Source organism: Nonomuraea sp. NPDC048901 (assembly GCF_040649695.1).
In the GTDB taxonomy this organism is placed as follows: Bacteria; Actinomycetota; Actinomycetes; order Streptosporangiales; family Streptosporangiaceae; genus Nonomuraea.
Genome location: NZ_JBEZFW010000025.1, coordinates 1 through 106758, shown reverse-complemented (window position 1 = coordinate 106758; position 106758 = coordinate 1). Strand labels below are relative to the sequence as shown.

At 68.5% G+C, this 106758-nt stretch carries 123 protein-coding genes, 1 tRNA gene and 2 pseudogenes (1 of these 126 only partly in view); 65 read left to right on the top strand and 61 right to left on the bottom strand.

From position 1 onward, the window contains the following. The 4 genes from AB0C30_RS51325 to AB0C30_RS51310 all read right to left on the bottom strand — a co-directional run. Positions 1–543, bottom strand: the start of a protein-coding gene (locus AB0C30_RS51325; protein WP_357958201.1) for a PhzF family phenazine biosynthesis isomerase. 813 nt of this gene lie to the left of the window's left edge; 543 of the gene's 1356 nt are visible here — the first part of the coding sequence; it begins with the start codon at positions 541–543; its stop codon lies off the left edge, out of view. Positions 544–643: 100 nt separating this feature from the next. Continuing rightward, the gene (locus AB0C30_RS51320) at positions 644–2734 is read right to left on the bottom strand and encodes a beta-propeller fold lactonase family protein (protein ID WP_357958199.1); all 2091 of its coding nucleotides are present in this window, start codon (positions 2732–2734) and stop codon (positions 644–646) included. Positions 2735–3019: 285 nt separating this feature from the next. Further along, positions 3020–3220 (bottom strand): DUF5708 family protein, encoded by a 201-nt coding sequence (locus AB0C30_RS51315; RefSeq protein WP_357958197.1) that lies wholly within the window; start codon positions 3218–3220, stop codon positions 3020–3022. Between the two features lie 154 nt (positions 3221–3374). Next, positions 3375–3836, bottom strand: a complete 462-nt coding sequence (locus tag AB0C30_RS51310) for a hypothetical protein (protein WP_357958195.1) — start codon at positions 3834–3836, stop codon at positions 3375–3377. A 371-nt stretch (positions 3837–4207) separates the two neighbouring features. Here AB0C30_RS51310 and AB0C30_RS51305 point away from each other — a divergent pair, with 371 nt between their 5' ends. Further along, positions 4208–5146: a hypothetical protein gene (locus tag AB0C30_RS51305; protein WP_357958193.1), complete on the top strand. Its 939-nt coding sequence runs from the start codon at positions 4208–4210 to the stop codon at positions 5144–5146. A 52-nt stretch (positions 5147–5198) separates the two neighbouring features. Here the strand turns inward: AB0C30_RS51305 and AB0C30_RS51300 are convergent, their stop codons facing one another. After that, positions 5199–5747 carry a flavoprotein gene (locus AB0C30_RS51300; RefSeq protein ID WP_357958192.1) on the bottom strand — a complete coding sequence of 183 codons (549 nt, stop codon included), beginning with the start codon at positions 5745–5747 and terminating at the stop codon, positions 5199–5201. A 129-nt stretch (positions 5748–5876) separates the two neighbouring features. Here AB0C30_RS51300 and AB0C30_RS51295 point away from each other — a divergent pair, with 129 nt between their 5' ends. Then, positions 5877–6479, top strand: coding sequence for a cadmium resistance transporter (locus tag AB0C30_RS51295; RefSeq protein ID WP_357958190.1), 603 nt, complete (start codon positions 5877–5879; stop codon positions 6477–6479). 53 nt (positions 6480–6532) lie between these two features. Here the strand turns inward: AB0C30_RS51295 and AB0C30_RS51290 are convergent, their stop codons facing one another. Beyond that, positions 6533–7060 carry a MarR family transcriptional regulator gene (locus AB0C30_RS51290; RefSeq protein WP_357958188.1) on the bottom strand — a complete coding sequence of 176 codons (528 nt, stop codon included), beginning with the start codon at positions 7058–7060 and terminating at the stop codon, positions 6533–6535. A 38-nt stretch (positions 7061–7098) separates the two neighbouring features. Here AB0C30_RS51290 and AB0C30_RS51285 point away from each other — a divergent pair, with 38 nt between their 5' ends. After that, entirely contained in the window at positions 7099–7995 is an 897-nt protein-coding gene (locus tag AB0C30_RS51285; RefSeq protein ID WP_357958186.1) for an EamA family transporter, read from the top strand. Here AB0C30_RS51285 and AB0C30_RS51280 read toward each other — a convergent pair. Then, positions 7977–9356, bottom strand: a complete 1380-nt coding sequence (locus tag AB0C30_RS51280; RefSeq protein WP_357958184.1) for an FAD-dependent monooxygenase — start codon at positions 9354–9356, stop codon at positions 7977–7979. The two genes, AB0C30_RS51285 and AB0C30_RS51280, sit on opposite strands and share 19 nt — an antisense overlap. A gap of 89 nt (positions 9357–9445) precedes the next feature. On the opposite strand from AB0C30_RS51280, the gene AB0C30_RS51275 reads away from it, so the two are divergent. Further along, complete coding sequence (locus AB0C30_RS51275; RefSeq protein WP_357958182.1) at positions 9446–9838, top strand: glutaredoxin domain-containing protein; 393 nt, start codon at positions 9446–9448, stop codon at positions 9836–9838. 5 nt (positions 9839–9843) lie between these two features. Here AB0C30_RS51275 and AB0C30_RS51270 read toward each other — a convergent pair whose 3' ends face one another. Further along, a complete protein-coding gene (locus tag AB0C30_RS51270) occupies positions 9844–10443 on the bottom strand; it encodes a hypothetical protein (protein ID WP_357958180.1) in 600 nt (199 codons plus the stop codon). A 108-nt stretch (positions 10444–10551) separates the two neighbouring features. On the opposite strand from AB0C30_RS51270, the gene AB0C30_RS51265 reads away from it, so the two are divergent. Continuing rightward, complete coding sequence (locus AB0C30_RS51265; RefSeq protein WP_357958178.1) at positions 10552–11244, top strand: TetR/AcrR family transcriptional regulator; 693 nt, start codon at positions 10552–10554, stop codon at positions 11242–11244. A 16-nt stretch (positions 11245–11260) separates the two neighbouring features. Here the strand turns inward: AB0C30_RS51265 and AB0C30_RS51260 are convergent, their stop codons facing one another. Then, positions 11261–12241, bottom strand: a complete 981-nt coding sequence (locus tag AB0C30_RS51260) for a hypothetical protein (RefSeq protein ID WP_357958176.1) — start codon at positions 12239–12241, stop codon at positions 11261–11263. A 38-nt stretch (positions 12242–12279) separates the two neighbouring features. Between AB0C30_RS51260 and AB0C30_RS51255 the strand changes: the two genes are divergently transcribed. Then, positions 12280–12954, top strand: coding sequence for a hypothetical protein (locus AB0C30_RS51255; protein WP_357958175.1), 675 nt, complete (start codon positions 12280–12282; stop codon positions 12952–12954). Positions 12955–13020: 66 nt separating this feature from the next. On the opposite strand, the gene AB0C30_RS51250 is transcribed toward AB0C30_RS51255, so the two are convergent. The 3 genes from AB0C30_RS51250 to AB0C30_RS51240 all read right to left on the bottom strand — a co-directional run bounded on the left by AB0C30_RS51250 (position 13021) and on the right by AB0C30_RS51240 (position 17768). Next, the gene (locus AB0C30_RS51250) at positions 13021–13410 is read right to left on the bottom strand and encodes a hypothetical protein (RefSeq protein ID WP_357958173.1); all 390 of its coding nucleotides are present in this window, start codon (positions 13408–13410) and stop codon (positions 13021–13023) included. Positions 13411–13493: 83 nt separating this feature from the next. Next, on the bottom strand, positions 13494–16844 hold the full coding sequence (locus AB0C30_RS51245; protein ID WP_357958172.1) for a tetratricopeptide repeat protein: 3351 nt from the start codon (positions 16842–16844) through the stop codon (positions 13494–13496). Between the two features lie 237 nt (positions 16845–17081). Continuing rightward, positions 17082–17768, bottom strand: coding sequence for a response regulator transcription factor (locus AB0C30_RS51240; protein WP_357958170.1), 687 nt, complete (start codon positions 17766–17768; stop codon positions 17082–17084). 175 nt (positions 17769–17943) lie between these two features. Between AB0C30_RS51240 and AB0C30_RS51235 the strand changes: the two genes are divergently transcribed. The 11 genes from AB0C30_RS51235 (at position 17944) to AB0C30_RS51185 (ending at position 24029) form a co-directional block, all read left to right on the top strand. Then, on the top strand, positions 17944–18195 hold the full coding sequence (locus tag AB0C30_RS51235) for a MoaD/ThiS family protein (RefSeq protein ID WP_357958303.1): 252 nt from the start codon (positions 17944–17946) through the stop codon (positions 18193–18195). Positions 18196–18266: 71 nt separating this feature from the next. Beyond that, on the top strand, positions 18267–18932 hold the full coding sequence (locus AB0C30_RS51230; RefSeq protein WP_357958168.1) for a DUF2993 domain-containing protein: 666 nt from the start codon (positions 18267–18269) through the stop codon (positions 18930–18932). A gap of 37 nt (positions 18933–18969) precedes the next feature. Next, positions 18970–19482, top strand: coding sequence for a sigma-70 family RNA polymerase sigma factor (locus AB0C30_RS51225; protein ID WP_357958301.1), 513 nt, complete (start codon positions 18970–18972; stop codon positions 19480–19482). Further along, positions 19482–20285, top strand: coding sequence for a zf-HC2 domain-containing protein (locus AB0C30_RS51220; protein ID WP_357958299.1), 804 nt, complete (start codon positions 19482–19484; stop codon positions 20283–20285). The genes AB0C30_RS51225 and AB0C30_RS51220 overlap by 1 nt, the downstream gene beginning before the upstream one ends. Positions 20286–20313: 28 nt before the next feature. Then, positions 20314–20757 (top strand): thioredoxin family protein, encoded by a 444-nt coding sequence (locus AB0C30_RS51215; protein WP_357958167.1) that lies wholly within the window; start codon positions 20314–20316, stop codon positions 20755–20757. 32 nt (positions 20758–20789) lie between these two features. Next, the gene (locus tag AB0C30_RS51210; RefSeq protein ID WP_350668905.1) at positions 20790–20873 is read left to right on the top strand and encodes a putative leader peptide; all 84 of its coding nucleotides are present in this window, start codon (positions 20790–20792) and stop codon (positions 20871–20873) included. 61 nt (positions 20874–20934) lie between these two features. After that, positions 20935–21366: a DUF4395 domain-containing protein gene (locus AB0C30_RS51205; RefSeq protein ID WP_357958165.1), complete on the top strand. Its 432-nt coding sequence runs from the start codon at positions 20935–20937 to the stop codon at positions 21364–21366. Then, a complete protein-coding gene (locus AB0C30_RS51200; RefSeq protein WP_357958163.1) occupies positions 21363–22202 on the top strand; it encodes a sulfurtransferase in 840 nt (279 codons plus the stop codon). Before AB0C30_RS51205 ends, AB0C30_RS51200 begins: the two co-directional genes overlap by 4 nt. Further along, on the top strand, positions 22202–22531 hold the full coding sequence (locus AB0C30_RS51195; protein WP_357958161.1) for a DUF1416 domain-containing protein: 330 nt from the start codon (positions 22202–22204) through the stop codon (positions 22529–22531). The genes AB0C30_RS51200 and AB0C30_RS51195 overlap by 1 nt, the downstream gene beginning before the upstream one ends. Positions 22532–22731: 200 nt before the next feature. Further along, entirely contained in the window at positions 22732–23292 is a 561-nt protein-coding gene (locus tag AB0C30_RS51190; protein ID WP_357958159.1) for an RNA polymerase sigma factor, read from the top strand. After that, on the top strand, positions 23289–24029 hold the full coding sequence (locus AB0C30_RS51185; protein ID WP_357958157.1) for a methylated-DNA--[protein]-cysteine S-methyltransferase: 741 nt from the start codon (positions 23289–23291) through the stop codon (positions 24027–24029). Before AB0C30_RS51190 ends, AB0C30_RS51185 begins: the two co-directional genes overlap by 4 nt. Before the next feature lie 65 nt (positions 24030–24094). Here the strand turns inward: AB0C30_RS51185 and AB0C30_RS51180 are convergent, their stop codons facing one another. Then, positions 24095–24649: an XRE family transcriptional regulator gene (locus tag AB0C30_RS51180; protein WP_357958155.1), complete on the bottom strand. Its 555-nt coding sequence runs from the start codon at positions 24647–24649 to the stop codon at positions 24095–24097. A gap of 143 nt (positions 24650–24792) precedes the next feature. On the opposite strand from AB0C30_RS51180, the gene AB0C30_RS51175 reads away from it, so the two are divergent. Beyond that, positions 24793–26133, top strand: a complete 1341-nt coding sequence (locus tag AB0C30_RS51175) for a hypothetical protein (RefSeq protein WP_357958153.1) — start codon at positions 24793–24795, stop codon at positions 26131–26133. 37 nt (positions 26134–26170) lie between these two features. Here the strand turns inward: AB0C30_RS51175 and AB0C30_RS51170 are convergent, their stop codons facing one another. From AB0C30_RS51170 to AB0C30_RS51160, 3 genes are all read right to left on the bottom strand, one after another. Next, positions 26171–26881 carry a hypothetical protein gene (locus AB0C30_RS51170; protein WP_357958151.1) on the bottom strand — a complete coding sequence of 237 codons (711 nt, stop codon included), beginning with the start codon at positions 26879–26881 and terminating at the stop codon, positions 26171–26173. A 194-nt stretch (positions 26882–27075) separates the two neighbouring features. Continuing rightward, on the bottom strand, positions 27076–27705 hold the full coding sequence (locus AB0C30_RS51165) for a hypothetical protein (RefSeq protein ID WP_357958149.1): 630 nt from the start codon (positions 27703–27705) through the stop codon (positions 27076–27078). Beyond that, complete coding sequence (locus AB0C30_RS51160; RefSeq protein WP_357958147.1) at positions 27702–28394, bottom strand: hypothetical protein; 693 nt, start codon at positions 28392–28394, stop codon at positions 27702–27704. The genes AB0C30_RS51165 and AB0C30_RS51160 overlap by 4 nt, the downstream gene beginning before the upstream one ends. A 163-nt stretch (positions 28395–28557) precedes the next feature. Between AB0C30_RS51160 and AB0C30_RS51155 the strand changes: the two genes are divergently transcribed. The 6 genes from AB0C30_RS51155 to AB0C30_RS51130 all read left to right on the top strand — a co-directional run bounded on the left by AB0C30_RS51155 (position 28558) and on the right by AB0C30_RS51130 (position 36339). Next, a complete protein-coding gene (locus AB0C30_RS51155; RefSeq protein WP_357958145.1) occupies positions 28558–30495 on the top strand; it encodes a hypothetical protein in 1938 nt (645 codons plus the stop codon). Positions 30496–30565: 70 nt separating this feature from the next. Beyond that, positions 30566–33529 carry an ATP-binding protein gene (locus AB0C30_RS51150; RefSeq protein WP_357958143.1) on the top strand — a complete coding sequence of 988 codons (2964 nt, stop codon included), beginning with the start codon at positions 30566–30568 and terminating at the stop codon, positions 33527–33529. A gap of 545 nt (positions 33530–34074) precedes the next feature. After that, on the top strand, positions 34075–34791 hold the full coding sequence (locus AB0C30_RS51145; protein WP_357958141.1) for a DUF998 domain-containing protein: 717 nt from the start codon (positions 34075–34077) through the stop codon (positions 34789–34791). Between the two features lie 79 nt (positions 34792–34870). Beyond that, positions 34871–35002, top strand: coding sequence for a hypothetical protein (locus tag AB0C30_RS51140; RefSeq protein ID WP_357958139.1), 132 nt, complete (start codon positions 34871–34873; stop codon positions 35000–35002). A 397-nt stretch (positions 35003–35399) separates the two neighbouring features. Next, on the top strand, positions 35400–35714 hold the full coding sequence (locus AB0C30_RS51135) for an NUDIX domain-containing protein (protein ID WP_357958138.1): 315 nt from the start codon (positions 35400–35402) through the stop codon (positions 35712–35714). Positions 35715–35772: 58 nt separating this feature from the next. Beyond that, positions 35773–36339, top strand: coding sequence for a hypothetical protein (locus AB0C30_RS51130; RefSeq protein ID WP_357958136.1), 567 nt, complete (start codon positions 35773–35775; stop codon positions 36337–36339). Between the two features lie 27 nt (positions 36340–36366). On the opposite strand, the pseudogene AB0C30_RS51125 reads toward AB0C30_RS51130, so the two are convergent. Beyond that, positions 36367–37298: pseudogene (locus tag AB0C30_RS51125) on the bottom strand (IS5 family transposase). Between the two features lie 454 nt (positions 37299–37752). Between AB0C30_RS51125 and AB0C30_RS51120 the strand changes: the two are divergent. Beyond that, complete coding sequence (locus AB0C30_RS51120; protein WP_357958134.1) at positions 37753–39330, top strand: hypothetical protein; 1578 nt, start codon at positions 37753–37755, stop codon at positions 39328–39330. A gap of 282 nt (positions 39331–39612) precedes the next feature. Here the strand turns inward: AB0C30_RS51120 and AB0C30_RS51115 are convergent, their stop codons facing one another. The 5 genes from AB0C30_RS51115 to AB0C30_RS51095 are packed head-to-tail and all read right to left on the bottom strand — an operon-like array spanning position 39613 to position 44532. Beyond that, positions 39613–40767, bottom strand: a complete 1155-nt coding sequence (locus tag AB0C30_RS51115; protein ID WP_357958132.1) for an alpha/beta hydrolase — start codon at positions 40765–40767, stop codon at positions 39613–39615. A gap of 12 nt (positions 40768–40779) precedes the next feature. Next, complete coding sequence (locus AB0C30_RS51110; protein WP_357958130.1) at positions 40780–42198, bottom strand: S41 family peptidase; 1419 nt, start codon at positions 42196–42198, stop codon at positions 40780–40782. Further along, entirely contained in the window at positions 42195–43244 is a 1050-nt protein-coding gene (locus AB0C30_RS51105; RefSeq protein WP_357958128.1) for an ABC transporter permease, read from the bottom strand. The genes AB0C30_RS51110 and AB0C30_RS51105 overlap by 4 nt, the downstream gene beginning before the upstream one ends. Next, positions 43241–44131: an ABC transporter ATP-binding protein gene (locus tag AB0C30_RS51100; RefSeq protein ID WP_357958126.1), complete on the bottom strand. Its 891-nt coding sequence runs from the start codon at positions 44129–44131 to the stop codon at positions 43241–43243. Before AB0C30_RS51100 ends, AB0C30_RS51105 begins: the two co-directional genes overlap by 4 nt. After that, positions 44128–44532 (bottom strand): GntR family transcriptional regulator, encoded by a 405-nt coding sequence (locus AB0C30_RS51095; protein ID WP_357958124.1) that lies wholly within the window; start codon positions 44530–44532, stop codon positions 44128–44130. Before AB0C30_RS51095 ends, AB0C30_RS51100 begins: the two co-directional genes overlap by 4 nt. A 257-nt stretch (positions 44533–44789) precedes the next feature. Between AB0C30_RS51095 and AB0C30_RS51090 the strand changes: the two genes are divergently transcribed. The 6 genes from AB0C30_RS51090 (at position 44790) to AB0C30_RS51065 (ending at position 50825) form a co-directional block, all read left to right on the top strand. Then, complete coding sequence (locus AB0C30_RS51090; protein WP_357958122.1) at positions 44790–45731, top strand: ATP-binding cassette domain-containing protein; 942 nt, start codon at positions 44790–44792, stop codon at positions 45729–45731. A gap of 103 nt (positions 45732–45834) precedes the next feature. Further along, complete coding sequence (locus tag AB0C30_RS51085) at positions 45835–46659, top strand: ABC transporter permease (RefSeq protein WP_357958120.1); 825 nt, start codon at positions 45835–45837, stop codon at positions 46657–46659. Between the two features lie 48 nt (positions 46660–46707). After that, a complete protein-coding gene (locus tag AB0C30_RS51080) occupies positions 46708–47826 on the top strand; it encodes a serine hydrolase domain-containing protein (RefSeq protein ID WP_357958118.1) in 1119 nt (372 codons plus the stop codon). Positions 47827–48115: 289 nt separating this feature from the next. Further along, a complete protein-coding gene (locus AB0C30_RS51075) occupies positions 48116–49285 on the top strand; it encodes an ankyrin repeat domain-containing protein (protein WP_357958116.1) in 1170 nt (389 codons plus the stop codon). 407 nt (positions 49286–49692) lie between these two features. Then, positions 49693–50244: a sigma-70 family RNA polymerase sigma factor gene (locus AB0C30_RS51070; protein WP_357958114.1), complete on the top strand. Its 552-nt coding sequence runs from the start codon at positions 49693–49695 to the stop codon at positions 50242–50244. After that, positions 50241–50825, top strand: a complete 585-nt coding sequence (locus AB0C30_RS51065) for a hypothetical protein (RefSeq protein WP_357958112.1) — start codon at positions 50241–50243, stop codon at positions 50823–50825. Before AB0C30_RS51070 ends, AB0C30_RS51065 begins: the two co-directional genes overlap by 4 nt. Positions 50826–51173: 348 nt before the next feature. Here AB0C30_RS51065 and AB0C30_RS51060 read toward each other — a convergent pair whose 3' ends face one another. From AB0C30_RS51060 to AB0C30_RS51050, 3 genes are all read right to left on the bottom strand, one after another. After that, positions 51174–53375: a hypothetical protein gene (locus AB0C30_RS51060; protein ID WP_357958110.1), complete on the bottom strand. Its 2202-nt coding sequence runs from the start codon at positions 53373–53375 to the stop codon at positions 51174–51176. Positions 53376–53435: 60 nt separating this feature from the next. Next, positions 53436–54299, bottom strand: a complete 864-nt coding sequence (locus AB0C30_RS51055; protein ID WP_357958108.1) for an LLM class F420-dependent oxidoreductase — start codon at positions 54297–54299, stop codon at positions 53436–53438. A gap of 156 nt (positions 54300–54455) precedes the next feature. Further along, a complete protein-coding gene (locus tag AB0C30_RS51050) occupies positions 54456–54878 on the bottom strand; it encodes a YjdF family protein (RefSeq protein WP_357958106.1) in 423 nt (140 codons plus the stop codon). 169 nt (positions 54879–55047) lie between these two features. Between AB0C30_RS51050 and AB0C30_RS51045 the strand changes: the two genes are divergently transcribed. Both AB0C30_RS51045 and AB0C30_RS51040 read left to right on the top strand, forming a co-directional pair. Beyond that, a complete protein-coding gene (locus AB0C30_RS51045; protein WP_357958104.1) occupies positions 55048–56277 on the top strand; it encodes a MurT ligase domain-containing protein in 1230 nt (409 codons plus the stop codon). Then, complete coding sequence (locus AB0C30_RS51040; RefSeq protein WP_357958102.1) at positions 56267–56980, top strand: glutamine amidotransferase; 714 nt, start codon at positions 56267–56269, stop codon at positions 56978–56980. Before AB0C30_RS51045 ends, AB0C30_RS51040 begins: the two co-directional genes overlap by 11 nt. A 147-nt stretch (positions 56981–57127) precedes the next feature. On the opposite strand, the gene AB0C30_RS51035 is transcribed toward AB0C30_RS51040, so the two are convergent. From AB0C30_RS51035 to AB0C30_RS51025, 3 genes are all read right to left on the bottom strand, one after another. After that, on the bottom strand, positions 57128–58381 hold the full coding sequence (locus AB0C30_RS51035; RefSeq protein ID WP_357958100.1) for an RNA polymerase sigma factor: 1254 nt from the start codon (positions 58379–58381) through the stop codon (positions 57128–57130). A gap of 25 nt (positions 58382–58406) precedes the next feature. Beyond that, positions 58407–58811, bottom strand: a complete 405-nt coding sequence (locus AB0C30_RS51030; protein ID WP_357958297.1) for a YciI family protein — start codon at positions 58809–58811, stop codon at positions 58407–58409. A 108-nt stretch (positions 58812–58919) separates the two neighbouring features. Further along, positions 58920–59282, bottom strand: coding sequence for a DsrE family protein (locus tag AB0C30_RS51025; protein WP_357958099.1), 363 nt, complete (start codon positions 59280–59282; stop codon positions 58920–58922). Between the two features lie 66 nt (positions 59283–59348). Between AB0C30_RS51025 and AB0C30_RS51020 the strand changes: the two genes are divergently transcribed. The 4 genes from AB0C30_RS51020 to AB0C30_RS51005 all read left to right on the top strand — a co-directional run bounded on the left by AB0C30_RS51020 (position 59349) and on the right by AB0C30_RS51005 (position 61852). After that, positions 59349–59849, top strand: a complete 501-nt coding sequence (locus AB0C30_RS51020) for an FABP family protein (RefSeq protein ID WP_357958097.1) — start codon at positions 59349–59351, stop codon at positions 59847–59849. Between the two features lie 5 nt (positions 59850–59854). Continuing rightward, positions 59855–60151 carry a DUF2470 domain-containing protein gene (locus AB0C30_RS51015; RefSeq protein ID WP_357958096.1) on the top strand — a complete coding sequence of 99 codons (297 nt, stop codon included), beginning with the start codon at positions 59855–59857 and terminating at the stop codon, positions 60149–60151. Positions 60152–60456: 305 nt separating this feature from the next. After that, positions 60457–60870, top strand: coding sequence for a Fur family transcriptional regulator (locus AB0C30_RS51010; protein WP_357958094.1), 414 nt, complete (start codon positions 60457–60459; stop codon positions 60868–60870). Between the two features lie 43 nt (positions 60871–60913). Further along, a complete protein-coding gene (locus AB0C30_RS51005) occupies positions 60914–61852 on the top strand; it encodes a folate-binding protein (RefSeq protein WP_357958092.1) in 939 nt (312 codons plus the stop codon). Between the two features lie 61 nt (positions 61853–61913). Here AB0C30_RS51005 and dtd read toward each other — a convergent pair whose 3' ends face one another. Further along, positions 61914–62339, bottom strand: coding sequence for a D-aminoacyl-tRNA deacylase (dtd, locus tag AB0C30_RS51000; RefSeq protein WP_357958090.1), 426 nt, complete (start codon positions 62337–62339; stop codon positions 61914–61916). A 60-nt stretch (positions 62340–62399) separates the two neighbouring features. On the opposite strand from dtd, the gene AB0C30_RS50995 reads away from it, so the two are divergent. Further along, positions 62400–63308: an asparaginase gene (locus tag AB0C30_RS50995; RefSeq protein WP_357958088.1), complete on the top strand. Its 909-nt coding sequence runs from the start codon at positions 62400–62402 to the stop codon at positions 63306–63308. 10 nt (positions 63309–63318) lie between these two features. On the opposite strand, the gene AB0C30_RS50990 is transcribed toward AB0C30_RS50995, so the two are convergent. Together AB0C30_RS50990 and AB0C30_RS50985 are read right to left on the bottom strand one after the other, a co-directional pair. Beyond that, positions 63319–64926: a DUF2207 domain-containing protein gene (locus AB0C30_RS50990; protein ID WP_357958086.1), complete on the bottom strand. Its 1608-nt coding sequence runs from the start codon at positions 64924–64926 to the stop codon at positions 63319–63321. Positions 64927–64988: 62 nt separating this feature from the next. Beyond that, positions 64989–66083 carry an FAD-dependent monooxygenase gene (locus AB0C30_RS50985; RefSeq protein ID WP_357958084.1) on the bottom strand — a complete coding sequence of 365 codons (1095 nt, stop codon included), beginning with the start codon at positions 66081–66083 and terminating at the stop codon, positions 64989–64991. A 110-nt stretch (positions 66084–66193) separates the two neighbouring features. Between AB0C30_RS50985 and AB0C30_RS50980 the strand changes: the two genes are divergently transcribed. Next, positions 66194–67231 carry a TetR/AcrR family transcriptional regulator C-terminal domain-containing protein gene (locus AB0C30_RS50980; RefSeq protein WP_357958083.1) on the top strand — a complete coding sequence of 346 codons (1038 nt, stop codon included), beginning with the start codon at positions 66194–66196 and terminating at the stop codon, positions 67229–67231. Between the two features lie 49 nt (positions 67232–67280). On the opposite strand, the gene AB0C30_RS50975 is transcribed toward AB0C30_RS50980, so the two are convergent. Then, a complete protein-coding gene (locus AB0C30_RS50975) occupies positions 67281–68015 on the bottom strand; it encodes an alanyl-tRNA editing protein (protein WP_357958081.1) in 735 nt (244 codons plus the stop codon). Between the two features lie 195 nt (positions 68016–68210). Here AB0C30_RS50975 and AB0C30_RS50970 point away from each other — a divergent pair, with 195 nt between their 5' ends. Then, positions 68211–68780 (top strand): SGNH/GDSL hydrolase family protein, encoded by a 570-nt coding sequence (locus tag AB0C30_RS50970; protein WP_357958295.1) that lies wholly within the window; start codon positions 68211–68213, stop codon positions 68778–68780. On the opposite strand, the gene AB0C30_RS50965 is transcribed toward AB0C30_RS50970, so the two are convergent. The 5 genes from AB0C30_RS50965 to AB0C30_RS50945 form a co-directional block, all read right to left on the bottom strand. Then, complete coding sequence (locus AB0C30_RS50965; RefSeq protein WP_357958080.1) at positions 68765–69133, bottom strand: DUF2516 family protein; 369 nt, start codon at positions 69131–69133, stop codon at positions 68765–68767. The two genes, AB0C30_RS50970 and AB0C30_RS50965, sit on opposite strands and share 16 nt — an antisense overlap. 118 nt (positions 69134–69251) lie before the next feature. Then, complete coding sequence (locus tag AB0C30_RS50960; protein ID WP_357958078.1) at positions 69252–69668, bottom strand: hypothetical protein; 417 nt, start codon at positions 69666–69668, stop codon at positions 69252–69254. A gap of 3 nt (positions 69669–69671) precedes the next feature. Continuing rightward, positions 69672–70163, bottom strand: a complete 492-nt coding sequence (locus tag AB0C30_RS50955) for a helix-turn-helix domain-containing protein (protein WP_357958076.1) — start codon at positions 70161–70163, stop codon at positions 69672–69674. 59 nt (positions 70164–70222) lie between these two features. Beyond that, positions 70223–71128 (bottom strand): M56 family metallopeptidase, encoded by a 906-nt coding sequence (locus AB0C30_RS50950; RefSeq protein WP_357958074.1) that lies wholly within the window; start codon positions 71126–71128, stop codon positions 70223–70225. After that, the gene (locus AB0C30_RS50945; RefSeq protein WP_225294249.1) at positions 71125–71487 is read right to left on the bottom strand and encodes a BlaI/MecI/CopY family transcriptional regulator; all 363 of its coding nucleotides are present in this window, start codon (positions 71485–71487) and stop codon (positions 71125–71127) included. The genes AB0C30_RS50950 and AB0C30_RS50945 overlap by 4 nt, the downstream gene beginning before the upstream one ends. 54 nt (positions 71488–71541) lie before the next feature. On the opposite strand from AB0C30_RS50945, the gene AB0C30_RS50940 reads away from it, so the two are divergent. Next, complete coding sequence (locus tag AB0C30_RS50940; protein ID WP_357958072.1) at positions 71542–72045, top strand: O-acetyl-ADP-ribose deacetylase; 504 nt, start codon at positions 71542–71544, stop codon at positions 72043–72045. A 15-nt stretch (positions 72046–72060) separates the two neighbouring features. Here the strand turns inward: AB0C30_RS50940 and AB0C30_RS50935 are convergent, their stop codons facing one another. Together AB0C30_RS50935 and AB0C30_RS50930 are read right to left on the bottom strand one after the other, a co-directional pair. Next, entirely contained in the window at positions 72061–72852 is a 792-nt protein-coding gene (locus AB0C30_RS50935) for a class I SAM-dependent methyltransferase (RefSeq protein WP_357958070.1), read from the bottom strand. After that, positions 72845–73588 carry an SDR family NAD(P)-dependent oxidoreductase gene (locus AB0C30_RS50930; RefSeq protein ID WP_357958068.1) on the bottom strand — a complete coding sequence of 248 codons (744 nt, stop codon included), beginning with the start codon at positions 73586–73588 and terminating at the stop codon, positions 72845–72847. Before AB0C30_RS50930 ends, AB0C30_RS50935 begins: the two co-directional genes overlap by 8 nt. A 133-nt stretch (positions 73589–73721) precedes the next feature. Here AB0C30_RS50930 and mshA point away from each other — a divergent pair, with 133 nt between their 5' ends. The 3 genes from mshA (at position 73722) to AB0C30_RS50915 (ending at position 76294) form a co-directional block, all read left to right on the top strand. Then, positions 73722–74960 (top strand): D-inositol-3-phosphate glycosyltransferase, encoded by a 1239-nt coding sequence (gene mshA, locus AB0C30_RS50925; RefSeq protein WP_357958294.1) that lies wholly within the window; start codon positions 73722–73724, stop codon positions 74958–74960. Positions 74961–74986: 26 nt separating this feature from the next. Further along, positions 74987–75475 (top strand): YbjN domain-containing protein, encoded by a 489-nt coding sequence (locus AB0C30_RS50920; RefSeq protein ID WP_357958065.1) that lies wholly within the window; start codon positions 74987–74989, stop codon positions 75473–75475. Between the two features lie 75 nt (positions 75476–75550). After that, complete coding sequence (locus AB0C30_RS50915; protein ID WP_357958063.1) at positions 75551–76294, top strand: phosphoglyceromutase; 744 nt, start codon at positions 75551–75553, stop codon at positions 76292–76294. A 47-nt stretch (positions 76295–76341) separates the two neighbouring features. Here the strand turns inward: AB0C30_RS50915 and phoU are convergent, their stop codons facing one another. Continuing rightward, positions 76342–76992, bottom strand: coding sequence for a phosphate signaling complex protein PhoU (gene phoU, locus AB0C30_RS50910; RefSeq protein ID WP_357958061.1), 651 nt, complete (start codon positions 76990–76992; stop codon positions 76342–76344). Positions 76993–77115: 123 nt separating this feature from the next. Between phoU and AB0C30_RS50905 the strand changes: the two genes are divergently transcribed. Together AB0C30_RS50905 and AB0C30_RS50900 are read left to right on the top strand one after the other, a co-directional pair. Continuing rightward, the gene (locus AB0C30_RS50905) at positions 77116–78294 is read left to right on the top strand and encodes an ATP-binding protein (protein WP_357958059.1); all 1179 of its coding nucleotides are present in this window, start codon (positions 77116–77118) and stop codon (positions 78292–78294) included. Further along, positions 78291–78983, top strand: coding sequence for a response regulator transcription factor (locus AB0C30_RS50900; RefSeq protein WP_225294233.1), 693 nt, complete (start codon positions 78291–78293; stop codon positions 78981–78983). The genes AB0C30_RS50905 and AB0C30_RS50900 overlap by 4 nt, the downstream gene beginning before the upstream one ends. Positions 78984–79043: 60 nt before the next feature. On the opposite strand, the gene AB0C30_RS50895 is transcribed toward AB0C30_RS50900, so the two are convergent. Next, on the bottom strand, positions 79044–79625 hold the full coding sequence (locus AB0C30_RS50895) for a copper chaperone PCu(A)C (protein ID WP_357958057.1): 582 nt from the start codon (positions 79623–79625) through the stop codon (positions 79044–79046). Positions 79626–79866: 241 nt separating this feature from the next. Between AB0C30_RS50895 and AB0C30_RS50890 the strand changes: the two genes are divergently transcribed. The 4 genes from AB0C30_RS50890 to AB0C30_RS50875 all read left to right on the top strand — a co-directional run bounded on the left by AB0C30_RS50890 (position 79867) and on the right by AB0C30_RS50875 (position 81709). Then, positions 79867–80349, top strand: a complete 483-nt coding sequence (locus tag AB0C30_RS50890; protein WP_043624891.1) for a CarD family transcriptional regulator — start codon at positions 79867–79869, stop codon at positions 80347–80349. A gap of 17 nt (positions 80350–80366) precedes the next feature. Next, positions 80367–80822, top strand: a complete 456-nt coding sequence (gene ispF, locus AB0C30_RS50885) for a 2-C-methyl-D-erythritol 2,4-cyclodiphosphate synthase (RefSeq protein WP_357958055.1) — start codon at positions 80367–80369, stop codon at positions 80820–80822. Positions 80823–81051: 229 nt separating this feature from the next. Further along, positions 81052–81339 (top strand): GlsB/YeaQ/YmgE family stress response membrane protein, encoded by a 288-nt coding sequence (locus AB0C30_RS50880; RefSeq protein ID WP_357958053.1) that lies wholly within the window; start codon positions 81052–81054, stop codon positions 81337–81339. A gap of 94 nt (positions 81340–81433) precedes the next feature. After that, positions 81434–81709, top strand: coding sequence for a GlsB/YeaQ/YmgE family stress response membrane protein (locus AB0C30_RS50875; RefSeq protein WP_225294225.1), 276 nt, complete (start codon positions 81434–81436; stop codon positions 81707–81709). 127 nt (positions 81710–81836) lie between these two features. Here AB0C30_RS50875 and AB0C30_RS50870 read toward each other — a convergent pair whose 3' ends face one another. Then, positions 81837–83582: a DUF2637 domain-containing protein gene (locus tag AB0C30_RS50870; RefSeq protein WP_357958051.1), complete on the bottom strand. Its 1746-nt coding sequence runs from the start codon at positions 83580–83582 to the stop codon at positions 81837–81839. Between the two features lie 52 nt (positions 83583–83634). Between AB0C30_RS50870 and AB0C30_RS50865 the strand changes: the two genes are divergently transcribed. After that, a complete protein-coding gene (locus AB0C30_RS50865; RefSeq protein WP_357958049.1) occupies positions 83635–84021 on the top strand; it encodes a PPOX class F420-dependent oxidoreductase in 387 nt (128 codons plus the stop codon). Between the two features lie 43 nt (positions 84022–84064). Continuing rightward, on the top strand, positions 84065–85456 hold the full coding sequence (gene cysS / locus AB0C30_RS50860) for a cysteine--tRNA ligase (protein ID WP_357958047.1): 1392 nt from the start codon (positions 84065–84067) through the stop codon (positions 85454–85456). A 200-nt stretch (positions 85457–85656) separates the two neighbouring features. Here the strand turns inward: cysS and AB0C30_RS50855 are convergent, their stop codons facing one another. The 3 genes from AB0C30_RS50855 to AB0C30_RS50845 all read right to left on the bottom strand — a co-directional run bounded on the left by AB0C30_RS50855 (position 85657) and on the right by AB0C30_RS50845 (position 87139). Next, positions 85657–86322: a tetratricopeptide repeat protein gene (locus tag AB0C30_RS50855; RefSeq protein ID WP_357958045.1), complete on the bottom strand. Its 666-nt coding sequence runs from the start codon at positions 86320–86322 to the stop codon at positions 85657–85659. An 82-nt stretch (positions 86323–86404) separates the two neighbouring features. Beyond that, the gene (locus tag AB0C30_RS50850) at positions 86405–86560 is read right to left on the bottom strand and encodes a transposase (protein WP_357958043.1); all 156 of its coding nucleotides are present in this window, start codon (positions 86558–86560) and stop codon (positions 86405–86407) included. A 144-nt stretch (positions 86561–86704) separates the two neighbouring features. After that, a complete protein-coding gene (locus AB0C30_RS50845; RefSeq protein WP_357958042.1) occupies positions 86705–87139 on the bottom strand; it encodes an organic hydroperoxide resistance protein in 435 nt (144 codons plus the stop codon). 30 nt (positions 87140–87169) lie between these two features. Here AB0C30_RS50845 and AB0C30_RS50840 point away from each other — a divergent pair, with 30 nt between their 5' ends. Both AB0C30_RS50840 and AB0C30_RS50835 read left to right on the top strand, forming a co-directional pair. Beyond that, the gene (locus AB0C30_RS50840) at positions 87170–88318 is read left to right on the top strand and encodes an LLM class flavin-dependent oxidoreductase (protein ID WP_357958292.1); all 1149 of its coding nucleotides are present in this window, start codon (positions 87170–87172) and stop codon (positions 88316–88318) included. Then, positions 88315–89154, top strand: a complete 840-nt coding sequence (locus AB0C30_RS50835) for an alpha/beta fold hydrolase (protein ID WP_357958040.1) — start codon at positions 88315–88317, stop codon at positions 89152–89154. The genes AB0C30_RS50840 and AB0C30_RS50835 overlap by 4 nt, the downstream gene beginning before the upstream one ends. A 181-nt stretch (positions 89155–89335) precedes the next feature. Here AB0C30_RS50835 and AB0C30_RS50830 read toward each other — a convergent pair whose 3' ends face one another. From AB0C30_RS50830 to AB0C30_RS50820, 3 genes are all read right to left on the bottom strand, one after another. Further along, a complete protein-coding gene (locus tag AB0C30_RS50830; RefSeq protein ID WP_357958038.1) occupies positions 89336–90196 on the bottom strand; it encodes an NBR1-Ig-like domain-containing protein in 861 nt (286 codons plus the stop codon). Positions 90197–90394: 198 nt separating this feature from the next. Continuing rightward, on the bottom strand, positions 90395–90913 hold the full coding sequence (locus AB0C30_RS50825; protein WP_357958036.1) for a hypothetical protein: 519 nt from the start codon (positions 90911–90913) through the stop codon (positions 90395–90397). Between the two features lie 96 nt (positions 90914–91009). After that, entirely contained in the window at positions 91010–91534 is a 525-nt protein-coding gene (locus AB0C30_RS50820) for a hypothetical protein (protein ID WP_357958034.1), read from the bottom strand. Between the two features lie 382 nt (positions 91535–91916). Between AB0C30_RS50820 and AB0C30_RS50815 the strand changes: the two are divergent. From AB0C30_RS50815 to AB0C30_RS50795, 5 genes and pseudogenes are all read left to right on the top strand, one after another. Then, a pseudogene (locus AB0C30_RS50815) lies at positions 91917–91991 on the top strand (FAD-dependent monooxygenase); the annotation flags it as partial. 65 nt (positions 91992–92056) lie between these two features. Beyond that, the gene (locus tag AB0C30_RS50810; protein WP_357958032.1) at positions 92057–92389 is read left to right on the top strand and encodes a hypothetical protein; all 333 of its coding nucleotides are present in this window, start codon (positions 92057–92059) and stop codon (positions 92387–92389) included. 16 nt (positions 92390–92405) lie between these two features. Continuing rightward, the gene (locus tag AB0C30_RS50805) at positions 92406–92801 is read left to right on the top strand and encodes a VOC family protein (protein WP_357958031.1); all 396 of its coding nucleotides are present in this window, start codon (positions 92406–92408) and stop codon (positions 92799–92801) included. 265 nt (positions 92802–93066) lie between these two features. Continuing rightward, positions 93067–93189, top strand: coding sequence for a hypothetical protein (locus tag AB0C30_RS50800; RefSeq protein WP_357958029.1), 123 nt, complete (start codon positions 93067–93069; stop codon positions 93187–93189). A gap of 40 nt (positions 93190–93229) precedes the next feature. Then, complete coding sequence (locus AB0C30_RS50795; protein WP_357958027.1) at positions 93230–93916, top strand: winged helix-turn-helix transcriptional regulator; 687 nt, start codon at positions 93230–93232, stop codon at positions 93914–93916. 12 nt (positions 93917–93928) lie between these two features. Here AB0C30_RS50795 and AB0C30_RS50790 read toward each other — a convergent pair whose 3' ends face one another. Next, positions 93929–94927 carry an alpha/beta hydrolase gene (locus AB0C30_RS50790; RefSeq protein WP_357958026.1) on the bottom strand — a complete coding sequence of 333 codons (999 nt, stop codon included), beginning with the start codon at positions 94925–94927 and terminating at the stop codon, positions 93929–93931. A 205-nt stretch (positions 94928–95132) separates the two neighbouring features. On the opposite strand from AB0C30_RS50790, the gene rlmB reads away from it, so the two are divergent. Together rlmB and AB0C30_RS50780 are read left to right on the top strand one after the other, a co-directional pair. Continuing rightward, positions 95133–96095 (top strand): 23S rRNA (guanosine(2251)-2'-O)-methyltransferase RlmB, encoded by a 963-nt coding sequence (gene rlmB / locus AB0C30_RS50785; protein WP_357958024.1) that lies wholly within the window; start codon positions 95133–95135, stop codon positions 96093–96095. 21 nt (positions 96096–96116) lie between these two features. Then, a tRNA-Thr gene (locus tag AB0C30_RS50780) sits at positions 96117–96189 on the top strand. A 77-nt stretch (positions 96190–96266) separates the two neighbouring features. Here AB0C30_RS50780 and AB0C30_RS50775 read toward each other — a convergent pair. From AB0C30_RS50775 to AB0C30_RS50745, 7 genes are all read right to left on the bottom strand, one after another. Then, a complete protein-coding gene (locus AB0C30_RS50775) occupies positions 96267–97517 on the bottom strand; it encodes a site-specific integrase (protein WP_357958022.1) in 1251 nt (416 codons plus the stop codon). After that, positions 97517–97699, bottom strand: coding sequence for a helix-turn-helix domain-containing protein (locus tag AB0C30_RS50770; RefSeq protein ID WP_357958019.1), 183 nt, complete (start codon positions 97697–97699; stop codon positions 97517–97519). The genes AB0C30_RS50775 and AB0C30_RS50770 overlap by 1 nt, the downstream gene beginning before the upstream one ends. Further along, positions 97696–99066: a replication initiator gene (locus tag AB0C30_RS50765; RefSeq protein WP_357958018.1), complete on the bottom strand. Its 1371-nt coding sequence runs from the start codon at positions 99064–99066 to the stop codon at positions 97696–97698. Before AB0C30_RS50765 ends, AB0C30_RS50770 begins: the two co-directional genes overlap by 4 nt. Positions 99067–99282: 216 nt before the next feature. Next, on the bottom strand, positions 99283–99444 hold the full coding sequence (locus tag AB0C30_RS50760) for a DUF3970 family protein (RefSeq protein WP_357958017.1): 162 nt from the start codon (positions 99442–99444) through the stop codon (positions 99283–99285). 382 nt (positions 99445–99826) lie between these two features. Further along, positions 99827–100471, bottom strand: coding sequence for a DUF2637 domain-containing protein (locus tag AB0C30_RS50755; RefSeq protein ID WP_357958015.1), 645 nt, complete (start codon positions 100469–100471; stop codon positions 99827–99829). Positions 100472–100489: 18 nt separating this feature from the next. Continuing rightward, positions 100490–101809: an FtsK/SpoIIIE domain-containing protein gene (locus AB0C30_RS50750; RefSeq protein WP_357958014.1), complete on the bottom strand. Its 1320-nt coding sequence runs from the start codon at positions 101807–101809 to the stop codon at positions 100490–100492. Beyond that, positions 101802–102131, bottom strand: coding sequence for a hypothetical protein (locus tag AB0C30_RS50745; protein ID WP_357958013.1), 330 nt, complete (start codon positions 102129–102131; stop codon positions 101802–101804). The genes AB0C30_RS50750 and AB0C30_RS50745 overlap by 8 nt, the downstream gene beginning before the upstream one ends. A 100-nt stretch (positions 102132–102231) precedes the next feature. On the opposite strand from AB0C30_RS50745, the gene AB0C30_RS50740 reads away from it, so the two are divergent. Continuing rightward, on the top strand, positions 102232–102600 hold the full coding sequence (locus AB0C30_RS50740; RefSeq protein WP_357958011.1) for a winged helix-turn-helix domain-containing protein: 369 nt from the start codon (positions 102232–102234) through the stop codon (positions 102598–102600). Here AB0C30_RS50740 and AB0C30_RS50735 read toward each other — a convergent pair. Both AB0C30_RS50735 and AB0C30_RS50730 read right to left on the bottom strand, forming a co-directional pair. Next, entirely contained in the window at positions 102560–102751 is a 192-nt protein-coding gene (locus tag AB0C30_RS50735) for a hypothetical protein (protein ID WP_357958009.1), read from the bottom strand. The genes AB0C30_RS50740 and AB0C30_RS50735 overlap by 41 nt on opposite strands. Beyond that, positions 102748–102963, bottom strand: a complete 216-nt coding sequence (locus AB0C30_RS50730; RefSeq protein ID WP_357958007.1) for a hypothetical protein — start codon at positions 102961–102963, stop codon at positions 102748–102750. Before AB0C30_RS50730 ends, AB0C30_RS50735 begins: the two co-directional genes overlap by 4 nt. 150 nt (positions 102964–103113) lie before the next feature. On the opposite strand from AB0C30_RS50730, the gene AB0C30_RS50725 reads away from it, so the two are divergent. Both AB0C30_RS50725 and AB0C30_RS50720 read left to right on the top strand, forming a co-directional pair. After that, positions 103114–103854, top strand: a complete 741-nt coding sequence (locus AB0C30_RS50725) for a helix-turn-helix transcriptional regulator (RefSeq protein ID WP_357958005.1) — start codon at positions 103114–103116, stop codon at positions 103852–103854. Positions 103855–103857: 3 nt separating this feature from the next. Next, the gene (locus AB0C30_RS50720; protein ID WP_357958003.1) at positions 103858–104334 is read left to right on the top strand and encodes an NUDIX domain-containing protein; all 477 of its coding nucleotides are present in this window, start codon (positions 103858–103860) and stop codon (positions 104332–104334) included. Here AB0C30_RS50720 and AB0C30_RS50715 read toward each other — a convergent pair. The 3 genes from AB0C30_RS50715 to AB0C30_RS50705 form a co-directional block, all read right to left on the bottom strand. Then, on the bottom strand, positions 104302–104868 hold the full coding sequence (locus tag AB0C30_RS50715) for an HD domain-containing protein (RefSeq protein ID WP_357958001.1): 567 nt from the start codon (positions 104866–104868) through the stop codon (positions 104302–104304). The two genes, AB0C30_RS50720 and AB0C30_RS50715, sit on opposite strands and share 33 nt — an antisense overlap. Before the next feature lie 72 nt (positions 104869–104940). After that, positions 104941–105402: a GntR family transcriptional regulator gene (locus AB0C30_RS50710; RefSeq protein ID WP_357957999.1), complete on the bottom strand. Its 462-nt coding sequence runs from the start codon at positions 105400–105402 to the stop codon at positions 104941–104943. A 4-nt stretch (positions 105403–105406) separates the two neighbouring features. Beyond that, complete coding sequence (locus tag AB0C30_RS50705; protein WP_357957997.1) at positions 105407–105760, bottom strand: hypothetical protein; 354 nt, start codon at positions 105758–105760, stop codon at positions 105407–105409. A gap of 151 nt (positions 105761–105911) precedes the next feature. Between AB0C30_RS50705 and AB0C30_RS50700 the strand changes: the two genes are divergently transcribed. Next, on the top strand, positions 105912–106646 hold the full coding sequence (locus AB0C30_RS50700; RefSeq protein ID WP_357957995.1) for a helix-turn-helix transcriptional regulator: 735 nt from the start codon (positions 105912–105914) through the stop codon (positions 106644–106646). The last annotated feature ends 112 nt before the right edge of the window (positions 106647–106758 follow it).

The following is a 106758-nucleotide window of genomic DNA, read 5'->3' as shown; positions in this document are numbered from 1 at the left end:
AGCGGTATATCTGAGTACTTCGCTCATGTGGTCATCATGGCGCTTGGGTGGTTGCTCCGCACCTGGTGTGGCTTTGGCGTCTTCTTCCTCCACCTGCACATAACCCGCGGAATGCACGGCCACGCCCAAGACCGTGGCACTCAGGATCGCGATCCCGGCGATCGTCATGATGTGCCAGAAACCGGCGACCACCCCGACGTACCCGAGCCCGAGCGCGGCCTGCTGCGCCACCAGCACGAAAACGGAGCTTGTCGAGCGCCGACGATAGGTCTCATGCCGGTTCAACACGATAAGAGCGGACAAGAGGGGGATGGCCAAGGAGAAAGCGACCACACAGATCTGGGCGGACAGATCGAGGGCAGCGCCTCCGGGGGTCAGGAACGGCTGCACCAAGACCACTCCGATGGCGATCAAGCCGCCGTACATCAGGTTGTTCTGCCGGAGGGTCTCCTCCTGCTGGGCTGCCGCCCGTTTCCGCCACCATTCTCCTTGTGCGGCGGCTTGCCGCCGCCACCATGCTTCGTCCTGGATGTTCTCGTCCATGGCGACCATTGTCCGACAGCGCGAGCCTGCCTCCACCGGCGTTCGCCGTCCGGCAGGCGAGCTGGGCGGGATCGGCTGTGTCGATCCCGCCCAGCCCTGCTCACCAGTTGGTACTGGTGAGGCTCACCTCCTCGGGGGCACGGCCGGGGGTGCCGGTGCAGACGTGGTTCTTCTCGGTTCCCATGTGGTCCCGAAGTTTGGTCAGGCAGGTGCCGAGGGCCCGCTGACCGTAGTAATTGGGGTGAATTGATTCCTGACTCTGGCCCTGGGATTCCAGGACGACAAGGAAACGGGTCCATTCACTGATGTCGCCGGGCAGCGGGTTCTCAAGAGAGTTGGCGGCGGTGGCTTGCCGCGCACGGTTGGCGCAGACCTCGTGGCCGTCGAACAGGTTGCGCAGGTCGAGGAATTCCACGTTCTGGGTGCGGGCGACGTCCTTGAGCATGTCGGAGATCGCGGGAATGACGGTGTTACGGGCCCAGTCGGAGTCGTCGTTGAACATCGGGCAGCCGCCCACGTTGAAGCGCGAGTCGCTGAACTCGTGGTAGCGGTTCTGGTCGCCCAGCGGAACGGGAGACGGGTAGGACTGCAGGACGAGCCGGTAGGAGCCATCGGCGTAGTGGGCATCGGTCATGGCCCGCTTGATTTCCTGGACGGCCTGCTCGACCTTGGGCTTCGTCTTTGCCAGGCCTTCGCGGAAGACCGGCTCCTGGTCCACGTGGCAGTGCTCGATCCCATGCTGCTTCTGCCATCTCTTGACGCATTTCTCAAGGACGGAGGCGAAGCCGAGGTCGTTGCCGCCGATGGACAGGACCACCAACTCGACCTTGTACCGCTTGGCGGCCTGGCGGAGCTGGTCGGCCTGGGGAGGCTCGCCCTTGAAGGATTTTCCGCCCGCGTCGGCGCCGATCACGTTGACGGTTCTGGCGCCGGAGCAGGCGAGGTTGATCCGGCGCAGCACGTTGATGGCCGCGCTCTGGATCTCGGCCGAATCCGAGCGGTTGCAGCCGTTGTCGAAGGACTCACCGTAGACGCGCCGGCCGTCGTGACCGCACCGCAAACCGATCGAGGTGCAGTTGTAGGCGGCGCGGTCGGTCCCCCAGCGGTCACCCCGGTTGCTCGCCGGTACGGCATTGCCCTTCCAACGGCCGGCCTCGCCGGAGATGTAGCTGTCACCGAGGGAGACGATGGCGGTCCGGTCCACAGGTCTGTCGAGAACGGCCACACCGATCGGAAACCGGCCGACGTTGATGGTGGTGGCCTGCTCTTTGGTGGCGGTATTGATCACCGACACGGTGTCCGACCGGTTGTTGGTGACGAAGGCGCGCGTGCCCGCGGTGTTGATCGCCACACCACTCGGTGACTGACCCACCTGGATGGTGGTGGTCTCCTTGTTGGTGGCGGTGTCGATTACCGAAACGGTGCCCGAGAAGTGGTTGGCGACGTAGGCGAAGGTGCCCGCAGGGTCGATCGCCACCGCGATCGGATGGTCGCCGGCGCGGATGGTGTCAGTGACCTTGCTGGTGGTGGTGTCGATCACCGACACGAGATTGGGGTTGGCCGCCCCATAGTGCGTCACGTAGGCGCGGGTGCCGCCGGGCGTAACGGCCACGCTCTTGGGCCAGGGCTTGACGCCTATGGTGGTCACATTGCTGGTGGCGGTGTCGATGACCGACACGTTGCTCGACCCGTAGTTGGTGACGTAGACGCGGGTGCCGTCCGGGTTGATCGCCACACCGGTCGGAAAACGACCGACGGCGATCGTGGCGACGGAGGGCGGGGTGGCGGTGGTGTCGATCACTGACACGTTGTCCGAGCCGCTGTTGGCGACGTAAACGCGGGTGCCGTCCGGGTTGACCGCCACACCATTCGGCAAACGACCGACGTCGATCGTGGTGACGGCCTTGGTCTCGGTGTCCACCACCGACACGTTGGCCGAGGTGCTGTTGGTGACGTAGAGGCGGGTGCCGGCCAGGTTGATCGCCACCTGGTTGGGAGCTCTGCCGACACCGACGGGTGTGACGGTCTTGTAGAACGTGTCGACCAGCGACACGTTGTCCGAACCGCTGTTGGCCACGTAGAGGAAGTCCTGAAGCGCTGGATCCGCGGACTTGGTCAGTTGTGGGTCGGCGGTCGCCGCCGCGGACTTGGTCAGTCGTGGGCCGGCGGTCGCCGGCGCGGATTCGGCCATGGGCACCGCCAACCCCGCTGCGACGACAACCCCTACCGCCAACACCCAGATCCGGGACGGCCGCACCGGCCGGTCTCGTCTGCCACCTGGTGCTCTGCGGCGATCTCCTGCCGCCTGTCTCGTCTGACGTCTCAGCATCGAACCCCCGTATTGCGTAATGAGGGTCCTGTTCTAGCCAGGACGGCATCTCGCTCAGTGGGGCGACGCACCTGGAAGAGGTTTCCTGGCTGATCATTGGCAGGTTGCATAGTGACGCCACGGCCGTCGCCGCCGCCGGTCACAGCGTCAGCGCGGCTCCGCGCCGTCGCCGCGTACGATCTTGTAGAGCCCGTACAGAGCCTCCAGACCGCCGAGGGCCATCAGAACCAGCCCGACCTTCGTCGGTGTGAACACGAAGATCTCAGTGTCGAGTCCGAACAACCACAGCGCCAGCCCTGCGGCGAAGACGGTCAGACCGGTGAGGAATGTCTTGCGGGCGGGGGCCATGCGTATCTCTTTCGATCATGAGGGACGCGGCGCCCCCGTTCTCCGGAAACGCTAATAAAGAGCCAGGTCGGAGGCTTCCTGCGCGCTGAGGAGATCGGACTACATCTTTCGGGTGACGCGGCCGTGGGCGCGCGCGTACACGCCTGAGATTTGCTTACGCGGCGAACCAATAGATTCCGGCGAGCAGCACCAGCGGCGCTGCCCGCCACACCACCGGAGCCCGGGGCGTGGCGACTACGACGGCAAGGGGATACGCGACGAACCCGCCCAGGAAGGGGAGCACTGAGAAGAAGATTCCCAAGAAGCCGTCCTTGTCGGTGCCCTGCGTCAAGTGCCATATCGCCCCGACGAACAACATGCCTATGACGGCGACAGGCCATGCTGGACGGATTTCGCAGAGATACAACGCCGGCCAGCAGAGACCGCCCGGTATTCCCACGAGCAGCGACATCATGGCCAGCTCTGTGAGAGGGAAGTAATCGGGAAGCACTATGAACATCAGAATGATCGCCACGATCATCCCGCTGGCGGAAAACACGCCGACGACCGCCGCACGTCCCATCCGGCCAGGTAACAGCCGTCCGAAAGGTGGCGCGGGTATCTCTTCCGTGATCACTCGCACATGATGCCATGGGAGGAAGTTCAGTCCGGCTCACACCATGGCCACATAAGCGGCGAGCTTCTTCCGGCGACGAAGTCGAGATCCCCGAGCGATGGCGAAGACGGAGGCACTCCTTGCCTCTGGCCGGTCTGCGCTGGCATCATGCCGCACATGATCGAGAGAATCGAGTCCTTCGTCCGCCGGTGAGCGTGATGACCGAGCCTGGACCGCTCGGACCCCAGATCAGCCTGTTCGACTACGCGCTGAGCCTGCACCAGCGAGATCCGAACTCTCCTCTACCGCGTGACGGCGAGCCGTACCCCGATGAGGAGCAATACCGCCGACGATCCCGGCGAGAAGTGCCAGAAGATCAACGGCTGGTCGGCGTGGATGTCGCCGCGATCCTGGACGCGCACTTCGCCAGAGCCGATGCACCGCCCAGCGAACTCGTTGATGCCTTCCACGACGTTGACGTCCCGATCCATCGCAACGAGCACATCGCCGCCGCAGCGCTGCGGGCGGACGCACAGCGTGTTCAGCGGACCGGGCGATGGCTCGTACGCCACAGCGGCGATCGGCGCTCCGCCGTCGTGGGGCTGGCGTTGCTCGCCGCCGATTGGGCGGAAGAGGACATCCCGCTGATCCAGACGATTGGGCTGCTGTCGAACTGGTTCGGCACATTGGCCGCCGATGCCCTGCGACGACGTCATGGTGGCGGCCAGGAGGCACTGATGTGGCTCGCCCAAAGGGCCGCCGGATGGGGACGGGTCTACGTCATTGAGGCGCTCTGCCGGGGGAGCGCGTCGTCCAAGGCGCGCCCATGGCTGCTGCGTCACTCCTGCGACGGCGACTTCCTCAACGGCTACTTCGCCGGCCAGGTCGCCACCTCCGCTCACCTCCACGAAGCGATCACCGGGCCCGATGTCGACGACGATCTGATCGATCACACCGGCCGGCTGCTGAAGACCATGGCCGACTGCGGCGGCATGGGCCTGACCCTGGAGCACTATCCGCCGGCCCGCATCGCCCTGGACGCGTACGTTGGTCATCTCAGCCGCCAGCCCGCGACCGTGAACAGGTATGTCGACGCCGCCATGATTGCCGACCACCTGGCCCGGAAACCGGCGGAAAGACTCGGTTGCACGCCCGAACAGCGAGACCGCCTCGTACGCCGATACCTGGCAGTGCTCGACCGGGAGGACTGGTGCGCGACGGTTCGCGCGGGCCATGACCCGGACAGCGACTTCTTCGCTTGGTTCGCCGGCAACGTAGCAGAGCGGCTGTGTCTACGAGCGTTCACCGATCCCAACGCTGAGAAATCATGAGTAAGGCCCTCCGCTTCGCCCGGGACCAGCTGGTTGGAGCGGGATTTCCACATCAATAGCGGGGATAGTGCCGCCCGAGCTCCTTGAGCGCCAGTGCCCAGGGATAAGTGTCCAGATTCTCTCCTCCGGTCTCAGCGGGAGGTGGCTCGAATTGGCCGGGGCCGAGGAGGACGGGGACGCCTTCGGTGCGCAGGCTTTCGACGCTTCGGAGAAAGGGGTCGCGGGAGGCTAAAGCGCTGCTGACGAAGGGCAGGACGACGACGGGAATGCCCAGGCCGGGCGCCTCGGCGAGGAGGCCGAGAGCGTAGGTGTCGGCGATGCCCTGGGCGAACTTGTTGATGGTGTTGTACGTCGCGGGGGCAACGATGATCGCGTCGGCTCTGGGAGGTTTCGGCTCGTGCGGCTTGCGGTACCGGCTGCGGACGGGGCGGCCGGTCTGCCGCTCCAGTTCGGGGACGTCGATGAAGTCCAGGGCGGACGGGGTGGCGACTATCTGGACCGTCCAGCCCTCGTCCTGGGCGTGGGTGACCAGTCGGCCGACGTCGGCGGCGGCTCCTGCGGCGCACACGATGATGTAGAGGACCTTGCTGGATTGGATCACGTGAGGACTCCTGGCGGCGCGGCATACTCGCGGGCTTCACGGTAAACGCTGAGGGGACTACCAGCGGTATCGGCACGCCCGATACGTTCCTCAGGTACTCCCGCCTCCTGGAGAGGAACCACGCCCCTCGTGAACGTCGGCATCATCGGGCAAGCCGCCGGCCTGTTCGCCGTCACCAACATCGACGACATCGTGATCCTGGCGCTGTTCTTCGCCCAGGGGGCCGGGCACCGCGGCGCCACCTCGCGGATCATCCTGGGGCAGTACCTCGGGTTCGCCGCCATCCTCGTCGTCGCCATCGCCGCCGCGTTCGGCGCTACCTTCCTGCCCGAGCCCGTCATCCCGTACCTCGGCCTGCTACCGCTGGCCTTGGGTCTCAAGGCCGGCTGGCAGGCGTGGCGCGACCACGTCAACGGCGAGGACGCCGGCAACGAGCAGGCCGCGACAGGTGGACCCAAGGCGTTGGAGGTCGCCGCGGTCACCTTCGCCAACGGCGGCGACAACATCGGCGTCTACGTCCCTGTCTTCGCCACCGCCGGCATCGGCGGCATGAGCGTCTACGCCGTCGTCTTCCTCGTTCTGGTCGCCGTCTGGTGCCTGGCGGGCAGGTTCTTCGCCACCCGACCCGTCATCGCCAAGGCTCTCAGCCGGTGGGGGCACATTCTCCTGCCCATCGTCCTGATCGGGATCGGGCTGCTCATCCTCGTCCAAGGCGGTGCCTTCGGCCTCTGACCGGGTTTCTCGTCCTCGACGGATCGCCGCTCAGCTACCAGAGTGCTGTCGCCTCAGGTCTGATCATCGAGCTTCGCGGGCCGCGGCGCCTCGAAGCAGGCGAGCCAGGTGGTGAGCAGCGACTCCAGTTGGGCGGCCTGCTCGGACGTCAGGCCGTCGAGCAGGCGGCGCTCGTTCGCCACGTGCTCGGTGAACGCCTGGTCGAACAGTTGCCGGCCGGCCCGGGTGAGCGCGACGACCCGGCCGCGCCCGTCGCTCGCGCTGCGCTGGCGGGTGACCAGGCCGGCGCGTTCGAGCCGGTCGATGCGCTTGGTCATGGCGCCCGTGGTGACCATGGTGTGCGCGGCCAGCTCGCCGGGCGCGCGTTCGTAGGGCGCTCCGGCGCGCCGGAGGGCGGCGAGTACGTCGAAGTCTCCCTCGCCCAGCCCGTATTGCCGGTAGACCACGCACAGCCGCTCGGTCAGGTGGCCGGCGAGGCGGTGCAGCCGTCCGATCACGCCCAGCGGGCTCACGTCCAGGTCGGGTCGCTCGCGGGCCCACGCTTGCTGGATGCGGGCGACGTGGTCGAAGTTGTTCGTCACGATTCCAATATAGCTTCCATGGAAGCTATATTGCTTCCATGGAAGGTACTTTTCGGTGGGCGGCTGTGACCGCGCTCGCGCCGATCGCCTGGGGCTCTACGTATCTGGTCACCCATCGATTCCTGCCGCCCGATCATCCGCTGTACGGGGCCGTGATCCGGGCCCTGCCGGCCGGGTTACTCCTCCTGCTCCTCGCTCGGAAGCTCCCTCGGGGAGCGTGGTGGTGGCGTTCGCTGGTGCTCGGCACGCTCAACATGGGGGCGTTCTTCGCGCTGGTCTACCTGGCCGCCCAGAAGCTGCCGACGAGCATGGCATCGACGATCATGGCGACCTCCCCGGTGATGATGATGCTGTTCGCCTGGGCGGCGCTCGCCGAGCGCCCGAGGGTGGCGCACGTGACCGGGGCCGGGATCGGGATCGCGGGCGTCTGCCTGCTGCTGCTCGACGGTACGGCGTCGGTCGACGCCTCCGGCGTGCTGGCCTCCGTCCTGGCCATGGTCATGTCGTCGGCCGGCTATGTGCTGGCCAAACGGTGGAGCGCGCAGGTCGACGTCTTCTCGCTGACCTCCTGGCAGCTCATCGCAGGCGGGATCGCGCTCCTACCCGTCGCCGTCGCCGTGGAGGGCGCGCCGCCGTCGCTGGACGGCCCGGCGCTGCTCGGCTTCGGCTATGTCACGGTCGTCGCGACCGCGCTGGCGTTCGCCGCCTGGTTCGCGGGGCTGCGGCACCTGAGCGCCGCGACGGTGGGCCTGATCGGGCTGCTCAACCCGGTGACCGGCGTACTGCTCGGCACCGTGCTCGCCGGCGAGACGCTCACCGCTCAACAGGTCTGCGGGCTGGTCCTGGTGCTCTCCGGCATCCTGCTGGGCCAGCCGGCCGCCAAGCGCCTCGTCGCGCTGATCACGACAAGGCTGAGTCACACCATGGCCAGATAAGCGGCGAGCTCCTCCGCCGACGAGGTCGAGATCCCGACATATCCATCCGGCCGGACCAGCGTGTGGCGCTCGGCACCGTAGGGCTCAGCCGGCTCGTACGCCCGCACCTCCGGCCCATCGGCCACGCGCGGCGCGGGATCAGGCGACAGCAGCGTGAAGTGCGTGCCCCGCAACAGGTCGAACATCCGGACCTGAGACCCGTCGGCCAGCCGCACCTGACCATCCGGCACGCGGTCCCCGCCCCGCCGGGCCAGCGAGCCGCCCCGATAGCTCACCATCAGCTGGTGGGTCTCCTCGTCGCGTTTGTGGGTCTTCTTGTCGAGCAGGTCGGTGCTGAGGCCGAGCACGCGGGCGGCGACGGGCCGCCGCTCCTCCTCGTACGTGTCGAGCAGCGATTCCGGCGCGCCGGCCAGCACCCGGGCGAGCTTCCAGCCCAGGTTGTAGGCGTCCTGTACGCCGGTGTTGAGCCCCTGCCCGCCGGCGGGCGAGTGCACATGAGCGGCGTCCCCGGCGAGGAAGACCCGGCCGGTCCGGTAGCTGTCGGCCAGGCGGATGTTCACCCGGTACAGGGACGACCACAGCAGCTCGGTGATCCGGACCCCGCCCAGCATCGACCGTTCGGCGAAGAGCCGCTGGAAGCCGGCGAGCGTCTGGTCCGGCACGACGCCCGGCTTCAGCGGGGCGAGCATCTGGAAGGTGTCGGTGCCGGCCATCGGGAAGAGCACCACCATTCCCTTGCCCGGCCGGTACCAGACATGGATGTGGTCCCGGCCGAGCCCCTCGGCCCGTACGTCGCCGAGGGCCATCCGCTCCTCCTCGCGGGTCTCCCCGGCGAAACCGACGCCGAGCGCCTTGCGTACGAAGCTCTTGCCACCGTCCGCCGCGACCAGGTAGTCCGCCCGCAGGGTCGCCCCCGTGCTCAGCCTGGCCGTCACTCCGCGCGCGTCCTGCTCGAAACCGGTCAACCCGGTGCCCTGCTCCACCTTTCCGCCCAGCTCGGTCAGCCGCTCGCGCAGCACCGCCTCCGTGCGCCACTGCGGGTGCATCATCACCATGGGGTACGGCACCGCGTCGGTGGGGGTGACGAGCTTGTGCATGCGGCCCTGGTACACCGGCACCCTGCCGATCCCCACCCGAAGCGGCGGATAGAGCGTCGTAGTGGCCAGGACCCGGTCGATCACGCCTAGATCATCGAAGACCTCCTGCGTGCGGGGCTGCAGCCCCTTGCCCTTGGAGCCGCCCAAGGGCTCCGGCGCCTGCTCCACGATGCGGCAGTCGACGCCGCGCCTGGCCAGATCCACGGCGAGAGTGAGCCCGGTCGGGCCGCCGCCGACGATGAGAACGTTCGTCTTCTCGGTCATGGTGCGACCATGCCGGTCCGTACTGCCAGATCTCTGTCAGCGTCTCGCCCGCCACTGTCATCGTCGGACTCGCTTGAGATACTTCCGATATGTCCTCCGTGATCTCCAGTGCGCTCTCCGTGATCGCGATCTCCTTCCTCGTCTTCTATGCGGCGTGGATGATCTTCGCGAACCTGCCCCGCCGAGATCGGGCGACCTCGCACGCGCTGGCGGATCGTACGGGCGTGGTCGTCTACTGGCGGCCCGGCTGCAAGTACTGCATGAGGCTGAGGACGCGTCTGCGCTTCACACGGTTGCGGCACGCCGAGGTGAACATCTGGCGAGACCCCGAGGCGGCGGCGTTCGTCCGTTCGGTGGCGAACGGGAACGAGACCGTGCCGACCGTGACGGTGGCCGGAAAGACGATGGTGAACCCGTCGAAGGATCAGCTGCTGGAGGCGGTCAAGACGGAGGCCCCGCACCTGCTGCCCGACGCCCGCTAGGGCCTTTACCTGCGAAAATAGGCTCTCGCCGAGGGAGTCGCGAGCAGGATGACGACCAGCAGTGAGCCCAGGGTCGTCAGGGCGAGCTTGCCGATGTTCACATAAAGGAGCCCGCTGGGCATGACGTGCGCGGCCGCGTCGACCATGGCGCGCACGTCGATCCGCTCAAGCACCGGGTCGCCGGATTTCTTGAAAGAGGATTCGAGCACCTGAGCGGTGAACACCTGGCTGGGAACGATCACGCTGCCGGCGACGAAGAGGACCGGCTGCAGAATCCAGGACAGCATCCGGCCGACCCGGTTCCCTCTCAGGTTGAGCAGGGCCAGAGTCACCAGGACCACGGCGATCCCGAGGGCGAGTGGTATATCCGCGAGGTTCGATCCGAAGCTGATGCCATGGCCGGCCAGGACGGCGGGGGGAAGGCCCTGCCGCGCGACCTCGGCCTCGGCCGCCGCCTGAGCGCCCGCGCCATAGAAGAGAACGACGGCGGATCCGACCAGGAACGGCAAGGCGGTCAGCGATTGCAGCGTCGCCGCGAAGACGACGCTGCGCGGACGGCGCTTCTCCTGGGCGGGAGCCCGGCCATGCGGGCCTGGATCGGTCATCGTTTCACTCCCCACTTGAACGGTGTGCAAGAAGGAGCGTAGGGCAGCGCTTGAACACTGTGCAAGTTGTATTTGAACACTGTGCAAGACGCCCCCTATCCTGGGAACATGCCGCGTGACACGCTGACCCGTGAGCAGATCGTCCGGGCCGCCGTCGAGATCCTCGATGCCGAGGGCGTGGAAGGTCTGAGCATGCGGCGCCTGGGCACCCGGCTCGGCTCCGCCGCGACGGCGGTCTACTGGCACGTCAAGAGCAAGGAGAATCTCGTCGTGCTCGCCGGCGACGAGGTGTGGGGCGAGGTCGAGCTCCCCGACCCCGGTGAGGTCGGCTGGCGGACGGCGGCCACGACCATGGCCCACGACACCCGCGCGATGATCAGCAGGCACCCGTGGCTGGTGACGGCCATGAGCACCCATCTCATGTACGGTCCCGGCAAGGCGCGCCGCGACGACCATTGCCTCGCCGTCTTCGAAACAGCCGGGTTCGTCGGTGTGGAGGCGGACAACGCGAGCCAGACGGTCCTCACCTACGTGCTCGGCACGGCCCTCAGCGAGGTGGCCGAGGCAGCCTGGAGGGCGCGGCTACGCCGTAACGGCGGTGACGAGGAGGAGCAGATGCGAGAGGCCATGACCCAGGCGGGCGAGATCGCGATGCGATTCCCGCGCCTGCGCGCCCGCATCGAAGCGTGGGAGGACGCCGACTCCGCCGAGCCCCTCGACCAGAGCTTCGAACTCGGCCTCAAGACCATCCTCGACGGCCTCGAAGCCCAACTCACCGCCCGTCCCACGCCCGTCGGCTGAGACGCGTCCGCCGAGGTCAGATGCCCGCGCGTCGCAGGCGCGGCTCCGCCTCGTACGCCAGTCGGTCGAGGACTCGCACTCCGTCGGCCGTCAGCGATGCCTTCTTGGCGTTGAACGCGCGCACCCACAGCCCCGCCGCCCAAGCGATCGCGCGTTCCTCCGCCTTCCAACCGGGGGCCGCTCGCGCGTACGCCTCCAGGAAGCGCTCTGTCTCGTCGATCGTCGCGGCCTCGAACGGCTCGCCCGTCTCCGTGAACACGGCCGCCGCCGCTCCCGCTATGGCGGGCTCGGGCAGGCACACCACGCTGTCCCAGTCGTGTACGGCGTGCAGTTGGTGGCCCTGCCAGCGCAGGTTCTGCGACTCCCAGTCTCCGTGGCCGATCACCGGCGCATGCCGTACGGCCAGCAGGCGGTCGCGGACGCGGCGACCGAGGTCGTCCAGCCAGGCGGGACCGGGACGGGTGTTGAGATCGACGTCCATGTCGTCCGGCCACGGCCAGACGCTCGCCGACTCATGCGCCCAGCCGACCCACGGCGGCGCCGGGGCGACGGAGGGGACGGCGTCGGGGGAGGGCGCCAGGCGTACGAACCGGGCCAGCGCCTCCGCGAACAGCCGGGACCGATCGGCATCCCGGTCCAACTGCGCTCCGCCGGGGAGATAGCTCTCGGCGGTGACCGTCCAAGAGCCGGACGTGGAGGGGGTGTCGGCCGGGGGCGTCCAAGAGGCTGGCTGGGCGCGGGTCTGGTCCGTGGCCGGCGAAGGGGGGAGTGGTACGGCGTCCGTGAGCGGGGTGGGGCACGGGAAGCCCGTGCGGGACAGCTGCCGCTGCACCTCCACACACCCCTGGACACGATCCGCGGCAGGACGGCGCTTGAGCACCACAGCTCTGCCGTCCGCCAGCTCGACACCCAGCACCACGGCCAGATGCCCAGTGCGGAACAGCTCACGGACCGGGATCGAGCCGAGCCACCTCTCGCACCATGCCCGTACATCCACAGATCACTAGATACCAGGGATCCTGGCATACTGCCCGGATGTCCGACTTCGCTGCCTTCTTTGCCGCTGGACGCGACGCTCTCCTGTCGGGGCGCGCCGTCCACGACCGGGCGATGGTGGAGGGTGGCGCTCGCTGGGGAGCCGCCGCGGTCCTGCGGCCCGCCGGTACGGTGCTCGACCGGCTGGTGGAGCTGGCCCGTGAGGCGGGTACGGTCGCCGGACCCGGGCACTGGGCGCACGGCGCGGACTGCCTGCACGTCACGCTGCGGTCCCTGGAGCATTACCGGTCGGTCATCCCCGTCGACGACCCGCTACGGCTTGCCTGGGCCGACGCCCTGCGGGAGGCGGCCGAGGGGTTGCCGCCGGTCCGGGTGGTGCTGCGGGGCGTGAGCCCCCACGCGGGCGGGGTGCTCGCCTGCGGTTATCCGGTCGACGACGCGCTGGTCACCCTCCAGAAGCGGTTCGCGCACGGGCTGGCCGCGCGCGGGGTGCGCGACTTCGAGCGTGGCCGGGTGCGTGATCGCTGGTACGTCAGCCTCGTCCACTTCGCCGAGCCCGTGTCCGTGAGGACGGCCGAAGCGATCGTCGGGTGGTGCGACGAGCGGGCCGACCTGCCGATCGGCCTCGCGGAGCTCACCGCGGCCGAGATCGTCCAGGCCGTCCACACGGGGACCGGAGTGCGGCTCGACACGCTGGAGTCGGCCGCACTCTGAGGTGGGCGCCAGCGCGCGACCTCAAACCGCACCGACACCCACCGCGCAACCCCCGAGCCCCGGCGGTTACCTCACCAACAGTGCCGTGACGAACTGCAGCAGGTGCCACGCCACATAAGCGCTGAGCGAGCAGAACGCCCACTCCTTGGCCCGCGCGATATGCGACACCCACCGCAGCGCCTCGGCCGGCTCCCGCCGCGGCCGAGCCGTGATGGCGAGGAAGCCCGCCGCCACCAGCCAGGCCGCCCCCGACGCGGTCACCAGCCCCAGCGAGATGGCCAGCAGGGGGCCCGACCCGGGCATCGGGTCGGTGGGGGAGAGTTGGCGGATCCAGGCGGTGAGCACTCCGGCGAGCACGGAGAGCGTGATCCGCCGGTCTTTACGTCCTTGTCGCTTGAGCCAGTGCAGGTCCCGACTGAGCCAGCGCAGGTCTCGACGCGGCTGGTTTCTGAGCATCCGGTTCACCTCCGTTGGAGTAGCTGGTAGCACCAGCTAACGGCAGGGAGCCGGTCAAGATCTGCGACCTCAGGTCGCGAAATTTACGACATTTGGCGGAGTTCTGCGGTGGCCTTCTTGAGTTCGAAGACGTCGCCCACCTCTTCCAGGATGCGTACCGCCTCCCTCAGGTGGGCCACGGCTTCCGCGCGGTCCCCGACCCGGTGGGCGATCAGGCCGATGGCCCGCAGCGCGCAGCCAAGGTCGCGCCGGGTGCCGGAGACGATATGCACATCCCTGGCCTGCGACGCGAACGTCAGCGCCTCCACCGGCCGGTCCAGGTCCAGCAGGATCATGGACAGCGTGGTGAGCGCCGCCGCCCAGCGATCTCTGGTGCCGCTCTCGTTCTGCAGCTCGACCGTCTCCCTGGCGTACCCGAGCGCGGCGGCCGGCTGGCCCGCGACGTGCATGGCCTGCGCGATCGACAGCAGCGAGCTGGCCTTGTTGTCGCGTAGCTCCTCCCTGATCGCCAGCGACGCCTTGGCGGCGCGCAGCGCGTCCTGGTGCCGGTCGAGCGACAGGTACGTGTAGGCCAGCGTCTCCTGGACGTCCGCCTCGGCCCGGCGATTGCCCATGCCCTGGACCAGGTCCAGCGCCTCCAGCGCGTGCACGAACGCCACCTGCGGCAACCCCTGGCGGCGCCGTACCCGCGCCAGCCGGTTGAGCATCCGCGCCTCGACCGGCAGGTCGTGGATCTCCCGGCTGATCGCGAGCGCCTGGTTGAGGTAGTCGTCGGCGCGCAGGTAGTCGGCCAGCCGCCAGTGCACCAGCCCGATGTCGCCGAGCGTCTCCGCCCGCCCCTGCTCGTGGTGGAGCTCCCGTTGTACGGCCAGCGCCTGCTCGTAGTGTTCGAGGGCCTCGTCGTAACGGGAGCCGTTGCGCGCGATGCGCCCCAGCGTGCACAGGGCCCGGCCGCAGCCGTGCTGGTCGCCGGTGGCCGTGTACCCGGCCAGGGCCCGCTCGGCGTCACGCTGCGCGTCGTGCGGCAGCCGGAGCGAGTCGTAGATCTCGGCCAGGCAGAGCAGCGTCTCGGCCTCACTGTGCTCGTCGCCCAGGTCGTGGCAGATCGCCAGCGCCTCCAGCCCCTCCGACAGGGCCGCGTTCGGCTCGCCCAGGTGGTGCTGTACGCGGGCCAGGATGATCAGGCTCTGCGCGGTGCCGTGCAGGTCGCCCAGCTGCTCGCGTACCTCCAGCGCCTGTCCGGCGTGGTGCAGCGCGAGCTCGTGCCGTTCCTGGGACAGGTGCAGCCGCGACAGCGAGTGCAGGCAGTCGGCGACCCCGGCCAGGTCGCCGATCTCCTGGTAGAGCTCCAGGGCCTCGCCCGCGCACTTGAGCGCGTCGGCGCTGTTGCCGGCGATGCCGTGTACCTCGGCCAGGTCGTTCAGGGCGCGGGCCCGGCCCTCGCGGTCGCCGAGCGAGGTGAAGTCGGACAGCGCCTCGCCGATGTGGCGGGCGGCCTGCGTGGAGGGGCCGATGTCGCGGTAGATCGAGCCGAGATGGCTGCGCATCAGCGCGATCGCCCGCCGGTCGCCGATCCGCGCCGCCGAGTCGAGGCCGATCTGCTGGATCTCCAGGTCGTTCTGGTAGTACCGCAGCCGCCTGAACGGCTCGAACACCGCCTCGGCCAGCCGCCAGGCGGCGTGGTGCGCGCCGGTCTCCTCCGCCAGCCGTACGACCGAGACCAGCGAACGGCGCTCGGCCTCGAACCACGCGCGCGGCGTGGCCGGATCGGTCGCCATGCCCAGGTAGTGGTCGAGCAGCCGGACCCTGGCCTCGCGCACGCCCGCCTCCGCGTGCCGGCCCAGCTCCCTGGCCAGCCGCTTGACCAGGTCGTGCACGCGATAGCGCGTCTCGGCCATCGGCTCCACCAGGTACGCCCGGTGCAGCCCCTCGACCGCGATCACCGCCTCGCTGACGGAGCCGCCCAGCGCGGCGGCCAGCACCTCGGGCGTGAAGTCCCGGCCGGGCAGCAGCCCGACGTGCCGGAACGCGCGCCGCTGCGGCGGAGAAAGCGACTCGTAGGCCAGATCGAGCGCGGACCGGAAGGCGTCCTCCGGATCGCCGGACAGCGGTTGCCGCTGGTCGGGACCGCGCAGCTCGCGTACGCGCGACTCGACGCTCAGCCCGGGATCCTCGGCGAGCTTGGCCGCCGAGATGCGCAGCGCGAACGGATGGTACGAGCAGACCCTGGCCAGCTCGGCCAGCGCGTCGCGGTCGGCGGCCCGTGGCGACTCCTCGCCGAGCACCGCGACCAGCAGCGCGACGGCGTTGCCCGGATCGAGGACGGACAGGTCCATCAGGTCGGCGTGCCCGGTCGCGCGCAGCGGCGCCATCCTGGTCCTGCTGGTCACCAGCACCACGCAGTCCTTGCTGCCGGGCAGCAGCGCCCGCACCTGGGCCGGGTCGGCGGCGTTGTCCAGGATGAGCAGCAGCTTCCGTCCCGCCAGCCGGCTGCGATAGAGCAGCATCAGCTCGGCCTCGTCGGCGGCGGGCATGTGCTCGCCGACGCCGAGCGAGCGCAGGATCTGCCCCAGCGCTTCGGCCGGGGTCATGGGTGGCTGGCTGGGGGACTGCCCGCGCAGGTCGATCACGATCTGCCCATCGGGGAACCGGGCCGCCTGCTGGTGCGCCCAGCGCGTCACGAGCGCCGTCTTCCCCACGCCGGGAAGCCCCTGTACGACCATCGTGTTCGGGCGGCGCGGCCGGTCCAGCCACGAGGTGAGCAGATCGAGGCTCTGCTGCCGCCCGGTGAAGTCGGACACGTCGGCGGGCAGCTGAGCGGGCCGGGGCACCTCTCCGGCGGGCAACGGCTCGGCCGGCGCGCCCGGCCGGGTCAGGAACGGTGTGACCCGCCCCTCCCAGGGAGCGGACAAGTGCTCCCAGGCCCCGGCGACGCCCCGCAACGCGGCCGCGTCGGCGATCCGCAGCCGCCGATAGCCGGGCCGGACCAGCCACCCCTGCCGTACCCACCGGGTGAGCTGCCGCTGCACCACATCGGGCGCGCTGCCCACCAGATCGGCCAGCGTCTCCATGGACAGGGGCGGCGCCGACTCGCCGGCGAGCCCGTAGCGCTCGTCCAGGTGCAGCAGCCACACGGCCAGCCGCGCGGCGACGGGCGCCCGGGCCAGCGCCTCATGCCGGCGAGCGGCGACGTCTCTGGCGAACAGTTCCTGCACCAGCGCCATGGCCACCGCCGTATTGGCCGCGGCGTGCTCGCGCAATGTCCGTACGTCGATGGACCAGGCGCGTACCTCGGTCAGCGCGTCGATCCGCACCCGTTCGCCAGGACTCCAGAACGCCAATTCCCCGACGAGATCGCCGCCGGCCCGCAGATCGTGAATGCCGTCGCGCTCGCCGCCCGCTAAATACTCCCGCGCATAGCCATAATCGATCACAAATACGCGGTTGCTCGGTCGAAATGCCGAACAAATACTCTCGTTACGCCGAAAGATTCGGGGCCGCGCGCCTTCTTCGACGAGCGACCGGAAGATCCCCACCCCGACACCACCCCTCTCGGGACGGCGGTGTCCACGACCGAAACAGCCCACACGACATGACAGCGACACGACGGCCGAGGGCCGTCCTGTCACATCAGTGGAACCTTGAGGGCGTCACATGTCAACTGGGGGGGATCAGACGTGGGCCGGGTCGGTGCGGTCGGGGACGAAGCGGTAGCCCACGTTGCGGACCGTGCCGATCAGCGACTCGTACTCCGTGCCCAGCTTCGCGCGCAGCCGCCGGACGTGCACGTCGACGGTCCGGGTGCCCCCGAAGTAGTCATAGCCCCACACCTCCTGCAGCAGCTGGGCGCGGGTGAACACACGGCCCGGATGCTGCGCGAGGTATTTCAGCAGCTCGAACTCCTTGAACGTCAGATCGAGCACCCGCCCCCGCAGCCGTGCCGTATATGTCGCCTCATCAATGGACAGATCGCCACTACGGATCTCGTCCGGAACATCCTCGGCCTGAGTCGTACGGCCGACGGCCATCCGCAGCCGCGCCTCCACCTCGGCCGGCCCCGCGCTCTCCAGCAGCACGTCGTCGACGCCCCACTCGGCGGTCATGGCCGCCAGCCCGCCCTCGGTGACGACCACCAGCAGCGGGCAGTCGATGCCCGTCGTACGGATCAGCCGGCACAGGCTTTTGGCCTGCACCAACTCCTTTCGGGCATCGACCAGAACGGCGTCGGCGGGCGGCGTGTCGATCAGCGCGGACGCCTCGGCGGGCGAGACGCGGACCGAGTGGAGCAGCAACCCCAGGGCCGGTAGCACCTCGGCCGACGGCTCAAGGGCGTTGGTCAGCAGGAGCAGGTTGCTCATATCGGCCTCCTCAAACACACAAGGACCCGGGGGCTTCGTCGCCCAGGTCCTGTAGGCGAGGATATCTCACGCGACGTTCGCGTCCATTGCGCGTCCACCAGATGAACAGCGCAAACCGTGGAACGCCGATGTTAACGCGGTCGCACAATGGAGTCTGGAAGAATGTGAGGTGGCCATGGCCACGGGAAAGGTACGTTATTGGGCCGCTGCGAAAGAGGCGGCCGGAGTCGCCGAGGAGCCGTTCGACGCGGCCACACTTGGTGAACTCATGACCAAAATCACACAAAATCGTGCCGAATTGGCCCGCGTGGTCAGCCGTTCGTCGTTCCTGGTCGACGGCTCGCCGGTGGGCAAACGGGCACACGAGGAGGTGATCCTCGGCGACGGAGCGACGGTCGAGGTGCTGCCGCCCTTCGCCGGGGGGTGATCGAGCGCTCGGCCAGGGCATGAGGCATTCCAGTCGATAAGCTCATGATCCCCCGTGAGACAGGATGTCCGATGCGCAAACTGATCGTTTTCCTGATCGTGCTGGTCGTTCTCCTCGCTGTCGTCGACCGGGTGGCGGTCACCGGAGTGCAGCGCGACCTCGCCAACAGGATCTCCGCCGCGGCCGACCTCAGCAGCCAGCCGACGGTGACCATCGAGGGCATCCCATTTCTCACACAGGCGGTCTCCGGCCGCTATCCAGAGGTACGGTTCAATCTCGGCACTCTCACCTACGGGGGAGTTCCGGTGAAGGACCTGCAGGGCGTCGCCTACGACGTGACCGCCCCGCTGGCCGACGTGCTCCAGAACAGAGCCAACGTCCGGGCCGGGCGCCTGACCGTCCACGGCACTCTGACCAGGGCGACGATCGACAAGTACGCACCGCAGGGCGTCAAGATCTCCGGGAACGGCCAGCGGCTCGTCGCGTCGGGTGAGGTGACGGTAGGGGTGAACAAGGTGAAGTTCAACGCGGAGATGCGCGTCCAGGTGGCCGACGGCGGCATCAAGCTCCAGGCGGAGAAGATCCAAGGGGTGCCCGACGCGCTCGCGAAGTTCGTGACCTACACGATCCCGTTCAAGGGGAAGCTCCCGTTCGATGTGAAGGTGACCGGAGTGAGGAGCGTGGCCGACGGGTTGGAGTTCGCGGCCGAAGCGTCTGACGTGCCACTCCGTGGATGACATCGAACCGGTCGGTCCCGCCGTACGTGATGAGGGTGTGACCGCAGCCGACACCGCCGACGAGGAACTGGTCAGGACCCTCTTCGACGAGCACGCTGGGCCACTCTACGGATACGTGCTGCGACTCACGGGCGATTCGGGACGAGCGGAGGACGTCGTGCAGGAAACGCTGCTGCGGGCTTGGCGGCATCCTGACGCCCTCACCGGCCGCCCGATACGTGCCTGGCTGTTCACCGTCGCCCGTAATCTCGTCGTGGACCAGCACCGCGCCCGCAAGGCGCGTCCGCCGGAGACCGGCGACGAGGCGCTCGCTGTGCTGCCCGCGGACGACGAGCTGGAGCGGGCGGTCGAGTCATGGGCCGTGGCCGAGGCGCTGGCCGCGCTGCGGCCCGAGCACCGTGAGGTGCTGATGGAGGTCTACTACCGGGGGAGATCGGTGAAGGAGGCGTCGGCCACGCTGGGCATCCCGCCGGGCACGGTCAAGTCACGCACCTACTACGCGCTGCGCGCGCTCCGGCTCGCGCTCGAGGAGCGAGGGCTGGCGCCGTGATGACGTGTGAGGAGGTACGGCTGGCACTGGGCGCGCACGCGCTCGGCGCGCTGGAGCCCGACGAGGCATTGGAGATCGACACCCACCTGGCGACCTGCGAGGCGTGCGGTGCCGAGCTGCTCGACCTGGAGGGCGTCGCGTCGTTCCTCGGCAAGGTGTCGGAGCGCGACGTCGAGCTGGTCTCCAGCCCGCCGCGCCAGGTGCTCGACCGGCTGCTGAACGCCCGTGCCCGGCGCCACCGGAGAGGACGCGCGCTGCTGACCGTGGCCGCCTCCGTCGCGGTGATGGCGGTCGGCGTCACGGTGTGGATGGGCGCCCAGCAGCCGAACGCCATCCAGTCCGCCGCCAAGCCCGCCGCCACCTCCGCAGGGGTCGAGTCCCATGCGGAAGCGCCGTACGCCGCGACGGACAGCGCGCCGAATGACGCGCGGCTCAAGAAGTCCGAGGCGCGGCCGACTCCCAGGCCCTCGGCGAGTCAGACGGCGCCCGGCCGCGAGTTCCCCGGCGAGAACGCCGCCAAGGGCTATCACGCGAGCGTGACGGCCTTCCCCGGCGGCGACGTGACGAAACTGTCGGTGCGGGTCAGTGGTCTGCCGCTCGGTACGACGTGCCGGCTGGTGGTGTTCGCCAAGAACGGCGCGTACGACTCCACCGCGAGCTGGAAGGTCAGCCGGGAGACCTACGAGAACAAGGCGGTCTTCCCGCGCCAGACCCGGATCCCGATGAACGACATCGCCAGGTTCGAGGTCGTCGACTCGGGCGGCAAGGTGCTCGTCAAGATCCCGGCCCCGAAGGGGAAGTAAAGCGTCCCCTCCGGGGTTGCACCACGAGATGACAGGACTGTGGGTGGCGCTGGCGACGCTGGCGCTCGGCTCGGTGATCGGGGTGGTACGACTGCGCCGCGACGGCAGGGTGCGCGACACGGCTCGGGCGGACGACCGCCTGGCCACCGCCGACCTGGGCGCTGACCTGGGGGAGCGGGCGACGCTCGTACAGTTCTCGACCGCCTTCTGCCAGCCGTGCCGGGCGACCCGGCGGGTGCTGGCCGACGTCAGCGGACTCGTGCCCGGGGTGGCGCATGTCGAGATCGACGCCGAGTCGCGTCTTGATCTCGTCCGGCGGCTCGACATCATGCGCACGCCGACGGTCCTGATCCTCGACAGCGCCGGAAATATCGTGAAAAAGGCGTCTGGCCAGCCGCGCAAGGCGGACGTCCTCGCCGCCTTGGCCGGGGCAGTGTCCCACGTTTCGTCTCAGAACGCGGACGAGATGTGACAGATGCCGAGACGGCGAGTAGTGTCCTTGCCATGAACCCATCGACAGAGCTGCTGACGAAGCGGCGCGCGGTTGATTTCTGCCGCGTAGCCACCGCGCTCTGTCGCGCTGCCTGAGGACGGTCTCGCGCGGACTTCCGATCCGCCCCAACCCGACCCCCTTCAGGAGCATCCTTCGATGCGTGCCGACCCTAGAGCGTTGCGTTTCAGCGCGGCCATCACGACTGCGATCCTCGCCATCGTCCTGGTGACGGGGAGCGCCTGGCTGCTGGCTGCCCAAGTGCTGCTGGCCGCCCAGGCGCTGGTGTTCGCACTCGGCGTGGCAGGGCGCTCGCCTTACGTGGTGCTCTTCAAGGCGCTCGTCAAGAGCGCCCCGAGGGAGACGGAGGACGCCCGCCCACCCCGCTTCGCGCAGGGTGTCGGGCTCGGCTTCGCGGTCGTGGGTCTGGTCGGATATCTCGCCGGGATCACGCCGCTCGCCCTCGTGGCCACGGCTGCGGCACTCCTCGCCGCCTTCCTCAACGCAGCCTTCGGATTCTGCCTCGGCTGCGAAACGTACCTGCTGATTCGCCGACTACTGCCCGCCGCCAAATTGGAGGTTCCCCAATGAGCCGCTCCGCCGTCCTGGTGGATGCCGAATGGGTCGAGGCCAACCTCGACACCCCCGGCGTCGTTCTCGTCGAGGTTGACGAAGACGCCAGCGCCTATGACAAGGGCCACATCCGTGGCGCCGTGAAGGTCGATTGGCAGAAGGACCTTCAGGACCCGGTCCGCCGTGACTTCGTGGACAAGACCGGCTTCGAGACACTGCTGTCCGAGCGCGGGATCTCCAACGACGACACCATCGTGCTCTATGGCGGAAACAACAACTGGTTCGCCGCCTACGCCTACTGGTACTTCAAGCTCTACGGCCACGACAACGTCAAGCTGCTCGACGGCGGGCGTAAGAAGTGGGAGCTCGACTCGCGCGAGCTGGTCAAGGACGTGCCGCAGCGCGCCAAGACCTCCTACGTGGCCCAGGAGCAGGACACGTCCATCCGCGCCTTCCGCGACGACGTGGTCGCCGCGATCGGCAAGCTCAACCTGGTCGACGTCCGCTCTCCCGACGAGTTCACCGGCAAGCTGCTCGCCCCGGCCCACCTGCCGCAGGAGCAGGCGCAGCGCGCGGGCCACGTGCCCACCGCTCGCAGCATCCCGTGGTCCAAGGCGGCCAACGACGACGGCACGTTCAAGACCGACGAAGACCTGCGCACGCTCTACGGCGAGGCGGGGGTCAACTTCGACAAGGACACGATCGCCTACTGCCGCATCGGCGAGCGTTCCGCGCACACCTGGTTCGTCCTGCACGAGCTGCTCGACCAGGCGAACGTGAAGAACTACGACGGTTCGTGGACCGAATACGGCTCGCTCGTGGGCGTGCCGATCGAGTTGGGGGAGGCCCGCTGATGACCACCACTCAGACTGCCCAGAACGTACAGACCGCACCGGGTTGCGGAGCTCCGGAGCAGACCATCGCGCTGCCCGCGGGGATCGACCTGTCCACCCAGTCCGTGATCCAGGGCGTCGTGACGGGCGCCGGCACCGCCTACGCGCGGCTGCTCGACCACTCCGGCGAGTTCACCGGCGAGGTCGTCGTGTCCGACGAGGGCGTGTTCCGCTTCTTCGCCGCACCTGGCGACTGGACGGTGCGCATCATCGCCGGCGGCGGCGTCACGCGTGACGTCAAGGTCCAGGCGAAGCTGGGCGAGGTGGCTCAGCTGGCCGTCGCCGTCTGACCCGGAAATACCAAGAAGAAGGCCTGCGTCCGATCTCGGACGTGGGCCTTCTGCTTTCCGGGGTCCGTGAGGGCTGGGGTCTTTGGCGGGACACCCCCTTCGGGGGAGTGAGAGAAACGGCCGGGCGCCGTGACGAGACGGTGAGACCATGGCCGGTCATAGGGTGCAACGGATTACGGCCCGGTGGTGTTGTACCTGGTGTGAGTGACATCGACTGCCTCGACCCGGTGCGAAAGGCGCTGCTCGACGACCTCGACGGAGGGTTCGCCGAGCTGTTCGGCGCCTATCGCGGCGTGGTCTTCTCGACCGCGCTGCGGCTGAGCGGGCGGTGGGCCGATGCCGAGGACCTCACCGCCGAGACGTTCCTACGTGCCTACCGTGCCGTCGCCGGCTACGAGCGAGAACGGATCGCCGCCCTGCAACCGCGGGCCTGGCTCCTGACGATCCTGCTGAACATCTGGCGCAACTGCGCCCGTACCAAGTCCCGGAAGCCGCCCCCCGATCTGCGCGAGGAGCCGGTCGATACCGTTGATCCACGCGAGAGCGTGGAGGACGCGGCGGTGCGGCATGAGACCGGTGACAAGCTCGCAGAAATGCTCGGCATGCTGCCGGAGGATCAGCGAGTGGCCGTTGTCCTCCGGCATGTCGTCGATCTACCGGTCAGTGAGATCGCCACGGTCCTCAGAATTCCGCAGGGCACGGTCAAGTCGCATGTGTCGCGGGGCCTGCGGCGACTGCGCACACTTGGAGGTGTCCAATGACCCAGGACCCAATGCTTGCCGGACTCGCGGCACTGGCCACGGACGCGCCCGACGGGCTGCTGGAGCGGATCGCCGCGCGCTGGGTGACGGCGCCGAGCCCGCTCGGGGAGCTTTCCGTCGCGTTCACCGGCCAAGGCATCGCCTACGTTCATCGGGGCGAGGGCTTCGCCGCCGCCTTCAGGGCGCGGGCCGGACGTCCGTTGCTGCCCGCCGACCGGCCGCCCGCCGGACTGCTGCCCGCGCTGCGCACCGGCCGCTCCTCGGGGGTCGCGCTCGACCTGCGGGGGCTGAGCGACTTCCAGCGCGACGTCCTGCTGGCCGCCCGGACGATCCCCAGGGGCGAGGTACGTCCCTACGCCTGGATCGCGGCTCAGATCGGCAGGCCCAAGGCGGTACGCGCGGTGGGCGCGGCGCTGGGCGCGAACCCGGTGCCGCTGCTCGTCCCGTGCCACCGGGTGACCAGGTCCGACGGGGTGGCGGGCGACTACGTGTTCGGGGCGGCGGCCAAGGAGCGGCTGCTGGTGGCCGAGGGCGTGGATCTGGACGCGGTGCGGCGGCTGGCGCGGGCGCGGGTGTTCTACCTGGCCAGCGACACCACCGGCGTGGTGTGCTTCCCGACCTGCCACAACGCCCGGCGCATCACCGCCGCGCACCGGCACGGCTTCCGCAGCATCGCCCAGGCCCAGGAGGCCGGTTACCGGCCCTGCCGCACCTGCCGGCCCGCCTTGGCCGCCTGAGGCGCCCGTCCTGAGCGCCCGTCCTGAGGGCGCGCCCTGAGCGCCGGTCAGGTACGGGTGCTCGGTCAGGTGCGGGTTTCCGTTGGGTAGCGCATCAGCAGTGAGGCTCTGACCTCGTCCGGGGCGACCGCGCGGTAGCCGTGCGGGACGTCCGAGCGCCACGAGATGTGGTGGCCGGGGCCCGCCGTCAGCGGCGCGTCCATCGGTCCCGCGATCAGGGTGCCGGCGTAGACCGTGAGGTGCTCGGTCACCCCTTCCAGATGCGCAAGGGAGGTCTGGGTGATGCCGGGCGGAATCCGCAGCCGGTAGAGCTCATAGGTCACCCGCCCGTCCTCGAACACCTCCAGCAGCGCGGCCTCGATCGCCGTGCCATGCACGACCTGTGGCGATGGCGGTGTGTCGAGTATCGCGCCGATCGGCACGCCGAGCTGCGCGGTGATGGCCCAGAGCATCTCCGCCGTCGCCTTGGCCAGGCCGGTCTCCACTTCGAGCAGCGTTGTCCTGTCGATGTCGGCGCGCCTGGCCAGCTCGGACAGCGAGACGCCCGCCGCCTGGCGCAGCAGTCGCACTCGTTGCCCGACGATGACCGGATCTGTGTCCAGCGCGGGCCGTGCCTCCATGTCGCTATGTTCCCCCACATCTCGCCGGATTGCGCCGGGCGCTCTGGTCTGTTGTGGGTATCTCCTTTCAGGTTCGCCATGAATGCGCGGCGATCATCACGCCTGGTAGTCGCATGTCTCGACATGTCGGTAGGATCCCGTGGGTGTCCGCGATGTCAGGAGTGATGGCCCCGTCCCGGCCCGTGTCCGTTCCGGGACCGATGCCGTCGCCGTTCTCTCTGCCCTTGCACGCGCTACGCATCGCCGGGAAGTGCGCGCTACCGCTGATCGCCTGGTTCTCGGCCGGTCAGGCGGTGCGCTTCGGGCTGCTGTACCTCGGTACGGAGATCTCTCATGGAGACGCCCGGCAGCTGCGCCTGGTCGCGACCATCGCGGTGCTGACGCTCATCGTCATGGCGTCGATGACGATCACCGCGGGCATGCTGTGGTCGGTACGCGGCGCGCTCTGGGAGATCAACGCCCGGCGGGCGGGGGGTGAGGAGGACGAGCGCTACTGGGTCTCCATGAACCGCGTCGCCCCCGCCTTCGCGGTCATCTACCTGACCTGGGGGTTCCATGTCGAGGACGCCCGCGACTTCGTACAGACGGACTTCCTGCACAACATCGACGACTTCTTCAGCGACAGCTTCCTCGGCAGGAGCAGCACGGTCGGGCGGGGGCTCATCGACCTCGACTGGCGGATCTCCCTCGGCCTGATGGCCGTGGCGTTCCTGCTGCGCGCGCTGTTCAGCAAAATGGTGGAGCGGGGCGACGGGAAGATCTCGGGGCTGGGCACCGCCCTGTCCGAGTTCGCCTTCGTGTTCTTCGGCCTGAACGCCACCTTCGTGCTGGCCAACGCGCGCGCCGACTGGGTCTCGCACCGCCTCGCCGTGTCCGCCTCGGGTGAGCTCGTGACCCAGGCCGAGCAGAGCATCCCCGGCTGGGAGGCGTTCTGGGGAGCGGTCGGTGAAATCTGGCCGTACATCGTGGACGGTGTCTTCATCCCGCTCACCTGGCTGACGGTGGCGGTGCTGGTCTTCGGTACGTACGCCGACGACGCCCGCACGATGCTTCGCGACACGCGCTTCGAGAAGGGCATCGACAAGCTCTACTCGACCCACTCGATCACGCAGAAGTCGGTCGAGCGGATCACCGGCGGCTTCCAGGAGCGCTGGGTCCCCCTGGCCAACTCCTTCAGGCAGACGCTGACGGGCGGCGTGGCGCTGTTCGGGATGATGTGCCTGTGCTACGTGTCGCTGCACGTCGGCGCGGAGTACGCGATGCGCGGCGTGCGGACGCTGATCGGGTCGAAGGTGGAGTGGCTCTGGATGCTCGTCGGCACCCCCGTCGACTTCGTCAAGAACCTGCTCGTCACGATCCTGACCATGGCCCTGCTGGCCGCCGCGTTCGACATCGCGGCCACGCGGGGCCGCCGGATGGCTCCGGCGCCCGAAGCGCCGCAATCGCCCGCCGTACGAGGTGGCCAGATGGGCGTCAACGCCTGACGCGCCGCACCCGGTCGGTCGGTCGGTCGGAGGAGCGTCAGCGCTTGAAGCGCAGCACGTCCAGCTCCGGCTCCGTCTTCGCGGTCATGAGCTGGGCCGTGGGGATGTCCGAGCGGTAGTTGCTCGGCGTGAGCAGCAGCTCGACCTCGGCCGCCTGCGCGGCCGGCACCCGGGCGTAGGCCGTCATCTGGTACGACTCGCCCACCTCCATCTTCTCGGCCGGTGTCGTGTCGTCGCCGACCAGGGCCACCCACGTACGGCCCTGTCGATCCGTCACGAACAGGTCCTTGGGCTTGGCCGTCTTGACCGCTCCGTCCGCGTCGACGGCCGACCGGGTGATGTCGATCTTGAGGTAGGCCGACCCCGGCTGGGGCTTGCTGCCGGGGATCTGCGGCACGGTCTCCATCGTGGACTTCCAGCTGACGTGCTTGACCGTGACGGACTGCCCCGCCGGTACGACCTGCTCCTGCTTCGCCGGAAGCTGCCCTGATCTGACCAGATAGACGTGATAGCGGTCGTACGTCGTCGCCCCGACCGCCACGACCAGCGCGGCCACGGCTCCGAGCGCCGTCAGCACGGGCCGGCGTCGGCGCGGCGGCGGCGGAGTCGCGGCGACCGGCACCTCGGCGGCGACCGGAACCGCCGGTTCCTCGGGAGGGGGTGGGACGACAGGGAGGGGCGGGACGGACGGCCGGGGAAGTGGCCCGGCGCTGGGGATGGCCGGGATCGGCTGGGTGGAGGTGTCCACCGAGGGTTCCGTCCGCTTGGGCGGCCACACCTGCTGATCGGGAGGGACCACCCGCGTGGCGGCCGAACGGCGCCGCCGCGGCCGCGGCCTCTGAGATCGAGGTGGCGGCTGGGACGGAGGCGGCGCCTGGGGCTGGGGCTGGTCCGTGTTCTGGCCGGCCGGAGGAGAGAACCAGCCGCGGTCGTCTGTGCTCATCAGCTCTTCTTCAGGATGTAGACGTCGCTGGGCGCGGACTTGAGCTGGGCCGCTGCCGGGCCGTCGATGCCCAGATCGACCTCGGCCTCCGGCTCGAACGGCTCGACCAGTGCCGATCCGGGCAGCTTGAACACGACCCGCGCGCCTTCGAGCGCCGAATCGGGGATCTCGAAGACGAAGTTGCCGCTGACCCAGAAGCCCGGCTGTATCCAGGGGTTGGCCAGCGTCTCGGATGCCTCGATCTTGTCCGTGGCGTCGTAGCTGACGCCGTCCGGCGTCAGCAGCGCGGGGGTGCCCAGGTGCAGGGGTTTGGTGGCGGAGGTCGCGGACGCCTGGACGATCAGGAAGAGCTGCTCGGTCTCCACCTTCCCGCGCGCGCCCTGTACGGCCCGCGCCACGGTGACCGAGTTGACGCGGACCGCGAACCTGCCGGTGTTCACCTCCTGGCCCTTCGCGCCGACGGTGGTGATGGGGGCGTCCATCTCGTTCGGGGTCAGGTTGCGCGTCTGGAGGCCGACCGCGCCGCCCAGCAGCGCCAGGCCGACGAGGGCGCCGAGCACGCGCGAGCCGCCCTGCCGGCGGGCGCGGGAGCGGCGGCCGGGCGGGCGGCGGGACGCGGTGGCGGTCATGTCGCCTCCGCGCCGTGCACCGGGAGCGTCACCTGGGCCTGGACGACGGGACGCCGTCCGTTGCCGGGCACTCCCGAGCCGGACCCTTCTGAGTCGGACTCTTCCGAGATCAGGCTCCAGTGGAAGGACGGGTCGTTGAAGCCCGGCTCGTATTCGAAGCCCGCCACGTCCAGCGTCACCTTCTGCGGCGGCTTGGCCGCGCCGTCCAGGTCGTAGCGGAGGATGACCGTGGTCGGGACGCCCGGCTGAAGCTGGCCGCTCTGCGCGTTCTTCGACAGGCTGTAGACCGTCGGCACACCCTTCGCCTGAACCTGCGGGGTCACCTTGACCAGCGACCCCGCGAAGCTCGTCGCCGAGATCGAGCCCTCCGGCTTGCTGGGCGGAAGGCCGACCATCGCCGTGGCCTTGCCCTGGTTCGTCACCTTGAAGGTCAGCTCCACGAAGCGTTTGTCGGTGTCCCAGTCGGCCTTGGCCTTCTGCGTGGCCAGCTTGGCCGTCACGAACTGCGTACTGAACTGCCCCTGGTCGAGCACCGCCCCCTCCCCGTATTGAGGCGGGGCCGGATCGGGAACCTCGGCGAAACCGCCGAGCAGGGCGGTGATGCCGAGGGCGGTGACTGCCACCAGGGCCACTGCCGGCACCACTACCGGGCGTTTGGGCTTGTTGCTGCCGCCGGAGGGTTCCGTCATGGGTAAGGATGGTAATAGGTCACGCTTGCCCCATCTGCCGCTAGCCTCCCATCTGGCTGGTCTAATTGCCGAGAACCCTGCCGCAGCAGGGGGTCTAGCTCATACGCTGTCACGGAGCGGAGGGTCAGCCCCCACTAACGACATATCGCGGCCGGAGGGTCACGTGGCGGACGTGCATCCCGAGCATGCGCAGCTCCAGGCGGACCGCATCTACCTGGGCTGGCAGTACATCCTGCTGCACCCTGATCCGGGACCGCCGCCCAAGCGGCCCTCGCCCGGCGAAGGGGAGGCCGCCTCCGCGGAGGCCGACCAGGAGTTGCTGCGCCGCGAACGCTTCCAGCAAGACCTGCTCAACCGGCCCGTGCGGGTGTTCAGGGTGTTCATGGTCATCCTCACCGTGCTGATACTCGGGCTGGCCGTCGCCGGTTACCTGCAGTGGTCGTTCGCGCTGCTGGGTCTGGTCGCGGCCGGCGGCGTGGCGATCATCTGCAGCTACGCGCTCGTACAGGGTGACCGGGCGGTCCGCTACCGGGTGAGCGAGCAGCAGGCCCGCGACGACCGGCAGCGACGGGAACGTGACAAAGAGCTGTTCCGCGCGCAGGAGGAGCACGCTCAGCGCTACCGCGAGTGGCAGGAGGTCAAGGAACGCCACGACCGCCAGCTCACCTGGTACGCGGTCGCCGTACCCGACGAGATCGACCGCATCGACGTGGCCGGCGGCACGCTGCCCGGCTGGTCGGCGCTGATCACCCTGCTCGGCGCCACCCGCCTCTACAGCGGCGGCCACCTCACCGTGCTCGACCTGTCCGAGGGGGCGATCGCCAAGGACCTGATCGAGCTGGCCCGCCGGGGTGGCGACGACCCGCTGGTCTGGGTGCTGCCGACGGACCTGCCCCGGCTGGACCTGGGCGCGACGCTGAAGCCCGAGGCGTTCGCCGACGTGCTCGCCCACGTGGTCAGCGTGAGCGAGGAGCACCGCACCACGCGCGACCTCAGCTTCGACAACGCGATCCTGGAGCGGGTGCTGGAGGTGCTCGGCGAGAACGCCACGATCAACCAGGTCACCGCCGCGCTGCGGGCACTCGCCCAGGTCGGCGACCCGCGCGACGACCTGAGGTTCGGGCTGATCACGGCGACGCAGCTCGAACGGATCGGCACGCTGTTCGGGCGGGGCGTCAGCGACCGCGTGGTGATCGAGCGGGCCTGGGCGCTGGAGTCCCAGCTGCGCAAGCTGGAGACGCTCGGTACGGAGGCCGTACGGCTGCCGCCGGCCAGGTTGCGGGTGGTGAGCATGGACCGGCAGGCCGGGGTGTTCGGCAACCGGGTGCTCGGCACCTACGTGGCCACCGCGCTCACGCACATCCTGCGCCAGTCGCCCGCCGCCGACCGGCCTTGGTATCACACGATCATCGTGGCGGGGGCCGACAAGCTCCGTGGCGACGTGCTGGACCGGCTCATGGACGCCTGTGAGACGTCCAGGACCGGCCTGGTGCTGACGTACCGGAGTCTGACCCCGACCGTGCGGGAGCGGCTCGGCAGGGGCCACGCGGCGGTGGCGTTCATGCGCCTCGGCAACGCCGAGGACGCCCGGGTGGCCAGTGAGCACGTCGGCACCGAGCACCGGCTGGAGCTGGCCCAGCTCACCGAGACGATCAGCGATTCGATCCCCGGCCTCGACGGCGGCTACACCTCCACGATCTCCCAGGTCGAGGATGCCACGGGGGAGCGTGACGACAACCGTACGGACCTCGCGGAGGACCTCGTGGAGTCGACGGAGTGGGGCAGGACGGCCGACAAGATCTCCGAGAAGGAGCGGGTGCTGCAGCGTTCGCGCGAGTTCCTCGTCGAGCCGCACCAGCTCCAGCAGTTGCCCACGACGTCCGTGATCGTCACCGACGCGACCGCGCAGGGCCGCCGGGTCCGCCTGGCCGACGCGAACCCGGCCATCCTCACATTTCCCAAGACCACGCTCGGCGAGCTGGACGACGTCCGCGAGGCCGTACTCGCGATCGACGGCAAGGGCGGAGACGGCGACGGAGAGCCGCCGCCGAACCTCGGCCCCCCGCCGTCACGCCTGGACTGGCGCAAGGACAGGCAATGACATGGCAAATGTCAACGTGGCGCGCTGACGGTAGGCGGATTTTACTAGCAACCGTCTGTGGGGGAATGAAATGCAGTCGAGTGTCTCGCTGAGCGGGCCCTGGTACCGAATCCAGTCGATCGCGGCACCCTCGCGAAGCTCGTCGGCGGAGTGGGACTTCGTCACCGTGCTGCCCGCCGTGCTGTCCGCCGCCCAACGTGACCGGCCCTTCGTCATCGGGTGGCTCTCCCGTGGATCAGGGGCGCCGCTCGAGCTCATCACCAACGCCGGGCCGCTGTCGCCGCCGCGCCAGCCGCGCCGCGCCACCGACGCGCCGGGGGCGCCGGCCGGTCCGCAGCCGCTGCTGTTCCCCGGCGGGGCGCGCGGGGTGCAGCTCGACGAGGAGTACCTGGCCGACCTCGCCGACCTGGTGTGGACGCCGTGCCCGGGACGGCAGGCGCCGCCGCTGGGCGGCCGGCGCGAGTTCGGCGGGCTCGAACCCGACGAGCTGAAGCGGCCGACGCTGTTCGAGGCGACGCTGGTCACGCTCATGTCGAGGCCGTTCGCGTGGCTGGTGGTGGCCGAGCCGACCGACCTGCTCGACGCCGAGGTCGCGCACCTGCGTACGCAGCTCAACGTGCTCAGGCAGTACGGCGACGCCTCCGAGCGCAGCAGGTTCGACGCCGAGCGGGCCGAACGCCGCATGCAGGAGCTCGACGCCTTCCGCGAGGCGGGGCTCTGGAACGTCCGCGTGCTGGCCGGCGGCGCCACGGCCGAGGAGCTCCGGCAGATCGCGCCGGTACTGGTCGGCTCCGTCGAGATGAGCCACCACCCCTACCGGCTGCGCAGCGCCCAGGGCGCCGTCTACGGCCTGTCGGAGGCGCTCGCCCTGACGATGCAGGACCCGGCCGACGGCGCCGCCGCGCCCTTCGCCGCGACCGCCGGGGCCCTCGCGGCGCTGGCCGGGCTGCCCAGGCGCGAGGTGCCGGGCGTACGGGTGCTCGACTCCGGGTTCTTCGACGTGACCTCCGAGGCCGAGGAGGGCGAGCTGGACCTGGGGGAGATCCTCGACGGGCAGGACCGGTGCGTCGGCTCGTTCCGGGTGCCGCTGAGCACGCTCAACCGGCACGCCTTCGTCACCGGGGCCACCGGCTCGGGCAAGTCGCAGACGGTCAGGCATCTGCTGGAGCAGCTCAGCAGGGCCGGCATCCCGTGGCTGGCGATCGAGCCGGCCAAGTCCGAGTACGCCGCCATGGCCGGCCGCATCGAGCCCGGCACGGTGACTGTGATCAACCCGTCGGCCCCTGCCGGTGTGCCGTTCAGCATCAACCCGCTGGAACCCGAGCCCGGCTACCCGGTCCAGGCCCACATCGACATGGTCAGGGCGCTGTTCATGGCGGCGTTCGACGCCGAGGAGCCGTTCCCGCAGATCATGTCGCTGGCCCTGCAGCGCGTCTATGAGGCCACCGGGTGGGACGTGGTCACCGGCGGCGCCGTACCGGGCTCCAAGGTACCGCCCAGCGTGCCGACCCTCGAACTGCTCCAGCAGCACGCCATGGACGTGATCCGGGAGATCGGCTACGGCCGCGAGGTCCAGGCCGACGTGGAGGGCTTCATCTCGCTGCGGCTGCGCTCGCTCCGCGTCGGCTCGGCCGGCCGCTTCTTCGAGGGCGGCCACCCGGCCGACATCGGCGGCCTGCTGGAGCGCAACGTGGTGCTGGCGATCGAGGACGTGGCCAACGACGAGGACAAGGCGTTCCTGATGGGCACGCTGATCATCCGCATAGTCGAGCACCTGCGGATGCGGGCCCGGCAGGAGAAGTCCACCGGCCTGCGCCACGTCATCGTCATCGAGGAAGCCCACCGGCTGCTGCGCGACCGCGGCACCGGCCGCGCCTCCACCCACGCGGTCGAACTGCTGGCCGGCATGCTCGCCGAGATCCGGGCGTACGGCGAGGGCATCGTGGTGGCCGAGCAGATCCCCACCAAGCTCGTCACCGACGTGGTCAAGAACACCGCGCTCAAGGTCGTCCACCGGCTCCCCGCCGAGGACGACCGGCAACTCGTCGGCGGGGCCATGAACCTCAGCGAGGAACAGTCCCGCCACGTCGTCTCCCTGCAACCGGGGTCCGCCGCGGTGTTCGCCGACGGGATGGACCGCCCGCTGCGCGTCCGGGTGCCGCTCGGCGAGTCCCGCGAGAAGCTGCTTGCCAGCCCGGCCCCGCCGATCCGGGGCCGAAGATCGGCGGCCTGCGGCAGCCAGTGCCGCACCGGCCAGGCGTGCACCCTGGTCGAACTCCGCGAGGCCGACGTCCTCGCCGACGCGCCCGACTGGGCCTGGCTGCGCATCTGGTGCGACACGGTCGTCCTGGCCTTCGTGAGCAACCGGCCGCTGCCCGGCGTACCGCGCGCCTTGACGGCCGCCTGGTCCGAGCTGCCCGCCAGACGCCGGGAGTGCCTGCTGGCCACCCTGATCGAACGCTCGGTACAGCGCCGGGCCTGGTCGTTGCGCAGCTGGTTCGACCCGGCCCTGCTCACCGAGAAGGCCGCCGAGACGGCCACCCGCCTCCTCGCCGCCGTGGACAGCGGCGGCGAACGCCCCGGCGCCTCATGGGTCATCCCGCAGGTGCGCTGGCTGCACGAGGTCGACAGACTCTTCCCGTACGGCCAGCCGGCCCCGAACCTGCGCAGCCCGGCACCGCCGATGGAGTACGCCCTGTTCCGCAACGCGCCCAACGGCAGCTCGGCCGAACTCCTGCAATCGGAACTGCTCGGCCACCGAGCCAAGGCACTGCGCCACCACCCACTGTCGATGGAGGTCGACCACAACAGGGCGCTGGCTTGGCGGGTCATTCTGGGTGACGACGAGAGCGAGGGTGTTCAGCGGGACATCAGCACGGTCGCGATCGGCGTCGACCCGTCGTCGCGGTTGCGGCATGTGGGGCAGACGATGGGGGCTGGGTGGTTGGAAGGCGTACTGTCTTGGCCACGCCGGTTCGTGCTGCCGTTCGACCGGGACGGCGCCCCGGAACTCTCTTTCGCCGAGCCGGGCTGAGCTTTACAAAGGGCTCGCAGTCGGCGCTTCGCGCCCATGGGGCTTCGGCGTGCTCCCCGGGGCCTTCGGCCCCTCCTATGCGAGGGCAAGCCCTCGCGCTCCCACGCTCCGCCACGGCCAGACCAAGGGCATGAGCCTCATGTTATGGGGAGGCGGGCCAAGGCACGCTAGGGCGGGTACCGCGCCGCGAAGTCGGCTGAGAGGGCGGCTCGCGAGTTGATGCCCTAACTGTCGTAGCGTGATCGGGTGGATCTACGGCGTTATGGCTGGTCGGCGGGCTTAGTACAGGATTGGGCTGATCGTCAGGTTGACCTCAACTTAAGTTGAGGCTGAAGACTACTCCTGCGGGCCTTGAAAGGGCCCATGCCGCACATGTCGGATGACGGGCACCAACCGTTGTCACCGCTGTCGCGCACCGATGGTGACGCTGCTTGTCTGTCATCGGCGCGCCCAGCCGCTGCCGGAAGGCGTTCGCGGCAACGGTGTCTGCTCGGCCGGCAACACATTTGCGCGCTCTGGTACGGCAACTCAAAAGGAGAACCGGTATGGCGATGTTATCGGCTGGCACCACGGATCATCGACTGACGACCAAACTTCTTCTGCTCTGCGGCGCGATCGGCCCGGTGGTCTTTGTGGCCGTGTATCTCATCGCCGGGGCTACCCGTCCCGGCTACAGTGCCTGGCGCCACACCATCAGTACGCTCAGCCTGGGCGATCAAGGGTGGATACAGATCGTTAACTTCATGTTCTATGGATTACTCACGCTGTGCTTCGCGGCAGGCCTCAGGCGCGTTCTGCGGACTGGGGCCGGCTCCCTATGGGGATCAATCCTGTTCTTCATCGTCGGGCTCGGCCTTATCGCCATCGGTCCTTTTGTGTCGGACCCGATCCTCGGCTACCCGACGGCGACGCCCGCTGTCGCGAGCCTGGGCGGTTCCATCCACAACCTCACGAGTCTGATCGTATTCATCGCCCTCCCTGCCGCCTGTTTCGTGTTGGTACGGCGCTTTGCTCGCGCCAAGTGGCGCGGATGGACTTCCTACTCGATTGTGACGGGCACCCTTGCCATCGCGTTCTTCATGCTCTTCTTCGCCAGCGTTTCGGCTGCCAACGGTCAGGACGGGGGGACCTTGCCGGCCGGGCTGTTCGAGCGGATGCCCACCGTCATCCTTGGCGTCTGGCAGGCTCTTCTCGCGCTCCGACTCCTGAGCGAGAAGGTCTCTGAGCATGGCACTTCATCTGTAGAGCGGTTCCCGAGTTGATGGCTGCCATGTCGCAGTGTGATGAGATGAATCTGTAGCGTTATGCCAGGCTGGTCGGCTTGGACGCTGGGATAGCGGTGTGAGCGGGCGCAAACCGTACCCGAGCGATTCATCCGACGAGCGGTGGGTGTTGATCGAACCGGTCATCGCGGCGTGGAAGGCCACGCACCCCGCGGTCAGCGGCCACCAGGGCGGCTATGTGATGAGGTAGATCGTCAACGCGATCCTCTACCAGGGTCGGACCGGCTGCCAGTGGGACTTTCATCCGCCCTACGCGGCCGCCCTTGGTGGCCACGTCGATGTGACGATCAGCGTTGGGCCTCACTCGGTACGGGTCGCTTGACCGCGAGCCCGGTCAAGGACGATCGATACAGCTACCGTCCACAGCGCGATGCGCAACCAGGCACGCAGCAGTCTCTACCGCACTTCGTAAGCGTTCTCGCGCGGCTCCCCATACGAACAGTTAGCTGCTAAGTGTTCGTATGGGCGAGGGCTAGTAACGCTTGGGCCCGAGTACGCCCCCTGTTGTGGCAGTGCATTCCGGTCAGCCGACCGCAGACGCAGGCTCTTGCTCGTGATCACAAGTTCTCCCCACGCCGAATTTGATCGTGCCTGGCGGATCGGCCGTGGTCATTGACGACGACGGGCGAGTACTCCTGCACCGCCGACGCGACTGCGGTCTGTGGGCGCTTCCCGGTGGCGTGATGGACGTGGGTGAGACGGTCGCCGCCGCAGTGGTGCGGGAGAAGGGCTCGCCGATCAGGCGCTTCGCGCCCATGGGACTCGGCGTGCTCCCCGGGGCCTCCGGCCCCTCCCATGCGAGGGCAAGCCCTCGCGTTCCCACGCTCCGCCACGGCCAGACCATGGGCGCTAGCGTGCGACGTGTGCTGACTGGGCACGCTCGACGACTGTGGGTGTGGTAATTATCCAGCTACTATCTGTGACTGGACATGGACATGGCCAGTCGGGCACCGGAGACCCATGCGACAGATCCGCGCAACCCTCGCCGCCCTCACCGGCACGCTCCTCACCCTGGCCGTCGCCGGAGTCTCACAAGCGACCGCCGTCCACGCGGCGGAGATCGCCATCATCGATGGCTACGCCAAGACGGTGAGGGAATCGGCCCGCATCCCCGTCGCCTGCCCGACCGATCAGGTCCTGCTCGGCCGCGCCCACTTCGGGGACGAGAACGGCGAGACCACCTACTACTGCGGCCTGATCCTTATTGACGGGCAACGCGTCAAGGTCGGCGCACCGTCCTGGAGCGAAGCCCAGCGAGAGAGCAACTCGTTCTTCGCGGCTCCGCAGAATGAAGTCCTGGTCGGCCGGCAGCATTCCGGCGATGAGAACGGGCCCACGCGCTACGCCACCGCCTCCCTGAGCGCGTGGGGGCGGACCGTCGAGCTGACCTCCTACCGCTGGACCCCCGGACAGAGGGAAGGCAGCAGCCATTCCAAGGCGGGCGACTACGAAGTCATGGTCGGTCGCCAGCACTCCGGAGACGAAAACGGCCAGACCGGCTACCAATACGCCAGGATCGCCGGCTAAGGACTGTTTCTTAGATCAAGTGCGCAGTCAGATGACCAAGGCGGCCATGGTGACGGTGCCAAGGAAGATGTAGGCGCGTTTGTCATAGCGTGTGGCCACGGCCCGGAAGTTCTTCAGCCGGTTGATCGCCCGTTCGACGACGTTCCTGCCTTTGTAGCGTTGGCGTCGAAGCCGGTGGGTCGTCCTGCGGCCAAGCCGCGGCGGCCCGGTGGGCGCGTGATCACGTGGTTCGGGAATGGTGTGGCGGATCTTGCGGCAGCGCAGGTAGGCGCCGTTGACGCGGGAGGAATACGCCTTGTCCGCGGCCAGGCTGTCCGGCCGGGTGCGCGGACGTCCCGGCCCGAGCCGGGGAATGCGGATGTGGCCCAGCACCCGCCGCAACTGCGGGCTGTCACCGTACTGGCCCGGCGTCAGAACCAGCGACAGCACCCGGCAGTGGCCGTCCGCCGACAGGTGGATCTTTGTGGTGAACCCGCCGCGGGAGCGGCCTGAGCACTCCCCAGCCTGACCACCTCGGCCAGCCGGGCCGTCAGCGTGGCCAGCAGCAGATCGCCCCGGTTTGTCCCGGCGACGTCCCCTTTTTTTGCGGCCCGGCGCGGGAGACGGCGAGGCCGGCGGCGGTGTACGTGGCGCGCCAGCGGCGTGCTGGTGCGCCCGGACGGTAGTGGAGTCCACGGAGATGTCCCAGTCCACCCGCCCCTCGCCATCCTGCTCGGTCTGGATCGCCGTCAGCAGCATCTGCCAGGTGCCATCGGCCGACCAGCGGCGGTGCCGCTTGTAGACCGTGATCCACGAACCGAACCGCTCGGGCAGATCCCGCCAGCGCAACCCGGTCCGAGCCGAACACGCCGTCGATCGTCGTGCGATGGTCATTCCACCGCCCGCCACGACGGCCCCCCTTCGGGCAACAGCGGCCTGAGCCGCTCCCACTCGGCATTCGTTAAGCCGCCACGGCCCATGCATCAATCGTGACAACATCACCACGAATAGTCGTCAGACCTAAGAAACAGCTCTTAGCCGCAGCACAAGAAGGACCGTCCGAGGCACAGGCCCTCGCGGTATTCGCCCCGAATCGGATAACCCTAACAATCAGATCAAATGGGAGGACAACAGACTGCACGGAGAATCTTGAGAGCAGTCACCCTCCACCACTGACGGTAGCCATGGGGCTAGGACCTCACCCCTTGACTCCGAGTCGCCGCCGGTCCGAGCCCAAGCGACCTTCACCGGCTATGTCGCCCCTGACAGGCAATCCTCCGCAATTGCGGCAAAAGGCATGGCAGGGAAGATCTCTCGGGGCATCCGCAAAGAACTTCACAACGAGTGATCAAGGCATGGCATACTGCAACACGTGAAAGGGAGGAAGCGGCCGAAGCGACTTCCTCCCGTATGTCAAGGAGACTACCTCTTCCGATGCTCGATGACAACCAGCGGCATCTCTACACCGCCCAACGGATGCTTGACTTCGCGGCTGCTGCGACTCCTTGGCATCGAAGACTCTGGCGGCTGGGGGCGGTGCTTGAGTTGACTGAGCTCCTTGAGGCAGTCAGCGCAAGAGCCCTGGGAGCACTAGCTGAGTCTTCGGTTAAATACCTAGGCGAAGGGCTTGCAAAGAGGATCCAGCGAGACCCTGGACTGGGCTCCCCGGCTGAACGCGGTCAGCTTATCAAGCATGTGAATAGGACCATGCAGGTGGGTGGTCACGACTGGGTTGCACTAAACATCCTGCTACAAGAAAGTCGACCCAGGTATCTTTCCCGATGGGCTGACCACCTCAGAAAGGAGGAAGCCGACTGCGAGCCGACCGCCCGGGCCATTGTCAGCCACGTGTTAGATCAGGGGTACAGCCAGGAAGCAACGCACAAATGGCTAACGTATCACATTAAGTACGAGACGACCAAGATAACCCTGGGTGATTTGTGCGATGAAGCGCAGTCGCTTATTAATAGGCTTCCGATTCGATTCGATATTCTAGTGCCGCTAACTGCGTGTCCGCCCCTTCCGGAGGCAAGACCAGACTGCTGGCTTGATTCATCTCAAACGGCCGAATGGCTCCAGTGCTGGTTTCCCTCCAGGCCAAGCATTAGGCAAGCAGGCGGCTTGCTCCTCGAACTCGATGCCAAGGATAAATACTCTGCCCTCAAAAAAGCTGGCAGCGAAGTTGATAAGCTTGCGTCCCGATTTCAAGTTGGGGCACGTCAAAGGCTGGAGTTTCATCCAACGCTTTACATGATCGGCGAACCCGAGCCGTTGGACTATATTGGAGGCCCGCGTCGAGTCGAAGTACACGCCCTTGAGCAGACGAAGGAAATATTTCGCATTCGACTTGATCCACAAATTGACGCGGCTCTCGAGCTCCTCCAACCACTAGATCGGGGCACTCCTGCCGCTGCAATTGCTGGAAGTTGGGCAGCTCTAGAAGCGCTCCTTGTCGGCCCAGGAGATACCTCCAATCGAGTGGTGGCCGCAACCCGAATGGCTCGAATCGTGGCGTGCAGTTATGTGACCAGCGAATTGCTATCACTTGCGCAGGCGCATGCTAGCATGCGAGACGATCTCGTCTCTAGGAAGCTGCGCTCTATTGGCACGGACCGCGAGAAGGCCATCTTCTTCGAAGAAGCAATACGAAGCAATGTCGTCGATGACTTTGCGAGATCTGGCCCTCAAATCGCCCTACAGCGCATCCGCTCTCTAATCGCCAACCCTGGTGCTATCTTGCCTCGCATTGTCAACCAACTAGAAGACGCTTTTCGCAGACTTTATCGACAGAGAAATTTAATTGTTCATGCGGGCCAGACGGCATCAGTTGCACTCGACGGGACGCTGCGGACTGTGTCACCCCTCGTAGGAGCTGGAGTAGACAGGGTTGTCCAAGCAAGTGCATTGCATAGTATTCCGGCTGTCATGTTCGCAGCCTCTACAGAAATCCGCTTGGCTCAAGCTGCCTTCAGCGTCAAGTGCCTGTCAGAGGTGTTCAGCGATCACACTTAAATAGTAACGCGGCAGCAGGCCAAAGCACGTCGACCGGGGTTGAGTGCTGGTCGACTAGTGTGATCAATGTCGTTCAGCGGCTGCACCCGGCCCCGGCGTCGCGTGGCTGTTGGGCCCGTGGTCGTGCTGAACCGCTCCAGGTGGTCGGCCTGTGGGCCTTGGAGCTCCCTGCCCGAGGAGTTCCTTCAAGGCGGGCGGCGCGGTGTCGCCGTCTACTGGCGTCTTCTGAGCCTGGGCGAGCTGTGGTCCCATCCCCGATGGCTTCGGCGGACGTGCCATACCTCAGGCTTGGCCGCAGGTCGCGGGACAGAATTTGACCTCGGGGTAGCGCGATGATGGATTGTCCAGGAGGGGCTGCCGCTTGGACTTCAGGTGCTGGTCGAGGAAGGCCGCCACGTATGTGCGGGTGAGTTCGGCGGCGCGCGCCGCAGGCGGAACGCCGTACGCAGGCTTGATGCCGAGGGCGCCCGCCAGCAGCGAGGCGTCGGTGAAGGTCGAGTGTTCCGCGCCGGTCACCACGAGCCAGCGCTTCCACCCGGTCAGCAGCTTCCAGTCGCGGTCCCAGGAGGTGTCGCGGCCGCCGGGGACGTGCTGCGCCGAGCCCAGGAACATGAACGGCCGGGTGAACCCGCTCTTGGGGATCCGGGCGTAGGTGGTGCCGTCCATGTCGATTCCGGCCCGCAAGCGGGGGTCCTTGAGCATGGCGGCCATGGCGCTGGCCCCGCCGATCGACTGGCCGACCATGGCGACTCTGGAGCGGTCGATCACGCTGGAGCCGTCCCATTTCGCGGGCAGCTGGTCGAGCACGAAGGAGACGTCGGCCGCCCGGCCCTGGACCACTCCCGTGCCGAAGCCCGGGTCGGTGTCGCTGTCACAGGCGAGGCATTCGGCGACCCGCCCGTCGGCCAGGGTCGTGGCGTAGCTTTCGTAGGTGTGGTCGATGCCGGCCACGACGTACCCTCGGCTGGCCAGGTCCTCGGCCAGCGACGTGAGCGTGCTCATCGGATTGGTGAAGCCGGGGGACAGCACCACCAGCGGGAGCTTTTCCCCTGCGGGTTTCGCGTCTTTGATGGCGTACGTGCGGGTCTTGCTCAGCGTGTCGTCCGGGACGCTCGCGACCCCATAGCGCCTTATGGCGAGCTCCGATTCCTTCGGTGTCATGTACGGCGCACGCTCCCCGTCCCGCTGCTTGGCCGGATACCACAGGTTGACCTTGAGCTCTCTGGCTTTGGCGTCGAGGTTCCAGGGGTCGGGGCGGGAGGAGTCCTTCAGATACAGGGCGGTGGTACCGACCGGGTGGGCGCCGATGGGGGCGGGCAGGGTGGCGGGGCCGGTCGGTGTGGCCGAGGGGGCGGCGGAGCGGGGTGGTACGGGTGCCGTGCAGGCGGACGTGGCCAGGACGGTCAGTGCTGCGGCGACTGCCAAAGGGTGTCTCATCGCGAGGTCCGTTCAGGTGTGCAGCAAGGTCAGGGCCTTGGCCAGGGCGGGGTCGCGCCCGGTGGCCGCGTCCTTCGGGGTCAGGGGCACGTAGTGGTCGGGGGGCACGCCGATCCGGTCGATCACCTCGCGATCGGGCCCCAGGTGGTGCCTGGCGGGGAAGCCCAGCAGGGTGTTGTTGCCGAGCAGGTGTGACTGCGCCGGGCCGGAGATGACCCCGGCGGTTCTGGTGCCGACCAACCGGCCAAGGCGATGGTCCTTGATCGCGGAGCTGAAGTGCTCGCATGCCGAGGCGCAGCCGCGGTCGGTGAGCACCATCAGCGGCAGGTTGACCAGCTCGACGGTGTCGTCGGTCCGCGAAGTCTCGCACCTGCCGTCCACGGTGCACTGGTAGGCGGTGACCTTGCCGTGGCCGAACGCGCTCACCAGCCGGGTCGCCTCAGTGGGGCTGCCGCCGCCGTTGCCGCGCACGTCCAGTACGACGCCGGTGAGGGTGCGGCCGGTGCGCAGCCTGGAGATCGCTTTGAGTACCCGGTCCGCGGAGTCGGGGGCGAACCCGCGCAACCGTACGTAGGCGATGCTGTCGTCCAGCAGTTTGGACTGCACCACCTGCAGGGCGGCCAGGTCCCGTTGGTAGAGGCCGGGCTTGAGCGTCATGCTCCAGCGGCGGCCGGTGCTCTGGCGCAGGAGCCGCAGCCGGACCGGGCGCGCTTCGGGGTATTGCGGGTAGAGGGCGGCGATCGCGGGGGTGGGCCGGTCGTCGATGAAGGGCGCCGATCCGTTGATCGATTCGATGATGTCGCCAGGGCGCAGTCCGGCGGCCTGCGCCGCGCCGCCCTGCACGGTGGTGACGAACAGCGGGGGAAGGGCGACGCCGGGGTTGCCCTCCACCTGCGAGCGTTCGACGTTCGCTTGCAGACCCAGGCCGTAGCCGTCGCCGTCGTAGTAGTCGGGCGGCCGCTTGACGTCGTGTGTCCAGCGGGCGTGGTTGTCGCCGAGGGCGGCCACGATGGCCTCGAGGGTGACGATCGCCAGCTTGTCGCGGAGTTCGGGGGCCTGGTCGGTGATCTTGCGGTAGGCGGTCTCGAAGGCGGTCCAGTCGGCTTTGCGGTCGCCGGTCAGCGCGGGCATGGTGGCCTCGGGCAGGTCGCGGCCGTTGCGGTTGAGCTCTTGGGTCAGTGCGACGAATCCGGCGGTCAGCAGCGCGCGGGCGTCCAGCGTGGCGCCGCTGTAGTAGTTGCCGAGGATGCAGAAGTACGCCTGCTCGATGACGTCGATCGTGGTGGCCGTCTCCGCCCCGGGGGGTCCCTGGGGCGACGCGCAGACCGTACTGGCTGCCGTGCTCGCCTGGCTGCGCGGTGGCGTCGGTGCGGTGCAGGCCGCCGCCAGGAGGAGGGCGAGCCCGGCAGTCGCGATCTTGATGGCGGTCATGACAGGCGCCTGCGGATCCACCAGAAGGAGAGCCAGGTGAGGCCGAGGGTGAGCAGGGCGTAGATCCCGGTCTCGATCCACTGGAAGGGCCAGAAGCGGTCGAGGGGCTGGTAGGTCGCCTTCTGCCGGTAGCCGAGCCGGTTGATCTCCGCCGGGCACGCGCCCATCGTCGATGACGACGGTGCGCAGGGTCCCGACGTCGTCGAGATCTGGACGATCCCGACTCCGGGCTCGGGGCCGGCAGCCGGACGTCCGGACGGATCGACGAGACCGCTGGACAAGACCCAGGCGCCCGCCTGGCCGGGAACAGTCGCATTCAGGCGAATCTCCACATGTCCGCCTTGCTCCCGGTTTATGCCGATGCCGTTCACGTTCGTCTCGCTGAGCTCGAAGGTCCCCGTGACCGGGGGCATCAGGTGAGGCCGGACCAGCAGCGGCATGGCGAACTGGATCGCGGCGAAGACGGCCAGGGTGAGGGCCATGGCGGGCAGTGTGCGGCGCACCAGCATGCCCACGGTCACGCCCAGGACGAAGGCGAACGCCGCGTACCCCATCGGGGCGATGCCGCGCGCGCCGAACACCAGGGGAGCCATCAAGGCCAGGTCGGCCGGGGCCGACTTGTCCAGGGGATCGGACCACCAGGTCACCGCGAGGCCGCACAGGCCGGCGGCGGCCATGGCGACCAGGCCGGTGAACCCGAGCTTGACCGCCAGCCAGCGGCCGCGGGTGACAGTCTGGTTCCACACCAGCAGGTGCGTGCCGGTCTCCAGCTCGCGGGTGATCAACGGTGCTCCCCAGAAGAGCCCGACGACAGCGGGCAGGAGCAGCACGACGAGGCTGACGGCCATGAAGGGCATGTCGTACTCGCCGAAGAACCGGTCGTAGAAGCGGACGCAGGTGTCGTCCTGAGTGCAAGCGGCGATACCGGTGGAGTAGCCGGAGGCCAGGTCCGGGCCGGTCAGGGCCAGGATGACGGCGAGGATGACGAGGAGGGCGGCCATCATCGCGGCCGAGCCGCGCAGCTGGCGCCAGGTCAGCCAGATCATCGCTGCACCTCCAGGGGGACACGCCGGTTGTCGGCGGTGCGCTTCTCCATGTAGGCCAGGACGAGGTCCTCCAGGCTGAGCTGGCTGACCGTCCAGGCGGGGTCGTGGATCGGGGCGTCGGTACGGATGATGAACGTGCTCTGCCGGTCGGTGTGGCGCGCGGAGATGACTTGCTGGTCGGCGGGCAGCCGGTCGGGATCGCGGCGTGGGCCGACGAGCCGGTGATGGGTGGCCAGCAGCTCGTCGACCTCCCCCGCGATCTGGACACGAGAGTCGACGAGCACGATCAGGAAGTCACAGACCCGTTCCAGGTCGGAGACCAGGTGGGAGGAGAGCAGCACGCTGAACTCGTGCTCGACCGTGGCCTCCATCAGGCCCTGCAGGAACTCGCGGCGGGCCAGCGGGTCGAGCGAGGCGACCGGCTCGTCCAGGATCAGCAGCTCAGGTCGCTTGGCCAGACCCAGGGTGAGGGCGAGCTGAGCGCGCTGCCCGCCGGACAGCTTGCCCGCCCGATGGCCGGGATCGAGACCGAGTCGCTCGATACGCTCCCGCGCCATGGCGGCGTCCCAGCGAGGGTTGAGCCGCGTCCCTAACCGCAGGTGATCGGCGACGGTCAGTCCCGCGTAGACGGGTGTGTCCTGGGCGACGAAGCCGACCCTGGCCAGCTGCGCGGGTGTAGCCGCGGGCCGGCCGCCGAGCACGGTGATGCCGCCCGCCGTCGGCTCCAGCTGGCCGCCGGCCAGCTTCAGCAGCGTGGTCTTACCGGCCCCGTTGGGCCCCACCAGTCCGACGACGTGGCCCGCCGGGATGTCGATGGTGCACTCGCGCAGCGCCCAGCGCTTGCCGTATTTCTTGCCTAGTCCTTGGGCCTGCAGGACAGCGTTCACGCTATGTCCTCCTGAGCGGTGGTCCGAAAGGTGGTCATGAAGAGGGCCTCGATGCTTTCCTCGTCGAGGCCGGCTCGGCGGGCCTTGGCCAGCCAGCGCTGCAGTTCCATCCGCAGCGGGCCGTGCGCGGCCAGCGAGGTGCCGGTGAGCGTCGCCGTCACGAACGTCCCCACCCCCGGCCGGGCGGCCACCAGGCCTTCGTGCTCGAGTTCCCGGTAGGCCTTCAGGACGGTGTTGGCGTTGATCGCCAGGTGCGCCACCACCTCCTTGACGGTCGGTAGTTGGTCACCCTCGCGCAGCAGTCCGAGCCGTAGCGCATGCCGTACCTGCTGGACCAACTGCAGGTACGGCGAAACACCCGACCTGCCGTCCAGATGGAACTCGATCACTGTCTTCTCCATTTATCTAGCTTGCTAGTACTTTAGGCTTCTACATGTTAAAGGATCATAAGGATCGCCGTCTCGGTACCCGGCGCCCGAAGCGGTCCATCGCTCCTCAGCCCGTCCGCGGCCCGGACCTACGCCGACGCCGACGCCGTCGCGCCGAAGAGATCCTCGGCCTCGACATCACCGACCCCAACCCTCTAGTTGCGTACGTGGTACCCAGTAATTTACTGTGGGCGTTGCAACTGCGTACGAAGTACTCAATTGGGGGGATCATGGATCCGATCGTGGTCGCCGAGGGGCTGCACAAGTCCTTCGGCGACACCCACGCACTGCGCGGCCTCGACCTGAGCGTCCCGAAAGGCACGGTCTGTGGCGTACTGGGGCCGAACGGCGCGGGCAAGACGACCGCGGTGCGCATCCTGGCGACCTTGTCCGATCCCGATGCCGGGCACGCCCGCATCGCCGGCTACGACGTCGTCCGCGAGGCCGGCAAGGTTCGGGAGAAGATCGGGCTCGCGGGCCAGTACGCCGCCGTGGACGAGAAGCTCACCGGGCGCGGCAACCTGCGAATGTTCGGGCGCCTGTCCCACCTGTCCCGGCGCCAGGCGCACCGGCGGGCCGATGAGCTGCTCGAACGCTTCGGCCTGATGGACGCCGCCGATCGCCAGGTCGCCGGCTACTCCGGCGGTATGCGGCGCCGCCTCGACCTGATCACCAGCCTCATCCTGCGCCCCGAGGTGCTCTTCCTGGACGAGCCGACCACCGGCCTGGACCCGCGCAGCCGCGGTGAGATCTGGGACAGCGTCCGCGAGCTGGTCGCGGACGGCACCACGGTGCTGCTCACCACGCAGTACTTGGACGAGGCCGACCGGCTGGCCGACGACATCGCCGTCATCGACCACGGCCAGGTGATCGCCACGGGCACTCCCGACGAGCTGAAGGCCACCATCGGGGACCGCCTCGACGTCGTCGTCGAAAACCCCGCCGCGCTGCGCCCGGCGGCGACCGCGCTGAACGCCCTGGCCGGGGCCGAACCGACGGTGACGGACGCCGACCGGCTCAGCGTCGCCCTGCCCGGCGGCGGGTTCCGGCTCGCCGACATCGTGCGCGAGCTCGACCGAGCCGGGGTCGCCGCGCTCGACGTCAGCCTGCGCCGCCCCACCCTCGATGAGGTGTTCCTACGCCTGACCGACCGCAAGGAGACCGTCCAATGACCGCCCACACCAACCATCTGATGACCGCCCAGACCAACCATCTGATGATCGCCCAGACCAACCATCTGATGATCGCTCGTACCAACCCGCAGAAGACCGTCCGATGACCGCCCTCACCCCGCCGATGGGTCGCCGCCTGCGCTGGACGTTCATAGATGGGCTCACCCTGGTCGGCCGCGAGCTGGGCCGGGTGCGCCAGGAGCCCGGCGAGATCGTCGGTGCGCTGCTCTTCCCGGCCATAGTGGTGGTGCTGTTCGGGTACGTGCTCGGCAGCGCGATCCAGGTGCCGGGCGGCGGTGACTACCGCGAATACCTCATGCCCGGTCTGTTCTCGATGGTGACCTTCACCGCCCTGCAAGGAGTCATGGCGCGCACGGCCGCCGACGCCTCCCGCGGCGTGATGGACCGGTTCCGCTCCATGCCGATGGCCCGGCTGGCGGTGCCGTTCGGGCAGACCGGCGCCGACTCCCTGGTCGGCCTGCCGCTCCTGGCCATCATGGTGAGCACCGGCCTGCTGGTGGGCTGGCAACCGCACCATGGCCTGATCCCCACGGCCGAGGCGTTCGGGCTGATGCTCCTGCTGCGGTACGCGCTGAGCTGGGTGGGCGTCTACGTGGGCCTGGTGGTGAAGAACGAACAGATCGTCGCCCAGGTGGTGGTGCCACTGTTCCTGCCGTTCACCATGCTCTCCAACTCGTTCGTCCCGACCGACGGCATGCCCGGGTGGCTGCGCTTCCTGGCCGATTGGAACCCGGTCAGCGCGCTCACCGCCGCCTCCCGGGAGCTGTTCGGCAACCCGGGCGCCCCCTCCGGCGACGTGGCGTGGCCGCTCGCGCATCCGGCGACCACCGTCCTGCTCTGGTCGGCCGTCCTGCTGGCGGTGTTCGTCCCGCTGTCGCTGCGCGCCTACATGCGCAGAGGACGCTGAACCCCGCATGGTCTCTTCTGAATCGTTCTCCTCCGGAAAGGCAGCAAAATGACCGACAACACCTACGAAAAGGTGCAGCAGATCCTGGACTCGGCTGTGGCCGAGGACGGCATTCCCGGCATCGTCGCCGAAGTCCATGACGCCGGCGGAACGTGGTTCGGCACCGCGGGCGTGGCCGACCTCGCCACCGGACGCCGCCGTCAGCCCGGCGAATACCTGCACATCGGCAGCTCCGGCAAGGCCTTCACCGCCGCCACGGTGCTGGCCTTGGCGGCCGAAGGCCGGTTGAGCCTCGAGGATCCGGTGAACAAATGGCTGGCCGGTGTCATGGACGCGGGCGGCTACGACGGCAACAAGATCACCATCCGACAGCTGCTCAACCACACCGGCGGCCTGTTCCTCACCGGCCTCGCACCAGAGCTACAGCACAGCATCGTCACTCAGCCGGCTCGCGTCTGGACCACCTCCGACCTGCTGAACCTCGCGGTTTCCCAGCCGCCGGTCGGCGAGCCGGGCGAAGGCTTCGTCTACGCCAACGGCGGCTACTACCTGGCCGGCGCGATCATCGAGAAGGTCACCGGCAACAGCTACGCCGCCGAGGTCGAACGCACAGTCATCCGGCCGCTCGGCCTGACCAGCACCTACGTACGGCCCATCACCGACACCAGCTACCCGGACCCGCACCCCCAGGCATACGTCGCCAATATCCTCAAGGAGAGTGTCGACCCGGCATCGCTCACCCCGGAGGACCTGGAGGACTCCGGCCTGCCGCCCATCGACTGCACCGCGCTCAACACCTCATGGGGATGGGCGGCCGGCGGCATCGTCTCCACCACCGCCGATCTGAGCCGCTTCCTCAAGGCGATCGCGACCGGCAGCCTGCTGCCACCGGCCCAGCACCATGAGATGTGGACCATGGTCTCCTCCGGTAGCGTCGTCTGGCTGCCGCACGCCCGCTACGGCCTCGGCGTGATCGAGTTCGACAGTGCGGGGACCAACGGCCTGACGCTGAGAGGCGTGAGCGGCACCCTGCCCGGATCCTTCACCCTCGCGCTGAGCACCGACGACGGCCGGCAGAGCGTCGCCGTCCACACCAACATCGAGCCGAAGAACCTGGACATTCCCATCAAGATCATCAAAGCGATGTACGGCGTCACCCTGGGCTGACCGGCTGGCCGGACTTGGGAGGCAGTCGTACTGCCATACGAACAGTTGGCTGCTAAGCGTTCGTATGGGCGAGAGCTGCCAACGCTTGTGTCCGAGTGCATCGCCCTGTCGTGGCAGGGCATTCCGGTCAGCTGACCGTAGACGCAGGCTCGTGATCATGAGTGCTCCCCGTGTTGAGGAGGCCCACCGGCCGCTATGCGACCGCGGCACGGGTCGCGCCTCCACGCACGCGGTCGAACTGCAAACCGGCATGCCGGCTTCGAATTAACGATCTCGGGCGGGAGATTTGTTGCGGCTGAAGGTGTCGTCGCCCGGTGCGAATCGGGATGGCGGCATCGTTGATCAAGAGCAAGTCTGGAAAAGCGGTCACTTGTCGTTGCCCGCTGCTAGCCTGCAACCCCAGTTGATCTTCTGCCGCGAAAGGCGAGCGATGTCGGGCGATGGCGACTCCCCGGTCGAATACCTGTCTTCAGGCGTTCTTACCCAGCTCGAGCGGCTACATGGCCACATCCCCGAGGACTTCGAACCACGCGAGTGGGCCGTGACCACGCCCGTGGGCGAATATCCGGTTCCGCCATCCGTCCAGGCGCTACTGGCCGTGGTCTGGCCCGCGGATCAACGCCTGCGGACGAATGACGAATTCGAGTGGGAGACCCTCCTCTACTACGGTGGCGAAGGCTCGGAAACGGAGCCTGGTCTCGTGGTTGAGGACCGCGCCTGGTACACGGTCGGTGAGGACTCGGGGCAGTGGTTCCTGCTCGTCGACCTGGCCGAGGCCGCGACGGCGATCGACCCGCTGACCTACCGCGTCGACCATGAGGGATGCCAACCGGTGCCGGTCGGCATCTGGCTCTCCAACAGGCTCTCCGAGCTCAAACGATCAACCGCCGCCATCGAGTTCGGCCGGGCGTGCGCTTGGGGCGATGTGGAGGCCGTACGGGCGGCTCTGGAGGGCGGTATCGGTATGGGGCCGTTGGAGCAGTCCGGCCTTACGCCGCTCCATCTGGCTACGTTCTCCGGCTCGGCGGAAACCGTACGGATCCTCCTCGACGCCGGCGCCGATCCCAACACGGCACTTACCGATGAAATGGCTCCGCTCGACGTTTGGTCAACCTATTTTGAAAAGTACCGTGGCAGGCGATCGGATATCGATCCGCTGTTGTCCCTCTCTCGCGATAAGGGTGATACTCCCCTGCATTTTGCGCTGCGCAACCTTTACAGCATCGATCACATCGATGGCATACGCGCGTCGTTGCTGGACATGGTCAGGCTGCTGCTGGCCGGCGGGGCGCAGCACACATTCCCCAACGAGGACTACGGCCCTGCGGACATCGTCTTCGACATGACCATCAGAATGTCGAAGACCGATGCGCCCGAGGTACATGAATGTCTTCAGCTGCTGTATGACGCCGGAGCGGAACTTGTCGCTTACGCTGGCTGGACCCCTGATGAGGAATGAGGTGATCAGCTGCCGCTGATGCGTCATTCCGGTCTCCGGTTTGGTGGTGTGTTGGTTTGTGGAGACCTCGCCCCCACCTTCCAGCTGGCACGAGGCCGTGCGCCCGGCAAGTTGACGACATGCCGGGATCCTTCGATCCGCCCCGCCTGCGAGGGTGCACAGTGCGCGCGGGGGTTGGGTTGTCTATAGGAGGGGTTCGGGTCGCATGTCCCGGACGTGCACGATCAAGGCGCGGGCCAGCGTGTACTCCAGCCGGTGGAAGGTGTCGAGAGGGAGTTCCTCAATGGGACAGTTGCCGCTGGGCCAAGGAGGTCTCGGTGGCAGACAGCACGCATGAGCTGCGCTTGTAACCTTTTGCGCCGATTCTCGCCAAGTAGGGGTGCGAATCGACGAAGGGAGCATGGCCGGTGCGTCGAAAACAGGCGGAGATCGCCACAGATCCTGTGGCTTTCGAGGCCTTCTATCGGGGGCATGTCGATGCGGTCACCCGATTTCTCGCACGTCGCGTTGATGACCCGCATACGGTCGCCGATCTGGTGGCTGAGGTGTTCGTGGCGGTGCTCGACTCTGCCCACACCTACCGGGCCGAGCTGGGGACCGAGATCGCGTGGCTCTACGGCGTGGCCCGCAAGACGATCTTGGCGGAGCGGCGGCGAGCGTACAAGCAGCTCCAGCTGACGGACCGGGTGAGCGGGCGACGCACGCTGGCCACCGACGACGTCGCCAGGATCGAGGAGCGCATCGACGCCGAGCGGGACGCCAGGCGGGCCTTCGAGGCCATGGCGGGGCTGCCGGAGGGTGAACGTGCCGTGCTGGAGCTGGTCGTCATCGACCAGCTCACGGTCACGGAAGCGGCGCTCGCCCTCGGCATCCGTCAGGGGACCGCCAAGGTACGCCTGCACCGCGCCCGCCAGACACTGCGGAACCTGCCCTTCGTCACGGATGGAGCACCAGGATGAGCTACGAGGAGCAGTTACTGATGGAACTCAAAGCCGAGATCGCGCACCGCGGCCAACTACGACGCCGCGTCACCCGCAGGCTGTACGCCGGGGGCGCGGTGGCCGCCTTGGCCGCCGCGGCGGCGTTCGCGGTGCCGCTGCTGACGGGGACGGAGTCGCCCGCGTACGCCGTGAGCAAGAGAGCCGACGGCACGGTAGGGGTCGAAATCCGCGAGTTCAAAGATGCCGACAAGTTGGAGCGGGACCTGAAGGCGGCGGGTGTCAGAGCGGACGTCACGTACCTCCCGTCCCGCAAGCAGTGCGAGAAGGACAGAGGAATGAGCACCCTTCCGGCGGAAGGGGCCATCCACATGCGGGAGGGCGGGCTGGACATCGATCCCCGGCTCCTCGATAAGGACAAGACGCTGGTCCTGGAGTTCGCCGGGAACTACGAGGAGGTCCCCGGAGCGAAGCCGCCGAAGACGTGGTGGATGCTCACGGAGCTGATGATCCCTGGCGAGGTCGGCCCGTGTGTCGTCGTCGACAGTCCGGATTGGGACGACGACGGCGGCCCGGAAGGACAGCCGCCGGCGGGGAGTTAGCGCGACGACGGGCAACGCTTGTCCTGCGAGGGCCGGTGAACCTCCCTGTTGAAGCGGCAGCGCGACGTCACGATGCCGGCCCGGAAGCCGCGTTGCGCGAACGCTTCGACGTGGTCGGGATCGACCCGCGCGGGGTCGGGGGCAGCGGGCAACTCCAGTGCGGGAAGGCGGTGCATGATCCGGCGGTCACGCAGTTCCCGGCGACGCGGGGGGAGTACGACCGGCTCGTCGCGCACAACCGGGCCGTGGGCGAGAGTTGCGGGCCGATGATCCAGTACGTGGACAGCGGGAGTGTGGCACGAGACTTCGACGCGGTACGGGCCGCGCTGGGCGAGGACGCTACCTGGTCTACGGGACGCTCCCCGCGCCCGGCACGATCTGCCGCTGAACCGGCACGCGGAGGCTGGTGGCCGGGAAGTCGATCAGGTGATCTTGCAGACGGGCGTGGCGGAACTGATAACTGCCACCCACCTGCCGGAGCACGCCGTGACGATGGGCATGGTCCAGGAAATCCATCACCCGCCAGGGCAGTTTCTTCCTGAACACCAGCCAGGCGCGGATCAGCATCCACCGCCCCCACGCGGTGCTGCTCACCGCGATCAGGGTGACCCCGATGCCCACTCCGGCGCCGGCCACCAGCGCGGCGCCCAGCCTGGCCGCAGGGTGGGCGAGCATGGCCGCCGCGACGCCGACCATCAGGCCCGCGCCGAGCCCGCCGCCGAACGCCTGGGTCAGCGCGGTGGCGCGGTCCAGATCGAGGAGCGAGCGCGGGCTGATGTTCTCCTCGGGCCCGACCGGCGCGGTCAGGCCCGCGCCCAGCCCGACACCGATCCCTCCGGTGACTCCGGCCACCACGCCGGCCATGAGCCCGATGCCCGAGCCGCCCGTCATGAACCAGAAGACCACCCCGAACACCAGGCCGGAGAACACCCCGACGGTCACTCCCACGAGGACTCCCCTGAGGACATGGCGGCGGCGGCCCTTGATCGGGAGCCGGACCCGGGAAGGCGACGGCCTTCTCTTGAACCCGGAGACCAGGGCCGCCCCGACGCCGACACCGAGCCCGGTCCCGCATCCGGCGACGGTCAGGAACGATCGCCCGAACACGAGCCCCGCCATCAGCCCCATCACAGGTCCCGCCGTCAGCCCCGCGGCGAGCCCGGCCATGAGCTCGAAACCACCCCGGGGGAGGGTCCGGTGCAGCTCCCACCAGCCGAGATCACGGGTGCCGAGTGCTCTCAGATGCCGGGCGAGGTGCGCGAGCCAGGCCCGAGCCTGGTCGTGCTCGTACGCGCGGATGGGCGTCGCGGGGGATCCGGGACGGTCCGGCGGCGGCAGTGAACGTGCCGGATAGACCGTGGGAAGGAACGCGTCGAGCAGGTGGTGTTCGATCGCTGAGCGGTCCGGGAACCTGCCGAGGTCGAGCAGGTCGGACGGCTCGGTGCCAGGAGGCGCGTACGCGGAGAGCGTGAGGGAGACCATCAGCGGAGACGACAGCGATCGGGCGAGCGGGCCGTCGGGGCAGGCCAGGAGATGATCGAACATCGGCCCCCAGCGATCGTCGCCGGTGGGAAGGGCGGCGCGCAGGTGGTCGACGGCGTCCTCGGGTTTGACCGGTTCGATCTCCACGACCGCCGCGTGGGCGAGTGGCTGGCCCTCCGCCGCGACCGCGGCGGCGTACTCCGCGCCGCGACAGGTGATCACCAACGGACGCTCGTCGATGACGGCTCGATTGATCGCTTTGATCGCCGTCGCGTGCAGCCCGCCCGGCATCTCGTCCAAACCGTCGAGTACGAGCATCACCCGCGCGTTGTGGACCAGCCGCCATGCCATGTCGGTGCCGTGGACGTCCTGGTCCGCCAGGAACGGATACTCCTCACGCAGCCGCCTGGCGAACCAGGCGTCGAGCCGTTCCTGGGCCGGGTCCCATGAGGACGCGGTCAGCAGGACGGGCACCGGCTCGGCCGGCTCCCGGGTTCGGAGCATGCCGAGGGTGAACAGCAGCGCCAGTACGGTCTTGCCGGCCGCGTGCTCTCCCAGGACCATCAGTTGCTTGCGCGGGAGCTTCCGGAACGCCGCCACCACGTCGCTCAGGCTGCCGTGCAGCCGCAGACGCGTGGGCCGCCCCGGTATCGTCCCCTTGCCCAGCACCGCGATCGGGGAGGCCCCGGGGCGGCCCGAGGACGACCAGCGCAACTGCAGCGGATCCGGCCGGCCCAGCGTCCGCATCGCCGCCTCCTCGGTCCACTGGCCGCGAATCCGGTCCGCCAGCCGGGCCACCCACGGATCCAGCGACCGAGCCTCGTCCGCCGGGGAGGCGGCGCCGTCGCGCCGAGGTGCGGCGGCCCCCCATCCCAGAGCGGCCACGGACACCAGCAGCGAGACCGCGCCGAACAACAGGCTGCCGACGCTGGCGAGCTTGTCGGCCTTCTCCAGCCGATCGGGCGAACCGAGGAGAAAGAACACGAGCACTGCGGCCACGGCGATCAGAAACGCCGCGCCGCTCACCCACAGCAGTACTGAGCGTCGTGATTTGATTACTCTCCGCACCTGAACATCATCACCCACCGAGGTCCGGGCGGGGGCGGGAACGCCCTGGTCCAGCCCCCCTCAGCGTCCGGCCGGGGTGATGGCGGAGATCTGCGTGGCGAGCGCCGCCAGGTGCGCGAGGGAGGAGTCGGCGGCGGCGTCGGGGACGGCGACGATGACGTGGTCGATGCCCAGGGCGGCCAGGTCGCCGCAGCGCTGGACGCTCTCTTCGACGCTCTCGCCGTCGGGGATGCGCATGTGGAGGGTCTTCTCGATCTCCTCGTACGGCCGTCCCAGGCGTTCGCAATGGCCGCGCAGTACGCCGAGCTTGTGCCGTACATCGGCGCCGTGCAGGAAGTTGCAGGCGTCGGCGTATTCGGCGACGAGACGGAGGGTCTTCTTCTCCCCGCTGCCGCCGATCAGGATCCGCGGGCGGGCCTGCGGGGAGTTGAGCGTGCGCTCCAGCTGGTAATGGGTGCCCTCGTACGGCTTGTCCTCGTTGCTCCACATCTGTTTGGCGATCTGGAGCGTCTCCTCCAGCCGCTCGAACCGTTCGGCAAGGGGAGGAAAGCGGAGGCCGAGACCTCGGGCCTCCTGCTCGTACCAGCCCGCGCCGATGCCGAGGACGGCGCGGCCGCCGGAGAGCGCGTCGAGCGTGCTGACCTGCTTCACCAGAAATCCGGGCTCACGGTAGACGGCGCCGGTGACGAGGGTGCCGAGCGTGACGCGGCGGGTGAGGGCGGCGGCATAGGACAGCGCGCCGTACGCCTCCAGCATCGGATCCTCCACGGCGCCGAAGTTGGGGATCTGGAAGAAATGGTCCATCACCCACAGGCTGTGCAGCCCCGCCTCGTCGGCGCCGCGGGCGACGGCCGCGAACCTCTCGGCGATGGCGGTGTCGCCGCCGGGCCAGATGAAGCGAGGGCAGGTCAGACCGAGTTTCATCGAATGCTCCTTGAATCGGGGAATGCCTGCCGCAGGATGACGCGTCACTGCGATTTCGGGCATGAAAAAACCCTCCCGCCTGGGTCGCTGGACCCGAGGCCGAGAGGGCTCCGTACGAACGATTATCTCATGGGCCGCGCACGCCCACCGCACGACTCAACGCCCGCGACGGCGTTCGGCGCGTTTGCGATGGGCTACCTCGCGCTTGTGCCGGGCCAGGGCCTCGCGGCGGTCCTTGCGGTCGCCGGTGGCCTCCTGCTTGCGGCTCTCCAGCTCCAGCCGCATGGCCTCCTGCGCGGCCGTACTCCTCGAAGAGACCCGAGCCGTCGCCCGCGCGGCCAGCTTGGCGGCCCGCTTGGGATTGACCCGCCCGCCGCCCCGGGAACCGGCGGGAACGGGTGGCGCGGCCGACGCCTGGACCAGCAGCGCCAGGCCGTGCCGCATCAGATGCTCGTACAGTTCGGGATCGGTCGGCTCGGCGCCGAATGTGAAGCGGGTGGCCCGCAGTTCGCCCTCCTCGACGATCTCCAGCACGCCGACCCAGAACGAGCCGTCGAGATAGACCGACAGCGTCACCATGGTTGCCCTCCAGCGGGTATGCCGAACGACGGCCTGACGAGGCCGCTTCCGGCACACCGGACATCCCTGGAAGGGCGGATACGAGAAGCGTCGCCCGGGCTACCGAACCGGGCCGCGTTTTCGTGTGCCCCACCAGAGTAGAGCCCAACGCCGACTAGGATCCTGTGCCATGACCCAGCTTCCACTGCGGGCTCAGCTCGCGAGCGCCCTGGGCCGCAGTGCCGCCACGCTGTCGAGGATGACCGGGCGCGGCGACGGCTCGGTGATCGGCGGTCGGGTCGGCCTGATGCTCGAGCCCGACCTGCTCCGGCAGCTCGCCCGTGACCGCAGGCTGGCCCTGGTCAGCGCGACCAACGGTAAGACCACGACCACCCGGCTGATCACTTCGGCGCTGCTGGAGCTGGGGGAGGTGGCCACCAACGCGTTCGGCGCCAACATGCCCGCGGGGCACGTCTCGGCGCTCTCCACGCACAAGGACGCCCCCTACGGTGTGCTGGAGGTCGACGAGAAATACCTGCCCGAGGTGCTCGACACCACCGGCGCCGGCGTCGTCTGCCTGATGAACCTCAGCCGCGACCAGATGGACCGCGCGGCCGAGATCTGGCTGCTCGCGCAGAAGTGGCGCAGGGCGCTGTCCGGCAAGCCGACGCACGTCATCGCCAACTGCGACGACCCGCTCGTCACCTGGGGCGCCTCGACCGCGGCCAAGGTGACCTGGGTCGCGGGCGGCCAGCGCTGGAAGGAAGACTCCTGGTGCTGCCCGGAGTGCGGCGGGCCGCTCGATCGCAAGGACGCCGACTGGGCGTGCCGCGAGTGCACGTTCCATCGGCCGGAGCCGCAGTGGGTCCTCGACGACGACGCGGTGGTCGATCCGCGCGGGCAGCGGTGGCTGCTCGACATCCAGCTGCCCGGCCTGGCCAACCGGTCCAACGCCGCGATGGCGCTGGCGGTGGCCGAGGCGTTCGGGCTGTCGGTCGAGCGGGCGCTGCCCCGGCTGCGCGAGGTCACCTCGGTCGCGGGCCGCTACACCACCGTCGAGCGCGACGGCCGCCACGCGCGGCTGCTGCTGGCCAAGAACCCGGCGGGCTGGCTGGAGGCGTTCGACGTCTCCGACCCCCAGCAGCCGATCATCCTCTCGGTCAACGCGCAGGGGCCCGACGGGCGTGACACCTCCTGGCTGTGGGACGTCGACTATCGGATCCTGCGCGGCCGCCCGGTGTTCGTCACCGGTGAGCGGCGGCTGGACCTGGCACTCCGGCTCGACGTGGCCGACGTGCCGTTCTCGCTCTGCGGCAGCTTCACCGAGGCGCTGGCCATGCAGCCGCCGGGCCGGGTCGACGTGATCGCCAACTACACCGCCTTCCAGCAGATCCGATCGGAGTTCGGTCGTGCCGTCTGACAGCGCCCTTCGCATCGTCTGGATCTATCCTGACCTGCTGAGCACGTACGGTGACCAGGGCAACGTGCTCGTCCTGGAGCAGCGCGCCCAGCGCCGGGGGATCGAGACCGAGACCATCTACGTGCGCTCGGCCGACCCGGTGCCGGAGAGCGGCGACATCTACCTCATCGGCGGCGGCGAGGACCGCCCGCAGATCCTCGCGGCGGAGCGGCTGCGCAAGGACGGTGGCCTGCACCGCGCGATCGCGCGGGGCGCGGCGATGCTCGCGGTCTGCGCCGGTTACCAGATCATGGGCAGTACGTTCGGCGGCGAGGAGGGCCAGCCGGTCGACGGCATCGGCGTGCTCGACATCGCCAGCTCCCGCGGCCCCTCCCGGGCGGTCGGCGAACTGGTCGCCGAGGTGGACGCCGAGCTGGGCCTGCCGACGCTGACCGGCTTCGAGAACCACATGGGAGTCACCCGCCTGGGGCCGGGCGTCAAGGCGCTGTCCCGGACGACCGTGGGAGTGGGCAACGGCGACGGCTTCGAGGGGTGTTACGCGGGGCACATCGTCGGGACCTACCTGCACGGGCCGGCGCTGGCGCGCAACCCGGCGCTCGCCGACCTGCTGCTCTCCTGGCGCGCGGGCGACCTGGCCCCGCTCGACGACACCCGCTACGAGCAGCTCCGGCGAGAGCGTCTGGCCGCCGTACTCGGCAGCTGACTTCTACGGTTTTTACCACCAGTCGGTTTTACGGCACAGCACGGTGGGCCCCAGTCGCCGACCATGGTTGGGCGCCTCCAGGGATACGGCCGCTGAGCCCGCACAGGGCCGGGCGCCGTTACGACGTCTTCTTAGCCGCCCGCGTGGTCAAGTTCTTGGTCGTCGCGTGGTCAGTGCGCCGGCCTTGGCGTGCAGGTAGCGCTGTTGTTGGAGGCTGCTCGTGCGCTGTGCGGCCGCCTCGTACGACTCGCGGGCCGCCCGGTGGTCGCCGGACATCTCCAGCAGGTGGGCCCGGACCGCGTGCAGCCGGTGGTCTTCGGCTATCCGGGGGTCGTGTGCCAGCTTTTCCAGCAAGGTCAGTCCCGCTTCCGGGCCGTCGACCATGGCGACCGCCACGGTGTGGTTGAGCGTTACCACCGGGTTGTCGGACAGGCGCATCAGCACCTCGTACAGGGCCTTGATCTGGGGCCAGTCGGTCGCCCCCGCGGTCGGCGCCTCGTCGTGCAGAGCGGCGATCGCCGCCTGGAGCTGGTACGGGCCGGTCGGGCCGCGGGGGAGGGCTCCGGTGATGAGGGCTGTGCCTTCGGTGATGTAGGCGGTGTTCCAGAGGGTTCGGTCTTGTTCGGCCATGGGGATGAGGGAGCCGTCCGGGCCCGTACGCGCCGGTCTACGGGCGTCGGTGAGGAGCATGAGGGCCAGCAGGCCCGCCACCTCGGGGTCGTCCGGCAGCAGGCGGTTGACCAGGCGGGTCAGGCGGATCGCCTCGGTGGTCAGCTCGGTGCGGTGGAGGGCCGGGCCCGAGGTGCTGGCGTAGCCCTCGTTGAAGATCAGGTAGAGGACGTGCAGGACCGCCGCGAGCCGTTCCGCGCGGTCCTGGCCGGAGGGCATGCCGAAGGGGAGGCCGCTCTCCTTGATGCGGTGTTTGGCCCTGGTTATCCGCCGGGTCATAGTCGCTTCCGGGACCAGGAACGCCCTGGCGATCTCCGCGGTCGTCAGGCCGCCGACGGCCCGCAGGGTGAGCGCGATCTGCGACGCGGGCGACAGCGAGGGGTGGCAGCACATGAACAGCAGGATGAGCGTGTCGTCGGACTCCGACGCCGGCCGGTCCGCGGCGGGGGCCAGCCACTGGTCGGGCAGCGTCCAGCGCGAGACGGTGTCCTCGCGGTGCCGGCGGGCCTGCTCGGCGCGCAGCAGGTCGGTCAGCCGGCGTGAGGCGACGGTGATCAGCCAGCCGCGCGGGTTGTCCGGCAGGCCCTCCTCGGGCCACTGCAGGGCGGCTGCGAGCAGCGCCTCCTGCGTCGCGTCCTCGGCCGTCGCGAAGTGCCCGTAACGACGTACCAGCGCGCCGAGAACCTGCGGCGCCAGCCTGCGCAGCAGGTCCTCGATCTCGCCCCCGGTCACAGCGGCTTCTCAGCCTTGCCGCCGGTCACAGCTCCTCGTAGCCTCCGGCGATCGGTCGTACGTCCACGTGCCAGTCGTGGATCAGGGTCGCGTTCGCGGGGTGGGGAGTGTCGGCCAGTTGCGCGGCGATCTCGGTGGCCCGGTCGAAGCTCTCGCACTCGACGATCGTGTAACCGGCCAGGACCTCCTGCGTCTCGGAGTAGGGCCCGTCGGTCACGACCGGAACCCCGTCCTTGAGCTCGACCCTCCTGGCGAGCACGGGCGCGCTCAGGCCCTGGGCGTCCACGAACTCCCCGGACTCGACCAGGGCGTGGTTCCACGCCTCCATGAAGGCGTGCAGCGCCGCGACGTCCTCCCCGGACCAGACCGGGTTGTCCGGCTTTCCGGACAGATTGTCGTAGTCGCGCTGCGTGCCGCTCAGCATGATCATGTACTTCACGATCTCTCCTCTCGGCCGGCACCGCTCCCGGTGCCGTACACCAGAGACGTCGGAACCGCCGCGCCGCCCCGGACACGCACGCCGGAGGTTTCCGCGCGGTCAGTACACGAGAGCCTGCGCGCCCTCCGCCACGGCCTCCTCGACGAAGGTGGAGGCGCCGGCGATGCGGATGCCGTCGATGAGATCGTCGACCGTGAGGTCTCGCCGGGCCGCGCACTGGGTGCACACCGTCACCCGGCCGCCCGCCAGAACGGCGTCCAGCAGGTCCGTGAGCGGAGCGGCGTGGGCCAGATTGAACTCCTTGGCCCTGCCCGGCACCGCGAACCAGGAGGACTCGCCGGTCAGCCAGAGAGAGACCGGAACGCCGCTCGCCAGCGCGGTGGCCGCGACCGTGAACGCCTGGTTGCAGCGCTCCGGGGCCTCGGCGCCGGCGGTCACCTTGATCACCAGTGATCGTGCCATGTCCGTCACCCTAGACCCCTTCCCACCGGACGTCTTCACCGCGGGCGGCCAGTACAGTTTGGTGTCATGGAAGATGCTGAGGTCCAGGTGCCGGTGCATCCCGATCTGGAGCACATCGCGTTCCTGATCGGCCGCTGGGAGGGCGCCGGTGTCGGGGGATATCCGACGATCGAGAGCTTCAACTTCGGTCAGGAGATCGAGTTCAGCCACAACGGCAAACCGTTCCTGTCGTACGTGAGCCGCACCTGGCTGCTCGACGAGGACGGCAACCGGGTCAGGCCGCTCGCCACCGAGTCCGGCTACTGGCGGCCGCAGCCCGACCGGCAGCTCGAGGTGCTGTTGGCGCATCCGACCGGCATCGTGGAGATCTACATCGGCGAGGTCGTCTTCCACAAGATCGAGCTGCGCACCGACGTGGTGGCGCGCACCGCCTCGGCCAAGGAATACACCGCGGCCACCCGCCTGTACGGGCTGGTCAAGGGCAACCTCATGTGGGCCTATGACATGGCCGCGGTCGGGCACCCGCTCACGTCGCACATGTCGGCGGAGCTCAAGAAGGTAGCTTGATCCATATGAGCACCCCGTTCACCGCCGAGGCGGTCGAGGCGATCAAGCGGCACATGAACGACGACCACCCCGACGACGCGCTGATCATCGTGCGCGGGCTGGGCGGCCGGCCCGCCGCGACGACGGCGGCCACCAGCGGGGTCGACGCCGAGGCGATCGAGTTCACGATCGACGGCGGCGAGCGGGTCAGGGTGCCGTGGGGAGAGACGCTGACCGAACGCCCCCAGGTGCGCATGGCCGTCGTCCGCCTCTATCGCGAAGCCTGCGACAAGCTGGGCATCCCGGCCCGCGGCGAACACTGACCACGCGCGGGAACCGGGGGCATGAAAAAGGGCCCCAGGCGGCGTTCCGCTCGTGATCGAGCGGGTCGGATGGACCATGGACAGGAAAACCATCCCCGCCCTCCGACTGCCAGGGGCCCCGGTGGTTGCCTCGAATTCGCTAAGCAGACGCGAGACAACAGTCCGCATCGTTAGCGGACAACCACCTCGCTAGTCCAACTATGAATCACCATTGTTTGGACCACCTCCTTTCGGCGTACCCCAGAAGTTATGCGCTCGGTCGCGGACGGGGCAAGCGATTAATACTCGGTCGTAGACTCGGGGGCATGACGGAGACGCAGTGGCACGAAGAACTCCGCGCCAAGGGCTACCGGGTGACCCCTCAGCGACAGCTCGTGCTGGAGGCGGTCAAGTCGCTCGAGCACGCCACGCCCGAAGAGATCTCCGTCAAGGTGCGCGAGACGGCCCGTGGCGTCAACATCTCGACCGTCTACCGCACGCTGGAGCTGCTCGAAGAGCTCGGCATGGTCACCCACACCCATCTGAGCCACGGCGCCCCCACCTACCACCTGGCGGCGGACGCCGACCATCTGCACCTGGTCTGCCGGGGTTGCGGCGAGGTCGGCGAAGTGCGTCCTGAGCTCGCGGACGGGCTGGTCAAGGGGCTGGACAGCGAGATGGGCTTCGTGGCCGACGTACGCCACCTGACCGTCTTCGGCCGCTGCAGCAAGTGCCGATAGGCCGTCTTCGGTCGCCGTCGCAACTGCCGATAACCTGGAAGGCATGCGCAGCCCTCTGCTCGATCTCCCCGGTGCCGTTCCCGCCGACGGCCCCGACTCCGACGTGGCCGCCCACTACGGTGACCTGTTCGCCGAACAACGGGCGCTCGTCAAGGGCGAGGCGGTGGTCGACCGCAGCAACCGCGAGGTGGTCCGCGTCTCCGGAGCCGACCGGCTGAAATGGCTCAACGACCTGACCTCGCAGAAGCTCGACACGCTGACGCCCGGCGAGTGGACGCAGACGCTCGACCTCGATCTCCAGGGCCGGGTCCTGCACCACCTGACGCTGGTCGACGACGGCGAGGCCGTGCTGGCCCACGTCGAGCCGGGCACCGCCGACAGCCTGGTCGCCTATCTCGACCGGATGCGGTTCATGCTCCGCGTCGAGGTCTCGCGCGCCGACGACCTGGCGGTGCTCTCGTCCGCCACCGAGGACTTCCTGGTGCCGCGCGCCGAGCTGCCCGACCATCTGGGCAAGCCGCTGGCCGGGCTCTGGGCGTACGAGGCGCTCCGCATCGAGGAGCACCGGCCCCGGCTCGGCTTCGACACCGACCACAAGACGATCCCGCACGAAGTGGGCTGGATCGGCACCGCCGTACACCTCACCAAGGGCTGCTACCGAGGTCAGGAGACGGTCGCCCGCGTCCACAATCTGGGGCATCCGCCGCGGCGGCTGGTGTTCCTGCACCTTGACGGCAGCGTCGACACGCTGCCGGCGCACGGGGCGCCGGTGATTTTCGAGAGCCAGGAGGTGGGCGTCGTCGGCTCCGCCGCCCGCCACCACGAGCTGGGCCCGATCGCGCTGGCCACGGTCAAGCGGACGGTGCCGGTCGACGCGCCCTTGCTCGCGGGAGGCGTCGCCGCCGCCCAAGAGGTCATCGTCCCCCCGGACGCGGGCCGCAACGTCACCATCGACCCGGCGATGCGCCGCCGCCTCCGCTGAACCGGCTTGCCCTTCTTGCCGATCGCCTAGAAGGGCTCGAGGTCGGGGGCGGAGACTGTGTTCACACGTCCACCACAAGCGTGATCGGGCCGTCGTTGACCAGGGACACCTTCATGTCCGCGCCGAACCGGCCCGTCTCCACGTGGGCTCCCAGCGCCCGGAGTTCGTCCACCACGGCGTCCACCAGCGGCTCGGCAACCGGTCCTGGAGCGGCGGCCTGCCAGGTGGGCCGCCTGCCCTTGCGGGCGTCGCCGTAGAGAGTGAACTGGCTGATCACCAGAAGCGGCGCCGACACGTCGGAGCAGGACTTCTCGCCATGCAGGATGCGCAGCCCCCAGAGCTTGGCGGCGAGCTTGCGCGCCTCGGCGCGGGTGTCCGGGTGCGTGACGCCGACCAGCACGAGCAGGCCCGGCTCGTCGATCGCTCCGACGGTCACCCCGTCGACCACCACCGACGCGGTGCTGACTCGCTGTACGACTGCTCGCATAAGACCTCATTCTGGCCCAGGTCAAAAGGCTTCGTAGACTCATGCCGAAAGGGGAGGCGAATGTCGCTGGTTGTCGAGGTTGTCCGGTCCGGGTTCGTGGAGTCGACCCATCACGTGCGCATGCTCACCGTGGACGCCGCGGGCGATCCGGTCGCGGTGCACGGCGCGGTGCACGTGCCGGCCTCGCCGCGCTCGGCCATGAAGCCGTTCCAGGCGGTCGGCATGCTCCGCGCCGGGCTCGCGCTCGACGGCGAACTCCTCGCGCTGGCCTGCGCCTCCCACTCCGGAGAGCCGTACCACGTCGACGGCGTGCGGAAGATCCTGGCGGAGGCCGGACTGACGGAGTCGGCGCTGCTCTGCCCCGAGGATTACCCCGCCGACCGGGCGGCGACCGACCTGGGCCGCGTCTACATGAACTGCTCCGGCAAGCACGCCGCCATGCTCGCCACCTGTGTGCTGAACGACTGGCCGCTCGCCACTTACCTGGAGCCGACGCACCCGTTGCAGCGGACGATCCGCCGCACGGTGGAGGAGCTGACGGGCGAGCGGGTCGCGGCCTCGGGCGTGGACGGGTGCGGCGCGCCGCTGTTCTTCGTCTCGATGGTGGGCGTGACGCGGGCCTTCCGCGCGCTGGCTCTGGGGGAGGCGGGCTCGTACGAGCGGCGGATCTTCGACACCATGCGCGCGCATCCGGAGTGGACGTCCGGCACGATCAGGCCGGAGACCGAGCTGATGCGGGCCCTGCCGGGGCTGATGGTCAAGGTGGGCGCGGAGGGGTTCAACGCGTTCGTGTTCGAGGACGGGCGGGCGGGCACCGTCAAGGTCGAGGACGGCGCGCAGCGGGCCCGCACGCCCGCCACGGTGACGGCGCTGCGCTCGCTCGGCCTGGACGCCCCGGAACTGGACACGATGGCCCGCCCGCCGCTGATGGGCGGCGGACGCGCCGTGGGCGAACTACGCCTCCGCTAAGCGCTGGCTCCTACAACGTGCGGAACTGGCGGCTGGCCGAGATGGCGCCTGAGGTCGTCGTGGTGAATGTACGCATCGACCCGGCGAACTTGGACAGATCCCACTCAGCCGGGCCGTGATACCAGTACAGGTTGTCGGACTGGGGCCCGTTGCCGGTGACCGAGGCGACGACCCGGGACCAGTGCTCCACGCCATCGAAGATCACCGCGTACGGGAGATAGCGGGAGAACAGCTCCACCCGGTGCTGTTCGGGCACCTCACCGAGGTCACCGGAGAACAGGTACTCGCGGAAACTCATCGTGTGCGCCAGCGCGGCCGACCCCTTGGCGGTCTTGGCGGGCATGTACTGGCCGCCGACCGCCAGAGCGCCGCCGGCGATGATCAGCGCCAGGCCCAGCAGGCCGTACGTGGTGAACCAGGCGAGCGCCACCGTGGCCAGCAGGCCCACACCGATGAGCAGCACGCCGATGACCGTCCAGCGGGTCCGCTCGGTGTCGGGACGGCGGGCGAACCAGCCCTGCGTCACCACGTCGGCGTAGAGGGCGTCGCGGACCTTGCCCAGGTGACTGGCGAACGAACCGGACATCTGAGACAGCAGCACCATGTCGCGCCCGTCGAAGATGGCGTCGTACAGCGCCCGCTCGTACGGCAGCAGCGTGTTGACCGGCGCGTTCGGCAGCCTGACCAGCGTCCAGTCGGGCGCGTCGTAGGTCTGCCGCGGCTGCTCGTCGATGCGCAGGTAACCGCGGACCGCGAGGTCCACGATTGTCGCGGTGACGTCGACCACGTCGGCCTGTTCGTCCACCAGTGTGCCGATCTGGCCGGGCCGGACACCGTCGGGCGGGGAGAAGTGCCCGTTCTGCACGGGGGCGACCGAGCTGCGCTCGTGGCCAGCGGCCCTGGAGTCGCGTCCGCGCGTCCAGTAGAGCAGGCCGACGCCGCCGAGCAGGAGGACCAGCAGGGCGGCGAGCGCGCCGCCGGTGACGCCGTTCAGCGTGAACGCGCCGGCCAGCGAGAAGCGCCGCTCCAGGATCGGCGCGCCGCTGGTGGAGCCCTTGGCGTAGCCGACGACCACGGTCAGTGCCTGACCGGGGCCCACGTTCTGCTGCTCGAAGGCGGCCTCGGTGGCGCCGTGGTCCATGGACGCGGACGTACAGCCGATGGCCGAGGTCAGCTCACCGGCGAAGCACGACAGGTTCTGCACCTGGCCGGGGCCGCTCACCTTGACCGTCGCCTTGGTGACCGGCTCGCTCCAGCCGTTCACCGCGAACCAGCGCAGCTCCTCGATGGCACCCGCGGGCGTCACGGCCCCCTTGACGTCGTACTCGACGGTGCCGGGCCCCTTCATGGTCAGCACGTCGCCGGCGAGTGTGCCGCCCTTGACGTTCGAGATCTGGTACAGCCGGTCGTTGTCGTCGTCGAAGCGGGTCCTGGTGAGGAACGTCCGCTTGAGCTCCCCCGAGCCGCCGCTGATCTTCTCGACCACGTGCAGTGTGCCGTTCTTGGCGAGGCTCATGGTCACCTCGTCGGTGATCCCGGCCGCCGCCGTGGCGGGGACGGCGGTCAGCGACAGAGCGACGGCCCCCAGTATGGCCAGCGTGCGCCTGATACCCGTCATGGCGGCACATCGTAGCGGTTCGTCCTCCTTGGAGGCGTACGGCGTCTTCCGACCAGGCTGGATCAGTCGAGCGCGATGCCGTTGGCGGCCCGCTGGACGTTCTCCGGGGCCGCGCCCTGGCCGGGGTTCTCCAGGGCGAGAGCCTGATTGAGCTCGGCGAACGGCCGCATCCGCGCCTCATAGCGGTCGAACGCGTCGTGCGGGTCCCTGGACAGCTCCTGGGCCAGTACGTACGCGCCCACCATCGCCAGGCTGGTGCCCTGGCCCGACAGCGGCGAGGCGCAGTAGCCGGCGTCGCCGACCAGCGTCACCCGGCCCTCGGACCAGCGCTCCATCCGGATCTGCGCCATCGCGTCGAAGTAGAAGTCGTCGGCCGCCCACATCGCCTTCAGCAGCCGGGGCGTCTCCCAGCCCAGCCCGGAGCAGCGCTCCTCGATGAGCCGCTTCTGCTGCTCGATGTCGCGGTAGTCGTAGGCGACGTCCTCGCCACCGAAGCCGATGTTGACCCTGATCGAGGCGTTGCCGGTGGCGGTGTAGAGGCCGAACCCCGCGTCGCCCTCGCGGTGCCACACCTGCCAGCGGTCCAGGTCGAGGAAGTTGTCGGCACTGTAGATCGCCACGTACATGCCCAGGTGGTGAATGAACCGCGACTCCTCGCCGAACACCAGCCCGCGCACGTTCGAGTGCAGGCCGTCGGCGCCGACCACGTAGTCGAAGCGCCGCCGCACGCCGCTCTCGAACGTCACCTGGACCCCTTGGCCGTTCTGGTGGAGCGCCGCGATCGAGTCGCCATAGAGGTATTCGACGCCGCTGCCCGAGGCGGCGATGACGAGCGCGGTCAGGTCGTCGCGCATGATCTCGATGTCGGGGCTGTCCAGCCGGCCGCCGCTGATCGTCTCCTCGGTGGTGCGCATCAGCTCGTTGCCGTCGCCGTCGACCATCGACATGCCGCGCATGTCGGTCTTCATGGCTCGTGCCTGCTCCAGGATGCCCATGCGCCCGGCCACCTCCAGGGCGGCTCCCCGGATGTCGATCGCCTGGCCGCCTCGGCGGGGGGCGGGGGCGCGTTCGACGACGGTCACCTCGAAGCCGTGTTCGCGCAGCCAGTAGGCCAGGACGGGTCCGCCGATGCTGGCGCCGGAGATGAGGACGTTCATGGGATCTCCCTTTTGTTGACGCTGTACGAGGTGAATGTACGGCGTACAGACAGGCTTTGCAACAGGGATTCTGCTAATCTCTGTACTAGTACAGGGGTGGAGGAGGCCGGGTGGTTGGGGAAGCGGTGCCGCCGTACGTGCGGATCGTCGACGACATCAAGCGCCGGATAGCGGACGGCGAGTTGCGGGTCGGGGAGCGGGTGCCCTCCACCAGGCAGCTGGCGCGGGACTGGGACGTGGCTCTGGCCACGGCCGCCAAGGCGCTGGCCCGGCTCGCGCAGGAAGGCGTGGTCGTGGCCGAGTCGCGCGTCGGCACGGTCGTCGCCGGACCCTCGGCCCGGTCACCACGGCGACCGCACGGCGACCCCCATGACCCCAGCCGAGAGCCGACGCGAGGCCCCGCCCCTGATGCGGTCTCCCGCGATCCGGGTCACGATCTGGGCCGTGACCCGGGCCGTGACTCCGCGCGTGATCTGACGCGGGAGCGTGTCGTGCGGACCGCCGTCGAGATCGCCGACGTCGAAGGGCTGTCCGCGCTGTCCATGCGCGGCGTCGCGGGTCGGCTCGGCGTGGCCACGATGTCGCTCTACCGCCATGTGGGCAGCAAGGACGACCTGGTCGAGCTGATGATCGACCAGGTGTTCGGCGAATACCCGCTCCCCGCCGAGCCGCCGCCCGGCTGGCGGGCCCGGCTGGAGGTGGCGGCCCGCGTGCAGTGGGCGGCCTACCGGCGGCACCCGTGGCTCACCCGGATCACCTCGCTGAGCCGGCCGCTGCCGTCACCCAGCCTGCTCAAGCACGCCGAATGGGCGCTGGCGGCGGTCGACGGCCACGGCCTCGACCCGGAGAGCATGATGCACGTGCACATCCTGATGTACAGCTACGTCGAGGGGATCGCCGCCAACTTCGAGCTGGAGTCTCAGGCGCAGGCCGAGACCGGCCTCACCGACGACGAATGGATGCGGGCCCAGGACGCGCGGCTGACGGCCGTCGTCACCTCGGGCGCCTATCCCACGTTCGTCGACGTCATCCGCCGGATGGGGGGCGACTTCGACTTCGATCTCGACCGGCTCTTCGAGTTCGGTCTGCGATCGCTGCTCGACGGCCTGGCCGGGATCATCGAAGGCGCGGGCCGAGCCAGGTCGTGATCAGCCCGGGAGCGCGATGCGGAGACGCTGGTCCTGCGGCGCGGAGACGTCAGTCCGAGATCGCGATGCGGAGGCGGCGGAAGCCGCGGCCCTTGCTCTCGATCTTGGCGACCTTGATGCGCCCGATCTGCTTCGTCGAGGCGACATGCGTGCCCCCGTCGGCCTGGGTGTCCAGCCCGACGATGTCGACGATCCTGACGTCCTCCACATGCTCCGGCACCAGGTTGGTCGCCGTCCGGATGATGTCCGGGATATCGAACGCCTCCTTGCGCGGCAGCACCCGTACGTCGATCCGCCGGTCCGCGACGATCTCGGCGTTGCACGCGTCCTCGACCGCCTCCTTGAAGCCCGGCGGCAGCTCCGGCAGGTTGAAGTCCATCCGCGCGCTCAGCTCGTCCATGTTGCCGCCCGTCACCAGCGAGCCGTAGTCGCGGAAGACGACGCCGCACAGGACGTGCAACCCCGAGTGGGTACGCATCAGGGCGGAACGCCGCGCGTCGGCCACCGCCCCCTGAACGACCGTGCCCACCGGCGGGACCGGATCGCCCTCTGCCGGAATCAGGTGCAGATCATCGCCTTTGCGCACTCCGACGATCCGAGTTTCCACCCCCTGCCAAAGCAGAACTCCGTGATCCGCCGGCTGGCCGCCTCCGCCCGGATAGAATGCCGACTTGCTCAGCACGATTCCGTCGGGTGTGGAGTCAAGGACGACGGCCTCGAAGTCGCGCAGGTCCTGATCCGACAATTCGAGCCGTTCTGTCCGCCCGTGGAGGTCATGAGTCATGTCGGCAGCTTAATCCCCGAGGTGGTTATGCGCGGCCTGCTGGATCGAGCCCTGATCGCACCGGCTGTCGCGATATTGGGGATTTGTTGTGCGATATCGGGATGTGGTGGTGGGGCTGGTGAACCTTGGCCGAGCCCGGCGCAGCTTCATTCTGAGTCGCCTCTGCCGCGGAGCGGGCTGGCCGCACCCGTCGTGATGTTCGTCGGCGACAGCTTCACGGTCGGTTCCGGCCCGGTGCCGCTCTGGCGGACCTACGCCGCCGAGTCGGCCCGCCTGCTCGGCTGGCAGCCGGTCATCGCGGGCGCGGGTGGCACCGGCTATCTCAACCAGGGCCGCGTCGGGCGTACGTTCCAGGAGTCGTTCGAGGCCGAGCTGGCCTGGCGCCCCGCGCCCGACACGCTGATCATCTCAGGCGGCCACAACGACAGCCCCTGGTCGCCGACGAGCGTACGGCGAGCGGCGGCGAGCCTCATCTCCGAGGCGCGGACCCGCTGGCCGAGAACCCGGATCCTCATGATCGGCCCTATCTGGCTGCACGACACCCCACGCAAGGCCTATCGGCTGCGTGACGCGCTGTCAGGCCTGGCCCAGCAGGAAGCAATCCCCTTCCTGGACCCGCTCGCCGAGCAACGGATCACCGGCACACCGCGCGGTCAGCTGCTCCCCGACGGCATCCATCCGACCGCCGAGGGCCACTTCCACCTGGCCCAATGGCTGGCCGACGCCATCGGCCGCCTACCAGGGAAGGATCACCAAGGTCCGTAGGGGCCGTTGTTGCCACCGCGCCCGCCCATGCCCTTGACGGCGGGCTTGACGTCGACGACGTAGACCGTCGCCGCGATGACGGCGATGATCGAGAAGAACCCCAGCCCGATCCCGAGGAACTCGCTGCCCCCAAGGAACATGAAGGCCTGGAAGTAGGACCACGCGCCCGCGGCGGAGAACAGCGTGGCCAGGATCAGGATGATCAGCCAGAGGTTTTTCTGCAGCTTGCCGGCCGACACGAACGCGTTGGCCGGCACCCGCGCCGCGTGCACCAGCGCATAGACCGACATGCCGAAGATGCCGGCCGCGAGCAGCAGGAAGAGAAGATTCAAGCCGCCGTTGACAATTTCCATGTGAGTCCCGCCCAACCCTCGCGATGAAACGGCCCCAGCCTAGTAGGCGCCCCCGACAAACGGGCACCCCCGAAGCGGAAAGCCCACCTCCGTGCGGAGGTGGGCTTTCGGCGTGGTGTCAGGCCTTGGGCGTGGTGGCCTTGGTGGTGCGGGGCTTCTTGACGGGGGTGGCGACGGCCGGCTCGGCGGCCTCCGACACCTCCTCCAGCTCCAGCGCGGCCTCGCCGGTCGTCTTGCTGACGACCTTGCGCCCGCGGGTGGCGAAGTCCTCGTAGACCTCGGTGGCCAGCACGGTCAGCTGGTCGGCGTAGGTGCGCGCCTTCTCGGGGAACTCCCTGGCGAAGCCCTCGGCCTTGTCGGCGTAGGTGCGGGCCTTCACGGGCAGGTCCTTGGCGATCTCAGCGCGCCGGGACTGCAGCTTCAGCAGCTGCTCGGGCAGCTCCCGCAGCTTCTCCACCGCGTAGTCGCCCGCACCCGCCACGGCGTAGAAAGGCTTGGAGTCGGTGAGCTTCTTGACCTCAGTGGCCAGCGTCATGGGTTAACCTTCCTTGGTTTCCTGGTTGGCGGTGCCCTTGCCGGTGGACGCCGCGAAAGGCTCAAGCGCGGCGAGATATTCCTCAGGCAGCGGCTCGTCGTCCGATTCGGAGTCGTGCCGGAGATGAGCGTTCTGGGAGGTCTGCTCGTCTTCGGCGCGCTTCTCCTTGCGAAACGACTCGTAGATATCGATGAGCACCTGGCGTTGCCGCCCGCTCAGGTTCGCGTCGGCGCGAATCGCGGTGATGACATCACTCGGCGGCTCGCGATCCTCGATCAGGCCCGCCTGCACATAGAGCGCTTGCGATGAAATGTGCAGACCCTTGGCGATCTGGTTGAGAATCTCCGCGCTCGGCTTCCGCAGACCGCGCTCGATCTGGCTGAGGTAGGGGTTGGACACCCCTGCGGCCGCCGCGAGCTGGCGCAGCGAGATCTTCGCCTGCTGCCGCTGCTCGCGGATGTATTCGCCGATCGAGCCGACCTTCGGTAGTGCCATGCCTCTAGTGTGCCCCAGAGTGCTTGCAATTGCAAACGCAAAGCTAACGCCAGCAAGCGCTAAAACTGGATGGTCCAGAGGAACGGGGTGGCGGTGACCAACGTGACGGACAGGGCGAGGATGCTGAAGCGCATCGTGGTGGGCAGCGCGGGACCCGGCTTGATCAGGCGATCCACCCGGGCCATGACGTTCTGGGCGCGTACGCCGAGCATGCCCTGCGGGGTCGGCATGGCGCCGGCCGTACCGAACCTGAGCAGGGCGGTGGCCAGCCTGCGCGGCGAGCAGTAGCGGCGCGCGCGGTCGTCGGCGGCCATCTCGATGAGCAGCTCGACCTGCGCCTGCGCCTCGCAGACCACCTTGGACCAGGGCAGGGCCCGGCGCAGGGCGGCGAACGGCAGCAGCACCAGGTCGTGCCGCTCCCGTACGTGCGCGGCCTCGTGCGCGAGCACGGCCGTGAGCTCGTCGTGCGAGAGCAGCTTGAGCGCCCCCTCGCTGACCACCACCTGCGAGCGCAGCCCCGGCACGCAGTAGGCCGCCGCGCTCGGATGGTCGAGCACCCGCACGCCGGGCACGCCCGGGTCGTCGCGGGCGATCAGCGCGAGCAGCACGCGGTGCCGCCTGCGCGCCTGCAGCGCCTGCACGCCGGCGGTGATCAGCACCACGATGAGGACGGTCAGTGAGGTCAGCCCGGCGATCATCGCCGTCATGTGCAGCGGATCCCAGGTCCCGCGCGGCCGCTCGCCGCTCAGGAAGGCCGCCATGCCCGGCAGGATGCCCAGCCCGGAGGGCTGCACGGCGTACGCCAGCATGGCGCCGGTCGTGGCCAGGCCCCAGGCCACGCCCAGGGACTGCCAGAGGATGATGGCGATCCGAGGGGCACGAGACGTCCAGCGGGCAGTCGTGAGACGCCAGGAGCCGAGCCCGCACGCGAGGGCGAGCGCTGCCAGCGTCGCTGCCGTGGTCACTCTTCCTCCAGCTCCAGCTCCGTGAGAGCCCTGCGCAGGATCTCCGCCTCAGAGCCGGACACGGCCTGGGCGAAGCGGGTGAGGGCGGCCGAGCGGTCGCCCGTCAGGTCCAGAGCTTCCAGCATAAGCTCAGCGATGTACGCGTCGCGGCTCGCCGCCTGCTCGTAGCGCCAGGCGCGGCCGTCTCGGGTCCGCTGGAGGAACCCCTTGCGGGTCAGACGGTCGAGGACGGTCATGACGGTGGTCGGGGCCAGATCGCGGTCGGCTATGAGCCTGCCGACCTCACGGGCCGTCAGCGGGCTGCTCCCCGCCCAGATGATGTCCATGATGCTGCGTTCGAGCTCGCCAAGACCCTTCACACTCTTCAGCGTAGTACTACACAGCGTCGAGCAGCCATCCGGGATGCTGGTGAGATGGACGTCACGCTCGTACAGGGGGACATCACCGCGCAGACGGTTGACGCGATCGTCAACGCCGCCAACTCGTCGCTGATGGGCGGGGGCGGGGTCGACGGCGCGATCCACCGGCGGGGTGGGCCGGAGATTCTCGCCGAATGCCGGGCGTTGCGGGCGTCCCACTACGGCAAGGGACTGCCGGCCGGGCAGGCCGTGGCCACGACCGCCGGACGGCTCGACGCCCGCTGGGTGATCCACACCGTCGGGCCGGTCTATTCGCGGACCGATGACCGCTCCAAAGTCCTGGCCTCGTGTTATCGCGAGTCGCTCCGGGTGGCCGACTCACTGGGGGCCCGATCGGTGGCCTTTCCCGCGATCTCGACCGGCATCTATGGGTGGCCACTGGACGACGGCGCCCGCATCGCGCTGCGCACTGTGCGGGAGGTTTCCACAGCTGTGGACGAAGTGCGGTTCGTCCTGTTCGACGCGGTCGCTTACGCGGCCTTCTCCGCCGCTCTTTAGTCAGCCGCTCTTTAGTCACAGGGGCGCCACGGAGTCCCAGGGGAGGGTCAGTTCGCCGAGGCGCCATCTGGCCGTGCCGCCGAGCGGTGGATGCCGGTGGATGGGCCAGGAGTTCGCCAGCATGTCCATGGCGGCCAGCCAGCGTTGCCGGCGGCCGTGGGCGCCGTACGGGGCGGTTCTCGCCCAGGCGCGGTCGAAGTCGCTCAGGAACGCATGGATGCGCTCACCGGGGACGTTGCGGTGGATGAGGGTCTTCGGCAGGCGGTCGGCCAGGTCCGAAGGGCGGTCGAAGGCGTCGAACCTGGCCGAGAGGGTGAGCGTGCGCGGGCCGTCCCGATCCAGACCGGCCCAGATCGCCCGGTGGCCGCTCTCCGAGCAGGTGCCCTCCACCAGGACGCCGCCGGGGGCCAACCGGCCGCGCAGCGCCTCCCAGTAGCGCCAGGCGTCGGCCTCGCCGTACTGCCTGAGGACGTTGAAGGCCCGGATCAGCAGCGGGGGACGCGAGACCGGCAGTTCGAAGCCGCCCAGGGCGAAGCTCAGCCCGGCACGCTCGTACGGCTTGGCCAGGGCGACCCGCGCGGGGTCGATCTCGATGCCCACCACCTCGATGTCCGGTCTGATCCGCCGCAGGCGGGTGAACAGCTCCAGCGTGGTGGTGTGGGAGGCGCCGTAGCCGAGGTCCACGGCCAGCGGCCGGACGGCGCCGCGCAGCAGACGGCCGTGGGCGGCGGCGATCCACCGGTCGGCGCGCCGCAGCCGGTTGTGCCCGGTCGTGCCCCTGGTGATCGAACCGACCGGCCTAGCCACCGACGCGGTGCACCCGGTGCTGGGCGGCCTGGGCGCGCGGGCGCATGACCAGGCGGTCGATGTTCACGTGCGCGGGCCTGGTGACGCACCACACGATCGCGTCGGCCACGTCGTCGGAGCTCAGCGGATCCGGCACGCCCTGGTAGACGCGGGCGGCCGCCGTCTCGTCGCCGCGGAAGCGGGTCACCGCGAAGCCCTCGCTCTGGACCATGCCCGGCGCGATCTCCACGACGCGTACGGGCTGCCCGACCAGCTCCAGCCTGAGCGTCTCGGCCATCGACCGCTGCGCCTGCTTGGCGGCCACGTAGCCGCCCCCGCCCTCGTACGCCACCAGCCCCGCGGTCGAGGTGAGCATCACCAGCACCCCGTCGCCCGACTCGACGAGCATGGGCACCAGGGCCTGCGTCATCCGCAAGGATCCGAGGACGTTGGTGTCGTACATCCGCTGCCAGTCGTCGAGCCGCCCCTCGGCCACCGGCTCCATGCCGAGTGCGCCACCGGCGTTGTTGACCAGCACGTCGCACCGGTCGAGCGAGGCCGCCAGCGCGTCCACCGACTCCTGAGAGGTCACGTCCAGGGACACGGGGCGGATCCCGGGCACCTCGGCGGCCAGCTTGTCCAGCCGGTCCCGACGTCGCGCGCCCGCCACCACGTCGTAGCCCGCGGCGGCCAGCCGCCGCGCCGTCGCCTCACCGATCCCGCTGCTCGCGCCCGTCACCACAGCTGTCTTCTTCATGGCACACATCTTGCCAGCACTGCCCATGACACCCCGCTTGTCGGGAATGTCGGGATGTTCTGCATAGTTGTACTGCGTTTGGAGGTGGTGTCGGGTGAGGCGACGACGGGTCAACCGGGTCGCGACCATCAGCATGCACACGTCTCCCCTGGAACAGCCCGGCACGGGCGACGCCGGCGGGATGAACGTGTACATCGTCGAATCGGCGAAGCGGCTGGCCGAGTCCGGCGTCGAGGTGGAGATCTTCACCCGGGCCACTGGACGTGACCTGCCACCGGTAGCCGACCTCGCCCCCGGTGTCATGGTCCGCCACCTGACCGCCGGACCGTACGAGGAGCTGACCAGGGCCGACCTGCCCGGCCAGCTCTGCGCGTTCCTGTCCGGCGTGCTGCGGACCGAGGCGATGTACGACCCCGGCCGCTATGACGTGATCCACTCGCACTACTGGCTGTCCGGCCAGGTCGGCTGGCTGGCCAAGGAGCGCTGGGGCGTGCCCCTGGTGCACACCATGCACACCATGGCCAAGGTGAAGAACCTGCTGCTGGCCCAGAACGACCAGCCCGAGCCGCAGGCCCGCGTGGTGGGTGAGCAGCAGGTCGTGGAGATCGCCGACCGGCTCGTGGCCAACACCGCCGACGAGGCGAACGAGCTCATGGAGCTGTACGGGGCGCAGGAGGAACGCGTCGCGGTGGTGAACCCGGGTGTCAACCTCACGGTCTTCCAGCCCGCTTCACAGGGGGCCTCCCGGCGCCGTCTCGGGCTGCCGCAGAACGCCCACGTCCTGCTGTTCGTGGGCCGGATCCAGCCGCTGAAGGCGCCCGACGTGCTGCTGCGCGCCGCCTCGCGGATGCTCATCGACGACCCTTCGCTGCGTGACCGCCTGGTCGTCGCGTGCGTGGGCGGCCCGTCGGGCAACGGCCTGGCCAGGCCGTCCCTCCTCGCCGAGCTCGCCGCCGAGCTGGGCATCTCCGACGTCGTCCGGCTCGTGCCGCCCGCGCCGCAGCACGAGCTGGCCGACTGGTACCGCGCGGCCGACGTGACCGTAGTGCCGTCCTACAGCGAGTCGTTCGGCCTGGTCGCCCTGGAGTCACAGGCGTGCGGCACCCCCGTCGCCGCGGCCGCCGTGGGCGGGCTGCGTACGGCCGTACAGGATGGCGTGTCGGGTGTGCTCGTGGACGGCCACGACTCGCACGAGTGGGCACGCGCGCTGCGCCGCTTCGTCACCGCGCCGGCCTGGCGCGACGGTCTGTCGATCGGCGCCCGTGAGCACGCGGCGGCGTTCGGCTGGCAGGCCACGTCGTCGCGGCTGATGGAGGTCTACGCGGACGCCGTCGCCGACCTGCACCGGCTCCCGGTCGCCGTCATCTCATAGGCTGCCTGTTCCGTAGGCTGTACGACATGCGCGAAGTCGTAGAAACCGCGCTCAAGGCCGCAGACGTCTCCTTTGACGAGCCGCGGCCGGGGGCGTTCCTGGTGAAGCTGCCCGGGCAGCACAAACTCGCCACGATGACGTGGTTGATCATCGGCGATCAGGCGCTGCACGTCGAGGCGTTCTTCTGCCGCCAGCCCGACGAGAACCACACCGAGTTCTACAAATGGCTGCTCGCCAAGAACGGCGGCATGTACGGCGTCCACTTCTCCGTCGACAGCGTCGGCGACGTCTACCTCGTCGGCCGGGTGCCGCTCACGGCGATCACGGAAGAGGAGATCGACCGACTGCTCGGCTGCGTGCTGACCTATTCGGACGACTGGTTCGACCGGGCTCTGGAGCTCGGCTTCGCCTCGTCGATCAGGCGTGAGTGGGCCTGGCGCGCCAAACGGGGTGAGTCGCTGGCCAACCTCCAGGCGTTCGCCCGCTTCGCTGATCCGGCGCGGACCGACACCTGACCGGTCCGGCGCGGACCGAGGGCTTCCCGGGTACGGCGCGGACCGGCGGCTGACGCCCGCCATAGGATTGCCCGCATGGCGACTTTGGTGCTGCTACGGCACGGCGAGAGTGACTGGAACGCGAAAGGCCTGTTCACCGGATGGGTGGACGTGAGCCTCTCGGCCAAGGGCGAGGACGAGGCCCGCCGGGGCGGCAGGCTCCTGGTGGAGGCCGGGGTCCGCCCCGATGTGGTGCACACCAGCCTGCTCACCAGGGCCATCCAGACGGCCCAGCTCTCCCTCGGCGAGGCCGACCTGCTCTGGCTGCCCGTCAAGCGCTCGTGGCGGCTCAACGAGCGCCATTACGGCGCCCTCCAGGGCAAGAACAAGGCGCAGACCCGTGAGGAGTTCGGCGACGAGCAGTTCATGCTCTGGCGGCGCTCCTTCGACGTCCCGCCGCCCCCGATCGCCGACGGCGACGAATACTCCCAGGCGGGCGACCCGCGCTACGCCCTGCTGCCGCCCGAGCTCATGCCGCGCACCGAGTGCCTCAAGGACGTCGTCGACCGCATGCTGCCCTACTGGTACGACGAGATCGTCCCGGATCTCGCGGCCGGGCGCACCGTGCTGGTGGCGGCGCACGGCAACTCGCTGCGGGCGCTGGTCAAGCACCTCGACGGCATCCCCGACGAGGAGATCGCCGGGCTCAACATCCCCACGGGCATTCCGCTGCGCTACGAGCTGGACGCCGAGTTCAAGCCGCTCCAGCGCGGCGGCGAATACCTCGACCCGGAGGCCGCGAAGGCGGCGATCGAGGCGGTCGCCAACCAGGGCCGCTGAACGCCGACGGCGGGGCGCACCGTGCGCCCCGCCGTCATCGGCTCAGGTCAGCTCGGTGTCGGGCGGGAGCCCGTCACCAGGTAGACGACGTCACCGGCCACATTGACCGCGTGGTCGGCGTAGCGCTCGTAGTAGCGGCCGATCAGCGTGATGTCGATCGCCGGCTCCACGCCGTGCGGCCAGTCCTTGGCCAGGATGTTCCTGAACAGCCGCCGGTGCAGCTTGTCCATGGCGTCGTCGTCGGCCTCCAGCTCCAGCGCCGACTCCACGTCGTGCGAGGCGATGCAGCCGCCCGCCTTCGTGACCAGGGTCTCGGCGATCTGACCCATCTGCACGATCGTGGGCCGCACCTCCGCCGGGATGGCCGTCTCGGGGTGGCGCAGCCGCGCGACCTTGGCCACGTGCACCGCCAGGTCGCCCATGCGCTCCAGGTCCGTGCCCATCCGCAGGGCCGTGATGACCATCCGAAGGTCCACGGCCACCGGCTGCTGCCTGGCCATCAGCTCGAAGATGGACGCCTCGAGCTGCTCGAACGTCGCGTTCACCTCCGCGTCTCTGGAGATCACGCTCTCCGCGAGCTGGAGGTCGGAGTCGAGCAGGGCCGTGGTGGCACTGGAAATGGCCGAGCGGACCAGTCTGGTCATCTCGACCAGCTTGTCAGTCAGGGAATCGAGTTCTTCATGGTACGCGTCGCGCATGCCGTCACCGTACGTCGCTCTTGATGAACGAACTCCTACCGCGAGATGAACTTTCCCGGAAAGAGCCGTTCATCCCCAGGTGGAAGGGCTGTCACTTGAAGAAGGCCACCTACCATCGAAAGCATGAGTGAGATGGCCATGAGCTTGACGGCCCTGGCGGGGTTCGTCGTGGGAGCGCTGGCGGTCCTGTTCTACCGCAACCAGATCGAGTCCTCGCACAGGGCCGCGACGGCCGGCGACCAGGAGACCGGCGCCTTGCCGCAGGGTGTCGCCTCGGTGCTGGCCGTGCTTCCCTCGTCCGCCGTCGTGCTCGACGCGCACGACCGCGTGCTGCGGGCCAGCTCGGCCGCCCGCGCGTTCGGGCTGGTCAAGGGCGATCGGCTGATGGCCGCCGAGCTTCTCGCCCTGGCCCGGCAGGTACGCCGGGACGGCGAGATCCGCGAGAGCGAGATCGACGTCGCGGGGCACAAGTTCGGCCAGGAGATCACGAACTTCGCGGTCCGGGTGGCCCCGCTCGGCTCGCACGGCCAGGTGCTGGTGCTCGCCGAGGACCAGACCGAGCGGCGCAGGGTCGAGGCCGTCCGCCGCGACTTCGTGGCGAACGTCAGCCACGAGCTCAAGACCCCCGTCGGCGCGCTGAGCCTGCTCGCCGAGACCATCCAGGACGCCGCGGACGATCCCGAGGCCGTCACCAGGTTCGCCGGGCGCATGCAGCACGAGGCCGCCCGGCTCAACTACCTCGTGCAGGACCTGATCACGTTGAGCCGGATCCAGGGCGCCGAGCCCATCCCCACCCCCGGCCAGGTCTCGATCGACGAATCCATCCACGACGCCATAGACCACTGCAACACCAGGGCCATCGCCAAGGACATCACGCTCGTCACCGGCGGCACGGAGGGTCTGCGCATCTGGGGGGACGACGAACTGCTCGTCACCGCCCTGCGCAACCTCATCGACAACGCCGTCGCCTACAGCCCCGAACACACCCGGGTCGTCGTCAGCGTCAGACCGGCCGGCGACTCCGTCGAGATCAGCGTCAGCGACCAGGGCATCGGCATTCCAGAAGAGTCGCTGGAGCGCATCTTCGAACGCTTCTTCCGCGTCGACGCGGCCAGGTCCCGGGCGACCGGCGGCACCGGGCTCGGCCTCGCGATCGTCAAGCACGTCGCCGCGGCGCACGCCGGCGAGGTCTCCGTCTGGAGCAAGGAAGGCTCCGGCTCCACATTCACGCTGCGGCTGCCCGCATTCGGCGGCACCGCGGTGGTCGTACCACCCCCGAACACCCTGGAGGCCGCAAAATGACCCGAGTTCTCGTGGTCGAGGATGAAGAGTCATTCTCCGACGCCTTGTCGTACATGCTCCGCAAAGAAGGCTTCGAGGTCTCCGTCGCGGCGACCGGGCCGGAGGCGCTCGACACGTTCGACCGGAGCGGCGCCGACCTGGTGCTGCTCGACCTGATGCTGCCCGGACTGCCGGGCACCGAGGTATGCCGCTCGCTGCGGCAGCGCTCCAAGGTGCCGGTCATCATGCTGACCGCCAAGGACAGCGAGATCGACAAGGTCGTGGGCCTGGAGTTGGGCGCCGACGACTACGTCACCAAGCCGTTCTCCTCGCGCGAGCTCGTCGCCCGCATCCGCGCCGTACTGCGCCGCCAGGGCGACGCGGTGGAGGAGCTGGAGTCCGCGGTGCTGGCGGTGGGTCCCGTGCGCATGGACGTCGACAGGCACGTGGTGGCCGTACGCGGTGACCAGGTGCAGCTGCCGCTGAAGGAGTTCGAGCTCCTGGAGGTGCTGCTGCGCAACGCCGGGCGGGTGCTCACCCGGGGGCAGCTCATCGACCGGGTGTGGGGCGCCGACTATGTGGGAGACACCAAGACGCTCGACGTTCACGTCAAGCGGCTGCGCGCCAAGATCGAATCAGACCCGTCCAACCCGCGCTGCATTCTGACCGTGCGCGGGCTGGGCTACAAGTTCGACGCGCTGGAGAGCTGACAGAGTTAAGCCCCGGTTCGGCACGTACCTCTTGTGCCGGACCGGGGCTTTCTCTTGGGGTCAGTGCTCCCCTTCGGCCGCGGCGGTGGCCGAGGGCGTAGGCGTCGGCGCGGCGGTCGCGTTGGGCGCCGGCGGGTAGTCCTTGAACTCGCGGCTGCGCGTGACCACAGGGACGTTCATGGACACGATCCCGGCGTTGGCGAACTGGAGGTCCAGCCGGATGCTCTCGCCGCCCCTGAGGCCCTTGGAGATGCCCTCCAGCATGATCTGCGGGCTCGGCTTGCCGGTGTTGACGAGCTGGTTGCTCGGCAGCTGGATCGGCGTGGTCACCTTCGCGGTGGCCATGGTGCCGGCGTTGACCGCCGTGAGAGTGTCAGGGGCGCCGTTGGTGTTGAGGATGTTCAGGTAGACCGGGGCGGAGCCGCCGTAGACGAGTTGTGCGCCGGAGTCGGGGCCGAGGATGAACGCCTGGGGGATGTGGATGCCATGCGTGCCGTAGTTCTTGGCCTGATCGAAGAGGACTCCGGCCTCATTGGGGGCGTACGGCTTGTTGGTGTCTGCGTCGAATCCAGCCGAACAGCCGGCGAGCACGGGGGCGGCCAGGAACGCGGCAGCGGCGACAATCCAGCGACGGCGGGTCACGAGCGGGTTCTCCTAGGGTCTTGCGCATGCATGTTGGGCAGCGCCCACCATATCCACCCGAATCCATGGTCATATCCGCACCCCTGCAGGTCATTAGCTATGCGCGCATATGCGATTCATAGAGTTGACGCCTTGTCAACCCCCAATATGCCGCTTTGACCTGCAGTTATGATGATTTCACTGTTCCGGGAGCCTGTGGATGCGTGGTACTCTGGAGTACAGCGGAAGGGGTACTTGTCACATGACTTTCCAGGTCGGCGACACTGTCGTCTACCCCCACCATGGGGCTGCTCGGATCGAAGCAATCACGAAGCGATCCATCAAGGGTGAGGAAAAGACCTACCTGGTGCTCAAGGTCGACAAGGGCGACCTTACCGTCCAGGTGCCAGCAGAAAACGCAGAACTCGTCGGCGTGCGCGATGTTGTCGGCCAGGAAGGCCTAGAGCGGGTTTTCGATGTTCTTCGGATGCCGCACACCGAGGAACCGACCAACTGGTCTCGGCGCTATAAGGCCAATCTGGAGAAGCTCGCGTCCGGCGATGTCAACAAGGTCGCCGAGGTGGTCCGGGACCTGTGGCGGAGGGACCGCGAGCGCGGCCTGTCCGCCGGTGAGAAGCGCATGCTCGCCAAGGCCCGTCAGATCTTGGTGAGTGAGCTGGCCCTCGCCGAGAAGACCAATGAGGACAAGGCGGAGGCCTTGCTCGACGAGGTTCTCAACTCCTGAACACGAAGCTTCCACGGGTGGGCGTCGGGGTCGACGTCCACCCGTTCGTTTCAGGGCGAGACCTGCATCTCGCCGGCCTGCACTGGCCGGGCGAGGTCGGGCTCGCGGGCCACTCCGACGGCGATGCCGCCGCGCACGCGGCTTGCGACGCGCTGCTGTCCGCCGCCGGGCTCGGCGATCTCGGTGGCCTGTTCGGCACCGCCGACCCGCGCTGGGCGGGCGCCTCGGGTGTCACGCTGCTGGAGGAGACCGCGCGCCAGGTACGTTCCGCGGGCTTCGAGATCGGCAATGTCGCGGTCCAGATCATCGGTAACCGGCCCAAGCTCGCGCCGCGCCGTACGGAGGCCGAGAAGGCGCTCAGCGCCGCTCTGGGGGCGCCTGTGAGCCTCAGCGCGACCACTACGGACGGGCTGGGGCTGACCGGGCGGGGCGAAGGGGTCGCGGCCATCGCGACGGCACTCGTTGTCTCTTAGTTCTGTTCGTCGTTCAAGGCGGTTCGTCAACCTTTACTGGCACTGCGGCGTCTTCTTACGGGATCCGTTGAGGGTATCCCGGCGGGCGCTGCCTCCGGCCCGCCGAGCGAACGGGGGCGGCGGTCCGTTACTGGCGCGGTACGGATCGCCGCCTTCCCGAGGGTACTTTCCCGATATGTCGGGTAAGTCCTTCTGAAGACATGTGGAACGTCTTCGGGGGGAGCTACACATGATCGGCGCGATTGTTTCCGCAGTCGTCATCGGCGCCATTGTCGGGGCACTGGCCCGGTTGATAGTGCCCGGTAAGCAGAACATGTCCATCGGCCTGACGCTGATCGTCGGCATCGTGGCGGCTCTGCTCGGCACGCTCATCGCTCAGGCGTTCGGCTGGGCCGACACCCGGGGCATCGACTGGCTGGAGCACATCATCCAACTCGCCCTGGCCGTCATCGGGGTCCTCATCGTAGCCAGGGTGAGCGCCGGAAAAACCGGCCGAACCGGAGGAACGCCGATCTGACCTGGCGTTTCCCAGCACCTACGCATATTCGCGCGTGGCCGGGTACTGATCTCCCTCGAGAGTGAACGGCTCACCCTCACTGGGAGGTTTGGTCATGACAATCCAGTCCATCCTTGGCGCCATCGTGATCGGCGCCGTGATCGGCGCCCTCGGTCGTCTGCTGCTTCCCGGCAGGCAGGCCATCGGGTGGATCCTCACCATCGTCGTCGGTATCGTCGCCGCCCTTGTGGGCACGCTCATCGCGCAGGTGCTCGGCGTCGCCACCACCAATGGCATCGACTGGATCGAACTCGTCATGCAGGTCGTTCTGGCCATTGTGGGTGTCGGGCTCGTGGCAGGGCTGCGGCGGGGCAGTGGTAGGAGCGTTTAGACGATGGCTTAGGCAGTTCCGCGACTGTGCCGAACCCCCTTCGGCGCGGAACGGTACGCGAAGACCCGCCCGGTACTTACACCGGGCGGGTCTTCTGCTGCGCTGGGCGGGATTCTGCTGGGCCCGCTCAGTCCTCGGGTGGGAGGGGGGTGCTGCGGAGCCGGCCCGAGGGGGCGTCGTCTTCTACGACCGGGTGAGGGGCGGTGTCCTCAAGGGCGCGGTCCTGGAGTGAGCGGGTACGGGCGGTGGCGGACTCGGCGGGGTCGGCGACTTCCGGGCCGTGGTCGGGGTCGGGGTTGTGCCCCGCTTCGGCCTGTTCGGCGGCTCCGGCCCTGGTTTCGGCCTGTTCGGCGGCATCGGCGGCTTCGGCGGTTTCAGCGGCTTTGGCAGGTCTGGCGCGGGGAGGTGTGGCTGGGATGTCGCTGAAGACCCGGACCGGTTGGGTGTCGGTGTCCCGGTCGGTGACGACGGGGGTGCGGGGGTGGACGAGGACGTCGGTCGGCTTGACCCGATCGCCCCAGCGCACCGGACGCTTCTGCTCGTTGCCCGCCTCCGGGGTCGGCTGTGGCTCGGCGCTCGGCTCAGAGGCTGACACGGGCTCGGAGGCTGACACGGGCTCAGAGGTCGGCACGGGCTTGGGAGCCGGCTCAGGAGCCGGGATTGGCTCGGGCTCTGGGGATGGCTCGGGTTCCGGGACAGGCAGGGCCGGTGCCGTGTCTTGGGGCTCTTCGTCGGCGGGTTCCTGAGCACGCTTGCGCAGGCCACGGCGGAGCTTCGCCGTCCGCTCGGGCGTGTCGGCGACTTGCGGCTCGGTCCGATCGCCCGGCGCGGTACGTCCGCTGGACTCGGTACGTCCGCCGGACTCAGTGCGCCCGCCGGACTCAGTGCGCCCGCCGGGCTCGGGGCGTCCGTCGGGCTCGGGTTGTACGTCGGGCTCGGGTTGTACGTCGGGCTCAGTGTGGACGCCCGGCTCAGCGCTGGCACCTCGCTCGGTGCGCCCGCCGGGCTCATCGCGTACATCTAGCTCGGCGTGTCCGCCGGGTTCACCACGTCCGCCTGGCTCCGTCCGTCCGTCCGAGTGGATACGGAGGCCCGCCTCCGACTCTGACTCCGGGTCGCGCTCTGACCGGTGGGCCCACTCGAGCCTGGGGGTCGGCTCTTGGGCCTTCTCCTGCTGGTTGGGCCACTCGGCGGTCGGTTCCGGGCTGCGTAGCGGCAGCTGTGTCGGTTCGGCGTCCGCATCCTGTGCGGGGGCGGCGGGCCAGTGGGTCACGCGGGCGGAGATGGGCGGGGTTTCCGGGGCGGGCGTGGGACCGATGACCGGGGTGGTCTCCAGCACGGGGTGGTGCAGCGGCTTGGTCAGCGGCGGCGGGTCCTCGGCGGGGCGGTTTCGGTGGAAGGGCACGATGTCCTGCTCCGCCGTACCGTCGTCATCGTCGTCTGTGGACGTCCTGCGGGCCTGGACGTGCTTGATGAGCAGCAACCACAGCCAGAGGGCGATCGCCAGCATGATCCACGGCGCGACCGCCACCCCCACCGCGAGAGGCCGTACGTCGAGCTGGACCTGGAGCGCCGTCGCGGCGTTCGACGCGGCGGCGGCCACGATGAGCAGGACCAGCACGACCGCCGCCTGGGCGCGTACCAGCAGGCGGGTCGAGCGCAGCAGGAGGACGCCGATCAGCGCGACGACCAGGAGCGCGTCGAAGCCGGCCGGATAGAGGAAGGCGAGGTCGGGTCGGGATTCGCCGCGGATGGCCAGCGCCCGCAGGTCGTCGAAGGAGAGCACGCAGGCGACTGCCGTCAGGCCGGCCACCGCGAGACCGGCGAGGGCGATGCCCAGGCGTCGGAGCGTAGAAGGGGGAGTCACGTCCATGGCGGTTCGAGCCTACAGAAGAATGGGGGGCAGGACCGATCAAGGGAGATACATGACCGAGCTCTCGGGGGACGTGCGCGAGCTGTTCGACGGGCCCAATTACGCGACGGTGACCAGCATCAATCCCGACGGCGGACCTCAGTCGACAGTCGTGTGGGTGCGTACGGACGGCGACGACGTCCTCTTCTCCACCGCCAAGGGGCGGCGCAAGCCACGCAACTTCGAGCGCGATCCCCGGGCCAGCCTGCTCGTCATCGACCCGGCGAACCCCTACCGCTACGCCGAGGTCCGTGGTCGCGTGACCATGGAGGAGGACCCCGCGGGCGACCTCATCCAGGAGCTCTCGCTGAAGTACACCGGTAAGCCCTGGGAGGACAAGCCAGGAGTCGAGCGGCTAATTGTCCGCATAAGCCCAGAGAAGGTCATCATGCGTGCGTGATTAAAGGACCTGTGATGTCGGCTTAGGCGTTAGCCTTTCTTTCGTGAGCCTGCACATCTACGACACCAGCGCACGCGCCATCCGCGAATTCGTTCCGGTCGAAGCCGGCCGGGCGTCGATCTACCTGTGTGGGGCGACCGTGCAGGCTCCCCCGCACGTCGGGCACATCCGCTCGGGCGTCAACTTCGACGTGCTGCGCCGCTGGCTCATGCGTTCCGGATATGACGTGACGTTCTGCCGCAACGTCACGGACATCGACGACAAGATCATCCGGGTGGCCGCCGAAGAGGACGTCCCCTGGTTCACGGTCGCCGAGCGCAACCAGCGCGCCTTCACTTGGGCGTACGACACTCTCGGCTGCCTGCCCCCGACCGTCGAGCCCCGCGCGACCGGTCACGTGCCCGAGATGATCGTCCTGATGCAGCGGCTCATCGACCGCGGCCACGCCTACGCGTCGGGCGGCGACGTCTACTTCGACGTCGTCTCCTACGAGGACCGCTACGGCACGCTGTCCAACCAGAAGCTGGCCAACATGCGTGCGGCGGCCGACACCGACGACGAGTCGTGCAAGCGCGACCCGCGCGACTTCGCCCTCTGGAAGGGCGCCAAGCCCGGCGAGCCGACCTGGCCGACCCCGTGGGGCCTCGGCCGTCCCGGCTGGCACCTGGAGTGCTCGGCGATGGCCACCAAATACCTCGGGCCGGTGTTCGACATCCACGGTGGCGGGCTCGACCTGATCTTCCCGCACCACGAAAACGAGCTCGCCCAGTCCCAGGCGGCCGGAGACGACTTCTCCCACTACTGGATGCACAACGGCCTGGTCAAGATCGGCGCCGAGAAGATGAGCAAGTCGCTCGGCAACTCGCTGCTGATCCCGGAGATGGTGCAGAAGGTGCGCCCGGTGGAGCTGCGCTACTACCTCGCCGCACCGCACTACCGCTCGTCGATCGACTACTCGGAGGAGGCGCTGCGGGAGGCCGCGGCCGCCTACCAGCGCATCGAGGGCTTCGTGACCCGGGCCGCCGAAGTGATCCACGACGTCGACGCCGACGCTCCACTGCCGCAGGCGTTCAGCGACGCGCTCGACGACGACCTGGGCACCCCGCAGGCCCTCGCCGTCGTGCACGAGGTGGTCCGCGAGGGCAACGTTGCGCTGGCCAGGGGCGACAAGGAAGCGGTGGCACGCCTGCTGGCCGAGACCCAGAACATGCTCGACGTGCTGGGCCTCGACCCGCGCTCGGCGCAGTGGCGCTCGGCGAAGTCCGACCTCAAGCCGGTGGTCGACGCGCTGGTGGCCGTGGCGCTGGAGCAGCGTAAGGCTGCTCGGGCGCGCAGGGACTATGAGGCGGCTGACGCGATCAGGGACCAGCTGACGGCGGCGGGGATCACGGTGGAGGACACGCCGCACGGGGCTCGCTGGGAGCTGTCCCACTAGGATCCCGCCGTGGCCGACCCACTGGCTCCGGTAACCGGTCGGCGGTCACCGCACCCACAGGCTGCGGTGACCGCTCACGGCCTGTGGTCACCGCTCACGGCCTGTGGTCACCCACAGGCTGCGGTGACCACCGCCCGCGGTGATCCGCGAGCTCGTGTCATCGAAGGTTGAGCGGCTCAGGATTCACTCTGGTCGTGGGTCTAGCCCTGATCGGCGGCTGGCACCGTGATCTGCGTGCGCGCTTCCTCGACCTGGCGCATGATGCGTTCGGCGCCGCAGTCCGCCGCGGTGGCGTACGCCTCGTCCGCCAGCGCCAGCGCGTCGCTAGTGCGGTTTTCCGCGGCAGCGATGTAGATCAGCCCGACCTGATTGGCCGCGACTCCAGCCAACAGCCCTATCTCACGGCGCAGCCGTATCGATTCCTCCAGCCGCTCCCGCGCGGCCTCCAACCGACCGGCAGAATGCTCCGCGATCCCAAGATGCCGAAGCACCTCGGACTGGGTGAACCGATCTCCGGCCTGCGTCGCCAATTCGTACGACTGCTCGAACAGCGGGATGGCCGTACGGGTGTCACCCCGTACGACCTGATGAAAACAGCCCACCCAGAACAGCGACTCGGCCAGGCCGGGTAGATCGCCGAGCATTCGATACAGCTGCGTCGCACGCTCGAACAAGGCCAACTCATGCGTGACCTCCTGCCGGTCTTCGAGAAACCGCGCGTGCAGGATCCGGCCCCGAGCCAAGGCAAGATCAGCCTCGACCTTGTCCAGCTCCCGCTCCGCTCCTGCCAGCCCAGCGGTCTCGCCGGCGTAGACAGCGCGTTCGTATGCCACCCTGGCCCGCTCGATACGTTCTTCCGCATGCATCCCGCTCACCCCGTCCCGGCGTCGACGACACGGTACATCGATAGCCGCCACAAGATCGAGCCGTGCGTCAAGCGAGACCGTGTCAGGCAATGGGCCCCCGCCAGGTGTAGATCGTATGGGTGCTGATGTCCAAGTCGCGGGCCAACTCGGTAACCGTGCGGCCCGCTTCGAGTAATCCAGCACCTTGCGCCGGAACTCCGGCGGGTAGCCCCGTCGTCCCATGCCACTTTCCACTCATCAAGTGGCACAAGAACCCAGAAATCCACCTCCACCCAAGCCAGGGCACACCAGAGCCTCCACCCAACCCAGGGCAGCTCAGAGGTCGTTGCTCGGCGAGCCTGGCGTTGAGCTGGCACGTTGGACTCGTGGCTGCGTGTTCACCTCAGAGTGTGGAGCCATTCACTGACAGGGCGACGTCGATGTTGCCGCGTGTGGCGTTGGAGTACGGGCACACCTGGTGCGCGGTGCGCACCAGACCGGCGGCCTGCGCCGGGTCCTCGATCGAGGGCAGCGTGACGTCCAACTCGACCCCGAGCTTGAACGTGCCGTTGGCGTTCGGGATCAGCATGACCTTGGAGTCCACCGCCGCGTCCCCAGCCTCCAACCCCTGCCGTTGCCCGAGCATCGTCAGGACAGCGGAGAAGCAGGCGGCATAGCCGACCGCGAACAGCTGCTCCGGGTTCGTCCCATCACCATCGCCACCCAGTTCTTTCGGCTGGCGCAGGTTCACATCCAGCATCCCGTCGCTGGAGCGGCCGTGCCCGTGTACCCGGCCACCGGTCACCTGTGCCTGCGCGGTATAGAGCGGTTTCGTCATGTCGGAGTCCTTACCATCGTCTTCTTGAAAGTGAATCGTAGACTTCAAAAACAGGAAGTCAATGCTTTAAGATCCGATCGTGATCACTTCGCTGGAGGAACTATGACGAGCCCTCAGGTCGGCTATCTGCTGCCGACACGTGACTGGGTCGTTCTGGGAGATCGGGAGCCGTCCGCGCTGGTCGAGCAGGCGCGACTGGCTGAGAGCCTCGGCTTCGACTCCGTCTGGGCCGGCGACAGCCCGGTGACCCGGCACCGCGCGGATCCGCTGATGCTCCTGTCCGCGGTGGCCGCCACGACGGAACGGGTGACGCTCGGCACGGCCGTGCTCCTGCCCGCCTTGCGTCATCCGATCCTGCTGGCCCACCAACTGGCCACGCTGGACCGGATCGCCGACGGGCGCCTCATTGCCGGGATGGGCGCCGGATTCCCGCATCCCAACACCGAGGCACAGTTCGACGCGCTCGGCATCGCGTTCAAGCGCCGGGTCAGCCGTACCGAAGAGTCGATCGACGTGATGCGGCGACTGTGGGCCGGCGGCGGGGCGGTGTCGCACCAGGGCGCGCATTTCGACTTCCAAGATGTGGTGCTGGAACCCAAGCCCGCGCAGGTCGGGGGGCCGCCGATCTGGCTGGCGGGAAGCGGCGCGGCAGCGCTGCGGCGCGTGGCACGACTGGCCGATGGGTGGTTGCCGTATCCACCGACAAGTGAGACGTACGCCCATGAATGGGGCGTGGTCCAGGAGGTGGCACGTCTGGGCGGTCCTGCGTCCGGCGAGGCCGCATCTGTGGTGGAGCCTGCCGTGAGTGAGGTGGAACCTCTGGCGGGGTCTGCCGTGGGTGAGGCGGACTCCCTGGTGGGGCCTGCTGCGGGTGAGGGAGTGCGCGTGATCACGCCTGCGCTGTACGCGACGGTCTGTCTCGATGATGACCCTGAGCGGGCGCGAGGCCGTCTGCGGACCAGTATTGAGCGCTACTACAACGCGCCGCTCGAGTTCATCGAGTCCATTCAGGCCACGTTCGCCGGATCCGCTGCCGATGCGGTCGATTGGTTGAGCGCGTACGCCTCAGCCGGGGTGCGGCACGTGGTGATCCGGTTCGCCGTCGATGACCATCGCGCGGCGTTGGAGGAGTTCGCCGACCGGGTGCTGCCGCGGCTTCGCGCGGAGATCCGTCCATGACCACCTTTGTTCTGGTTTCCGGTGCTTGGCATGGTCCCTGGGCGTGGGATCGCGTCGTTCCCTTGCTCGAACGCGCGGGAGCGCGCACTGTCGTTCCTGACCTCGTGTACGGCCGCGACGTGGGTCTGCATGATCATGTGGCACAGGTCGTCGCCGCAATCGACGCTGCCGGAGCCGAGATCGGCGCCGACACCAAAGGCGCCGAGATCAAGGGCGCCGGAGCCGGGGTCGAGACCGAGGCTGGAGCCAGGGCCGGGGCTAGGGCTAGGGCTAGAGCCGAGACCGGGACTGAGGCTGGGGTCGAGGCCGAGAGCCGTCGAGAGATCGATGTCCGCTCTGGCAGCGGTGTTGTGCTGGTTGGGCACAGTTACGGGGGCTTGGTGGTACGGCAGGCAGCCGACCTCCGTCCCGAACGCGTTGACCATGTGATCATGGTGGAGGGCTGGGCCGGGACGGACGGGGACAGCCTGCTCAGCCTTGCTCCCGAAGGGTTCGTGAAGTTCGTTCAGGCTTCGGCCGATGGCTGGCAGGTGCCCGCTCCCGCGCCGGCGCTCTTCGGCATCACCGATCCGGCCGACGCCGCGTGGCTTCAGGAGCGGTTGCGTCCGCAGCCGCTGCGTACCTTCACCGAAGGCACGCGCCTGACCGGGGCCGTCGATCGGATCCCTGGGACAGGGGCCTACTGCCGACCGCAGACCTTCGCCTTCGACAGGTTCGCCGAGGCGGTCGGCTATCGAACCGTCGCGCTGGACGGGCCACATGATGTGCCGCTCACCGATCCGGGTGCTGTCACTGCCGTACTTCTGAGGGCTCGTGCGGGTGATTTCGTAGTGTGAGTGGTCGCCCTGATCCACGACGTACTCAACCGCGTCGCCCGCTCTTGAGCACCGTCATCACCTGGAGTTACCGGGCAAAGCCGCGGGCGTTCGAGCCACCCCCAACCCGCGCGGTGGGTGTGCCGAGGCGGATGTGACAGGCCGGTCCCTCGACCCGGCCAAGACCTGCTTCGAGAGGGGATCAGCCGACGACCACGTCCAGGAAGATCGGCTTCTTGGCGGACAGCAGCTGAGTCCCGGTCTCGTCGGTCATCTTCCAGTAGATCTTGCATCTGCCGGGGGAGTCCGATGCGCGGACGCGTACCGCGATGTCGACGGGCTCGCCCGGCTGGACCACGCGGATCTCGACCCGTTTGGGGGCGCGGCACGGGGTGTCGTTCAGCCGGGTGAGAAAGCGTCCCCGCCATGGGATGGTGCCGGTGTTCCTGATCCGCCAGATCTTCGTGAACTCCGTCCCCGTCTTCACCACCGTGCCGTCCGGATGGGTGACGTCCTGCTCGAAGGCGGAATCGTCGTAGGAGGAGGCAGCCTGAGCGGGGGTGGCCGACGTGGTGGGCTTGTTCTTTCCGGAGAGTGGGGCGAGCCAGGTGAAGAGGGCGGCACCGGCGGACGCCACCGCCGCGATCATGGCCAGCCTTCTGGCAAGGAGAGGCCGGGCTCGGCGTTCGAGGTGCTCCGCCTGCCCAGCGTAGGTCTGGTCGTGACCCGTACGGTCCTCGATGGTCTCGCTACGTGCGGCGCTCGCGGCCTGCTCCCAGTGGGCTCGCCACTCGCGCCTGGCCTCCGCGGCGTCCTGCTTCAGCCGGTCGACGGCGAGGACCCGGACGAACTCCCACGTTGTCTCCCAGGTCGGGAGTACCTGCCCCCGGGCGGCGGCCGCCAGCGAGGACTTCGAGGCCGCCGCGCCCATGCGGGTCGACATCTCCGCGTAGGACGGGTCGCCCGCCTCCGCCTTGAGCTCCGACAGTCGATACGCGAGGGCCGCCACCGGGCTCGCGGCCGGGTCCAGCCGGACCGGCTTTCGCCCAGGCCGCGATCCCATGCCCGTCCGCAGCGGGCCAGGCTCGTCCCCCTGCGAGCCTGATGTCCCTGGTAATTCCGGCATCTTCACCTGCCCTGTCCGGCGCCGTCATCCGGCCGTGCCGACGACTCCGACATGGCCTGTGACACCTGAGAGCAAATGAGATTACCTGAATTGTCCAAATAAGTCCGGAATTCTGCGGTCTACTCGGGGGCGTGGTCATTCGCCCGCGCATGCCCGGAAGCCGTACTCCGCCGCGAAGGATCGCAGCGCCTTCTCGTTCTCGTCCGGTTCCAAGGACTGTTCCACCGCCTTCTTCGCCTCGCCCTCCCTGCCTGTGCGCATCGCCGTCTCCGCGCTTCCGCTGAGTTCGCGCAGGCTCGCGACCAGCGCCCTGGCGGGCACGTAAAACCTCTCCCGCACCCGCGGGACGTCACCACCGGGCGGCGCGATCGCTTCTATCGCGGCGATGGTGCTGGTCATCGACTCCGACGCGCGGCGCAGTTCGTCCACCTCCTCGCGCAGGTTCGCGGATGGCTCCTCGCGGAGATCCGACTGTCGGGAGGCTTCCTCACACACCGCGTCTACGGCGGCGATGTACTGCCTTTTGACGTCCTCGTACGGTTTCTCCTCCGCCACCGAGACCGTCGCCCACAGCACGAAAGCCACGGCGGCCGGCACGATCCCGCCGACGATCACACGCCACGCCGGGACATGCCTTCTCTCAGGCGATCCCATCCGCCGCTCACTCCTTCGGAAGAAGACGCCCTTGGCGCTCTCGCGAGCGCCAAGGGCCGAAGTCCGGCCGAGCTACGTCCCCGTCCCAGCCCGGGATCAACACCGGATCCGACGCTCCTGCGACCGCTTGTACAGGGTGGCCACTTCGCTGCCACGCAGGAGGGAGTAGAGATGCACCTTGGTCTGGTTCCGGTAGAGCTGGCTACCGCCGGAGCACTTCCACGAAGGTGTCGTCGTCACGGTGAACGCCTCCCTTCCCTTCTTCACCTCCGAGGTGGCCTTCGTCCGCCAGAAACCGAGGCCGCGATACTGCTGGAGGCTCGTCTTGACCACGGCCCGGCGGCCCCACTCGCCCTTCTCGCAGTGGACCTGCCTGCTGGTCGTGATGTAAGCGCCGCTCCTGTACGGGGTCTTTATCCGTTGCCAGCCCTTGCAACGGTCGTGGTAACTGATCCCCAGGTACGACTTGGCCGACCAGCCCGGTGCTGCCAGGACGGCCGAGCTGTCCGAGACAGCGGTGACGCCCTGCCCCGCCTGCGCCGACGCTGACGACCCCGCCATAAGCCCGGCCGTCAGCCCGACGACGAGAGCCGCTCCTGTAATCCCTTTTCGTCCGATCATCGGATCTCCTTTCAAAGAAATCCTCTGCACTTTCCGACTCGGGAGTCTCCGATCAACCGCGTACAGCGATTCAGCGGAATATCCGCACGCCCGTCAATGGCGCCGATAACGAACCCCGGAACTGGGAACGGCACCACTCTGACCGCCACTGCCCGGTTCCGGCAAGCGATCTGCCCTGTAAAGTCATCCGAACATTGTCCAGAGCTATTAGGACAATCAAACTCGCAGGTCAGGGGCCTATGTAAGGGATTCAACGCAGCAGTGTAATCCTTCCCGGCTTTACACGATAGGCGCTCACGCCGAGCCCACTTTGAGCCTCGCAGCAATTGCGGCATTCGGCAATTCAGGGTCGACGTAGTGCTCGGGAAGGAATCGGGCGGATATGGCCATCGCCGAACGCTACCGCCACGGGCGGATCCTGCTGGCCGGTGACGCGGCGCACCTGTTCCCGGCCACCGGGGTGGCACTCAACGCCGGCATGCTCGACGCGGTCAACCTGGCCTGGAAGCTGGCCGCTACCCGATGCCCGGTACGAGCCCTCACCCGCTGGCCGGCACCTTCGCCCCCAACCTCACCCTGCACACCGACCAGGGCACGACCGACGTCGCCGACCTCCTGCACCCCGCCCGGCCCGCCCTGCTCGACCTCGCCGACCGCCCAGAACTCCGTGAAACCGCCCAGGACTGGCGGCAACGCGTCGACATCCACACCGCCAAGACCGACGATCGAACGGCCGACGCGCTGCTGATCAGGCCGGACGCCCACATCGCCTGGGCCGCTACCCTCGACGAACCCGCCGACAGCGCCACGCCCCCGCTGCGTGAGGCACTTTCCGCATGGTTCGGAACGCCGTGAAACATCTGGGAGAGACATGACAAGTAGATTCACCGAGTTGGCTGTGGACTGCCACGATGCGGAGAGACTCGCGGCCTTCTGGTGCGAGGTCCTGGACTTCAAAGTGATCGACCGGCACGAGGGCAAGGTCGAGATCGGCTCCTGGGAGCCGACCGTCGAGGAGGTCCGGGCCCGCCAGATGTCGCCCACCCTGGTGTTCATCCAGGTGCCCGAGGGCAAGACCGTGAAGAACCGGCTTCACCTCGACGTCAGCCCGATCGACGGCAGCACCGATGACGAGGTGACCAGACTGCTCGGCCTCGGCGCCATCAAGAGAGATGTGGGCCAAGGCCCGGACCGAAGCTGGGTGGTCATGGCCGACCCCGAGGGCAACGAGTTCTGCGTCCTGCGCACCCTGGCGCCGCCCAACTAGATGACCGATCCCAAGGGTTGGTGGTCGTAGGCGGTCAGTGAGCGCAGGACGGGCTGTCCGGTCTGGTCGTTGTGCCAGATGGCGGTGGTCAGCGTGCGGATGCGCTGCATAACTCAGGCGACGACGCAGGCGGGAACCGGTGCATCCTGTCTGCCGCCGCGCGGCCGAGGCGATCCCCTGCGATAGCTCCGCGTTCAGCCGTCCCCGGGCCTTGACGGGCCCGGCCGGTCAGATCGCGGTTGAGCGTCGGGAGGTAGGTGCGGTCGTGGGCGAACTGCTGACGGGCCTTGGGCAGGGCCAGGTCGTCGCGGCTCGACTGTCCCTTTCTCCCGTGCTTGGTCTGCCCTCCGAGATGACCGGCGACCTGGCCGAGACCGCCTCTGACTAGGAAGTTCAGAATCAGGAAGCCCGAAGCTTAGAATGTTGAAGTGGATCAGCGATCGTACAACCAGTTCTGTGCCACTGCCCGGACCTTGGACATCGTGGGCGAGCGGTGGACGCTGCTGCTCGTGCGCGAGTTGCTGACCGGGCCGAAGCGGTTCGGAGATCTGCAGCACAGCCTTCGCGGGCTGGGCACCGGGCTGCTGGCGGCTCGGATGAAGCATCTCGAGCGTGAGGGGCTGGTACGCAAGATCGTGCTGCCTGCGCCGGCGCGTACCCCTGCTTATGCCCTGACCGAAGCCGGCGAGGAGCTGGGGCCTGCGGTGCTGGCTCTGGCGCGGTGGGGCATGAAGTGGGCGATGGGGGAGCGCAAGGAAGGGGAGGCGTTCCAGGCCGGGTGGGCGGTGCTGGCGCTGCGGGTCGGCTTCGAGCCGGAGGCGGCGGTGGGGTTGCGGGCGGTGTACGAGTTCCGGGTTTCCGATGAGGTCTTTCACGCTCGGGTCGACGACGGGACGATCGAAACGGTGCATGGGCCCGCTCAGCGGCCGGATGTCGTTATTGAGATGGATGACGATGTTCTGGTGGACATGGGGGCGGGGCAGGGGACGCTTGGCGATGCGATCAAGAGCGGAGCTGCGAGGGCTTTTGGGGACCTTGAGGCTTTGGGGAGGTTGCACGGGTTGTTCCGATTCCCTCAGCCGGAGGCTCGGATGGGTGGGCAGGGGGCGTCGTAGCTCGTATCAGATTCAGAGCCTGTCCACTTCGACGACGGCTTCGGCGAACGGCTGCGGAGCCTCCTGCGGCACGTTGTGGCCGATTCCCCGCAGGGTCCGGTGCACGTACTTGCCGGTGAAGTGCTTGCGGTAGGCGGAGCCGCCGCCTGCCGGGGTGAAGGGGTCGCGTTCGCCGTCGAGGGTGATCGTGGGCAGGGAGATGGCGGGAGCCGCGGCCAGTCGCTTCTCGATGCCGTCGTACCTCGGGTCGCCCGCGGCCAGGCTCAGCCGCCAGCGGTAGTTGTGGATCACGATGGGCACCCAGTCCGGGTTCGTGAAGGACGCCGCCGTGCGCTCGAACGTGGCATCGTCGAACTTCCAGGTCGGGGAGACGTTCTCCCAGATGAGCCTGGCGAAATCGTGCCGGTACCGTTCGAGGCCGAGTCGGCCCCTCTCGGTGGCGAAGTAGTACTGGTACCACCAGGCCAGCTCGGCTCGCGGCGGCAGGGGCTCCTTTTGCGCCTCGCGGTTGGTGATCAGGTAGCCGCTCACGGAGACCAGGGCCTTGCAGCGCTCGGGCCAGAGGGCGGCGATGATGTCGGCCGTACGCGATCCCCAGTCGAACCCGGCCAGGATCGCCTTCTCGATCTTGAGGGCGTCCATCAGGGCGATGATGTCGAGGGCGATCACCGACTGCTGGGCGTTCCGGAATGTCCGGTCTGAGAGGAAGCGGGTCGTGCCGTGGCCCCGGAGGTAAGGGACGATCACTCGATGGCCCTTCTTTGCCAGTAGGGGTGTCACCTCGACAAAGCTCTGGATGTCGTACGGGAATCCGTGCAGCAGGATGACCGCGGGACCGGCGGCGGGACCGGCCTCCGCGTACCCGATGTTCAGGACACCGGCCTTGATCTGTTTCACCGGCGTCTTCCGGTTGTCGGGTACGACCGCCGAGGCCGAGGCGGCCGGGAGGTTGGGCAGTGAAGCCGCGGCCGTTCCCGCGAGGAGCAGCTTGGAGAACGTTCGCCTATCCATATATTTCACCTTCCGGGAAACAATATGAACATGTGTATGTACATAGAGTAACCGAATCGGTTGGGAGGGAGTGCGCCGGGATTGCCGCCCCCTATCGGCCTCGCAAGTGAACCAACTGCGCCTATCGACCTGAGGGCCCGCTCGTAGCAGGGTGTGATCTTGAGTGAGGCGTGAGATGGGTGGTGGCCCGAGTACGCTTAATGCCATGGCAGCTGGCGGTAGGGCATCGGGCAGGCCCGCGAAGAAGAAGGGCCCGTCCAAGGGCACCGGTGGGCAGGGACGCCGCGGGCTCGAGGGCAGGGGCTCCACCCCGCCTGCCGAGATGCGTCACTGGTACAAGGACAAGGCCCGTTCCGAGCGGATCGCCCGCGAAGAGCAAGGCGGCGGACGGCGGCCCGCTCCGGCCCGGCAGCGGCGTTCCGAGGACGCGCCCGAATACATCGGCGGCCGAAACCCGGTGCTCGAAGCCCTGGTCGCCGGAGTGCCGGCCACCGCGCTATATGTCGCGCAGCGCATCGAGAGCGACGACCGCGTACGCGACTCGATCAAGGTCGCGACGGAGCGGGGCATCGCGCTGCTCGAATCGACCCGCGAGAAGCTTGACCGGCTCACCGAAGGCGCCGTTCACCAGGGGATCGTGCTTCAGATCCCGGCCTATGACTATGCGCACCCTTCTGAGCTGGTCGAATTGGCGCAGGATGCCGCAGAAGTCCCCTTGGTCGTAGCCCTCGACGGCGTCACCGACCCCCGCAACCTGGGCGCCATCGCGCGTTCGGCGACCGCTTTCGGAGCGCACGGGCTGCTGATCCCGTCGCGGCGTTCGGCCGGAGTGACGGGCGGGGCCTGGAAAACCTCCGCGGGCACGCTGGCCAACCTCCGCGTGGCACGGGCGTCCAACCTCACGGCGGCGCTGCGTGAATATCGGGACGCCGGCCTGTTCGTGATCGGACTCGATGGCGAGGGCAGCGCGGACATCGGCGACGTCGACCTGCTGAACGAGCCGCTGGTGGTCGTGGTGGGCTCCGAGGGCAAGGGGCTGTCGCGGCTGGTGCGGGAGCAGTGCGATGTTGTGGCACGGATTCCCATGCGGGCGGCGGCGGAGTCGTTGAACGCTGGGGTGGCGGCTGGGGTGGCGTTGTACGAGGTGGCTCGTCATCGGGGTCGCTGACCGTCTACACTGATAGGCCGCGCCGACGTAGCTCAATCGGCAGAGCATCTGTCTTGTAAACAGAAGGTCAGGGGTTCGATTCCCCTCGTCGGCTCGCAGCTCAAAGGCCCCTTCCAGAGTATGGAGGGGGCCTTTTTGATCTCTATACAGCAGCGCTGTACAGCAACGGGGTTAGCGTTCCTGCTCAAGGTCTTGATCGTTGTTAGCAAGGCGGGCGTTGAGCCGGTCGAGCGCCTTGCGGGTTTCGGGGCTGGGGATCTGGGTGTAGACGTTCATGGTCACGCTGATCTGGGAGTGCCTGAGGATGCGCATCGCTACGCGCGGGTGGACGTCGAGGGCGGCCAGGAGTGAGGCGCAGGTGTGCCGGGTGTCGTGGACGCGGATGCGCGGGACACCCGCGTTCTTGCAGTGCGAGTCGAAGGCGCGGTTGAGATTGCGCGGCTCGATGGGCGTGCCGTACCGCGTGGTGAACACAAGGTCTGAGTCTTTCCACACGGCGCCGGCTACGTCACAGGCCTGGTCCTTGAGTTCGCGACGTCCCTTCAGAGCCGAGACGCACAGGCCCAGGAGCGGGAGTGAGGCGGTCGAGTCGTCGGTTTTGGTCTTGTCGCGGTGCAGGAGCTGGCCGCCGACTCTGGTGAGCTGGCGAGCGATGTGGAGCTCTTCGCCGTCGAAGTCGACGCAGTCCCAGGCCAGGCCGAGAACCTCCCCACGCCGTAGGCCGAGGACGAGGATGAGCACGTACGCGGCATAGAGCGGGTCGTCCTGGACGTATTCGAGGAAGCGGCGGGCCTCGTCGACGCTCCAGACGATCTGCTGGCGCTTCTTTTTGGTCTTGCTGGCGCTGGGCAGCGTGGTCAGCGCGGCGACGTTCTTGGAGATCAGCTCCTCACGGATGGCGTGGCCTAGGGCGGCCCGAAGAGTACGGCGGATGCCGATGATCGTGTAGCGGGCCGGGTAGCCTTCGCAGCACTTCCCGATGGCGCAGCACCGGCGCTTGGCTTCGGGGCGCTTGTGGTCCTTCTTCTGATCGCAGCAGGTGCAGAGGGCGGGCAGGGTGTTCAGCCAGGCTTGCACGTCCCGGACGGTGAGCTTGTCGAGGCGCTTCTTTCCCAAACCGGGGATGATGTAGAGCCGAACGAGCGGTTCGTACGCGACATAGGTCGTCGGCTCGCGGTTGGGCTCGACCACTTCAGCGAGCCAGCGCTTAAGGAAGGCGGCCACCGTCTCATGCTTGGTGGCCACCGGTCCCTTGCGGGCCTGCTCGTGGAGCTTGAGCCACTTCTCGTGGGTTTCCTCGCGGGTTTTGCCGTAAGCCCACTTCCGGGTGCGCTTGCCCTCTGGTGTGGTGACCCATACGTAGCCCGCCCAACCGTCCTTGTAGGGGAAGATCGAGCCTTCCCCGTTCGATCGCTTGTTCATCAGGCGGCCTCCTCGCAGAGTCGGGTTACGTACGTGTCGAGGGCAGAGGTAGGGATGCGTCGGCAGCGTTCACCGACGAGGATCGAGATGAGTTCGCCAGAACGGATGAGGTTGTAGAGGGTCCACCGGCTGACCTTGAGGAGCGCCATCGCTTCGGGGACGGTGAGGAGCTCAGCGCTCATGTACGCCTCCCCGGGTGTGAGCCGGTGAGGGCGGCGTCAAGAAGTTGGTCTCCGGCGGAGTGGCCTTTGCCCGTGTAGGTCCATTCGCTGATCACGAGGACGGTGTCCTCGGCGAAGAGGGGCAGGCGGCCGGTGGTGATCTCCTGATCGCGGGCGTGATCTTCGCGGGCGGCGCGAAGAGCGCCGAGGGTGGTGGAGTAGCGGCGGGAGCGGGTGGAGAAGTGGCCGCGGAAGCCGAGCATGTGCGCCCATTGGGTGAGGCGGAGGTCGGCCAGGCCCTCGATGGTTCCGAGGCGCATGCATTCGGTGATGAGGCGGCGTGGGTGGTCGCGGAGGTTGTAGGCGTCGAGGTTGTCGAGGGGGTTGATGCGGCGGTCCAGGGTGCCGACGCATTCAGCCGCCTTGGTTGCGTATTTGGCGATGTAGCCGGCGACTGCTTGTTCGGTGAGGTCGCCGTCGAGGGTGATGGGGCGGATGTCGAGTTGGGCGCCCCACTTGAAGAGGCGGGCGGGTTGGTCGTCGATGGCGGGGACGAGGGCGCTGACGACGTGGGCGGCGTGTTGGACGGCGCCGGCCAGAACGGCGGCGGTGGCCCAGGTCGGAGGCTCTGCGGTGGGGCCGCCGGGGCCGTCGAGGCGGATGATGGCGTGGAAGTGGACGACGCCACGCCGCTGGTATTCAGCGACCTTGGCGAAGGACAACGTGAGGTGATGGCGGAGGTCTTTGAGGGCCAGGCCGCCGAGTTTGGCCAGGTGGCGGCGTAGGGAGTCGGCGAAGCGTTTCCACAGCAGCGGGGCCAGGGCGTTGAACAGGACGGAGCCGGTGTAGTCGTAGCAGTTGGGGCAGAGTGGTTCGCCGAGGCGGGGATCGTCTGCGTGGTGTCGTTCTGTGCAGGCCATGACGCGGCCGTGTGGGCAGGTTTCCGCGTTGCGGCGGGCGTGGCAGGGCAGGGCCTTGCCGTTCTTGTCCTTGCGGGCGTGGACGGTGCCGAAGGACGGGGCGGTCAGGGTGACGAAGAGCGTCGGGTGGGTGGTGACGGTTTCGGGGACGCCTTTGCCGCCGATCAGGCCCGCGCGGATGAGGTGGTAGGTGTCGGAGCGGTAGGTCTCGGCGCAGGCGGGGCAGCGGGAGGCGCGGCGGGTCTTGCATGGGACGCGCAGGATGCCGTCAGGTTCGGTCCGGGTGGTGTAGCGGTGCAGAAGCTGTCCGGTGGCGGCGTCGTAGTGTTCGACCTTGCCGCGTAGGTGGATGGGCTGTCGGCAGCCACCGGTGCCGCGGATCTGGCTTGCCCAGCGGTCGTAGTCGGGGTGGTTGAGTCGGGCGATCATGCCCGCTTTTGCATGCGCGGTGGCGTGGGTTGTGGGCAAGATGGAGACCTCCTTTCGCTCGTTTGGGTGGAGGGATGGCCCCCGACCTGGCGTGTGTCTTGGCGGATGTACGGCCAGGCCGGGGGCGCTGCGCTTTTAGGCGCCGTGGTTGTCGATGCCGGTGCCGTCGCAGTCGAGGCAGCGGGCGTTGTCGGCGTTGATGCCGGTTCCGTTGCAGGTGCAGCAGCGGTAATGGATCACTTCGGTCAAGGCCGGTTACCTCCTTTGGCGTGGTGTGGTGGTGAGGTGGATGCGCCAGTAGCAGGGATTGGCGCGGTTGGGGTAGAGCCGTGAGGCGGCGATGACGGTGAAGTGCAGGCGTAGGTGGAGCAGGGCGTCGATGACTTCGGTGCGGGTTCCTTCGAGGCGGATGCGCATGATCGTCTCTCCTGGTCAGGCGGCGGGTGCCGGCTCGGGCTGGATGCAGCCGTGGTAGCTGGTTTCGGCGGCGTGGCGTGGCGGGCGCGGGCGGCGGCGGAGATGGCCACGGCTCGGTACTCGACGGGGCCGAAGAAGACGGAGGTGGCGTAGTGGCCGTAGGGGGAGTCTTCGTAGTCGATGGGGGAGCCGACGCGGGCGGCGATCTGGTCGATCTCGGCGCACTGGTCGGCGTCGCTGTCCTGGCGTGAGAAGTGGTGCAGGGTCACGCTCGGGGACACGGGAAGGTCGGGGTGTTCTTCCAGGAAGCGGCCAGGTCGAGTAGTCCGTTGATGAGGGCTCTGTGGTGGTCGTTGGTCATGGGATGAGGTCTCCCTTCTGGTCAGGCGGTTCGCAGGGTGTGGAGCAGGTCGGAGGCGAGTTGGTTGGACACGCCCAGGTGGGCGCGTAGGGCGTCACGGGTTATGGGTCTGCCGTGCTTGGTGTGGTGTTCGTCGGCGACGCGGCGGGCGTAGTCGACCAGGGCGGGGGCGGGGCCGTCCTGCCCGTCGTCCTGGGTCTCGTAATCGGTCAGGACGGGAGTCGGGGCGCAGGATGGGGCGGGGACGAGCGCTGAGGACGGCGCCGGGTCCGGGGACGGCTCGGGACGGGTGGCGCGGCGTTCGAGCATGGAGACGGCGATGAGGAACGCGGCGGCGGGGGTGGCGGCGGTGATCCAGCCCCAGGCGGTCGGGTCGGCTTGTTGCAGGTTGGCGGCCAGTGACAGGACGATGCCGCCGGTCAGGACGAGGACGGGCCAGGAGATCGGTCCTCGCCGTGTCCGGCCGCTCTGTTTGTCGTGTTGGCGTTCGCGGGCGGCCATGACGCAGGTCAGGTCGATACAGATGGCGATGGCCCAGGACATCCAGCCGGTTTGGCCGTGCTGGGTGGCGGTGTCGCGGATGTGGGTGAACGATCCGGCGCCCGCGATGGCGGCCAGGACGATGACCGGTCCGGTGTCGAGTAGTCGGCGGGTGATGCGTCGCATCGTGCACCCTCCTTTCGTTCAGGCGTTGGCGTGTTCGAACAGGTGGGTGGTGATGTCGTCCCAGGACGGGGTGAGGTGGGCGTGGGTGTGGGCGGCGTGTTCGGCGGCTTGCTCGCTGACGTAGAAGGAGCGAGCGCGATACCACTGGCCGTCCTGGGAGGCGACGATCGCGACGCCGGGTGTCTCGGCGGGGATGGCGCGCGCTGAGGCCAGGGCGGCGGGGTCGAGGTCGCCGAGGGTCATGGTCGCGGTTTCGGGGTCGTTGACGCGGTGGCAGATCCGTCCGGAGCATTGGGCGCGCAGGGCGGTGACGCCGGGGCCGAGGTCAGAGCCGATCCTTTGGCCGCAGCAGAACAGGTAGATGCCGAACGCCCGGCCGAGCTGAGCCACCCGCAGCAGCGCGGTCGAGGTCTTGGCGATCTCGTCCTTCTCGGACTTGTCGGCCATCAGATACAGCTCAGCCAGCTCGTCGACCAGGACCACGACCGGGACCGGCCGCAGGGCGGGCGGCAGTTGCCAGATGTTGCGGGCGGCGGCCTGACGGCACAGCCCCATCCGGTCGATCATCAGGCCGACCAGGTCGCACAGCAGCGTGACGGACTCGGCGCGGCAGGTGGCTAGCGCGGATAGGCGGGGTGTGTAGGGGGTGAATTCGACTCCGCCCTTGAGGTCGAAGCCGACCAGCGCCACAGGTTGCGGGGCCAGGCCGACGATGAGGGCGTTGGCGAGGTTGGACTTGCCGGACTGGGTCGCGCCCGCGTTCAGCCAGTGCGGCACCGTCCGGAAGTCGATCGTCCAGGGCTTGCCGGTCTCCAGCCTGCCCACGGTGACCCTCAGCAGTTCCGGCGAGGGTGGCAGGTCATCGACCTTGACCAGCGGATCGCGCATGGTGGCCATCAGGACCACCCGCCCAGGCCGGGGAGAGGAGACGCGGATCGCGTGCACGCCCCAGGAGTGGGACAGGCGTTCGGCGGCGTCGGTGTAGTCGCCGGGGGTCTGGCCTTCCAGGGTGTGCAGGGTGACGCGCCAGCCGTGCCGGGTCGGCATGGGCAGCCGCATGAACGGTTTGGTGTCGACGGCGACGCGCTGGAAACGCCGCCGCACCTTGACGATGCCGGTGGAGGCGACCAGACCGGGGACGGTGGTGAACCACCAGCGTTGCCGCTTCTTGGTCAGCCCGCACCCGAGGGCGATGCGCCGCCAGGAGACGCGGACCGCGACAGCGACGATCGGGAAGCCGAGCGCGAGCCAGAACGACGGGTAGTGCCAGCGGCGCCAGGCCCACAGCCCAGCCGCCGTGGCGGCCAGGACTGTGAGCAGGACCAGCGCGTCAGACATCGGCGCTCTCCCGCGCTGGGAGCAGGGCGGATGCGCGGTAGGCGATGCCCCACCGGCCGGCGATCTCCCAGACGTAGCCGAGCAGGCCGACCGCGTTGACGGGGTCTCCGGCTTTGATGGGCGGTTCCCCGGTGATGCCGATCTTGACGAGTTCGATCCGGCCGAACTCGTCCTCCACGGAGACGGTGACCTCGTAGACGGTGTTGCCGTTCTTGTCGGTCTTGATCTCGCCGGTATCGCGGTTGAGGACGCGCGGGCGCGGGGCCTTGACACAGGTGATGGCGAGCTTGCCGGTGTCGACCGGGATCGGGACGGAACGCATGGGCGGTGACCTCCTTATTCGTCGTAGTCAACATAGTTAACCTAGTTGGCTCAGTTGTCAATGTTGGCGTGGCCGACTTGGTGTGGTGAGATGGACGGTGATGGTCAAACACACCGGACGGGCCGGCTACCTGCAGATCGCCGACGATCTCCGCGCGCAGATCCGCGGCGGATCCCTCGCGCCCGGAACCCCACTGCCCTCCACCGCCCAGCTCGCCGAGCAGTACGACGCGTCCCTGTCGGTGGTGAAGATGGCGGTCGGCATCCTGCGCAACGAGGGCCTGGTGATCGGCCAGCAGGGCAAGGGCGTGTACGTCCGTGACGAGACCGACGCCCCGGCCGCCGGCGACTTGGCCGATGAGGTCGCTGAGTTGCGCACCGCCGTACAGGACCTGTCGGGACGGCTCGCGCGGGTTGAGGAGCAGTTGGCTACGTCCACGACACGCCGTTCCGCACGTGGCAGCCGGTGACCTTGCGGGCCAGCGACGCCGACACCCCGTTGGCCTGACGGCGTAGGTTCATGGCTTTGTCCTCACGGCGGATGCCGACCAGGACCGTGATGTAGCCGACGAGCAGCGTCACACCGAGCAGCCCGGCGAGGATTAGGGGAAGCCAGCTCACGTCCAGCTCACCCCCGCCGCCGCGACGGTGTGAGGGCCGCGCGGGGGACGCCGGGTCTCGGTGCGCCGCTGGTTGCGCCGGTTCCGGGCCCGCCGTTTGCGCGTCCACCGCTCACGTGCCAGGCACTTGGAGCACTGCGTCTGGCCCTCGGTCAGGGCGTTGCCGCACTCGCATGAGGGCGTCTCGTTCAGGATGGTGATCAGGTTGGTCATCGCGCATCTCCTCCTTCGGTTGGGGCCGTGGTGGCTTGTGCAACCGAGAATGCGGCGGAGAGTCAGGACGAGATCACTACACGACGGGACATGTTCAAGACGTCCGGCCTACGATGATGCAGTCCCCGGACGTCCCTTCGAGCAGGTGAGATGGCGAACGAACGGCTACGCGCGGCCCTTCTCCACAAAGGTGTGTCCATCGCCGACCTGGCGGAGGCGATCGAGGTCGACCCCAAGACCATCGAACGGTGGATCACCAAGGGGCGTGAGCCGTACCGAAAGCACCGCTTTGCCACGGCTTCCTACCTGGGCGTGGACGAGGCGTACCTGTGGCCCGACGCGCTCACCCGCGAGCAGGTGGTGGCGGCGTCGGAGAGCGAGGTCCTCGCGCTCTATCCACACCGGTGGGCTGTGCCCCGGGACATCTGGGGACGGCTGTTCTCGGGGGCGTCGCAGGAGATCGGCGTGCTGGTCTACAGCGGCCTGTTCCTCGCCGATGACGGGGGTATGGTGCGACTGCTGGGCGACAAGGCGCGAGCCGGGGTGCGGGTCCGGATCCTGCTCGGTGATCCCGACAGCGCTGAGGTCGCGCAGCGCGGTGTGGATGAGGGTGTCGGCGAGAGCATGGCCGCGCAGATCCGTAGCGCGCTGGTCTTCTACCAGCCGATCACTGGTATGGACAATGTCGAGATCAGGTTGCACCACACGATCTTGTACAACTCGATGTACCGCGCCGACGACGAGTATCTGATCAACATGCATGTGTACGGCACCCGCGCGGGCAACGCGCCTGTGCTGCATCTGCGCCGGGTGGCCGGGGGCGACATGGTCGCCACCTACGCCGAAAGCTTCGACAAGGTGTGGGCGCAGGCCAGGCCGGTAGAGTCCTGAACCATGTCCCGGCGGATCGACTTCCACCACGACCCCAACGCGCCCCAGCCGAACAGTCTGGTTCCGTCGGTGAACGTGATCGTCACCAACGACCGCGGGGAGGTGTTGATGATCCTGCGCTCCGACAACGACAACTGGGCGCTTCCCGGCGGAGCCATCGACCTGGGCGAATCGCTCCCGCAGGCGGGTGTGCGGGAGACGCTGGAGGAGACCGGCATCACGTGTGAGATCACCGGCCTGGCCGGCACCTACACCGATCCCGGCCACGTGATCCTCTACACCTCCAACGGTGAGGCCCGCCAAGAGTTCTCCATCGTCCTGACCGGCCGCGCCATCTCCGGAACACCGACCCAGAGCGCGGAGTCCAGCCAGGTGCGGTGGGTGGCCCGCGAGGAGGTCCTGTCGCTGCCGATGGCCGCCTCGATGCGGATGCGGATCGAGCACTACCTATCCGGCACCGGCCTGCCGCACATCGGATAGCGCCGCCTCCACCGCACGCACCGACGACACGATGCACGGCGTCGCCGCAACGATCGACCGACTCACCACATGCTCACGCCCATAACGGGAATGGATCTCCGCCAGCCGATCCCGCACATCCAGATGCCGGCCATCCGGATCGGTGGTCATATCGCAGTACGTCAACGCCCTGGCCAGATCCGGCTTCTCCTGGTCGAACTCCGCCGCCAGCACGTCGAACAGATCACGCTGCCGGGCCTCATTGTCGGCACACGAGTGATAGGCCACCAGACGGCACAACCGATCATCGGCTCCCGCCACATCACGCAGATACCGGGCGCCGTCGAGCTGGTGCATGCCAGTGTCCACCAGATCGGGGGCGTACCCGATGTCATGCAGCAACGACGCCGCGATCACCGTATCCGTCTCCGGGCCGAGAATCCCGGCCAAGGTCTCGGCCTGCTCGGCGACTCCCTGCGTGTGCCCCCACCGTCGGGGCAACGCGCTCTCCAGCAGATCTTTGGCCAGGCCGTATGCCCATTCGACATCTCCCACGAGCCCCACGATAGGCACCCGGGACTGGGGTGGATCTAGAGGTTGGGGTGAGACGTCCCAGGACGTCTCACCTCAAACAGCCCTAGAGTGGACGAACCGGCCCCGGCCATGCTCGGCCACCACCAGGCCCTCACGCTCCAGCACGGACAACGCCTGCCGCACCGTGTTCCGCGAAGCCGCGAAACGCCGCCGCAGCTCGGTCTCACTCGGCACAGCAGCACCCGGAGCAAGCTCCCCGTGCTCGATCTGCTCGCGCAGCTCAGCGGCGATCACCTGATACCGGTACCGCGCCGCCGGCTCCGCCCCGCACACCACCCGCCCCATGGACGGGACGGTGACCAGCACCCCCTCATCCTCCAGCAGCGCCATCCCCCGACGCACGGTGTTCCGCGCCACCCCGAACGCCCGGCACAACGCCGCCTCCGACGGCAGCACACTGCCCGGCGGGAACTCACCCGCCCCGATCCGCTCGCGAAGCCGGTCGGCGATCTGGGGATAGACCCGGCCCCCGGTCAGCCACCGGCCCCTATCCACCGGATCAGCCCCGGTAGGCATCGAGCATCTTGTTCAGGTCGACGCTGAGCTCACCCTGCTCACCCGCATGCCAGCCTGCCCGCGCGGCCTGCTCGACCCTGTCCACCGCAGCCGGCATCTGCAGGAAGGACACCCGTTCGTCGTCCTGGTCGCCCCAGTAGAACCAGCAGAACGGCAGCTGCACGAACACCCGCCGCATCCGGCACCGGCTGTCGGTCACATCCAGCGCCGGCCGCCCGTCCTCGGCCACGATCAGCACCACCGTGACCTCACGCACGGCCAGCTGGCTGCCCAGCGCGGTCAGCAACCGCTCGGCGTACGCCCGCTGCTGCTCCTTGACGGTCTTGCTCGACGGCATGCTCGTCCTCCCTGACGCTCCCGCTTTGGTGTACGCGTCGAGACTCGCTCTGGGGCCAGGGTCGGGAACACCGCAACTTGGGGACGTCTAGGGACGTCTGATGTTAACGTCGCAGAACACGACCGTTTCGCGAGACAAGCAGGCGGATCCCATGAACAACAACCTCCGCTACGCGCTGGCTACCGCCCGGCTCAACACCACCGACATCGCCACCGCACTCGCCGTCGACCCCAAAACCGTCACCCGCTGGATCAACGGCCGCACCCCCTACCCTCGCCACCGCTGGGCCATCGCCGACCTCCTCCATCTCGACGAGTCCGACCTATGGCCCGAAGCCGCCCCACGACACCAAGCACTCGCCGACGGCGTACAAGCGATCTACCCCCACCGCTGGGCCGTCCCCCACACCATCTGGCGCAACCTCTTCCAACAGGCCAGCCAGGAGATCGGCATCCTCGCCTACAGCGCACTCTTCCTTGCTGAAGACCGCGGACTCCTCGACATCCTCACCACCCGAGCAGGCGCAGGCGCCAAAATCCGCATCCTCCTTGGCGATCCCGAAGGGCCCGAAATCGCGGCACGCGGAGTCGACGAAGGCATCGGTTCCGCGGTGATGGCAGCGCGAGTCAAGAACGCCCTCATGCTCTACCGGCCCCTGCTCGACGTCGACGGCGTCGAGATCCGCCATCACCGCACAGTGCTCTACAGCTCCATCTACCGAGGCGACGACGAACTCCTCGTCAACACCCACGCCTACGCCACACCAGCAGCCAACGCCCCCGTCATCCACCTACACCACACCGACGACCAAGGCCCAGCAGACGTCTACCTCACCAGCTTTGAACGCACCTGGACCAGCGCTCAGCCCTACTGCGACCAGCCCTGAGCCACCTACGGACAGCGTGTCTGGTCTCACTTGATGCTTGACGCTTTGGCATCGGATGATGCTTGACACTCCTAGCTGATCTTTCGCTTCTTAGTATGCGCCTGGGACTTGA

Bases quoted from the DNA above. Each gene is read 5' to 3' on its own strand.
- rlmB (WP_357958024.1), top strand. From the start codon at position 95,133: ATGGCAGCTGGCGGTAGGGCATCGGGCAGGCCCGCGAAGAAGAAGGGC.
- AB0C30_RS50770 (WP_357958019.1), bottom strand. From the start codon at position 97,699: ATGAGCGCTGAGCTCCTCACCGTCCCCGAAGCGATGGCGCTCCTCAAG.
- AB0C30_RS51195 (WP_357958161.1), top strand. From the start codon at position 22,202: ATGACCACCACTCAGACTGCCCAGAACGTACAGACCGCACCGGGTTGC.
- AB0C30_RS51265 (WP_357958178.1), top strand. From the start codon at position 10,552: ATGCCGCGTGACACGCTGACCCGTGAGCAGATCGTCCGGGCCGCCGTC.
- AB0C30_RS51055 (WP_357958108.1), bottom strand. From the start codon at position 54,299: ATGAAACTCGGTCTGACCTGCCCTCGCTTCATCTGGCCCGGCGGCGAC.
- AB0C30_RS50955 (WP_357958076.1), bottom strand. From the start codon at position 70,163: ATGGCACTACCGAAGGTCGGCTCGATCGGCGAATACATCCGCGAGCAG.
- phoU (WP_357958061.1), bottom strand. From the start codon at position 76,992: ATGCGCGACGCGTACCATGAAGAACTCGATTCCCTGACTGACAAGCTG.
- AB0C30_RS50810 (WP_357958032.1), top strand. From the start codon at position 92,057: ATGCCCGGTACGAGCCCTCACCCGCTGGCCGGCACCTTCGCCCCCAAC.
- AB0C30_RS50755 (WP_357958015.1), bottom strand. From the start codon at position 100,471: ATGCGACGCATCACCCGCCGACTACTCGACACCGGACCGGTCATCGTC.
- AB0C30_RS51185 (WP_357958157.1), top strand. From the start codon at position 23,289: ATGACCCAGGACCCAATGCTTGCCGGACTCGCGGCACTGGCCACGGAC.
- AB0C30_RS50975 (WP_357958081.1), bottom strand. From the start codon at position 68,015: ATGACTCATGACCTCCACGGGCGGACAGAACGGCTCGAATTGTCGGAT.
- AB0C30_RS50830 (WP_357958038.1), bottom strand. From the start codon at position 90,196: ATGGGATCGCGGCCTGGGCGAAAGCCGGTCCGGCTGGACCCGGCCGCG.
- AB0C30_RS50870 (WP_357958051.1), bottom strand. From the start codon at position 83,582: ATGGACGTGACTCCCCCTTCTACGCTCCGACGCCTGGGCATCGCCCTC.
- AB0C30_RS50745 (WP_357958013.1), bottom strand. From the start codon at position 102,131: ATGCGTTCCGTCCCGATCCCGGTCGACACCGGCAAGCTCGCCATCACC.
- AB0C30_RS50865 (WP_357958049.1), top strand. From the start codon at position 83,635: ATGACCGAGCTCTCGGGGGACGTGCGCGAGCTGTTCGACGGGCCCAAT.
- AB0C30_RS50700 (WP_357957995.1), top strand. From the start codon at position 105,912: ATGAACAACAACCTCCGCTACGCGCTGGCTACCGCCCGGCTCAACACC.
- AB0C30_RS51230 (WP_357958168.1), top strand. From the start codon at position 18,267: ATGCGCAAACTGATCGTTTTCCTGATCGTGCTGGTCGTTCTCCTCGCT.
- AB0C30_RS50775 (WP_357958022.1), bottom strand. From the start codon at position 97,517: ATGAACAAGCGATCGAACGGGGAAGGCTCGATCTTCCCCTACAAGGAC.
- AB0C30_RS50705 (WP_357957997.1), bottom strand. From the start codon at position 105,760: ATGCCGTCGAGCAAGACCGTCAAGGAGCAGCAGCGGGCGTACGCCGAG.
- AB0C30_RS50915 (WP_357958063.1), top strand. From the start codon at position 75,551: ATGGCGACTTTGGTGCTGCTACGGCACGGCGAGAGTGACTGGAACGCG.
- AB0C30_RS50855 (WP_357958045.1), bottom strand. From the start codon at position 86,322: ATGCATGCGGAAGAACGTATCGAGCGGGCCAGGGTGGCATACGAACGC.
- AB0C30_RS51015 (WP_357958096.1), top strand. From the start codon at position 59,855: ATGAGCACCCCGTTCACCGCCGAGGCGGTCGAGGCGATCAAGCGGCAC.
- AB0C30_RS50790 (WP_357958026.1), bottom strand. From the start codon at position 94,927: ATGGATAGGCGAACGTTCTCCAAGCTGCTCCTCGCGGGAACGGCCGCG.
- AB0C30_RS50985 (WP_357958084.1), bottom strand. From the start codon at position 66,083: ATGAACGTCCTCATCTCCGGCGCCAGCATCGGCGGACCCGTCCTGGCC.
- AB0C30_RS50760 (WP_357958017.1), bottom strand. From the start codon at position 99,444: ATGCGCATCCGCCTCGAAGGAACCCGCACCGAAGTCATCGACGCCCTG.
- AB0C30_RS51280 (WP_357958184.1), bottom strand. From the start codon at position 9,356: ATGACCGAGAAGACGAACGTTCTCATCGTCGGCGGCGGCCCGACCGGG.
- AB0C30_RS50750 (WP_357958014.1), bottom strand. From the start codon at position 101,809: ATGTCTGACGCGCTGGTCCTGCTCACAGTCCTGGCCGCCACGGCGGCT.
- AB0C30_RS50990 (WP_357958086.1), bottom strand. From the start codon at position 64,926: ATGACGGGTATCAGGCGCACGCTGGCCATACTGGGGGCCGTCGCTCTG.
- AB0C30_RS51275 (WP_357958182.1), top strand. From the start codon at position 9,446: ATGTCCTCCGTGATCTCCAGTGCGCTCTCCGTGATCGCGATCTCCTTC.
- AB0C30_RS51180 (WP_357958155.1), bottom strand. From the start codon at position 24,649: ATGGAGGCACGGCCCGCGCTGGACACAGATCCGGTCATCGTCGGGCAA.
- AB0C30_RS51115 (WP_357958132.1), bottom strand. From the start codon at position 40,767: ATGAGACACCCTTTGGCAGTCGCCGCAGCACTGACCGTCCTGGCCACG.
- AB0C30_RS51235 (WP_357958303.1), top strand. From the start codon at position 17,944: ATGGCCACGGGAAAGGTACGTTATTGGGCCGCTGCGAAAGAGGCGGCC.
- AB0C30_RS51045 (WP_357958104.1), top strand. From the start codon at position 55,048: ATGACCCAGCTTCCACTGCGGGCTCAGCTCGCGAGCGCCCTGGGCCGC.
- mshA (WP_357958294.1), top strand. From the start codon at position 73,722: ATGCACACGTCTCCCCTGGAACAGCCCGGCACGGGCGACGCCGGCGGG.
- AB0C30_RS51315 (WP_357958197.1), bottom strand. From the start codon at position 3,220: ATGGCCCCCGCCCGCAAGACATTCCTCACCGGTCTGACCGTCTTCGCC.
- AB0C30_RS51030 (WP_357958297.1), bottom strand. From the start codon at position 58,811: ATGATCATGCTGAGCGGCACGCAGCGCGACTACGACAATCTGTCCGGA.
- AB0C30_RS51080 (WP_357958118.1), top strand. From the start codon at position 46,708: ATGACCGACAACACCTACGAAAAGGTGCAGCAGATCCTGGACTCGGCT.
- AB0C30_RS50960 (WP_357958078.1), bottom strand. From the start codon at position 69,668: ATGACGCTGGCCACTGAGGTCAAGAAGCTCACCGACTCCAAGCCTTTC.
- AB0C30_RS50920 (WP_357958065.1), top strand. From the start codon at position 74,987: ATGCGCGAAGTCGTAGAAACCGCGCTCAAGGCCGCAGACGTCTCCTTT.
- AB0C30_RS50930 (WP_357958068.1), bottom strand. From the start codon at position 73,588: ATGAAGAAGACAGCTGTGGTGACGGGCGCGAGCAGCGGGATCGGTGAG.
- AB0C30_RS50835 (WP_357958040.1), top strand. From the start codon at position 88,315: ATGACCACCTTTGTTCTGGTTTCCGGTGCTTGGCATGGTCCCTGGGCG.
- AB0C30_RS51025 (WP_357958099.1), bottom strand. From the start codon at position 59,282: ATGGCACGATCACTGGTGATCAAGGTGACCGCCGGCGCCGAGGCCCCG.
- AB0C30_RS51200 (WP_357958163.1), top strand. From the start codon at position 21,363: ATGAGCCGCTCCGCCGTCCTGGTGGATGCCGAATGGGTCGAGGCCAAC.
- AB0C30_RS51020 (WP_357958097.1), top strand. From the start codon at position 59,349: ATGGAAGATGCTGAGGTCCAGGTGCCGGTGCATCCCGATCTGGAGCAC.
- AB0C30_RS51270 (WP_357958180.1), bottom strand. From the start codon at position 10,443: ATGACCGATCCAGGCCCGCATGGCCGGGCTCCCGCCCAGGAGAAGCGC.
- AB0C30_RS50875 (WP_225294225.1), top strand. From the start codon at position 81,434: ATGACAATCCAGTCCATCCTTGGCGCCATCGTGATCGGCGCCGTGATC.
- AB0C30_RS50825 (WP_357958036.1), bottom strand. From the start codon at position 90,913: ATGGGATCGCCTGAGAGAAGGCATGTCCCGGCGTGGCGTGTGATCGTC.
- AB0C30_RS50890 (WP_043624891.1), top strand. From the start codon at position 79,867: ATGACTTTCCAGGTCGGCGACACTGTCGTCTACCCCCACCATGGGGCT.
- AB0C30_RS50820 (WP_357958034.1), bottom strand. From the start codon at position 91,534: ATGATCGGACGAAAAGGGATTACAGGAGCGGCTCTCGTCGTCGGGCTG.
- AB0C30_RS51010 (WP_357958094.1), top strand. From the start codon at position 60,457: ATGACGGAGACGCAGTGGCACGAAGAACTCCGCGCCAAGGGCTACCGG.
- AB0C30_RS51090 (WP_357958122.1), top strand. From the start codon at position 44,790: ATGGATCCGATCGTGGTCGCCGAGGGGCTGCACAAGTCCTTCGGCGAC.
- AB0C30_RS50900 (WP_225294233.1), top strand. From the start codon at position 78,291: ATGACCCGAGTTCTCGTGGTCGAGGATGAAGAGTCATTCTCCGACGCC.
- AB0C30_RS51095 (WP_357958124.1), bottom strand. From the start codon at position 44,532: ATGGAGAAGACAGTGATCGAGTTCCATCTGGACGGCAGGTCGGGTGTT.
- AB0C30_RS50845 (WP_357958042.1), bottom strand. From the start codon at position 87,139: ATGACGAAACCGCTCTATACCGCGCAGGCACAGGTGACCGGTGGCCGG.
- AB0C30_RS50730 (WP_357958007.1), bottom strand. From the start codon at position 102,963: ATGACCAACCTGATCACCATCCTGAACGAGACGCCCTCATGCGAGTGC.
- dtd (WP_357958090.1), bottom strand. From the start codon at position 62,339: ATGCGAGCAGTCGTACAGCGAGTCAGCACCGCGTCGGTGGTGGTCGAC.
- AB0C30_RS50720 (WP_357958003.1), top strand. From the start codon at position 103,858: ATGTCCCGGCGGATCGACTTCCACCACGACCCCAACGCGCCCCAGCCG.
- AB0C30_RS51120 (WP_357958134.1), top strand. From the start codon at position 37,753: ATGCTCGATGACAACCAGCGGCATCTCTACACCGCCCAACGGATGCTT.
- AB0C30_RS51050 (WP_357958106.1), bottom strand. From the start codon at position 54,878: ATGGTGACGCTGTCGGTCTATCTCGACGGCTCGTTCTGGGTCGGCGTG.
- AB0C30_RS50965 (WP_357958080.1), bottom strand. From the start codon at position 69,133: ATGGAAATTGTCAACGGCGGCTTGAATCTTCTCTTCCTGCTGCTCGCG.
- AB0C30_RS51150 (WP_357958143.1), top strand. From the start codon at position 30,566: ATGCAGTCGAGTGTCTCGCTGAGCGGGCCCTGGTACCGAATCCAGTCG.
- AB0C30_RS50850 (WP_357958043.1), bottom strand. From the start codon at position 86,560: ATGAGTGGAAAGTGGCATGGGACGACGGGGCTACCCGCCGGAGTTCCG.
- AB0C30_RS51255 (WP_357958175.1), top strand. From the start codon at position 12,280: ATGTCCGACTTCGCTGCCTTCTTTGCCGCTGGACGCGACGCTCTCCTG.
- AB0C30_RS51110 (WP_357958130.1), bottom strand. From the start codon at position 42,198: ATGACCGCCATCAAGATCGCGACTGCCGGGCTCGCCCTCCTCCTGGCG.
- AB0C30_RS51130 (WP_357958136.1), top strand. From the start codon at position 35,773: ATGCGACAGATCCGCGCAACCCTCGCCGCCCTCACCGGCACGCTCCTC.
- AB0C30_RS50940 (WP_357958072.1), top strand. From the start codon at position 71,542: ATGGACGTCACGCTCGTACAGGGGGACATCACCGCGCAGACGGTTGAC.
- AB0C30_RS50995 (WP_357958088.1), top strand. From the start codon at position 62,400: ATGTCGCTGGTTGTCGAGGTTGTCCGGTCCGGGTTCGTGGAGTCGACC.
- AB0C30_RS50740 (WP_357958011.1), top strand. From the start codon at position 102,232: ATGGTCAAACACACCGGACGGGCCGGCTACCTGCAGATCGCCGACGAT.
- AB0C30_RS51160 (WP_357958147.1), bottom strand. From the start codon at position 28,394: ATGACGGAACCCTCCGGCGGCAGCAACAAGCCCAAACGCCCGGTAGTG.
- AB0C30_RS51210 (WP_350668905.1), top strand. From the start codon at position 20,790: ATGAACCCATCGACAGAGCTGCTGACGAAGCGGCGCGCGGTTGATTTC.
- AB0C30_RS51285 (WP_357958186.1), top strand. From the start codon at position 7,099: ATGGAAGGTACTTTTCGGTGGGCGGCTGTGACCGCGCTCGCGCCGATC.
- AB0C30_RS51205 (WP_357958165.1), top strand. From the start codon at position 20,935: ATGCGTGCCGACCCTAGAGCGTTGCGTTTCAGCGCGGCCATCACGACT.
- AB0C30_RS51250 (WP_357958173.1), bottom strand. From the start codon at position 13,410: ATGCTCAGAAACCAGCCGCGTCGAGACCTGCGCTGGCTCAGTCGGGAC.
- AB0C30_RS51215 (WP_357958167.1), top strand. From the start codon at position 20,314: ATGACAGGACTGTGGGTGGCGCTGGCGACGCTGGCGCTCGGCTCGGTG.
- AB0C30_RS50880 (WP_357958053.1), top strand. From the start codon at position 81,052: ATGATCGGCGCGATTGTTTCCGCAGTCGTCATCGGCGCCATTGTCGGG.
- AB0C30_RS51145 (WP_357958141.1), top strand. From the start codon at position 34,075: ATGGCGATGTTATCGGCTGGCACCACGGATCATCGACTGACGACCAAA.
- AB0C30_RS50805 (WP_357958031.1), top strand. From the start codon at position 92,406: ATGACAAGTAGATTCACCGAGTTGGCTGTGGACTGCCACGATGCGGAG.
- AB0C30_RS50905 (WP_357958059.1), top strand. From the start codon at position 77,116: ATGAGTGAGATGGCCATGAGCTTGACGGCCCTGGCGGGGTTCGTCGTG.
- AB0C30_RS51005 (WP_357958092.1), top strand. From the start codon at position 60,914: ATGCGCAGCCCTCTGCTCGATCTCCCCGGTGCCGTTCCCGCCGACGGC.
- AB0C30_RS51165 (WP_357958149.1), bottom strand. From the start codon at position 27,705: ATGACCGCCACCGCGTCCCGCCGCCCGCCCGGCCGCCGCTCCCGCGCC.
- AB0C30_RS50970 (WP_357958295.1), top strand. From the start codon at position 68,211: ATGTTCGTCGGCGACAGCTTCACGGTCGGTTCCGGCCCGGTGCCGCTC.
- AB0C30_RS51240 (WP_357958170.1), bottom strand. From the start codon at position 17,768: ATGAGCAACCTGCTCCTGCTGACCAACGCCCTTGAGCCGTCGGCCGAG.
- AB0C30_RS51320 (WP_357958199.1), bottom strand. From the start codon at position 2,734: ATGGCCGAATCCGCGCCGGCGACCGCCGGCCCACGACTGACCAAGTCC.
- AB0C30_RS51085 (WP_357958120.1), top strand. From the start codon at position 45,835: ATGACCGCCCTCACCCCGCCGATGGGTCGCCGCCTGCGCTGGACGTTC.
- AB0C30_RS51065 (WP_357958112.1), top strand. From the start codon at position 50,241: ATGAGCTACGAGGAGCAGTTACTGATGGAACTCAAAGCCGAGATCGCG.
- AB0C30_RS51220 (WP_357958299.1), top strand. From the start codon at position 19,482: ATGACGTGTGAGGAGGTACGGCTGGCACTGGGCGCGCACGCGCTCGGC.
- AB0C30_RS50725 (WP_357958005.1), top strand. From the start codon at position 103,114: ATGGCGAACGAACGGCTACGCGCGGCCCTTCTCCACAAAGGTGTGTCC.
- AB0C30_RS51105 (WP_357958128.1), bottom strand. From the start codon at position 43,244: ATGATCTGGCTGACCTGGCGCCAGCTGCGCGGCTCGGCCGCGATGATG.